At 61.1% G+C, this 115,343-nt stretch carries 95 protein-coding genes and 3 pseudogenes (1 of these 98 cut by a window edge); 51 read left to right on the top strand and 47 right to left on the bottom strand.

Going from position 1 to position 115,343, the window contains the following annotated elements; genetic code table 11:
- The first annotated feature begins 657 nt into the window (after positions 1–657).
- Together ABIE33_RS16655 and ABIE33_RS16650 are read left to right on the top strand one after the other, a co-directional pair.
- Positions 658–1,131: a BA14K family protein gene (locus tag ABIE33_RS16655; RefSeq protein WP_429126923.1), complete on the top strand. Its 474-nt coding sequence runs from the start codon at positions 658–660 to the stop codon at positions 1,129–1,131.
- Positions 1,132–2,266: 1,135 nt separating this feature from the next.
- Positions 2,267–2,563 (top strand): hypothetical protein, encoded by a 297-nt coding sequence (locus ABIE33_RS16650; protein WP_429126858.1) that lies wholly within the window; start codon positions 2,267–2,269, stop codon positions 2,561–2,563.
- A gap of 293 nt (positions 2,564–2,856) precedes the next feature.
- On the opposite strand, the gene ABIE33_RS16645 is transcribed toward ABIE33_RS16650, so the two are convergent.
- Genes ABIE33_RS16645 through ABIE33_RS16635 form a run of 3 tightly spaced genes read right to left on the bottom strand, consistent with a single transcriptional unit; the run spans position 2,857 to position 7,394 of the window.
- The gene (locus tag ABIE33_RS16645; RefSeq protein ID WP_429126855.1) at positions 2,857–4,008 is read right to left on the bottom strand and encodes an efflux RND transporter periplasmic adaptor subunit; all 1,152 of its coding nucleotides are present in this window, start codon (positions 4,006–4,008) and stop codon (positions 2,857–2,859) included.
- A 15-nt stretch (positions 4,009–4,023) separates the two neighbouring features.
- Entirely contained in the window at positions 4,024–7,170 is a 3,147-nt protein-coding gene (locus ABIE33_RS16640) for an efflux RND transporter permease subunit (RefSeq protein WP_429126853.1), read from the bottom strand.
- The gene (locus ABIE33_RS16635; protein ID WP_429126851.1) at positions 7,167–7,394 is read right to left on the bottom strand and encodes a hypothetical protein; all 228 of its coding nucleotides are present in this window, start codon (positions 7,392–7,394) and stop codon (positions 7,167–7,169) included. Before ABIE33_RS16635 ends, ABIE33_RS16640 begins: the two co-directional genes overlap by 4 nt.
- 309 nt (positions 7,395–7,703) lie before the next feature.
- On the opposite strand from ABIE33_RS16635, the gene ABIE33_RS16630 reads away from it, so the two are divergent.
- Entirely contained in the window at positions 7,704–8,306 is a 603-nt protein-coding gene (locus ABIE33_RS16630) for a TetR/AcrR family transcriptional regulator (RefSeq protein WP_429126848.1), read from the top strand.
- A 12-nt stretch (positions 8,307–8,318) separates the two neighbouring features.
- Here ABIE33_RS16630 and ABIE33_RS16625 read toward each other — a convergent pair whose 3' ends face one another.
- Positions 8,319–8,543 (bottom strand): hypothetical protein, encoded by a 225-nt coding sequence (locus ABIE33_RS16625; RefSeq protein WP_429126846.1) that lies wholly within the window; start codon positions 8,541–8,543, stop codon positions 8,319–8,321.
- A 731-nt stretch (positions 8,544–9,274) separates the two neighbouring features.
- Between ABIE33_RS16625 and ABIE33_RS16620 the strand changes: the two genes are divergently transcribed.
- Positions 9,275–11,662, top strand: coding sequence for a hypothetical protein (locus ABIE33_RS16620; RefSeq protein WP_429126843.1), 2,388 nt, complete (start codon positions 9,275–9,277; stop codon positions 11,660–11,662).
- A gap of 99 nt (positions 11,663–11,761) precedes the next feature.
- On the opposite strand, the gene ABIE33_RS16615 is transcribed toward ABIE33_RS16620, so the two are convergent.
- The 8 genes from ABIE33_RS16615 to ABIE33_RS16580 all read right to left on the bottom strand — a co-directional run bounded on the left by ABIE33_RS16615 (position 11,762) and on the right by ABIE33_RS16580 (position 21,956).
- Complete coding sequence (locus ABIE33_RS16615) at positions 11,762–12,493, bottom strand: DUF899 domain-containing protein (protein ID WP_429126840.1); 732 nt, start codon at positions 12,491–12,493, stop codon at positions 11,762–11,764.
- A gap of 694 nt (positions 12,494–13,187) precedes the next feature.
- Positions 13,188–14,351, bottom strand: coding sequence for an alpha-hydroxy acid oxidase (locus tag ABIE33_RS16610; protein WP_429126838.1), 1,164 nt, complete (start codon positions 14,349–14,351; stop codon positions 13,188–13,190).
- Between the two features lie 77 nt (positions 14,352–14,428).
- Positions 14,429–15,268, bottom strand: a complete 840-nt coding sequence (locus ABIE33_RS16605; protein WP_429126835.1) for an IclR family transcriptional regulator — start codon at positions 15,266–15,268, stop codon at positions 14,429–14,431.
- 137 nt (positions 15,269–15,405) lie between these two features.
- Complete coding sequence (dapA, locus tag ABIE33_RS16600) at positions 15,406–16,311, bottom strand: 4-hydroxy-tetrahydrodipicolinate synthase (RefSeq protein WP_429126832.1); 906 nt, start codon at positions 16,309–16,311, stop codon at positions 15,406–15,408.
- Between the two features lie 119 nt (positions 16,312–16,430).
- Positions 16,431–18,200, bottom strand: a complete 1,770-nt coding sequence (locus ABIE33_RS16595) for an ABC transporter permease subunit (RefSeq protein WP_429126829.1) — start codon at positions 18,198–18,200, stop codon at positions 16,431–16,433.
- A gap of 3 nt (positions 18,201–18,203) precedes the next feature.
- Entirely contained in the window at positions 18,204–19,304 is a 1,101-nt protein-coding gene (locus ABIE33_RS16590; protein WP_429126826.1) for an ABC transporter ATP-binding protein, read from the bottom strand.
- A gap of 66 nt (positions 19,305–19,370) precedes the next feature.
- Positions 19,371–20,453, bottom strand: coding sequence for an ABC transporter substrate-binding protein (locus tag ABIE33_RS16585; RefSeq protein ID WP_429126824.1), 1,083 nt, complete (start codon positions 20,451–20,453; stop codon positions 19,371–19,373).
- A 78-nt stretch (positions 20,454–20,531) separates the two neighbouring features.
- Positions 20,532–21,956: an FAD-binding oxidoreductase gene (locus ABIE33_RS16580; protein WP_429126821.1), complete on the bottom strand. Its 1,425-nt coding sequence runs from the start codon at positions 21,954–21,956 to the stop codon at positions 20,532–20,534.
- Between the two features lie 547 nt (positions 21,957–22,503).
- Between ABIE33_RS16580 and ABIE33_RS16575 the strand changes: the two are divergent.
- A pseudogene (locus ABIE33_RS16575) lies at positions 22,504–23,282 on the top strand (IS630 family transposase); the annotation flags it as partial.
- Positions 23,283–23,324: 42 nt separating this feature from the next.
- Here the strand turns inward: ABIE33_RS16575 and ABIE33_RS16570 are convergent.
- A complete protein-coding gene (locus ABIE33_RS16570) occupies positions 23,325–24,248 on the bottom strand; it encodes a LysR family transcriptional regulator (protein WP_429126818.1) in 924 nt (307 codons plus the stop codon).
- Between the two features lie 202 nt (positions 24,249–24,450).
- On the opposite strand from ABIE33_RS16570, the gene ABIE33_RS16565 reads away from it, so the two are divergent.
- The 4 genes and pseudogenes from ABIE33_RS16565 (at position 24,451) to ABIE33_RS16550 (ending at position 28,084) form a co-directional block, all read left to right on the top strand.
- A complete protein-coding gene (locus ABIE33_RS16565; RefSeq protein ID WP_429126815.1) occupies positions 24,451–25,440 on the top strand; it encodes an LLM class oxidoreductase in 990 nt (329 codons plus the stop codon).
- A 136-nt stretch (positions 25,441–25,576) separates the two neighbouring features.
- Positions 25,577–26,560 (top strand): zinc-dependent alcohol dehydrogenase family protein, encoded by a 984-nt coding sequence (locus tag ABIE33_RS16560; RefSeq protein ID WP_429126812.1) that lies wholly within the window; start codon positions 25,577–25,579, stop codon positions 26,558–26,560.
- A gap of 30 nt (positions 26,561–26,590) precedes the next feature.
- On the top strand, positions 26,591–26,923 hold the full coding sequence (locus ABIE33_RS16555; protein WP_429126809.1) for an antibiotic biosynthesis monooxygenase family protein: 333 nt from the start codon (positions 26,591–26,593) through the stop codon (positions 26,921–26,923).
- Positions 26,924–27,070: 147 nt separating this feature from the next.
- Positions 27,071–28,084: pseudogene (locus ABIE33_RS16550) on the top strand (zinc-binding alcohol dehydrogenase family protein).
- Positions 28,085–28,465: 381 nt separating this feature from the next.
- Here the strand turns inward: ABIE33_RS16550 and dhaK are convergent.
- The 13 genes from dhaK to ABIE33_RS16485 all read right to left on the bottom strand — a co-directional run bounded on the left by dhaK (position 28,466) and on the right by ABIE33_RS16485 (position 40,322).
- Positions 28,466–29,464 carry a dihydroxyacetone kinase subunit DhaK gene (gene dhaK, locus ABIE33_RS16545; protein ID WP_429126807.1) on the bottom strand — a complete coding sequence of 333 codons (999 nt, stop codon included), beginning with the start codon at positions 29,462–29,464 and terminating at the stop codon, positions 28,466–28,468.
- Positions 29,465–29,631: 167 nt separating this feature from the next.
- Positions 29,632–30,030, bottom strand: a complete 399-nt coding sequence (locus tag ABIE33_RS16540; RefSeq protein WP_429126804.1) for a hypothetical protein — start codon at positions 30,028–30,030, stop codon at positions 29,632–29,634.
- A gap of 1 nt (position 30,031) precedes the next feature.
- Positions 30,032–31,633 (bottom strand): putative PEP-binding protein, encoded by a 1,602-nt coding sequence (locus ABIE33_RS16535; protein ID WP_429126801.1) that lies wholly within the window; start codon positions 31,631–31,633, stop codon positions 30,032–30,034.
- A complete protein-coding gene (locus ABIE33_RS16530) occupies positions 31,617–31,961 on the bottom strand; it encodes an HPr family phosphocarrier protein (RefSeq protein ID WP_429126799.1) in 345 nt (114 codons plus the stop codon). Before ABIE33_RS16530 ends, ABIE33_RS16535 begins: the two co-directional genes overlap by 17 nt.
- Positions 31,958–32,356: a dihydroxyacetone kinase phosphoryl donor subunit DhaM gene (gene dhaM, locus ABIE33_RS16525; RefSeq protein ID WP_429126797.1), complete on the bottom strand. Its 399-nt coding sequence runs from the start codon at positions 32,354–32,356 to the stop codon at positions 31,958–31,960. Before dhaM ends, ABIE33_RS16530 begins: the two co-directional genes overlap by 4 nt.
- Positions 32,353–32,967 carry a dihydroxyacetone kinase subunit DhaL gene (gene dhaL, locus ABIE33_RS16520; RefSeq protein WP_429126794.1) on the bottom strand — a complete coding sequence of 205 codons (615 nt, stop codon included), beginning with the start codon at positions 32,965–32,967 and terminating at the stop codon, positions 32,353–32,355. Before dhaL ends, dhaM begins: the two co-directional genes overlap by 4 nt.
- Positions 32,968–32,986: 19 nt before the next feature.
- Complete coding sequence (locus ABIE33_RS16515; protein ID WP_429126792.1) at positions 32,987–34,642, bottom strand: dihydroxyacetone kinase subunit DhaK; 1,656 nt, start codon at positions 34,640–34,642, stop codon at positions 32,987–32,989.
- A gap of 34 nt (positions 34,643–34,676) precedes the next feature.
- Positions 34,677–35,684: an ABC transporter ATP-binding protein gene (locus tag ABIE33_RS16510; RefSeq protein WP_429126789.1), complete on the bottom strand. Its 1,008-nt coding sequence runs from the start codon at positions 35,682–35,684 to the stop codon at positions 34,677–34,679.
- Positions 35,677–36,774: an ABC transporter ATP-binding protein gene (locus ABIE33_RS16505; protein WP_429126787.1), complete on the bottom strand. Its 1,098-nt coding sequence runs from the start codon at positions 36,772–36,774 to the stop codon at positions 35,677–35,679. Before ABIE33_RS16505 ends, ABIE33_RS16510 begins: the two co-directional genes overlap by 8 nt.
- Before the next feature lie 2 nt (positions 36,775–36,776).
- Complete coding sequence (locus ABIE33_RS16500) at positions 36,777–36,983, bottom strand: hypothetical protein (protein WP_429126784.1); 207 nt, start codon at positions 36,981–36,983, stop codon at positions 36,777–36,779.
- The gene (locus ABIE33_RS16495) at positions 36,980–37,933 is read right to left on the bottom strand and encodes a carbohydrate ABC transporter permease (RefSeq protein WP_429126781.1); all 954 of its coding nucleotides are present in this window, start codon (positions 37,931–37,933) and stop codon (positions 36,980–36,982) included. Before ABIE33_RS16495 ends, ABIE33_RS16500 begins: the two co-directional genes overlap by 4 nt.
- A complete protein-coding gene (locus tag ABIE33_RS16490) occupies positions 37,930–38,940 on the bottom strand; it encodes a carbohydrate ABC transporter permease (RefSeq protein ID WP_429126779.1) in 1,011 nt (336 codons plus the stop codon). Before ABIE33_RS16490 ends, ABIE33_RS16495 begins: the two co-directional genes overlap by 4 nt.
- A gap of 56 nt (positions 38,941–38,996) precedes the next feature.
- Complete coding sequence (locus ABIE33_RS16485) at positions 38,997–40,322, bottom strand: ABC transporter substrate-binding protein (RefSeq protein ID WP_429126776.1); 1,326 nt, start codon at positions 40,320–40,322, stop codon at positions 38,997–38,999.
- 557 nt (positions 40,323–40,879) lie between these two features.
- Between ABIE33_RS16485 and ABIE33_RS16480 the strand changes: the two genes are divergently transcribed.
- The 4 genes from ABIE33_RS16480 to ABIE33_RS16465 all read left to right on the top strand — a co-directional run bounded on the left by ABIE33_RS16480 (position 40,880) and on the right by ABIE33_RS16465 (position 44,624).
- A complete protein-coding gene (locus tag ABIE33_RS16480; RefSeq protein WP_429126774.1) occupies positions 40,880–41,785 on the top strand; it encodes a DUF2092 domain-containing protein in 906 nt (301 codons plus the stop codon).
- Positions 41,785–42,921 (top strand): hypothetical protein, encoded by a 1,137-nt coding sequence (locus ABIE33_RS16475; RefSeq protein WP_429126771.1) that lies wholly within the window; start codon positions 41,785–41,787, stop codon positions 42,919–42,921. Before ABIE33_RS16480 ends, ABIE33_RS16475 begins: the two co-directional genes overlap by 1 nt.
- A gap of 126 nt (positions 42,922–43,047) precedes the next feature.
- Positions 43,048–43,689, top strand: coding sequence for a TetR/AcrR family transcriptional regulator (locus ABIE33_RS16470; protein ID WP_429126768.1), 642 nt, complete (start codon positions 43,048–43,050; stop codon positions 43,687–43,689).
- Positions 43,690–43,976: 287 nt separating this feature from the next.
- Entirely contained in the window at positions 43,977–44,624 is a 648-nt protein-coding gene (locus ABIE33_RS16465; RefSeq protein ID WP_429126766.1) for a polysaccharide deacetylase family protein, read from the top strand.
- Here the strand turns inward: ABIE33_RS16465 and ABIE33_RS16460 are convergent.
- On the bottom strand, positions 44,546–45,478 hold the full coding sequence (locus ABIE33_RS16460; RefSeq protein WP_429126763.1) for a LysR family transcriptional regulator: 933 nt from the start codon (positions 45,476–45,478) through the stop codon (positions 44,546–44,548). The genes ABIE33_RS16465 and ABIE33_RS16460 overlap by 79 nt on opposite strands.
- Before the next feature lie 93 nt (positions 45,479–45,571).
- Here ABIE33_RS16460 and speB point away from each other — a divergent pair, with 93 nt between their 5' ends.
- The 5 genes from speB (at position 45,572) to betA (ending at position 51,614) form a co-directional block, all read left to right on the top strand.
- Positions 45,572–46,549 carry an agmatinase gene (gene speB, locus ABIE33_RS16455; protein WP_429126760.1) on the top strand — a complete coding sequence of 326 codons (978 nt, stop codon included), beginning with the start codon at positions 45,572–45,574 and terminating at the stop codon, positions 46,547–46,549.
- 91 nt (positions 46,550–46,640) lie between these two features.
- Positions 46,641–48,149 (top strand): aldehyde dehydrogenase family protein, encoded by a 1,509-nt coding sequence (locus ABIE33_RS16450; protein ID WP_429126757.1) that lies wholly within the window; start codon positions 46,641–46,643, stop codon positions 48,147–48,149.
- Between the two features lie 130 nt (positions 48,150–48,279).
- On the top strand, positions 48,280–48,447 hold the full coding sequence (locus ABIE33_RS16445) for a hypothetical protein (protein WP_429126754.1): 168 nt from the start codon (positions 48,280–48,282) through the stop codon (positions 48,445–48,447).
- A 1-nt stretch (position 48,448) separates the two neighbouring features.
- Positions 48,449–49,912: a purine-cytosine permease family protein gene (locus tag ABIE33_RS16440; RefSeq protein ID WP_429126751.1), complete on the top strand. Its 1,464-nt coding sequence runs from the start codon at positions 48,449–48,451 to the stop codon at positions 49,910–49,912.
- Between the two features lie 16 nt (positions 49,913–49,928).
- Positions 49,929–51,614: a choline dehydrogenase gene (gene betA / locus ABIE33_RS16435; RefSeq protein WP_429126748.1), complete on the top strand. Its 1,686-nt coding sequence runs from the start codon at positions 49,929–49,931 to the stop codon at positions 51,612–51,614.
- A 119-nt stretch (positions 51,615–51,733) separates the two neighbouring features.
- On the opposite strand, the gene ABIE33_RS16430 is transcribed toward betA, so the two are convergent.
- Positions 51,734–53,218, bottom strand: a complete 1,485-nt coding sequence (locus ABIE33_RS16430) for a PLP-dependent aminotransferase family protein (protein WP_429126745.1) — start codon at positions 53,216–53,218, stop codon at positions 51,734–51,736.
- 226 nt (positions 53,219–53,444) lie between these two features.
- Here ABIE33_RS16430 and ABIE33_RS16425 point away from each other — a divergent pair, with 226 nt between their 5' ends.
- The 6 genes from ABIE33_RS16425 to ABIE33_RS16400 all read left to right on the top strand — a co-directional run bounded on the left by ABIE33_RS16425 (position 53,445) and on the right by ABIE33_RS16400 (position 59,361).
- Complete coding sequence (locus tag ABIE33_RS16425; protein ID WP_429126742.1) at positions 53,445–54,551, top strand: ABC transporter substrate-binding protein; 1,107 nt, start codon at positions 53,445–53,447, stop codon at positions 54,549–54,551.
- A 208-nt stretch (positions 54,552–54,759) separates the two neighbouring features.
- Positions 54,760–55,644 carry an ABC transporter permease gene (locus tag ABIE33_RS16420; RefSeq protein ID WP_429126739.1) on the top strand — a complete coding sequence of 295 codons (885 nt, stop codon included), beginning with the start codon at positions 54,760–54,762 and terminating at the stop codon, positions 55,642–55,644.
- Positions 55,641–56,429, top strand: coding sequence for an ABC transporter permease (locus ABIE33_RS16415; protein WP_429126736.1), 789 nt, complete (start codon positions 55,641–55,643; stop codon positions 56,427–56,429). The genes ABIE33_RS16420 and ABIE33_RS16415 overlap by 4 nt, the downstream gene beginning before the upstream one ends.
- Before the next feature lie 2 nt (positions 56,430–56,431).
- Entirely contained in the window at positions 56,432–57,490 is a 1,059-nt protein-coding gene (locus ABIE33_RS16410) for an ABC transporter ATP-binding protein (RefSeq protein WP_429126733.1), read from the top strand.
- 63 nt (positions 57,491–57,553) lie between these two features.
- Positions 57,554–58,576, top strand: coding sequence for a TIM barrel protein (locus ABIE33_RS16405; RefSeq protein WP_429126920.1), 1,023 nt, complete (start codon positions 57,554–57,556; stop codon positions 58,574–58,576).
- A complete protein-coding gene (locus tag ABIE33_RS16400; RefSeq protein WP_429126730.1) occupies positions 58,573–59,361 on the top strand; it encodes an inositol monophosphatase family protein in 789 nt (262 codons plus the stop codon). The genes ABIE33_RS16405 and ABIE33_RS16400 overlap by 4 nt, the downstream gene beginning before the upstream one ends.
- 152 nt (positions 59,362–59,513) lie before the next feature.
- On the opposite strand, the gene ABIE33_RS16395 is transcribed toward ABIE33_RS16400, so the two are convergent.
- From ABIE33_RS16395 to ABIE33_RS16370, 6 genes are read right to left on the bottom strand one after another with little or no spacing between them, the layout of a single operon-like run.
- A complete protein-coding gene (locus ABIE33_RS16395) occupies positions 59,514–61,859 on the bottom strand; it encodes an ethanolamine ammonia-lyase (protein WP_429126729.1) in 2,346 nt (781 codons plus the stop codon).
- 54 nt (positions 61,860–61,913) lie between these two features.
- Positions 61,914–63,233, bottom strand: a complete 1,320-nt coding sequence (locus ABIE33_RS16390) for a glucoamylase family protein (RefSeq protein ID WP_429126726.1) — start codon at positions 63,231–63,233, stop codon at positions 61,914–61,916.
- 1 nt (position 63,234) lies between these two features.
- A complete protein-coding gene (locus ABIE33_RS16385) occupies positions 63,235–67,083 on the bottom strand; it encodes a GH36-type glycosyl hydrolase domain-containing protein (RefSeq protein ID WP_429126724.1) in 3,849 nt (1,282 codons plus the stop codon).
- A 21-nt stretch (positions 67,084–67,104) separates the two neighbouring features.
- Positions 67,105–69,567: a phosphoketolase family protein gene (locus ABIE33_RS16380; RefSeq protein WP_429126721.1), complete on the bottom strand. Its 2,463-nt coding sequence runs from the start codon at positions 69,565–69,567 to the stop codon at positions 67,105–67,107.
- Positions 69,568–69,624: 57 nt separating this feature from the next.
- Positions 69,625–70,653 (bottom strand): alcohol dehydrogenase AdhP, encoded by a 1,029-nt coding sequence (gene adhP / locus ABIE33_RS16375; protein WP_429126718.1) that lies wholly within the window; start codon positions 70,651–70,653, stop codon positions 69,625–69,627.
- Between the two features lie 58 nt (positions 70,654–70,711).
- The gene (locus ABIE33_RS16370) at positions 70,712–71,377 is read right to left on the bottom strand and encodes a CBS domain-containing protein (RefSeq protein ID WP_429126715.1); all 666 of its coding nucleotides are present in this window, start codon (positions 71,375–71,377) and stop codon (positions 70,712–70,714) included.
- 533 nt (positions 71,378–71,910) lie between these two features.
- Between ABIE33_RS16370 and ABIE33_RS16365 the strand changes: the two genes are divergently transcribed.
- Both ABIE33_RS16365 and ABIE33_RS16360 read left to right on the top strand, forming a co-directional pair.
- Positions 71,911–72,870: a phosphate acetyltransferase gene (locus ABIE33_RS16365; RefSeq protein ID WP_429126712.1), complete on the top strand. Its 960-nt coding sequence runs from the start codon at positions 71,911–71,913 to the stop codon at positions 72,868–72,870.
- 2 nt (positions 72,871–72,872) lie between these two features.
- Positions 72,873–74,051: an acetate/propionate family kinase gene (locus ABIE33_RS16360; RefSeq protein ID WP_429126710.1), complete on the top strand. Its 1,179-nt coding sequence runs from the start codon at positions 72,873–72,875 to the stop codon at positions 74,049–74,051.
- A 174-nt stretch (positions 74,052–74,225) separates the two neighbouring features.
- Here ABIE33_RS16360 and ABIE33_RS16355 read toward each other — a convergent pair.
- Positions 74,226–74,357: pseudogene (locus ABIE33_RS16355) on the bottom strand (hypothetical protein); the annotation flags it as partial.
- Positions 74,358–74,748: 391 nt separating this feature from the next.
- On the opposite strand from ABIE33_RS16355, the gene ABIE33_RS16350 reads away from it, so the two are divergent.
- The 6 genes from ABIE33_RS16350 (at position 74,749) to ABIE33_RS16325 (ending at position 80,696) form a co-directional block, all read left to right on the top strand.
- Positions 74,749–76,008 carry an ABC transporter substrate-binding protein gene (locus tag ABIE33_RS16350; protein ID WP_429126707.1) on the top strand — a complete coding sequence of 420 codons (1,260 nt, stop codon included), beginning with the start codon at positions 74,749–74,751 and terminating at the stop codon, positions 76,006–76,008.
- Between the two features lie 87 nt (positions 76,009–76,095).
- Complete coding sequence (locus ABIE33_RS16345; RefSeq protein WP_429126917.1) at positions 76,096–77,019, top strand: carbohydrate ABC transporter permease; 924 nt, start codon at positions 76,096–76,098, stop codon at positions 77,017–77,019.
- A 7-nt stretch (positions 77,020–77,026) separates the two neighbouring features.
- On the top strand, positions 77,027–77,887 hold the full coding sequence (locus ABIE33_RS16340; protein ID WP_429126704.1) for a carbohydrate ABC transporter permease: 861 nt from the start codon (positions 77,027–77,029) through the stop codon (positions 77,885–77,887).
- 4 nt (positions 77,888–77,891) lie between these two features.
- Positions 77,892–78,953: an ABC transporter ATP-binding protein gene (locus ABIE33_RS16335; RefSeq protein WP_429126702.1), complete on the top strand. Its 1,062-nt coding sequence runs from the start codon at positions 77,892–77,894 to the stop codon at positions 78,951–78,953.
- Positions 78,940–79,710, top strand: a complete 771-nt coding sequence (locus ABIE33_RS16330; protein WP_429126699.1) for a formylglycine-generating enzyme family protein — start codon at positions 78,940–78,942, stop codon at positions 79,708–79,710. The genes ABIE33_RS16335 and ABIE33_RS16330 overlap by 14 nt, the downstream gene beginning before the upstream one ends.
- Complete coding sequence (locus ABIE33_RS16325; RefSeq protein WP_429126696.1) at positions 79,689–80,696, top strand: ScyD/ScyE family protein; 1,008 nt, start codon at positions 79,689–79,691, stop codon at positions 80,694–80,696. The genes ABIE33_RS16330 and ABIE33_RS16325 overlap by 22 nt, the downstream gene beginning before the upstream one ends.
- 145 nt (positions 80,697–80,841) lie before the next feature.
- Here ABIE33_RS16325 and ABIE33_RS16320 read toward each other — a convergent pair whose 3' ends face one another.
- The gene (locus ABIE33_RS16320) at positions 80,842–81,045 is read right to left on the bottom strand and encodes a hypothetical protein (RefSeq protein ID WP_429126694.1); all 204 of its coding nucleotides are present in this window, start codon (positions 81,043–81,045) and stop codon (positions 80,842–80,844) included.
- 414 nt (positions 81,046–81,459) lie between these two features.
- Positions 81,460–81,921: an acyl-CoA thioesterase gene (locus ABIE33_RS16315; protein WP_429126914.1), complete on the bottom strand. Its 462-nt coding sequence runs from the start codon at positions 81,919–81,921 to the stop codon at positions 81,460–81,462.
- Between the two features lie 541 nt (positions 81,922–82,462).
- Here ABIE33_RS16315 and ABIE33_RS16310 point away from each other — a divergent pair.
- The 3 genes from ABIE33_RS16310 to ABIE33_RS16300 are packed head-to-tail and all read left to right on the top strand — an operon-like array spanning position 82,463 to position 87,310.
- The gene (locus ABIE33_RS16310) at positions 82,463–84,412 is read left to right on the top strand and encodes a PrkA family serine protein kinase (RefSeq protein WP_429126911.1); all 1,950 of its coding nucleotides are present in this window, start codon (positions 82,463–82,465) and stop codon (positions 84,410–84,412) included.
- Positions 84,413–84,436: 24 nt separating this feature from the next.
- Positions 84,437–85,756: a YeaH/YhbH family protein gene (locus tag ABIE33_RS16305; protein WP_429126692.1), complete on the top strand. Its 1,320-nt coding sequence runs from the start codon at positions 84,437–84,439 to the stop codon at positions 85,754–85,756.
- 12 nt (positions 85,757–85,768) lie between these two features.
- Positions 85,769–87,310, top strand: a complete 1,542-nt coding sequence (locus tag ABIE33_RS16300; RefSeq protein WP_429126690.1) for a SpoVR family protein — start codon at positions 85,769–85,771, stop codon at positions 87,308–87,310.
- 398 nt (positions 87,311–87,708) lie between these two features.
- On the opposite strand, the gene ABIE33_RS16295 is transcribed toward ABIE33_RS16300, so the two are convergent.
- Positions 87,709–88,596 (bottom strand): helix-turn-helix domain-containing protein, encoded by an 888-nt coding sequence (locus ABIE33_RS16295; protein ID WP_429126687.1) that lies wholly within the window; start codon positions 88,594–88,596, stop codon positions 87,709–87,711.
- 114 nt (positions 88,597–88,710) lie between these two features.
- Between ABIE33_RS16295 and pobA the strand changes: the two genes are divergently transcribed.
- On the top strand, positions 88,711–89,883 hold the full coding sequence (pobA, locus tag ABIE33_RS16290) for a 4-hydroxybenzoate 3-monooxygenase (RefSeq protein WP_429126684.1): 1,173 nt from the start codon (positions 88,711–88,713) through the stop codon (positions 89,881–89,883).
- Here pobA and ABIE33_RS16285 read toward each other — a convergent pair.
- Positions 89,880–90,401, bottom strand: coding sequence for a GNAT family N-acetyltransferase (locus tag ABIE33_RS16285; RefSeq protein WP_429126682.1), 522 nt, complete (start codon positions 90,399–90,401; stop codon positions 89,880–89,882). The genes pobA and ABIE33_RS16285 overlap by 4 nt on opposite strands.
- Before the next feature lie 103 nt (positions 90,402–90,504).
- Complete coding sequence (gene pcaQ, locus ABIE33_RS16280; protein ID WP_429126679.1) at positions 90,505–91,431, bottom strand: pca operon transcription factor PcaQ; 927 nt, start codon at positions 91,429–91,431, stop codon at positions 90,505–90,507.
- A gap of 93 nt (positions 91,432–91,524) precedes the next feature.
- Here pcaQ and pcaD point away from each other — a divergent pair, with 93 nt between their 5' ends.
- From pcaD to ABIE33_RS16255, 5 genes are all read left to right on the top strand, one after another.
- Positions 91,525–92,337: a 3-oxoadipate enol-lactonase gene (gene pcaD / locus ABIE33_RS16275; RefSeq protein WP_429126676.1), complete on the top strand. Its 813-nt coding sequence runs from the start codon at positions 91,525–91,527 to the stop codon at positions 92,335–92,337.
- Positions 92,330–92,734, top strand: a complete 405-nt coding sequence (gene pcaC, locus ABIE33_RS16270; RefSeq protein ID WP_429126674.1) for a 4-carboxymuconolactone decarboxylase — start codon at positions 92,330–92,332, stop codon at positions 92,732–92,734. The genes pcaD and pcaC overlap by 8 nt, the downstream gene beginning before the upstream one ends.
- 12 nt (positions 92,735–92,746) lie before the next feature.
- Positions 92,747–93,496 carry a protocatechuate 3,4-dioxygenase subunit beta gene (pcaH, locus tag ABIE33_RS16265; RefSeq protein ID WP_429126672.1) on the top strand — a complete coding sequence of 250 codons (750 nt, stop codon included), beginning with the start codon at positions 92,747–92,749 and terminating at the stop codon, positions 93,494–93,496.
- Positions 93,496–94,110, top strand: a complete 615-nt coding sequence (gene pcaG, locus ABIE33_RS16260) for a protocatechuate 3,4-dioxygenase subunit alpha (protein WP_429126669.1) — start codon at positions 93,496–93,498, stop codon at positions 94,108–94,110. Before pcaH ends, pcaG begins: the two co-directional genes overlap by 1 nt.
- Before the next feature lie 117 nt (positions 94,111–94,227).
- On the top strand, positions 94,228–95,283 hold the full coding sequence (locus tag ABIE33_RS16255; protein ID WP_429126667.1) for a 3-carboxy-cis,cis-muconate cycloisomerase: 1,056 nt from the start codon (positions 94,228–94,230) through the stop codon (positions 95,281–95,283).
- Between the two features lie 114 nt (positions 95,284–95,397).
- On the opposite strand, the gene ABIE33_RS16250 is transcribed toward ABIE33_RS16255, so the two are convergent.
- From ABIE33_RS16250 to ABIE33_RS16240, 3 genes are all read right to left on the bottom strand, one after another.
- On the bottom strand, positions 95,398–95,775 hold the full coding sequence (locus ABIE33_RS16250; RefSeq protein ID WP_429126664.1) for a tetratricopeptide repeat protein: 378 nt from the start codon (positions 95,773–95,775) through the stop codon (positions 95,398–95,400).
- On the bottom strand, positions 95,760–96,350 hold the full coding sequence (locus ABIE33_RS16245; RefSeq protein WP_429126661.1) for a flavin reductase family protein: 591 nt from the start codon (positions 96,348–96,350) through the stop codon (positions 95,760–95,762). Before ABIE33_RS16245 ends, ABIE33_RS16250 begins: the two co-directional genes overlap by 16 nt.
- A 61-nt stretch (positions 96,351–96,411) precedes the next feature.
- Complete coding sequence (locus tag ABIE33_RS16240; RefSeq protein ID WP_429126659.1) at positions 96,412–97,020, bottom strand: superoxide dismutase; 609 nt, start codon at positions 97,018–97,020, stop codon at positions 96,412–96,414.
- A 105-nt stretch (positions 97,021–97,125) separates the two neighbouring features.
- Between ABIE33_RS16240 and ABIE33_RS16235 the strand changes: the two genes are divergently transcribed.
- The gene (locus tag ABIE33_RS16235) at positions 97,126–97,827 is read left to right on the top strand and encodes a helix-turn-helix transcriptional regulator (protein ID WP_429126656.1); all 702 of its coding nucleotides are present in this window, start codon (positions 97,126–97,128) and stop codon (positions 97,825–97,827) included.
- A gap of 149 nt (positions 97,828–97,976) precedes the next feature.
- Here ABIE33_RS16235 and ABIE33_RS16230 read toward each other — a convergent pair whose 3' ends face one another.
- Positions 97,977–98,744, bottom strand: coding sequence for a 3-hydroxyacyl-CoA dehydrogenase (locus ABIE33_RS16230; RefSeq protein WP_429126654.1), 768 nt, complete (start codon positions 98,742–98,744; stop codon positions 97,977–97,979).
- A gap of 313 nt (positions 98,745–99,057) precedes the next feature.
- On the opposite strand from ABIE33_RS16230, the gene queC reads away from it, so the two are divergent.
- The 9 genes from queC (at position 99,058) to ABIE33_RS16185 (ending at position 108,980) form a co-directional block, all read left to right on the top strand.
- Positions 99,058–99,768, top strand: a complete 711-nt coding sequence (queC, locus tag ABIE33_RS16225; protein ID WP_429126651.1) for a 7-cyano-7-deazaguanine synthase QueC — start codon at positions 99,058–99,060, stop codon at positions 99,766–99,768.
- Positions 99,768–100,124: a 6-carboxytetrahydropterin synthase QueD gene (queD, locus tag ABIE33_RS16220; protein ID WP_429126648.1), complete on the top strand. Its 357-nt coding sequence runs from the start codon at positions 99,768–99,770 to the stop codon at positions 100,122–100,124. The genes queC and queD overlap by 1 nt, the downstream gene beginning before the upstream one ends.
- Positions 100,121–100,849: a 7-carboxy-7-deazaguanine synthase QueE gene (gene queE / locus ABIE33_RS16215; protein ID WP_429126645.1), complete on the top strand. Its 729-nt coding sequence runs from the start codon at positions 100,121–100,123 to the stop codon at positions 100,847–100,849. Before queD ends, queE begins: the two co-directional genes overlap by 4 nt.
- Positions 100,850–102,511: 1,662 nt before the next feature.
- Positions 102,512–103,636, top strand: coding sequence for a GSU2403 family nucleotidyltransferase fold protein (locus ABIE33_RS16210; RefSeq protein WP_429126642.1), 1,125 nt, complete (start codon positions 102,512–102,514; stop codon positions 103,634–103,636).
- 523 nt (positions 103,637–104,159) lie between these two features.
- Entirely contained in the window at positions 104,160–105,332 is a 1,173-nt protein-coding gene (locus ABIE33_RS16205; RefSeq protein ID WP_429126639.1) for an ABC transporter substrate-binding protein, read from the top strand.
- 319 nt (positions 105,333–105,651) lie between these two features.
- Positions 105,652–106,518 (top strand): branched-chain amino acid ABC transporter permease, encoded by an 867-nt coding sequence (locus ABIE33_RS16200; RefSeq protein WP_429126637.1) that lies wholly within the window; start codon positions 105,652–105,654, stop codon positions 106,516–106,518.
- A 2-nt stretch (positions 106,519–106,520) separates the two neighbouring features.
- On the top strand, positions 106,521–107,519 hold the full coding sequence (locus tag ABIE33_RS16195; protein WP_429126908.1) for a branched-chain amino acid ABC transporter permease: 999 nt from the start codon (positions 106,521–106,523) through the stop codon (positions 107,517–107,519).
- Entirely contained in the window at positions 107,519–108,283 is a 765-nt protein-coding gene (locus tag ABIE33_RS16190) for an ABC transporter ATP-binding protein (RefSeq protein WP_429126634.1), read from the top strand. Before ABIE33_RS16195 ends, ABIE33_RS16190 begins: the two co-directional genes overlap by 1 nt.
- Positions 108,264–108,980: an ABC transporter ATP-binding protein gene (locus tag ABIE33_RS16185; protein WP_429126632.1), complete on the top strand. Its 717-nt coding sequence runs from the start codon at positions 108,264–108,266 to the stop codon at positions 108,978–108,980. The genes ABIE33_RS16190 and ABIE33_RS16185 overlap by 20 nt, the downstream gene beginning before the upstream one ends.
- 39 nt (positions 108,981–109,019) lie before the next feature.
- Here ABIE33_RS16185 and ABIE33_RS16180 read toward each other — a convergent pair whose 3' ends face one another.
- The 3 genes from ABIE33_RS16180 to ABIE33_RS16170 all read right to left on the bottom strand — a co-directional run.
- Positions 109,020–111,026, bottom strand: a complete 2,007-nt coding sequence (locus ABIE33_RS16180; protein ID WP_429126630.1) for a CHASE2 domain-containing protein — start codon at positions 111,024–111,026, stop codon at positions 109,020–109,022.
- The gene (locus ABIE33_RS16175) at positions 111,026–114,649 is read right to left on the bottom strand and encodes a FecR domain-containing protein (protein WP_429126627.1); all 3,624 of its coding nucleotides are present in this window, start codon (positions 114,647–114,649) and stop codon (positions 111,026–111,028) included. Before ABIE33_RS16175 ends, ABIE33_RS16180 begins: the two co-directional genes overlap by 1 nt.
- Before the next feature lie 607 nt (positions 114,650–115,256).
- Positions 115,257–115,343 carry the 3' portion of a hypothetical protein gene (locus tag ABIE33_RS16170; protein WP_429126625.1) on the bottom strand. 393 nt of this gene lie beyond the right edge of the window, so the window shows 87 of its 480 coding nt (coding positions 394–480); its start codon lies off the right edge, out of view; it ends in the stop codon at positions 115,257–115,259.

The following is a 115,343-nucleotide window of genomic DNA, read 5'->3' as shown; positions in this document are numbered from 1 at the left end:
GACACGATCTGCCAGCGAGGCAATCAAGTCGTCAGCAATCCGTAGCGGTGACTTGACGCCCTGGCGGAGCTTGAAACGCCACATTTTGCTGTCGATCAGCTGCCAGTCGATAGCCTGCGCTGACACCGCCTAGAACTCAGGCTTGTCCCCGCACGAACTCTTCATCGATGAGAACCCCAAGGTTCGATGTGGGATGGAATGGGGAACGAGTGAGAACAAGCCGGGCTGGCTGGCCCAGCAGAGGGTGTTGGCGTGTGCGGCCGTCGCCAAAAGTCGCGCGGATACGCTGTCGCGACGGTCTTCGCAGGACCTTGCATCAACACTGCTCCTCCCTAGCTCGTTGCTGCTGATCGGCACCATCGCACACCAAGAGAATTTGTCAACTAACTTGTCGACAATACTGAGTACTATTAATAATGAATTTGTTGACAATCTGGGGCCGTAAAGCCGACCGGTCCGATCGGTTCGATCGGCAACTAGGACCTTTGCGGGCTGGCCATAGGACTGAGGTCCTATGGCGGTACTCTTGGCCCTAACTAATTTGATTAGCGGCTTCGCACTGTTCATCATCGGAAGTGGCCGCGAATTCCAAGCGCATGGGCCCTGTGGCGCGCATTCGCTGAGAAATAGTTTGATAGGAAACTCTTGGGTGAACTCATGAAAAGAATAGGTGCAATACTGATAGCAGCCGCTACGGCATTGTCGGCGGTCCCGGCGGCTCACGCGGTGGCTATGTCTTCCGTTTTGGGCGGGCAGTCGGCTTCCCAGCCAGTCGAGTTTATCCACCACAAGCCAGGTCACTACGGCGGCCCGCCGCACTCACGCGGGTACAATGGCTATCGTTACAATGCAGGCCCACGATACGGCTATTACAATGGCTACCAGGGTTACCGTTACCGTCGGGACGGGTACCGTCGGCACAGTGACGGGTGGTGGTATCCTCTGGGTGCATTCGGGGCAGGAGTGGTTATCGGTGGTGCGATCGCGTCGCCACCCCGCAGGGTCTATTCCAACGCGCCGTCAGCGCATGTCGAGTGGTGCTATGACCGCTATCGGTCATACAGAGCCTACGACAACACCTTCCAGCCCTATTATGGGCCGCGCCAGGAATGTGTGTCGCCGTATTATTGATCAGCACGCCTCTATGCCTGCGCGAATGGGTCGGACCGCTTTCGATGCTTTCCAACACGTTCGCCAACTGAACTCCTTACGCGCCGGGGCGGGTTCCCCGGCTGAGAGGATCATTCCTCTCAGCGTCGCTGTCCGTCAGAACAGGTGCAGCTCAACGCCAAGCTCAGTACGTGCTGTGCGCGGGTAAATCCGCTCGATCTATTCTCGCCAAATCCATCCTGAATAAGGAAGGCGGTGGGTGGTTCAGGGTGTACTCCGCCGACAGCTCGCTACAGCACCCTATTCGACGGAACCGTCCGCAACATCAGGAGGGTCATGGCTGCACGGGTTGTTAAATCCCTGAGCCGTCGAGCTCTTGCTCGTCGTCACCTTCCCAGGGTGAGGGCATCGAGGTGCGATGGCGATTGGCGAGGGCATTGGCATCCAGCACATCAATTCCAGCTCGGCATATTCGATGATGGGGCCAGGCGAACCAGAAGCGCGCCAGCCTTCTGCACTCAGCCCGGGCGTTGCTGGCTCGCAGGCGGGAGGATAGCGTCACGCAACGAAAAAGGATGACCTCCGTGGCGAAGGCCATCCTTGCACACGATCCTGACGGATCATCATCTGGATCGCTTTTGCGTGTGCACTAATATAATCGTCAAGCAACAGGATTGTTCCCTTAACGAGGAAACCGAACAGCTCGTGTTTGCTGGCGCGCGGGTACTGTTGCCAACCGCGTTCGCTGATCCAAAGCGTCCTGGCGTCGACGAAGAAAGCGATCGAAGAGCTCCTTTCCAAAGCCGCATCCGATTGTTGGCCCTATCATCGGCGTTCCCGCGTGTTCGAGCAAGTTGTCGCCAGTCATTCTTCCCAGCCAAGTGCGGAGCGCGATCGCAGAGCGCCCCGAGTTCGTTCGCCACCGCGAGAAACTGCTTTATGTCTTCGGCCTGCATTGATGTGCTCGGTGGCAGCGACGAAGCGCCCGAGGGGACAGCCGCGAGCAATGTGTCGATCCGGAGGAGACAGGTTGGATTGATGGAACGGTTGCAGCGATCAAGCGTTATTCTTGCCAGGCAGCGTAAGCCCGTAGGCAGAGGCTGCCTGGTATCTCGTCAGGCGGGCCTGAATCCCGACCGGAGATAGGAGCAACGCCATGAGAAATTTCACGAAGATGTCATGGGTCGCATTTGTCGTCACCTTTGCCGGGACCACGGCACCGGCTTTTGCCGACAACTACTATTACGAGCCGGCACCCGGCGGCGTCTATGTCGATCCCATGCCCACGGGCAGCGTGTACCTGGAGCCGGTGCCGATGTACGGTCCTTACGGCTACTATCGTCCGCCGGCGCGGACTTTGGGTGACGCACGCGAACGCTACACGAACGAGTACATGGGTGGCGGTCAAGGTGATTACTACCAGGGGATTACGCCCCCGGCACCAGTTCCCTGAGCGCCCGATCGTTCAGCATGAGGATATGAGCAGTTGCGGCTCAGCGCCAGCCGAGAGCCGGTGCGAGGTGAAGTATGGTCGCCTTGATCACATGTGCGTTGTAGTAGACACCAGCTGGTTTAGGACAGTCGGGAGCAGCGTGTCGGCCTCATCGATTGCCTGCGCGAAGATGCTGCAGCTGACCGATACCGGTGGTTCGCGCGTGGTGTCCGGCCTTCCTGTAATGTTGCATCCGCCACAAAGCGCGTGCCGCGTTCGGTGGAAGGCTCGGCTACTAAGGATCGCGGTTGCCGCTAATTCTGCACCTGCTCGGCCGGCATCGGCTTGACCGGCGCACCGGGGAAGATCTTCTGCAGGTTTCCGGCGATCACCTGGTCGCCTTCCGAAACACCCGTGGCCAACCCAATGAGATCGCCGCTGGTCGGGCCGAGAGTGACGAGCCGCTGCTCGACAGTATCGTTCTTGCCGACGACATAGACATATTTGCCGAGCTGGCTCGATCCGAGCGCCGTCTCCGGCACCATCATCACGTTTGGTTCATCCCTGATCTTCAGGCGCACGCGGACGTACTGGCCGGGAAGCAGGGTCAGATCGGCATTGTCGATCGTGGCGCGCGCTATCACCGTTCCGCTATTGCCCTCGACCATGTTGTTGATGAAGCTGAGGTCGCCGCGGTAACGCGGTTCCTTGTCGCCGGGCAGAAGTACCTCTGCCTCCACTTTGCCCTTTGTCCGGGCCTTCTGGATGTCGGCGAGTTCCGTTTCGCTCGGGTTGAACGAGACGTAGATCGGCGAAAGCTGCACAAGGTTGTTGAGCGGGGTTCCGGTCGTGTTGCTGACCAGTGTTCCCTCCGATGCCAGGTTGCGCCCGATCCGCCCGGCAAAGGGCGCGCGGATTTCGGTGTAGGCGAGGTTGATCTCAGCGGTGCGTACCGCCGCCCGCGACATGGCAAGTGCAGCGTCCGCCTGATGGACTGCGCTTTGACGCTGGTCGAAACTGTCCTTGTCCAGATAGCCTGTCGTGGCAAGCTCGTTGCCGCGCGTGAGATTGGATCGGAGATAGGCGAGTGACGCTTCGTCCTTTTCGACCTGGGCCTTTGCCTGATCCAGTTCCGCCCGATAGTCGCGTGCGTCAATCCGGTAGAGGAGGTCGCCGCCCTGAACATCCGAACCGTCCGGAACCGCTTGTGACTCGATATAGCCGGAGACCTTGGCGCGAAGCGTCACGTTGCGGATCGCCTCGGTCCGTGCGGAATAGTCGAGATAGATGGGGATTGTTTTCTTGACGACCGCCGCGACGGGAACGGGCATGGCCTGTTGCGGCGGAGCCGGGGCGGCCCCGGCATCGCCGCCTTTGATCTCAAACCCGCCATTCCTGTAGTGGTAGGCCGCAGCAAGGGCGGCGATTATGACCACTGCGGCAAGGACCAGTCTCGAACCACGCATGTCAGGCTCCAATTCTTATTCCGCCGCCTCCGGCTCACGCTCCTGGCCGATGGGTGGTTTCGATGAAACTCCCTCCCGCCATTGCTCGATGACAGCGTAGAAGACCGGGACGAAAATGAGTGTGAGAACGGTCGCCGTGAGCATGCCGCCGAACACGGTGGTGCCAATCGACTGGCGGCTCGCGGCACCGGCGCCCTTGGCATACATCAGCGGCAACACGCCGAGGATGAAGGCAAAGGCCGTCATCAGGATCGGGCGCAGGCGCAAGCGTGCCGCTTCCGCCGCCGCTGCGACTACGTCCAGCCCTTCCTCGCGTCGGCGTCGGGCAAACTCGACGATCAGGATGGCGTTCTTCGCGGCAAGACCAATCAGCATCACGAAACCGATCTGCGAATAGACGTCGATCTGCATTCCGCGCAGCCAGAGCGCCAATAGCGCCCCCAGAAGCGCGAGGGGCACCGAAAGCAGCACCATGAACGGCATCGACCAGCTTTCGTACTGGGCGGCAAGGATCAGGAAGCAGAAAACGAGCGCGAGCGCGAAGACGAGGGCGGCGATCGAACCTGCCCGGATCTCCTGATAGGTAATGCCGGTCCATTCGAATGTGTAGTCCCGCGGCAACGTGGCTCGGGCCACCCGCTCCATCGCCGCCACCGCCTGGCTCGAACTGAAGCCCGGTGCCGCCGCACCGTTGACCAACGCCGAGGGGTAGTTGTTGTAGTGGGTGATGGTTTCGGGACCGACCGTCGGTTTCAGTGAGCCGAGCGTGTTGAGCGGCACCATCTCGCCCGCCACGTTGCGCACATAGAGGCGCGACAGGTCCGTGGCTGAGGCCCGTGCGCCCTGGTCGGCCTGCAATGTCACCCGGAAGGTGCGGCCGAAGATGTTGAAATCGTTGACATAGAGCGAGCCGAAATAGATCTGCAGCGTGTTGAAGATATCCGGCAGGCTAAGGCCCAGCAGCTTCGCCTTGTCGCGATCGAGGTCGTAGTCGAACTGCGGGCTTGAGGTGCTGAAGGTGGTGAAGAGCTGGTACGGATTGATCTCCGGCTGCTTGCGCGCTTCGGCAATCAACGCCTGCGTCGCGTCGTTCAGCGATTCCGCGCTGCGCCCCGCGAGATCCTCGACCTGGAACTCGAAACCGCCCGTCGCGCCGAGTCCCTGGATCGATGGTGGATCGAAGGCCAGCACCAAGGCATCGGGGATCTGCAGGAGCTGCGGCGTCACCGCCTCGCGGAGCGCCGAGGCGCCCTGTTCCGGCGGGCGCTCGTCCCATGGTTTCAGGACCGCGAACTGGACGGCGGAATTCGACTGGGCGGCGAAGGACAGGAAATTGAAGCCGACGACCGAACCGACGAAATCCACACCGGCGGTGCCGCGCAGAATTTCCTCGGATCGCCGGGCGACCGCCTCGGTTCGCTCGAGCGAAGCGCCGTCGGGGAGCTGGATGACGACGAAGAAATAGCCCTGATCCTCGACCGGCAGGAAGGTCGACGGCGTGCGCTGCCACAGCGCGTAAGTGGAACCGATGGCGAGGAGGAAGAGGGCAAACAGCGCCCAGCGCCAGCGCACGAGCACGGCTATGCTGTGCGCATAGCCGTGCGACAATGCATGAAAGCCGGTGTTGAACCAGCGGAAGAGCGCAAAGCGCGGCTCGCCGCGATAGCGCAGGAAAGCCGCGCTCAGCGCCGGACTGAGCGTCAGCGAATTGAAGGCGGAAAAGGCGACGGAGATGGCGACTGTCAGAGCGAACTGGTTGTACAAGCTGCCGGCCACGCCCGGAATGAAGGCGACCGGCACGAAGACGGCGAGCAGGACCGCCGTCGTCGCAATAATCGGCCCCGTCACCTCCTGCATCGCCTTGCGCGTGGCGGCAAGCGGCGACAGGCCGGCTTCAAGCTGACGCTCGACGTTTTCGACGACGACGATCGCGTCGTCGACCACCAGGCCGATGGCGAGCACCATGCCGAGCAGGCTCAACATGTTCAGCGAGAAGCCGAACAGGTACATGACGACCAGCGTCGCGATCAGCGACACCGGAATGGCGATCGTCGGTATGATCGTGGTGCGCAGGTTCTGCAGGAAGATGAAGACGACGAAAACGACGAGGGCGAGCGCTTCGAGCAGCGTGAACACCACATCCTTCATCGCCGCCGAGACGAAGCGCGTGGTGTCGTAGAACATGTGATAGGCGATGCCGCTCGGGAAGCGGAGCGACAGCTCGTCCATCTTGGCCTGGACGCGGCTTTGCAGGTCGAGCGCATTGGAGCCTGGTGCCTGGAATACGGCGAGCACCACGCTCTCCTTGCCGTTGAAGGTCACCGACGACGAATAAAGCAGCGCACCGAGTTCGATGCGCGCCACATCGCGCAGCCGGATCGTCGCCCCGGTCGTCTGGTCGGCTCGAAGCACGATGTCGCCGAACTGCGCCGGATCGCTCAGCCGGCCGAGCGCGTTGATCTGCATCTCGAAGGGCGTTCCGACCGGCGCCGGCGATTGCCCGATCTTGCCGCCGGCGACCTGGATGTTCTGCTCGGCGATGACGTTCTGGACATCGACCGCGGTGATGCCGAGATTGGCCATGCGATCGGGGTCAAGCCAGACCCGCATCGAATAACGCCGTTCACCGAAAAGCTGGACGTCGCCGACACCCGGCAAGCGCTTCAGCGGATCGAGGATCTGCAGGTAGGCGTAGTTGCTGACGGCGGCGAAATCGACCGAGTTGTCGGGCGAATCCAAGCTTACGAGGACCGTGAAGTTCGGAATCTGCTTGGCGATGGTAACGCCAGTCTGGTTGACAAGCGCGGGAAGCGAGGACGCGGCCTGAGAGACGCGGTTCTGGACGTCGAGCGCTGCGACGTCGATTGGATACCCCACCTCGAAAGAAATGATGATCCGTGACGAGCCGTCGTTCGAACTCGTCGAGGTCATGTAGAGCATGCCCGGCACGCCATTGATCTGCTGCTCGAGCGGCGTCGTCACCGTATCGGCGACCACCTGGGCGCTGGCACCCGGATAGTTGGCGGCAACGACGATCTGAGGCGGCGTCACATCGGGAAACTGCGAGATCGGCAGCAGGAAATAGCAGATGCCGCCGGCGAGCGTCATGATGATGGCGACCGCCGATGCGAAAATCGGCCGATGAATGAAGAAGTCGATCATAGCGGGATCGATCCTTGCAAGGCGCCGTCGTGGCGGTTCCACGCGGCAAGTTCGTTTTGAAGCGTTGTTCTGTGGCCGGAACGATCGTCGGGCGCGATGTTTGCGACAGGGAGGCTGGCGGCCGCATATCCGTGTGTGCCAAAAGCGAGCACACGCGGGGCCGCCACACGGACCATCCGGTCGGCGGCATGTTTCTTCGCCTTCAGCCCATCCAGCATGTGCATCGTAAGGCTCCAGCACGGGATCACGATGGGCCGGATCGACCCAAAATCATGAACTGTGATCGAACTTAACAAGTCTGTGCGGTGTGCACCTTGGCTATAAGACGCCTGACGACCGCGCCCACCGACATTGCGCTAGAAATTTTCTGCGGTTACCGCCGTGTTCGGCAAAGCCTGCGCGGCAAGCGGCCTCTCACCGATGCGGCGCTGCCGAAAAATGTTACTGGTCGGTAACATCGCCGCATGTTATCGATCGCCAACGGGGCGTCAAGGGGCAAGATTTTCAAGGCCGACCACGCCGGACCAAGTGCGATGACAACCGATACCCGCAAGCAGCCACGTTGTTCGCCACGCGATCGCATCGTCGAGGCGGCGCGCGAGCTGTTCCGCAGGCACGGCATTCGCGGGACCGGTGTCGAGGCCATCGCCGATGCCGCCAGCAGCAACAAGATGACGCTCTATCGTCACTTCAATTCGAAGGACGAACTCATCGTCGAATGTCTTCAGCGCGCGGCAATGGAGATGGACGGCTTCTGGCGGGAGCTGGAGGGCGCCCACCCCGCCGACGGGCTGGCGCAGCTCAGAGCCTGGGTTCGGCGGATCGCCGAGCACCTCGGCGACGACGATTGCCACTGCGAAATGATGAGCGCCGCCGTCCAGCTAACGGACGCGGACCATCCCGGCAGGTCGGTGATCAGGAAGTTCAAGGATGCGCAACGCGATCGCGTCGTGGAGCTTTGCCGCAAGGCCGGTGCCGCCAATGCGGAACTGCTCTGCGACACGTTGCTGCTGTTGATCGAGGGCGCGCGTGTCGCCCAGCAGAGCAGCGGGGTGCAGGGGCCGAGTGCCCGCTTTGCGGAAATCGCCGACGCGGCGATCCTGTCCTTTTCCAGGAGCGGTGCCGTCCCCAAATAGCGGCGCGTTTGCCTACCACTCCGCCAGCCATTCGGGATGGTGGCTGTCGATCACGAAGTCGTGGGCGTGTTTGTGCCCGTTGTCGATGCGCGCGGCTCCGGCGATGTGAGGGTAATCCTTTGCGAGGTCATCATGGATGTATTCAATCTCTTCCGGATCATGCGCGGGCCAAAGCCGTGTCGCCGCGAGCATGGCGACTGCAGCAACGAGACCGAGCGTGGCAACGGTTGTAGGCAACCCGGCGGTCTGGCGTCACAGATGGAGCGATCCTTTTAGCCAGCGCCCATGCCCAATATCCGCGCAGCGGACCGGACATCGCGTACGGACTGGCGTATCCACGGGTTTTTGGTCAAAATCCTATCAAGGCGGGGGATGCGCCCATGATCAGGTTGTCAGTCGCGTCCGGACAACCTTCGCTGGCGCGAAGGTTTGGAAGTCTTCACACCAGAAATCATCCCGGACTTGAAGAGAGGTGTGCCGAGGGCACCTTTCACCCGGCATCCCCTCTTTTTGAAAGGCACATCCGGGAGGACGGCGACACCGCGGCGCATGCAATCCTCATCAATGCTCAAGAAACCTGCCCCTCACGGCGATCTGGGGTAAATTAACGGCCTTGATGGCAATCTCCGGCTGTATTATTGCGCTAGGCGAAACTGTCTTCAGCCGGGCGTTCAAAACATGCCGTTGAAGATAGGCGGAGCGCCAAGACCGACTAGAGGAAATTCACTCTCATTGGTCGCTACGCCTATTGGATTGGCCGACGGGCGCCGTAGCATGATTGCCAGTTCATCTGCCTTCATTCCGGTTAGTGGCCTTGCGCGCATCTTGGCGTCGTCGCGGTTGCAGCGGTTTCAACGAAACATTTCGAGACGGTTTGATGTCGAAAGGCAACCGTTTCGCAATGATCGCAATGGACCGTCGTGATGTCGGTCGCAAAGTCGCCGTCACGCAGGTGAGGCGGTGAAAGGATGGATGATTTGGAACAGGTAAAATCGGTCACAGGAAAAGGTCGGCGCAAGGCGCTGTGGTTGAGCGCCGCGCTTGTGGCGGTGCTGGCTGCCGGGGCGACGGGTTACAAGCTCACGCTGGAGCGCGGCGTCAAGCAACATATCACCGCGCGCGGAGGCACAGTCGGCTCCATCCATGTGGATTATCTCGGCCGATTTCATCTGCGTGACGTGATACTGCCGCTTAAGGACGGCCTTAGCGCAAAGATCGCCGGCATCGATGGTCGCCCGAAATTTCTCTTCCTGAACGCCGAGCTCGAGATCGCCAATCTGAGCGCCGAGCTTGCGGGCTACAAAATCGCTGTACCGCGCGCGAGTGTCGAGCAGCCAAATTTCGACCGTCAGACGGTCGCCGAGATATTCGCAAACAAGAGCGGCCTGTCATTGCCGGAGCGTATCCAGCGCTTCCGGGCCAATCGCATCTTTGTGCCCGAGGTCGCGATGACCAAGATCGTCGAGGGGGAAGAAGACAGGATCGTCTACAGAAACATCGCGCTCGAGGATATCAGGGATGGCCGCGTTGCACGCTACAGCTCGTCCAATGCCAGCCTGGACATGCATGTGGCTGAGGCGACTGAAGACGGGAAGACGAAAAACACGCGCATGAACGGCTCATTTGGGGCGATGACCGGCAAGGACCTGGACGTGGCCTATGCCGCACGCTTGTACACGCAAGTGCCCGGGCCACAGGACACGCAGGCCAAGGCCCTCTACGGCCCCTTGTCGATCAAGGATGTCACTCAGACAATAGGCAAGGGCAGTGTCCAATATAGTGAGTTGCGCAGCAATGGTCTTAGCATTCGTATGCCGGCTGAGCCGCTTTGGGACACGCTGGACATGCTGCGTTCGGTCAAAGCCCCCGACGAATTGCCTGCTGCCGAACGAAACGCCTTTTACATGAAGGTTCTCTCCCTGCCCGATATGATTGGCCAGGGCGACATCCAAATGCTTGGGCTCAAGGTCGAAGGCCCGAGCAAGGACAGTGGCAAGCAGATCAGCCTCGACGTCGAACGCACGTCGCTTCACCTGAACGGGCGCGAAGTGAACGCGAGCCTCAACGGGATCTCGATGGAAGACGGCGATGATCATTTCCGGCTCGCTGAAGCCAGCGTCAGCGGTTTTTCCTGGCACCCGACAATGGAGGCGTTGAAACAACTCCTTGTTTTGAACGAAGATCAGGCTCAAGAATTTGCCTACTCCACACTACTGCCCGAGTTCGGGACATTCCGGCTTGCCGGTCTCGATGTCGATCTGCCAAGCGGGCCGACCGACATTGAAGAGATCGGCCCGGCCGACGATGCGGCCGCTGCGCCGAGCGAGGATCTTCTGGATGCAGCAACCGCCGCTCCGGCAACCGACACGCCCGATCCCGGCTATCGCAGCCAAAGCAGCGATGTCGCCGTTGAGGACGCGGACCCTGGGCCAGAAGTCTCAGCTGTGCCGGTTGACGAGGACAAAAGCGGTTCGGCCATCGACGATGGCGCAGACGCTGCAGCAGATGTGGCCGCCGCTGAAATTGCCGATGATGCGGCCGATCAGGCGAGAGATCCTGACGCTGTGGATGGTGCCGTTGACGATGCCCTTCCTCAGACTGCGCTCAACGATGATGCAGGCGAAATCGAAGCCTCTGAAACAATGTCGGCGGAACACATTGCATCGCTCGTTCCGCAGCGCGTGAAATTTTCGCTGAAATCCTATGAAGCCGCGCTCGGCAAACCGTACAACGGCATTCCTACCGATATTCGTGTCGTCTACGAGGACTTGAGCGTCCCGATGCCGCCAGACGCCAAGGATGAGACGTTTGAGCAATTGCGAAAGCTCGGCTACGACAAGCTCACCTTGTCGGCCGGGGTTGAGGGACATTGGGACGAAGCGGGCAAAAGCTTCATCATCAAGGATATCTCTCTTGGGGGCGAAGGGATGGGCAGTGTTTCGCTGTCTGGTGTCTTGGCCGGCGTCTCAAACGATTTGTTTTCTTCTGACACGATACGCATGCAAACCGCAGCACTCGACCTTACTGCACGGGAATTGAAGCTCCGGATCGAGGACAAAGGGCTCTTCGACAAGGCACTGACTTTGTATGCTCAGCAAAACGACATGACGGCGGAGCAGGCGCGCGGCATGCTGGTGTTGGTCGGATCCGCAATGGTCCAGCAGTTCGTGGCCGATCAGCCTAAGCTTCAAAGTGTCGCCGGGGCAGTCTCAACTTTCCTGGGAAAAGCGGGGACATTCACCCTGTCTGTCAAATCAAAGGACGCCGCAGGCATTGGTGCGGTGGAACTGATGACAGCCTCCGACGATCCGGCAGGTTTCCTGGAGCGGCTCGATATCGAGGCAAAGGCGGAATAGATTCTCGTCAACGCAGCGCCGGCAGTCGTTTGACGTCGGCGCTGCATTTTGTTGCGCGTGGGTTCTAAGCGACGTTAGGCAGGGCGCCGACTGGAGATCTCAGGCTTTGCTTGCAGGGCCGTAATGGTCGTGCAAGCGCCACCACTTGTATGGCTCTGCCTGGGGGCGGCCGGATGGCACGTCCTGCCAAGTTTCCTGTCTGCCGAGAGGCGTGAGGTCAAGAAGCGTAAAAATCGGGCCGACCGCTTCCACGCCGCGGCCATTCATGAAGTAGGTGCGATATGCCCGGTCACCGTCGCGAACGAACACGTTGATGCCGAACGTTTTCTCGACATCGAAATCTTTCGAGAACCGATCGTCCGGCAATGTCACCCAAGGCGTCGACCAGCTCATCCGCCTCTTGTATGCAGCGATCCTATCCTGAGGCGCAGTCGACGCGAAGACGAAGGTAATATCCCGGGCGGCCAGGTGCTCGTGATGCGTGACGCTGTCCGCAAACATGGAGCATCCCGAGCAGGCGCCGTCCGGCCAATTCTCCACATCAGGAGCATAGAAGAAGCGGTAGACGATGAGTTGGCGCCGGCCCGCGAAAAGACCGATCAGGTCCGTTTCGCCGGCGGCCGTCAGAAACCGGTAGTCGGTAGGCACTTCCACCATTGGCAACCGCCGCCGCTCCGCCGCCAGCGCGTCGTTTTCCCTCATGAGCGCCTTCTCTTTTGTCAGAAGCGCGTTTCGGGCCTTTTGCCACTCCTCCTTCGCCGCGACTTTCGGCCACTCGATATGTTTCGCAGTCGAGGACGGTGCAGAAACTCCTAATGGTTCGTGGGTCATGAGGGAATCCTCTGAGGGCAATCTTCAACAATTCGTCCGTCCGCACGGTTCCAGTCCCAGATCGCGTCGCCAGCGATTGCAGAAACCAAGGATCTGTTCGTGATCGGGCATGAAATCGACTTTGAGAGCACTGAGACGAATGCAGCCTAACGCCAGTAGCTCGGTCCATTTTCGACTGACGATCGCCCGAGAACGTAGCCGATCGCAAACGCAATGGCCCCGATCGCTAGCACTAAGCCGGTTGCGGTGTGTGGATTGTCCGCAGCCGCAGCAGCCACGGCACTTGTTTCGCGCCTGACAACGTCTGTCGCTGTTTTGGCGGCTTTACGCACGCCTCTTGGTGGGTCGATTGGAGTGCCAGTGAAACCGGCAGTGAGGTCATCCTTGGCCACGTCATTTCTCCTTGTTGATGTGATGGAGAACTGGCGACGGAGCGGGAAGTTCCAGAAGTTGGTGGAAGAGCAGCACGCGATTTGTGTCGTATGACTTGCGGGCGACCAAAGCGAAGGAAATGATCTGTCGATGCCCCGTTTTGCCATGTTAGTGATAACGGAATGATCGCTGGTGATCCGCGTTATCGACATGCGTATCTGAACACGCATCCCGTGCTTAGATGCGCACGGCTAAGCGTCGCGAGCACCTGAAGGCTTCTACGACGCTGCCGACCGGTAGCATCTTCCATCGACCCTAGGGTTCATCCGGCGACTGGGGCCTGCTTCCAGATTAGATCGGCGGTGATGTCGTCAAGGCGGGCTTGGCCGGTAAAGGCCATGCAATGATCCAGTTCGTCGCGCAGGATCTCGAGAACGTCCCGCGCGCCTTTTTCTCCGGCTGTGGCCGTTCCGTAGAGCGTGGCGCGTCCGATGAGCACAGCGTCGGCGCCGGCAGCGATATATTTGGCGATGTCACTGCCGCGGCGGATGCCGCTGTCTGCGAGGATGGTCATGCGTCCGCTAACGGCGTCGGCGATCCTCGGAAGCGCGTCGATCGCCGTCGGCGCGCAATCCATGTTGCGTCCGCCGTGGCAGGAGACGACTATGCCGTCGGCTCCCAGCGCTAACGCCCGCCCTGCGTCAGAGGGCGTCAGCACGCCCTTGAGGACGAGATTGCCGTCCCATTGGCGGCGAACCTCCGCAAAGTCGTCCCAGGTCAGCTTGCTCGCCAGCTTCACATTGTCCCAGACGCTCGACCGCGTGATGCTGGTGCGGTATTCCGGGGGATAGTGCGCGTAGGTCGGCATGCCTGTCGTCAGGATGTAGCGCAGCATGACTGAAAAAGACCAGCGGGGATGGGCGAGTAAGTCGAGCGCACCGGCGACCGAGGGCTTGATCGGTATTCCGAAGCCGTTGCGCAAATTCCATTCCTTTTTCGGCGAGCGCGGCGTATCGGCGGTGAAGAGCAGGTTGCGGATGCCGAGCGCTTTCGCGCGCACGAGGAGGTCGCGGGTCAGGCTGCGATCCTCGAAGACATAGAGCTGGAACCAAAGGTCGGTGCCCTTTGCGCGCTCGGCAATATCTTCCATCGAGGTCATGGATTGGGTTGCGACGCAAAACGGAATGCCCATCGACCCGGCGGCGCGTGCCAGATGCACCTCGCCGTCGTGCCATACCAATCCGGCGACGGCGGTCGGCGAGATGATGACAGGGATCGGCAGTTTCTTGCCGAAAACGGTGGTGGAGGTGTCCGGCTGCGACACGTCGTTGAGAAGATTTTGGCAGAGTTTCGTGGCGTCGAGCGCGTTGCGGATGCCGCGCAGCCCCACCTCGTCCTCCGTTCCGCGATCGATGTATTCGAACATGCCGCGGGGCAGCCGCTTGTTGGCAAGTCGGCGATAATCGGCAACATTCAACGGTTTCATGCGTGGGCACCTGTCGTGTCGATGAGCCTCCCGGCGCTGAATTCCGCCGGAAGGCATCGGAAAAAGCGGCAGACGGCTTACGGGATGTAAGGCGTGAATTTCGTCATGGAGATCGACGTTGCGGCCACCTGGACATGATGGGCGAGTTCGGCTTCCACGCGTTCGATGGTCCAGCGGGTCGTCGGCGCGGCGATGTTGACGGCGGCGACGGCGCGGCCGTGTTCGTCGGTAATCGCAGCGGCGACGGAAATGTCGCCCAGCACCGTTTCATTGGCGACGATGGCATAGCCCTTTTCGGCGGCTTCCTGGATACGGGCGCGCAACAGGCCCTTGTCGGTCACAGTCGATGGGGTCAGCGGTCGGAATTCCGTCTGCTCGAACACCTCGTCCTGTTCGGCAGCGGTGCGCCGCGACAGGATCACCGTGCCCGACGCCGTGAACAGAGCGGGAAGGCGGCTACCTACCATGATATCGACATTGACCAGATGCTGGCCGGGAAAGCGCCCGACATAGACGATTTCCGGTCCGTCGAGTTCCTGAAGGTTTGCGGTTTCCCCGACGCCCCGGCTGATCTGAAGCAGGTAGGGCGCTGCCTTGTGCAGCACTTCATGGGCATGCAGGTAGTTGTAGGCGAATTGTAGCACCCTGGAGGTCAAGGCATAGTTGCGCGTGTTCTGCACACGGCGAAGATAGCCGAGCGTCTCCAGCGTGTAGACCAGCCGTTGCGCTGCGCTGCGATCCAGTTCCGCCACCTTGGCGATGTCCGAGAGGGGCATCTGGCGCAGCGGGCCGTCGAAGGCATGCAGGATGCGGAACATCTTTTCGGACGAACCAATGAACAGCGAGGAGCTGCGCGGATCGATCTCGCCGCTTTCCGCGCCTTCCGGCCCAATCGGGGTTCCGTCCTTGCGTGCCATTGTCGATCTTCCGTTTCCGCCGTCGTTAAGTGTTACGACGCTCCTTGTGCATCAGCGATAATGCGTCACGCTGCAGGGATTCGGGTATGCCTGTAACGACAGGCACACCCGCTTGTCCACAGGCGCGACAGCGTCGCTCAGGCGGCCTTCTCGAAGCGGTCGAGAAGGCGCGAATATTCCTGGCGTAATGCGTCGCGCAGTTCGGTTTTCGGCTGGCGCAGCGGCATCAACATTTGCGGCGCATCAACGCCGATGAGGTCCATTACGGATTTCATCGGTCCCGGATTGGTTTCTGCAAAGGCCAGGTTCATGAGCGGCATCAGTTCGCGGTGCAGGGCCAGCGCCTCTTCGGTCTTGCCCGAGGAGGCGAGGTCGAAGAGGCGGCGCCAGGTGCGCGGCAGCAGGTTGGCCGTCACGACGATGCCGCCCTTGGCGCCCGCGGCGACATGCAGCGGAAACAGAGTGTCTTCGCCGCTGAGCACGGTGAAGGAGGTATCGGCGCCCGCTACGACCCGCAGATAGTGATACATATCCGTGTTGCAGGCCTTCATGCCGATGATACGTTCATGGCGCGACAGCTCGTGCATCACGTCCGGATCGATGGCGATGCGGGTGCGGTAGGGAATTTCGTAGATTAAAATCGGCAGGGGCGAATTGTCCGCATAGCGCAGGAAGTAATCGCGGATGCCGGCCTGGGTCGGGTTGGTGTAGTAGGGCGTGATGACGAGAAGTGCATCGGCGCCCGCGGCGGCGAAATCGCGCGCGGCACCGAGCGCGTCATGGAAGCCGGTATCCAGCACCCCGGGGACGACTGGTCCGCAGCCGGCCATTGCCTTGGCGCTCATCTCGACGAATCGGTTGCGTTCACTGCGCGACAGGGCGCCGTATTCGCCGGTGCCGCCAAGCGGCACAACGCCGTCGACCCCTTGCTGCTTTAGCCAGGAAAACAAAGCGTCGGCCGCCTTCACGTCAATGGTATCGTCACTCTGGACCGGGGTCACGAGCGCCGGGAGGATGCCGCGAAGGCCTGTGGAGTCGAGCATGGTCATTCCTTTCATGCGATGGGACCGCGGCGGAAAAGCGTGGAGCGGTTTCCCGTCGATGCGGTGATAGCTAGGTCGGGAAAGCGGCCCGTATGAAATGGGGCGGGCCGCTTTCGAATTCAGCGCGCCAGACTTCGCTGGCGAAGGCGGTCCGCGAGGAAAATCAGCGCCGAGATGAAGACGAGCAGGCAGGTGGAGACCGCCGCGATGACCGGCGAGACCTGTAGCGTCACCTCGTCCCAGAACTGCTTGGGCAGCGTCGCATTCAGCCCACCCGACGAGAACAGCGCGATGGTCAGCTCATCGAAGGATGTGGCGAAGGCGAAGAGGAAGGCAGAGAACATGCCCGCCGCGAGGATCGGGAACGTGACGTGGAGGAGACTTCTTGCCGGATTCGCGCCGAGGCTCTGTGCGGCGAGATCGAGACGCGTATCGTAATTTCGCAGCACCGCCACCATGGTCATCACGACGTAGGGAACGCAGACCACGGTATGGCCGATGATCAGGCCGAGCGAGGTGCCGACGAGGTCCAATTCCGCGAAGATGTAGAACAGGCCGACGGCGATGATGATGCGCGGCGCGACGATCGGCGACAGCACGAAGGCGAGCAGCACCGCCTTGCCGCGTATCTGGGCGCGGGCGAGCAGGAAGGCTGCTGGGACGCCGATCAGCATCGACAGCACGCCGGCGCCGAGCGCCACCGTCAGCGAGCGCCATAGCGCCTGCTTCCAGACCGGCGTGTTCCACATCTGCCCGTACCATTCAGTGGTGAAGCCGGAAGGCGGCCAGTTGAGGCCCGACTGGCTGAATGAGATCGGCACCATCAGCAAAGCGGGCAGGCTGATGAGGACAAGGATCGTCCAGACGAAGGCGGTCAGCGGCCATGGGGTCTTGCCCGCATCGCTGCTCTTGCCGCTGCCGGGAAACAGCGCGATCAGGCGGTCGCTCGCCTCGCCGACCAACGCCAGCACCTTGGCACCCGCGCGCCGTGCTGCGGTGTCGCGGTTAGCGTTCGTCGCAGTGCTTTCACCGGTCAGGCTAGCGAAGCCGAAAATCCGGTCGTAGAGGAAGAAGACGATCAGCACGACGACGAGCAGCAGGACGGAAATTGCCCCTGCCAGTCCCCAGTTCAAGGTCTGCTGCACCTGATCGATGATCAACTGCGTGATCATCGTCTCGAACCGGCCGCCGAGCAGGGTGGGCACGATGAAGAAGCCGATGGCGGTGACGAAGACCATGATCGCGGCGGCGGCGACGCCGGGCACGGACAGCGGGAAATACACCGTCCAGAAGGCGGAGCCGGGGCGGGCGCCAAGCGTGGAGGCCGCGCGCGGTAGGTTGCGGTCGATGTTTTCCATCACGGCGAGCATCGTCATGATCGCCAATGGCAGCATGGCATGGACCATGCCGACCAGTACGGCGCCGAGGCTGTAGATCAGGTTTGCAGGACGGTCGATGATGCCGACGGACAAGAGGAACTGGTTGACGACACCGTTGCGGCCGAGGATCACGACCCAGGCGAAAGCGCGCACGAGAAAGCTCGTCCAGAACGAGAGCAGGACGAGGAAGATCAGTCTGCCCTTCGTTCGCTTTTCGGTGGTGGAGATGAGGTAGGCTACCGGATAGCCGAGCACCACCGACAGGATCGTGGTGATGAGCGAGATCTTCAGCGTGATCCAGAGGACGTTCAGATAGAGGCCGGAGGCGAAGAGCTGCTTGTAGGCGGCAAGTGAGAACCCGTCGGCGTCGAAGAAGCTCAGCGACAGGAGGCGGCCGACCGGGTAGACCAGGAAGGCGATGAGCAGCAGCAGAAGCGGCGCGATCATCAGCCAGCTCTTGACCCAAGTCGGCAGCGGGGCTGCATGCAGGCGATTTGGAGCGGTGCTCATGAGTTATGCTCCCGCCCTGTCGGTGATCGCCACGGCGTCCGTGCCGTGCCAGGAGAGGGCGACCGCATCGCCGATGCGGAAGGTCTGGCCGCTGGCGCGGGTCGGAAACGCGGCGATCAGTTCGGGAAGCTCCTCGTCGGAGGCTTTCATGTAGACCTTGGTCAGGCTTCCGGTCACCATCACATCTGTCACGGTGGCGCCCAGCCTGTCGCCGTGACCATCCTTGGCCAGCTCGATCGCGAGGTTCTGCGGGCGGATCATGATGTGGATGGTATCGCCAGTGGAAACCTTGCCATCGGCAAGGGCGCGGGCCTTCACCGGACGCGATCCGATCGCGATCGCGATCTCGTCGCCCGCAATGCCCTCGACCTTGGCGGGCAACAAATTAGACTCGCCGAGGAAATCGGCAACGAATAGCGTCTGCGGGCGGAAATAGAGATCGCCCGGCGTGCCGAGCTGCTCAATCCTGCCAGAGTTCATCAGGCAGATGCGATCCGACATGGTCATCGCCTCTTCCTGGTCATGGGTCACGTAGACGATCGTCGCGCCGAGTTCCCTGTGAATGCGCTTGATCTCGAGCTGCATGTGCTCGCGCAGCTTCTTGTCGAGCGCACCGAGCGGTTCGTCCATGAGAATGATGGAGGGGCGGTAGACCATGCAACGGGCGAGCGCCACGCGCTGCTGCTGGCCGCCGGAAAGTTCCTTTGGATAGCGCTGCGCGATATGCGGCAGGCGGATCATTTCCAGGGCTTCCTGCGCGCGTCGGCGCGCCTCTTCGGCCCGCACCTTGCGCATCTTCAGCGGGAAGGCGATGTTTTCCAGAATGGTCATATGCGGGAACAGCGCGTAGTTCTGGAAGACGACGCCGATATCGCGCAGATGTGGTGCGCTATAGGTCACCTCGTCAGTGCCGATCAGCACCGCGCCGCCATCGGGGCGGGCAAGGCCGGCTACAAGGCTGAGAAGCGTCGTCTTTCCCGAGCCAGACGGCCCGAGCAAGGTGAGGAATTCGCCCTCGGCGACGGTCAGGTCCGTCTCGGCGAGTGCGACGAACTCCCCGTAGCGTTTGGAGAGCTTCTGCACGGTCAGGCTGGATGAAGACATGGCGGCCCCGCTGGGTGGTGATAACTTGAAGGGCGGGGCCCGCTCGCAATCGAGCCCCGCATTCGATCAGCTGAGGAGCCAGCTGTTGTAGCGCTCGATGACGGCGGCCTGGTTGTCGAGCCAATATTTGGCATCGATCTGGACGCCGCGCGCGATATGTTCGGGATAGGTCGGGGAATCCTGAGCGATCTTCGCGTCGATCATGTCGAACACTTCGGGCTGGGTCACGCCGGCTGCGAAATATTCCATCAGGGCCGCCTGGCGCTTGGCGTCGGAGGCGAATTTGATGAACTCGCGGCAGGCATCCGCGTTCGGCGTGCCGGCGAGGATCGACCAGCTGTCGAGGCCCCAGATGTTCTGGTCCCAGACGATCTCGACGGGCGCGCCGGCCGTACGGGCAGACTGAGCGCGGGAGACCCAGGTCGGGATCAGATCGACTTCGCCGGAGGTCAGCATCTGCTCGACCTGTGCGCCGCTCGTCCAGAACACCTCGACATTCGGCTTGATGCGGTCGAGCGTCTTGAAGGCGCGGTCGATATCGCAGGGGTAGACGTCCTTGGCGGCGATGCCGTCGGCCATCACCGCCTGCTCGATCGTGTCGAATGGATGCTTGCGCAGCGCCCGGCGACCGTCGAAGCCCTCAACATCATAGAAATCCTTCCAGGACTTCGGCGCTTCGCGACCTTCGAACGCATCGGTGCGATAGGCAAGCACTGTGGTGTAGACATTGTTGCCGACGCCGTATTCGGACATGTACTGCTTTGGCAGGGTCGCAACCACGGGGTCGCTTTCGAGGCCATGCGGCTCGAGATATTTCTTGTCGCCGGTCGTCAACATCAGGATGGCCGGCTGGCTGATCTTTGCCATGTCCCAGGTGTAGGAACCGGCATCGACCATGGAGCGGATCTGCGCGGTCGGCTCGGCATTGGCCTGCACGCCGACCACCTCGATCCCCGTCGCTTCCTGGAACGGACGGTAAAAGACCGCGCCGTAGGCCTTGGTATAAATGCCGCCGTCGTCGCGCACGACGATGCGCTTGCCCTCGGCGCGCGACGGCGTCCAGATCGCGGGGGTGGCGAGTGCTGCGCCCGCGATGGCGGTGGTTTTCAAGATCTGGCGACGCGACCAGCCCTGTTTCAAAATGCTCATGCCTGTTCTCCTCTTGCTTTGTTTCGTTGCTGATGCCGGCTCTCTGGCCGATACGGGTGGACTTGTGGATCCGCCGGCCTAGGTCGCCGGCGGAAGGAGGCGGCTCGGGTTGAACAATCCCCTCGGATCGATGGCCGATTTGATGGCGCGCATCAGGGTCAGGTCCGCCGGTGTCTTGTAGCGGTCCATTTCCTTGAGCGAGACCTGGCCGACGCCATGCTCGGCGCTGAACGTGCCGCCCAACGCATGCGCGACGTCATTAATGGCGTGACGAATGGCTGTTGCCATCTCGTCGCGCTTTTCCAGCCCGTTCCAGTGCTCGAACGAAAAGAACGGAATGAAATGGACATTTCCGTCGCCCATATGGCCAACGATGACCAGAGCCGCTTCGGGCGCCAGCGCGCGAACGGCTGCGCCTGCGCGGGCGATGAATTCGGCCGTGGCCGAAACCGGTACGGCACAATCGGTGGTCAGGCCGACGCCGGCTTTTTTGTTGGCCTCCGAGACGCTGTGGCGGATCTCCCAGAGAGCGGCGCGCTGGCTGTCGCTCGCGGCGATGACCGCATCGGCGATGAGGCCGCTTTCGAAGGCCTGCTCCAGAACGGCCTGCAAGGCTCCGTCGAGATCTTCCTCGCCGCCGGTGTCAGACAGTTCGACCAGGAGATGCCAGGCGTGTTCGGTCTCTAGTGGCGCGCGGCGCTGCGGCACATGGCGGACAACGAGGTCGAGCTGCATCTGATTCATCAGCTCGAAGCCGGAAAGCTTCGCGGCTTTGCGCTCCTGCATCAGCGTCAGCATGCGGACAGCGGCCTGCGGATCGGAAAGGCCGATCCAGGCGATCGCATGACGCGTCGGCAGGGGATGCAGCTTGAGGACGGCGGCGGTGACGATGCCGAGCGTTCCCTCGGAGCCGATGAACAAATGCTTGAGATCGTAGCCGGTGTTGTTCTTGCGCAGTGCCTTCAGGTCCGACCAGATGGTGCCGTCCGGCAGCACCGCTTCAAGCCCCAGGACGTTCTCGCGGGTATTGCCGTAGCGAAGGACGGATGTTCCGCCGGCATTGGTGGCGATAGTGCCGCCAATCTGGCAGGAGCCTTCGGCGCCGAGGCTGATGGGATAATAGCGGCCGGCCTCGCGGGCGGCCTCCTGCACATGGGTGAGCACGCATCCGGCTTCGGCCTCCATGGTGTTGTTGACCGGATCGACCTTGCGGATACGCCGCATGCGCTCGAGGTTAACGATGACGGGCGCAGGGCCGTCGGACGGCGGGACTGAACCGCCGACGAGGCCCGTATTGCCGCCCTGCGCCAGGACCGGAACCGCATGGCGATGGCAGCAAGCCACAATGGCGGAGACCTGATCGACAGTCGCCGGTCGCGTGACGCACAAGGCCTTTCCCCGATAGCGGCCCCGCCAATCTTCCGTCGCAAACGCCATATCCGCGTCTCCGACGAAGACCGCATCCTTGCCGACGAGATCGATCAGTTCCTCGACTAGTGTCATCATGCCGTCCCAAATTAATCGATATACGATTACTGTAATTGCTATACGATACAGATGTTCAAGCCTCTTGGCAAGAGGCGGCGGCATTCGCAGCGGCGTGGCCATGATCTGCGGCTTCACCGCCAGGACCACGATCGCGGGGCTGAACGCGGCATCCAGCGTCTGCGTGCAAATACAGGGAAACGGCGGGACCAAGGTTCAAGAAGCGTCAGGAGAATGATTGATGAACGCAAGCGTTGAGAGCCGACGGACCGGTTCGGCCTCGCGGATCATCATCGCGCCGGCGAGGCGAGCTGCCGGGCCTTCATCGACCCCACTGCCTGGTCGCAATGGCTCCACCGGACGGCATGACCGGATGCATCTACGAATTCGACGTGCGCGCTTGCGGAGTTTATCGGGTGGCGCTGACCTAGCGCGGCAATCATCCGAATGTGGGTAAGACCTCGGGCGCCACGGATGTCGTCGAGGCCCGGTTTGCCGAACTGGTCCCGAATGAGCGTGTTGTTCAGCTCGTCACGTTTCAGTCCGACGACCCAGCCTTTGCGGGCGAGATGCGACTGATGCGGAGCCTTTCGCCGTTCACGGCGTGGTCCGCTGGCGACGCAAGGACCTCGTGCAGTGGCTGTTCCAGGAGTTCCGGGTCTCTGTCGACGAGACGACGGTCGGGCGAGAACTCAAGACACTCGGCTTTGCCAAGCTTTCCGCTCGCCCGCGCCATTACGCCCAGAACGAATTGGAGGGTGAGGTTTTTAAAAAGACTTCCCCGCCGCGCTGGCAGAGATCGGGGCGAAATGCCCGCCCGACACGGACATCGAAATCTGGTGGGCCGACGAAGCCAGAATAGGGCAAAAGAACAAGATCACGCGCCGCTGGGCACGCCGGGGAACCCGACCGTCGGCCCCGCACGACCAGCGCACCATGTGGGCTTATATCTTCGGCGCGATCTGCCCGAAAATGGGCAAGGGGGCTGGCCTCGTCCTTCCCTATTGCGACACCGAGGCGATGCAAGAACACCTTGCCGAAATCAGCAACGCCGTCGATCCCGGAGCACATGCCGTGCTCATTCTCGACCAAGCCGGATGGCACGTCACGCCGAAGCTGAAGGTGCCGGACAACATCACCTTGATGTTCCTGCCGCCGCGGTCGCCGGAATTGAACCCGGTCGAGAACCTCTGGCAGTTCATGAGGGACAACTGGTTGTCGAACCGCGTCTTCAAGGACTACGACGACATCGTCGATCAATGCTGCCGCGCCTGGAACAGGCTCGTCGATCAGCCGTGGAAGATCATGTCCATCGGAATGCGCGATTGGGCCCATCGGTCATGATCCGTGCTCGTTGGTATCAGTGGCAATCAACAGCACGTCGTATCAACTGTTGTTCAAGATTCCCTCCAGGCCGTGGTCCCAGTAGGGTTGGTTCCCAAATCTGTCCACGAGCCAATCTACGAAAACTCTGACTTTTGGCGCCAGCTCGCGCGAACTCGGATAGAGCGCCCACAGCGTCTGGGTTGAGATCAGCGGGTATTCGGGCAACGCTGGCACGAGAGCACCAGATCGAAGCTCGTCCGATGCGCACCAAGTGGCCATCAGAGCGATACCAAGCCCGGTAGAGGCTGCATCGCGTACGGCGCTGCCGTCATTGATGCGCAGACTTGGGGTAACTCGCCGCTCGATCACCTCTCCATTCTTGCCTCGGAACGTCCAGAGATCGAGCGTGCCGACGACGAGACAAGCATGTTCCGCCAGGTGGTCGGGGGTGTTCGGCCGCCCGTGTCGCTCGATATATCCGGGCGATGCAACCAGCACTCTATTATCTGGAGCCAGTCGCCGAGCGACAAAGGATGAATCGCTCGGCTCGGTATAACGAACGGCCACATCGAAGGCACCTTCGACCAGATCGACTATGCTGTCCGAGATGCGCAAATCAAGGGCGAGTTCGGGATACTTCGTACAGAAGTCTGACAGGCCCGGCACGATGTGCATCCGCGCGAACGAGGACGGAGCTGCCACCCGCAATGTGCCGCGCGGGGCGGCTTGCTCTCGCCCCAGTGCCGCTCGAGCGGATTCCGCAGCGTGCACCACATGTTCCGCATGGGGCAGGAAGGCGATGCCGTCCTCGGTCAAGGTTGCTTGCCGCGTCGTGCGATGGAGAAGCCTGGCGCTGAGCTTTCGCTCGAGGGCCGCCAGTCTGACGCTGGCTCCGGCTGGCGTGAGACCTAAATCGCGCGCTGCGGCGCTGATACTGCGGAGTTGAGCGATGCGCACGAACAGCTTCAAATCGTCGACGTCCATGGGGCCGCTTTCAATGTTTTGTCGAAACTGATCTTAAATCTGAGCTGCTACCGAAAGCAATCTCGATAAATCAAATAGGAGACATCGCGATGGCCCAGAGCTTATCGGGGCCGTCGAACGCTTCCCCAATGACAGGACATCGAACATCTCGCAGGCGGTCAAGGATTTAACCCCGGGCCGTCCGTCTCAAGAAGGAAGAACGATGACTATCGCCACATCCCCGGCCAAAGACGCCAGTCCAAACCTTTTCGGCCGCGGCTACGCGTCAATGTTCGCGCCCGAAAAGTTGACGGTCGGCGTTTATTTCCCGATCGAATCTTTCGACGGACCCGAGCCGGCTATGCTCGACCAGATCGAGCTCGCCCAGCAAGCCGAGCGTCTTGGCTTTGCCGCCCTCTGGGCGCGGGACGTACCACTGAATGACCCGAGCTTCGGCGATCTGGGCCAGATTTACGACCCTTTCGTCTGGCTCGCAACGATCGCAGCGCACACCTCCACCGTTTCGCTTGCCACGGGCGCCGTCATCCTGCCGCTCCATCACCCAATTGATGTCGCCAAGGCGTCGGCCTCGCTCGATCGACTGTCCGGCGGGCGTTTCGTGTTCGGCGTCGCGTCAGGCGATCGTCCGGTCGAGTATCCGGCCTATGGGCGCGACGCGAACCTGCGGTCCGAACTTTTCCGCGACGCGTTCGACTACGTGGAAGCGTTGCTCACAAAGCGTTTTCCGGCCCACACGTCGGCGCATTATGGGCGGCTCGGGGGTGGCGGCGATCTCGTGCCCAAACCTCTCCCGCCCCGGCTGCCCACGCTCGTTACCGGGCAAAGCCAGCAATCTCTGGATTGGATCGCACAGCGTAGCGATGGTTGGATCACATATCCGCGCGACCCTATTCAGCAAGCGCAGGTCGCCTCGCGTTGGCGCGAAGCCCTCGACCGCCTAGGAGCAGGATTCAAGCCGATCGCTCAATCGCTCTACGTCGACCTGGCCGCGGATGCGAATACAACGCCGAGCCCCATCCATCTCGGATATCGGGTCGGACGGCGTCGGCTGGCTGAGTTGCTGGACGAGCTGCGTTCAAACGGGATCAACCACGTCGCACTCAACCTCAAGTTCAGCCGGAGACCGGTCGCCGAAGTTCTCGATGAGATCGGAGCTGAAGTCATTCCGCATTTCAGCATCAGTGGGCCATGAGCCGCATGGACGCTGTCAGCACTAAACCTTGGCAGATCCTCTGATCAGCGCCTGCAGATCCATCAGCAAGCCCCCCACTGCCAGGACGATGTCGGCAGTTTGCGATTTTTAGCTTTGCCAAAACAAGGAGCATACAATGAAAGCGATGACACTCAAATCTTTCGGCGGTCCAGGATCGTTCGAGCTCTCCGAAGTTCCAAAGCCCGTTCCGCAGGCGGGACAAGTCCTCGTTCGCGTCCATGCCACGTCGGTCAATCCCCTGGATTACCAAGTTCGGCGCGGCGACTATCGCGATTATGTACCACTGCCGGCCATTACCGGTCATGACGTGTCCGGCGTCGTCGAAGCCGTCGGTCCAGGGGGCAAGGTGTTCGCTCCGGGAGACGAGGTATGGTACACGCCGCAAATCTTTGACGGCTCGGGCAGCTATGCCGAATACCACGTCGCGGACGAAAACATCATCGGACGCAAGCCCAAGTCGCTAAGCCATCTCGAAGCAGCAAGCCTGAGCCTGGTTGGTGGTACGGCGTGGGAGGCTTTGGTCTCGCGTGCGGCTCTGAGAGTAGGGGAAAGCATTCTGATCCATGGCGGCGCAGGAGGGGTCGGTCACGTGGCGATCCAAGTCGCGAAAGCCATAGGTGCGAAAGTGTTCACGACCGTCCGCGAAGACAACTTCGACTTCGCACGGAGCATCGGGGCAGATGTGGTCATCGACTACAGGAAAGAAAACTACATCGATGCCATCATGCGGGAAACGGATGGCCGCGGCGTTGATGTCGTGTTCGATACGCTTGGTGGCGATACACTAACCCACAGCCCAAACGTCCTTGCGCAGCTTGGCCGTGTCATCTCGATCGTGGACATCGCACAGCCACAGAACCTCATCGAAGCTTGGGGCAAGAATGCAAGTTATCACTTCGTGTTCACGCGGCAGAACCAAGGCAAGCTCGATGAACTCGCCACGTTGGTTGAGCGCGGTCAACTCCGGCCGCACGTCGGCGCTGTCTATACGCTTGCTGATCTGTCTCTCGCCCATGCGCTGCTCGAGACCCCGAACAACGGTGTCCGGGGCAAGATCGCCATTGCAGTCGACCCGTCGGCAGGCCCGCGCGCAAGCTAATAACCACTGAAACTCTCCAAAGGTGCAATCATGATTTACGAGATCGCTCAGCTACCCGTTCACAAAGAACGGCTTGAACACTTCAGACAAGCATTCGCTGATGTCGTTCCACTGCTCCGCCGCGCACAGGGTTATCGAGGACATGTTCTTGCACAAGGGATCGAAACGCCCGAAGTCTTCAGCCTTATCGTGCAGTGGCGCTCTCTCAAGGATCATTCGCCGGGCTTCGAGGCGAGCGAAGACCATGCGGTATTCATGAGAGGTATCCAGGAATACTTCTCGGAAGAACCGACGGTCTATCATTTCGAAGGCGCAGCTTTTTCCGCTATCGGACATGAAGATCGAGATGTAGCAGCAACGTAGGCAACGTCCTTCAACCGATAAATATGCGGATTCAAGACTCTCGGGTGGTTGTCGGGTCGTGTCGACGACCACCCGGTTCTGGAACTTGAATCGCCGTGTGGCGCGCATATTCAGGTTGGAATGGAAGACTTTCAAATGGAGATACCCATGAAAGCCATTGGATACAAAATCCCTTCACCCATCTCGGCTGCGGATTCGTTCATCGACATTGACTGCCGAAGCCTCAGCCTAAGGGCCGCGACATCCTGGTAGAAGTGAAGGCAATTTCGGTTAACCCGGTCGACTACAAAATCCGTCGGAGCACGGCGCCGACCGACGGGACCGATTGGAAAGTGATTGGTTGGGACGCTGCAGGGGTGGTCGTCGCGGTCGGTACGGATGTCACCGGCTTCAAGCCGGGTGACGATGTCTGGTATGCAGGCTCTGTCATCCGTCCAGGGGCCAACGCCGAGTTCCATCTCGTCGATGAGCGTCGTTGGCAGGAAGCCGTCGAAGCTTCGCTGGGCCGAAGCCGCAGCATTGCCGTTGACTTCCTTGACTGCCTGGGAAGCCTTTTTTGATCGCCTGGATGTCAAGAAGTCGGTACCAGGAGCTGCCGCCGCCATCCTGATTATTGGCGGGGCCGGCGGAGTAGGATCGATTGCCATCCAGATCGCGTGGCAGTTCACGGGCCTGACCGTTATCGCGACCGCCTCGCGTCCGGAAACCAAGGATTTCGTGAAGTCACTCGGAGCGCACCATGTGATCGATCACTCCAAGCCGCTCGCCACCCAGATTGCGGCGTTGGACATCGGTGCTCCTGCGTTTGTTTTCTCAACGACACAAACCGCCCAGCATATCGATGACATTGCCGAATTGATCGCGCCGCAAGGGCGTGTCTGTTTGATCGATGATCCCTCGGGCTTCGATATCATGACATTCAAGCGTAAATCGGTGTCGATCCACCACGAGCTCATGTTCACGCGTGCCATTTACGGCACGCCGGACATGGACGAACAGGCGAGAATCCTGAACGAAATTTCGCGCGCGGTCGATGACGGAAGGATTCGAACAACCGCTACTCAAAACCTTCAGATCAATGCGGCAAATCTGAAGAAAGCCCACGAGCAGCTCGAAAGCGGTTCGACTATCGGCAAGGTCGTGCTCGAAGGGTTTGCGTGATCAACCGCTGGCGGCCTGTCGCTCGCGCCGCCAACTAGTACCTATGCGGAGAAGTATCATCTGCCAGGAGATGATCAACATCATTCTCTGGTTCGGCTGCCACCGGTTGACGACCGGTTTGGGCGTGGCAGTTCCAACACGTCGTCTGATAGTTCAGTTCCATAATTCTGGCTATCTCGCAAAAGGTCCGTTTAGGGCCCGAAAAGCGACTTTCGTACAAGTCTCTGGGTAATCAGGCCCCGCAACTAAAGACAAAAACACACAAAAGCCCGCACGGAACAAAACCGGCGGGCTTTTTGGCGTTTGGGGTTCAGGTGCGCGGCGGCGAGGCGCGGCAGACAATCGCCCTGCTTCATGAGTTCGAAGCGCTCGACGGAAACGTCAAAAGCCCCATCGGAGCGCGGGGGTCAGGACGGGAGCGTCCCAGAATTGGTGCCCGGTCTCGTCGAGAACAGTCAGCGTCACCGACAGTCCCGCCATGTCGAGAGAGGTGACATACGATCCGACCAGCGAACGGGCGACGATAAGGTTGCTCGCTTCGACGCGTGCCCGCAGAGCGCCATACATGAGATAGAGTTCGGACGCGGGTGTGCCGCCGAAGCCGTTGATGAAGAGGAGAACGTCGCGACAGCCTTCCGAAGGCAGATCCTTGATGACATCCTCGGCAAGGAGCTTTGCGATCGTTTCCGCGTCGCGGAACGCGGAGCGGGCGCGGCCGGGTTCGCCGTGGATGCCGACGCCCACCTCCATTTCACCCGGCCCAAGGGTAAACGTCGCGCAGGTCTCTCCGGGCACGGTGGCCCCGCCGATGGCCAATCCCTTGCTGCGCGTGAAGGCCACGATTTCGTCTCCAAGGCGTTTCAAGCTTTCGAGCGACATGCCGGCCTCGGCGGCGGCGCCGACGATCTTCTCGACGACCAGCGTGCCGGCGACGCCGCGGCGGCCGGTGCTGCGCGGCGCGGTCTCCGCGGCGACGTCGTCATTGACGACGACCATCTCGACGCGGAGGCCACGGGCCTCTGCCACTTCGGCGGCCATCTCGAAGTTTATGACGTCGCCATCGTAATTCTTCACGATCAGGAGAGCTCCGACGCCGGTATCACAAGTCTCGATCGCGGCCGAAATCTGGTCTGGCGTCGGCGAGGTGAAAACGTGCCCGGCGCAGGCGGCATCGAGCATGCCATGGCCGACGAAGCCCACGTGCATAGGCTCGTGCCCGGCGCCGCCGCCGGAAATGACGGCGACCTTGCCTTCTTTGAAACGCTTGCGACGGACGAATTTTCGGTCGGGGCCGAACATGACAAGGCCATCATGCGCGCGCACGAAGCCTTCAAGGCTCTCTGCGACGAACGTGTCGGCCCCGTTCATGAACTTCTTCATGCCTTCCTCCCGGCCGCGATCCTACCGCATAATTCCTTAGATCGTAATCGATTCAAAGGAAAAATTATTCAGCAAATTTAAAGTGTTACAGCGACCTTCGCGCGTCATGGTTGGCGCGCGGCCCTGCAAGTCATTCCAGCCAGCGTACCAAGCGCGCGGACGTCCGCTCAAAGAAGAGCGGATAGTTTTGCGATAAATTCCGCGACCGCCTCGTCGAAGTGCCTGTTCTTCCGCTCGTCGCCTGTGTCTGGAACCATCAGCGTGAGTGTTCGCAAGCCCTCCGAGGTGGCGACCTCCGGCAGCTTGCCCGGATGGGCGCGCCCATAGGCATCGAGAAAGCGCTCCTGCTCCGCCGGGCTCATGTGGCAGACGCGGAAAATGGTCGGCAGATGGCGCGAGGGCAGGGGCGTCGGATAGGCGGGGCTGGTGATTTGCGTGACAAAGCTGCGGTGCTTGCCGAGCGCCGCTGCTAGCCGTTGGCGGGTGCCGGAGGGGCGGCCGTCTATGATGTCCGCCAGGATCGCTTTGTAGGCGACCGTTGCCTCTTCGCTTGCCTCGCGCGCCATCTCAGCCCCTTGCCTTGCCGCCACCGGTGTTCAATCCCGAAAGCGTCTTGCGCACAAGCGGCATTCGCGCCGGTGCCATGGAAAACTCGCGAAAACCACAGGCGAGCAGGTCCGGCAGGGCGCTGGGGTCGGCTGTGAGATCGCCACAGATGCTGACCGGCTTTCCCGTCGCCAGCGCCAGCGGAACCGTGTGCCTGAGGAGGCGCAAGGTTGCCTCGCGCGACGCTTCGTGGAGGTGTGACACCTCGGCGCTGTCGCGCGCCGCTGCCCCAATATATTGGGCTAGGTCGTTGGTGCCGAAGGAAAAGAAGGTGGCTTGCCTAAAGGCCTCGGGCATCAGGGCGGCGGCGGGCACCTCCACCATGATGCCGAGCGGAGAGATCGCGTGGTCGATCCGCCGTTCCGAAAGGGTCGCGGCCTCTTCCGTGAAGATCCTGGCGGTTTCCTCTACTTCGGCGGGCGACGTCACCATCGGAACGAGAACGCGTAAGCGTCCCGCCGGGGCCGCCCGCATCAAGGCGCGCGCCTGCGTTCGCAGCAACTCTGGCCGGGCCAGAAGCAGGCGTATGCCGCGCAGGCCAAGATACGAGGAGAGGTCAACCTGGGTGCCCGGCAGCGGCTTGTCGGCACCGAAGTCGAACAGGCGAATCGTAACCGGCCGGCCCTGCGCCCAGATCAGCGTTTCGCGGTAGATGTGCTCCTGCCGCTCCTCGTCGGCAAGCTCGGCCGATGTCGGGAAGAGATACTCCGTGCGTAGCAGACCGATGCCGTCGAAGAGCCGCGGCGAGAGCCCTCGTAGTTCATTGGGATGATCGATGTTGGCGCGAAGGGTAACGGCGACGCCGTCGGCGGTCTCGCAGGCCTCCGACGGCTCGTCCTGTTTCTGCGAGGAATCCGGTTCGGTAAGGGTATAGACGGCCGGCGTCTCATCCGCGTCATCGACGCCGTGTACATAGCCTTCGTCACCATGCACGAAAAGCTCCGTGCCGTGATCGATCGTCACGTCGCCGACGCCGACCACCATCGGCACGCCGCGGCTTCTGGCGAGTATCGCCACATGGCTGGCGACGCTTCCGCCCTCTAGGACGACGGCGCCACCGCCGGTCCAGTCGTGTGCGAGAAAAACGCTGGGCGCGATGTCCCGGCCAACGAAGACCGATCCTCGCGGAAAGTCCGGGGGCGCTTCGCCGTTCAGCGACCGCAGGACCTGGTTCTTGATGTCGAGCATGTCGCCGCCGTGGGCGCGGATGTGTTCGTCGTCGGCGGCCTCGAAACCGCGGATATAGTCGTCCATGGCGGATGCCCAGGCGAAGGCGGCGCTCTCTCCCTCGCGGATGCGGGCAAGGCTCGGCTCAAGGATCGCTGGGTCCCTCAGCATCTCAATCTGGAATTCGAGGATCGCGGCGCTCTCAAGGTCAGAGCCTTCCGCGAGCGAGCGCAATGCCGAAACGGCGTTGTCGACGGCAAGCAGAAGCCGCTCCCGGTCTTTTCCAGACGACACCGTTGCCGTGCTCGGAGCGCGGGCGCGCGGCGGGACGTGGGCCGTTCCACGCGCGTAGCCCGGCGACGCGCCCTGGCCTTTGAGCCTAAGAGGAACGGGCATGGCTCTTCTCCTCGTCGAAATTCCGCTCGACGAGGGCGCATAGCGCCTTCACCGCGTCCTCGGCCCCGATCCCTTCCGCCCGGATGGCGAGGACGAAGCCCTTGCGGATACGCGCACCCATGATCTTGACGATGCTCTTGCCGTTGAGCCACACGCCGTCGTCGTTGACCTCGACGCCGATCATGCAGGGAAACGACTTGGCAAGGCGGGTGAACACCACGGAGGGACGGGCATGGAGGCCGATATCGTGCGTAACCTCGACGCGCGCGGATACGGGGCCGGACAGATGCGCCGCCGATCCCCCTCGCGGTGCCTGGCGGTCGGTCATGGTGAGAGTTCCTCGGCGGTCGCGACAACGCGGGCCAGCGCCGCGCCCCCGGAGGCCTCGGCCGCTGCCATCACCGCGCCTTCGACAATCGGGGCATTGCAGATCAGGACCCGGCGCGCGCGGACAGGATCCAGCATCTCGATCGCCATTTCGCTGTTCGTCTCCGCGCCGCCGAGATCGACGAACACAGCGACGCCGGCGTCAGACCAGGCGCTGGTGATCGCCGCCAGGATATCCTTGGCATTCGTGCCGAGCCCGCCTTCGGCATTGCCGCCGCACCAGGCGAGCGGCACGCTGTCGCCGACCATCTGGCGCACCATGTCCGCCGCGCCGCGCGCGATCAGGGGTGAGTGCGACACGATGACGATCCCGACATTTGCGCCATTGGTAGTCATGCGGATGGAAACTCCTCCAGAAAGCGGCAGATCGACCCCGTCAACAGTGCGCAGCTACAGGCCCCGGGGTCCATGTGACCGATGGACCTGTCTCCGAGAAAGGACGCGCGCCCGCGCAGGGCCTTCATTGCAATCGTATCTTGCGCGGCGACGGTGGCGGAGACGGCGACCTCCGCCGGTGGGCTCCGCTTCAGGACCGCGCGCTGCACTGCGTAGAGCACATCCAGCAACGTCTTGTCACCAGCCTGCGACCGGCCGCGTCGGGCGACCGCCTCGACCGCGGGAGGCAGGGTTTCGGTCAGCGGCACGTCCACCTCGCCCGCGCGCAGGCGGCGGCCCATTTCGATCAGAAGCGTGCCGTAGAGCGGACCCGCCGCGCCGCCGATCGTCGCGACGAGCAGCATGCCTATCCGTTCCATCGCCTCCGGCAGCGGCAGACCGCCGAGCTGGTCGCGCTCGGCGTAGACGGCTTCGCTTCCGCGTTTCATGTTGGTGCCGTGATCCCCGTCGCCGATCGCGCGGTCGAGCGCGCCGAGGTGATCGGCATTGGCGACGATCACCGCATGGCAAGCCTCGATGAGACCGGGAAGGAGAAGGCGGCTGGTTTGCACGTGGTCCCCCGTCAATGTGTCAGCCGGCCGCCGCCGCGGCCTCGAACGCCGCTGCCACGGCTTCGGCCCCGGGATCGGACACGCCTTCGAGATCGTGCGCTGCGAGATAGGCGGATCGTCCTGCCTTGGCGCGGGTCATGCCGCCGGTCGCCGAGGCGCCGGCTCTGGCGGCCGCGGCCGCGGCGGCGAGGTCGCCCGACGCAAGCGCGGCGAGCGCCGGCGCCAGCGCATCGACCATCGTGCGATCGCCCGGGGTCGCGCCGCCGTAAAAGGTCATGCGATCGAGCCCGGCGGCAAGCGCCGGTCCGGCGCCGGCGCCTTCGGCGAATTTCCGCGCCGCCGCGGTGAAGAAGATGGAAAGAAGCACGCCGCTCGAACCACCCATCGTGGTTCCGAGCGCCTCGCCAATCGCCGCGCTGGTGGCGGCGGGGCTGCCGAGCGGCAGCGTCGGGAGGAGGGCCAGGACGCTTCGCGCGCCGGTCGCAACGGTTGATCCCGTGTCGCCGTCCCCCGTCTTCGCGTCGAGCCGGTTTAGTTCTGGCTCCAGTGCGATCAGCTTGCCGCAGACGGCTTCGAGCAGCCTGCCGACAACCGCCGGATCGGCAGCGGTCGCCTCGTCCCCGTTCGGGCCTCTCGCATCTCCGTTCGGGCGTCGCGGCGCTGGCAGCACGGCCAGGCCGTGCCGCTTCGTCGGCGCCACCCATGCCCTCGGCGCGACGGCGGAGGTGAGCGCGGCTTCGCGCGCCGCGTCGAGCTTGATCAGCGACAGCGAAAACCCGTTCATGTTGAGGGCGGTCATCAGCGGCGCCGGTCCGATGATCAGGTCGATACGATCGGCCAGCGGCGAATCAAGCACGGCCTTGGCGATGACGCCCATCTCGATTGGGGGGACGGCGCCAAGATTGTTGATCAGCAGCGCCTGCTTCCCGCCCGACTTGATCGAGGCGGCCAGCCGCTTTGCCATCGTCGTCACCAGCGCGGCCGCCTCTCTCAGCGCAATACGCTCGACGCCGGGCTCGCCATGGATGCCAAGTCCGAGTTCACCTTCGTCGGGGCCGAGGCGATCCTCATGCGCCTGTCCGGGGATGGAGCAGGTGGAGAGCGACATGCCGAGCGAGACGATGTCGGCGGCGGCGGCGCGCGCCGCGTCAGCGACCATTTCGAGGCTTTGACCGGCTTCTGCCAGATGGCCGGCGATCTTATGCACGAACAGCGTGCCAGCGACGCCGCGCGGCTGCGGCAGGTCGGGAAGGGCGATGTCGTCGGCGATGATGACCATTTCCACCTTGAAGCCCTCGGCGCGCGCCTTTTCGGCGGCGAGCCCGAAGTTGAGCCGGTCGCCGGTGTAGTTCTTGACGACCAGCAGGCAGCCGGGGGTACCCGTCACGGCGCGGATCGCGGTCAGCACGGCGTCGACGCTCGGCGAGGCGAAGATGTCGCCGGAAACGGCCGCCGTCAGCATGCCTTTGCCGACGAAGCCGACATGAGACGGTTCGTGTCCCGCGCCGCCGCCCGAAATCACCGCGACCTTCGCCTTGTCCCAGTCGGCGCGAACGATCACCTTGATCGCCGGATAGGTATCGAGCCGGGCCAGATGCCCCGGCGCGGAGGTGAGCAGCAGGCCGTCGAGGGCCTCCGTGACGATGTCTTCCCTGCGGTTGAAAAAGTGCTTCATCCTATCCACCCACTCATTGCGTTCGTTCCTGCTGTCACGCCAGCCGCTGCCCGCCCGCGTCGAAATAGAGCGGGTTTCGCAGCTTCAAATCGATCCGGTCGCTACGCTGGATCGCGAGATAGGGATCTGCAAGCGTCACCAGCTTGTGCTCCCCAACCTTGATATGCAGGTGGTTCTGGTCGCCCAGATGTTCGATCCAGTCGATCGTGGCGTTGCCCCGCTCAGAAACCGAGATCTCCAGATGCTCGGTCCGGGCACCGATTGTCCTCGTACCGTGCGGTGCGCTTCCCCCGGGCAGGAGACCTTCCGGGATAAGGTTGATATGTGGCTGGCCGAGCCGCGCGGCGACATGGAGGTTCGCCGGGTTGCTGTAGATTTCGCGTGGGCTTCCGATCTGCACCAACTTGCCGTCCGCGAGGATGCCGATGCGGTCCGCCATCGTCATCGCCTCGACCTGGTCGTGGGTGACATACAAAAGGGTGGCTCCGAGTTCGCTCTGGATGCGTTTCAGTTCCAGCCGCAGCTCAGCGCGCAGCTTTGCGTCCAGCGATGACAAAGGCTCGTCCATTAGGAAGATTGCGGGCTTGCGCACCAGCGCCCGGCCAATCGCCACGCGCTGCATCTCGCCGCCCGAAAGCCGGGTCGAGCGGTTCTCCAGCTTGTGGTCGATGCGCACCATCTTCGCCACCTCGCGCACGCGGGCGTCGACCTCGGCGTCCACCAGCCGCCGCGCGGGCGAGCGCAGCGGAAAAGCGAGGTTCTCGTAGACCGTGAGGTGCGGGTAGAGTGAGTACTGTTGGAAGACAAAGGCGACATCGCGGGTCGCCGGCGACTCGCCGGCGACGTCCCTGCCGGCGATCGTGACGCGGCCGGTATCCGGCTTTTCGAGACCCGCGATCAGGCGCAGCGTCGTGGTCTTGCCGGCGCCGGTCGGACCGAGCAGCACGACGAACTCGCCGTCGCGGATGGTCACGCTCATGTTGTGAACGGCCTGGGTTTCCCCGAATGCCTTGCCGATCCCGGCGAGGGTGACTTCAGCCATGACGGACCTCCGCGTAGAGGGACGAGGGGATCGCCTTGCCCGAGCCGCAATCGAACAGTGAAAGCTTGTCGCTGTTGAGCTCGAGGCCGACATTCTCGCCGACAGTGAAATTTTGATCCGCCGAAACGCGCGCCTTGACCATTCCCTGTGCCGTCTCGACCGAGACGATCTGGTTGGTGCCGAGATATTCGCTGCCATAGACAGCGCCCCTGAAAGGCGCGGCGTCGCTGAAGCGCACATGTTCCGGCCGGATCCCCAACGCCAGTTCACTTGGCTCTTGCGCGGCGTTCACCCGCGGCACGCGGATCGGGATGTCGCCGAGCCTCACCGTCGTCGTGCCACTTTCCAATCCCGCGCGGAAGCGCAAGAAATTCATCGGCGGTGAGCCGATGAAGTCAGCGACATACATCGAGGCGGGGCGGTTGTAGATCTCCTGTGGCGTACCGTACTGCTCGATCACGCCATGGTTCATGACGGCGATCTTGTCGGCCATCGCCATCGCTTCGTGCTGGTCGTGCGTCACATAGACAGTGGTGGCATGGATGCGGTTGTGCAGCTCGCGCAGTTCGTGGACCATGACTTCGCGGAATTCCGCGTCCAGTGTGCCGAGCGGCTCGTCCATCAGAAAGCATTTCGGCCGGCGCACGATCGCGCGGCCGAGGGCGACGCGCTGGCGGTCGCCGCCCGCCAGTCCGGAGACGGAGCGGTCGAGGATATGGCTGATCTGCAGGAGCCGCGCCGTCTCCTCCACGCGGCTTTTGATTTCTGCCTTCGCAACGCCTTGGGACAAGAGCGGGAAGCCGATGTTCTTGCGCACGTTCATATGGGGATAGAGCGCGAAGAGCTGGAAGACGAAGGCGATGTCGCGGGCGCTTGCCCGGTTGAAGGTGACGTCCTCGCCGTCGAGCAGGATCTTGCCGCTGGTCGGCAGCTCAAGGCCCGCGATCATGCGCAGTGTCGTCGTCTTGCCGCAGCCGGAAGGCCCGAGCAACGCCAGGAACTCGCCGTCCCGCACGGTGAAGGTCGAGTCCTCTACCGCGGCGAAATCGCCGAACTGCTTGCGCAGGTTTTCAACCTTGATCTCGGCCATGGCTACTCCGGAAACTTCGAAACGATGATAAACATCACGGTGCCGGCGAGCAGGGTCACCAGCGACCAGGTGTAGAGCACCAGCGCGAACGGCTGGAACAGCATCAGGAAGCCAAGGGCGATGAGCGCCGTGGCGAAATTCTCCATCGGTCCGCGGCGGAAAAAGAAGGCCCGCTTCTTCTTCGGTATGGGCAAGGTTTCGATCGTCATTTGCGCACCGCTCCGAAGGTGATTCCGCGCAAGAGCTGCTTGCGCAGCAGGATGGTGAAGACCAGGATCGGCACGAGGAAGATCGTGGTGCCGGCGGCGACCGCGGGCCAGTCCATGCCGCCCTCGCCGATGATGGTCGGGATGAAGGGCGGCGCCGTCTGCGCCTCGCCCGAGGTCAGAAGCACGGCGAAGGCATACTCGTTCCAGGCGAAGATCAGGCAGAAGATGGCGGTCGCCGCGATCCCGGTCGTCGCCTGCGGCAGCACGACCTTTCGGAAGGCCTGCAGGCGTGTATAGCCGTCGATCATCGCCGCTTCCTCGTATTCGCGCGGGATTTCGTCCATGAAGCCCTTGAGCAGCCAGACGGCGAGCGAGACATTGACCGCCGTGTAGAGCAAGATCATGCCGAGCGCCGTGTCGGACAGACCGAGTTCGCGATACATCAGGTAGATCGGGATCGCGACGGCGATCGGCGGCATCATGCGCGTCGACAGGATGAAGAAGAGGAGGTCGTCGGCGAGCGGCACGCGGAAGCGCGAGAAGCCGTAGGCCGCGAGCGTGCCGAGGAAGACGGCGAGGAAAGTCGAACCGAAGGCGATCACCATGGAGTTGGTAAAGCGCGGCCAGTAGTTCGAGGGACCGGCGATCACCATGTTGCGGCCGCGGGTGATCTCGTCGCAGGTCGACCGCGGGGCCCCAAGCGACTGGATGTATTCCGGCGTCTGCCGGGTGCGCGTGGTGAAGAGGTTGCAATAGCCTTCCAGCGTCGGTGTGAAGACGAGCTTCGGCGGATAGCTGATCGAATCCGGCGGCGACTTGAAGCTGGTCATGAAGATCCAGGCGAGCGGCACCATGGTGATGATCGCATAGACGACGACGATGATGCCGGCTATGCGCTTGGCCGAGGCGCTTGGGTCTACGACGGAATGGGCGGAGGTGGCGCTGCTCATCTCTGCTTCACCTTGTTCAGTGCCTTGACGTAGATGTTGGCGAGCCCGAAGACGGCCACGAAGAGAATGATGGCGAAGGCGGACGCCCGGCCCGTGCGCCAGCTCTCGAAAGCCTCGCGCTTGAGCGTGATCGACGCGACTTCGGTCGTCGAGCCCGGCCCGCCGCCGGTGAGCAGCATCACCATGTCGAACATCTTGAAGTTCTCGATGCCGCGGAAGAGTACGGCCAGCATGATGAAGGGCAGGGCCATCGGGATCGTGATCGACCAGAACTGCCGCCAGGTGGAGGCGCGATCGACTTCGGCCGCCTCATAGATGTAGTCGGGGATCGAGCGCAGGCCCGCGAGGCAGATCAGCATCACGTAAGGCGTCCACATCCAGGTGTCGACGACGATGATCGCCCAGGGCGCCAGCGAGACGGAGCCGAGCATCTCGAAGGAGGATGGCGGCACGCCGGTGATATAAGAGAAGATGTAGTTGAAGAGGCCAATCTGCGGCTGGTAGAGGAACCGCCAGAAATTGCCGACCACGGCCGGCGACAGCATCATCGGGATCAGGATGACGGTCGTCCAGAAGGCGTGGCCGCGAAACTTGCGGTCGATCAGGTACGCGAGCGAGAAGCCGATCAGCGTCTGCAGCAGGATCGTCCAGAAGACGAAATGCGCCGTCGTCTGCATCGCGATCCAGATGTCGCTGTCGGTCAGGACGCGGTGATAATTCTGCAGGCCGACATTTTCCAGCACCGCGTTCGGCCGGTTGGCGCGGTAGTTCGTGAAAGACAGCCGGATCGCCCAGATCAGCGGAAAAATGTTGATGGCGAGCAGCAGTGCGATCGTCGGCGTGATGAAGAGCCAGGCGATGGCGCGGTCGGAGAGGCCGCCGATGCGCCGGGCGATCGAGGCCGGAGCGGAGGTCGCGGCCCGTTCCGCCCCCTTCTCCAGAATGGTCGTATCGGAATTGATCACGGACTTTCCCCTGAGGCTTGGCCCTTGAGGCCTGGAGACCATCGTCGGCGGCCGGGCCGCCCGGCCGCTCGCGCGCCGGACGACCTACCGGGACGAAATCAAAGCTTACCTTCATCCTCGAAGATTTCGGTCCAGTCCTTGACCAATCCGTCGAGCGCGTCCTTGGCCGTGCCCTGATCGGCCACGACGTAGTCATGCAGGCGTTTCTGCATCGCCTGGAGCAGGATGGCATAGGATGGTTCCTGCCAGAAATCCTGCACCTGGTTCATGGCGACGAGGAAGTCGGCCGCGAACGGCTGGCTGTCCTTGAAGGACGGGTCGTTCAGCACGGCGTTGTGCACCGCGTAGCCGCCGAGCTGCCACCACTTCTTTTGCACATCGGGCTGCGCGAACCATTTGATGTAGGCCAGCGCGCCGTCCATGTTGTCGGTGTTGGCGACGACCGAGATGCCCTGCCCGCCGAGCGTCGAGGCCGCCGTCGCTTCCTTCGGATTGACGAAGAAGCCGATCCTGTCGCCGCCGACATTTTCATCCTTGGCAAGGCCGGGGAAGAAGGCGAACCAGTTCATTGCCATGGCTGCCTGGCCCGACTTGAAGGCATCCAGCGTCTCGCCCATGTAGGCATCGGTGTAGCCCGGCGGGGTGCAGCACTTGTAGAGCTCCTTGTAGGCTTCCAGTCCCTTGACCGCGCCTTCCGAGTTCACCGCGCCCTCCATGTCGTATTTTCCGGGCGCTTTCTCGTACTTGAAGCCATAGGGATAGAGCGCCTGCGTGGCACCCATGGTGATGCCTTCCGAGGCGCGCTCGGTGAAGATCGCGGCGCCGTAGACCTTCTTGCCGTCGATCTCCTTGCCGTTGAAGAACTTGGCGGTTTCCAGGAGCTCGTCCCAGGTTTTCGGCGGGGCGAGGTCGCGACCGATCTTTTCCTTGAACTCGGCCTGGATCTCAGGCTTGGCGAACCAGTCCTTGCGATAGAACCAGGCATTAGCGTCGCCCATGGCCGGCAGCGCCCAGTAGTTCGGCGTGCCCTTCGGCCAGGTCGAGTAGGCATAGACGGCGGCTTCGGCGAAGTCGCTCATCTTGATGCCTTCCTTGTCGAAGAAATCGTTGAGCTTGACGTAATAGCCATTTTCAGCCGAGCCGCCGATCCACTGGCTGTCGCCGATCAGGAGATCGCAGAGCTTGCCGCCGGAGTTGAGCTCGTTGAGGATGCGATCGGCAAAGTTCGGCCAGGGCACGAACTCGAACTTCATCTCAGTACCCGTCTGCGCGGTGAAGTCCTTGGACAGTTCGACCAGTGCGTTGGCCGGGTCCCAGGCGGCCCAGCAAAGGGTCAGTTCATCGGCTTGCGCCAGGCTCGGAAGTGCTGTCGACAGGCCAAGCGCCATCGTTACCCCGAGAAGGGGTTGCTTCATCGTTTTCATGAAATCCTCCCAGATTCGAAAGGAAGCCCCACGCCACCTTTCGGAAAACTCTGCTCCTCCATGCCCGCACGGCCCTCATACCGCCATGTTGAGCAATATGTTGAGTACAGCTCAATTTACTCAACAAAGCAAGGGTGAATCTTCGCTGCGCCGCAGCGTCTCTGGCCGGCAAGGAAGGACTCAGCTCTCGCACCGGATCGTTGGCATCGGCCGCTTTTACCATGCCGCCTTCGCGCTCCCGATATTGCAAGTCTCCGTGCAATCAGGCCTCCGCAACCAAATTATTTCATTATATCAATGAGCTAAAGGCTGCGGCTCACTATCGGCCTGATCATCGATCAATTCACACCCTAGGAATGCGCCAATTTCTTCGCAAACGCCGGACATGACGCAACGGGATCGGATGCCGCTCTAGCACTGCCTTCCGCAGGGGATGACGTGAGGTTCGCCTTGCCGGGCCGGATCGGCTTGTCAGAAATACCCTCTTGAAATGCACTGCACTGTGCAGTACACATTGATTGTGCACTCGATAGTGCAACAATAAGAAAGGTAGTGGCATGGAATTTCGCAATGGTTCAGAGGAGGCCTGTCTGAAGGCCCGGACAGCTGCGACGCAAACCGGCAGCGCGCCGACATCGACTGGTGCCTCGCCGCGGCGGCCGGCGCTGATGACGATGATCTTACGGAATGCCGCTCGGGCCGCTGTGTTCGGCGTCTTTGTAGGGTTCGCGTTGCCGATAGCCCGAGCAGCTGAACCGGCCCCGCCGTTCAAGCCGGCGATCAGCGATGAAGCCGCCACCGCCGTCTCGCAGATGGGCAAGACGCTCCTAGCCAGGGACCTGTCGATTACGGCGAGAACCATCAGGGTCTATTTGGACGAGTCCGGACAGCCGCTTCACATCTTTCATAAGATGAAGATTGTCGTGCGCCGTCCTAACCAAATCGCTATCGAGTCCACCGGCGACGACGGCAACCACAAACTGTTCTACGACGGCAAGTCGGCCTCGGTCTTCTTCCCCGACAGAAAGGAATACGCGGTGATTGCCGCATCGGGCGACATACCGTCGGCACTCAATGAGGTGGTGGACAAGATCGATGTCGATTTTCCGCTCAACGGTTTTTTTTCCAACTCTCCGGATGAAGCGTTGTTGAGCGACGCTATCGCCGCCTGGCAGGTCGGGACGGCCAACATCGACGGCGTCGAGTGCCGGCATCTGTTTTTCCATCAGAAGTCTGGGATCGATCTGGAATTGTGGGTCGAGAAGAATAACGCGGCCACACCGCATCGCCTGATCGTCACCTACCGGTTGCTCCCGGGCCAACCCCGTTTCATCGCGGAATTCACGAGCTGGAATACCCAAGCCCATCCGTCCAAGTCCGAATTCGCTTTCCGGCCTCCCGCCGACGCGAAAAAGATCAAACTGCCTCCAGCCGTTGCGCCGGGAACAAAGGGGAGCAACTGATGAACAATCTGAAACGGACCTTTGCCGCTCTTCTCTCAATAACGATCGTAACATCGGGCGTAGCGTTTGCTCAATTTGGACCGCCGCCCGGTGGGCCCCCGCGTCTGCCTTCGGGCGGCCCTCCGCGTCTATCGATGGACGGCATGCCGCGTCCGCAGATGCGCGGCGTCATCCGTCCCCCGGTGAAAGCCCAGGACCGTCCGCCGGTAGCCCGCCGCCTGACACATACGCCGAATGTCGGCGGCGCAAAGCGGCGATTGGCGGAAGGGCCTGGCCGCGGAGGGAATAACTTGTCCGGAAATATCCGCAATACACTGAACTCGGGCGGCAACATCAATGGCAATCGCGCCTTCATGAATTCCGGAGGCAATATCGTCGCAAAGGACTCAGGCAATCTCACGGTGAACAATTCTGGCGATATCAAAGTCTCTGGTAACGGCAACGGATACTTTGGCCGTGGACTCTATAGCCGCGGAGGCTATGGCCGCGGAGACTACGGCGAGGGATATTATGGCGGCGGAAATTATGGAGACGGAGACCATTATGGTCGTGGATACTATCGCCGCGCAGCCTACGCCCTAGGCGGATACGCGGTCGGAGTGACCACTGGTGCCGCGGTCGCTTCGAGCGGCAGCGGAAACACGTATTACGACGGATCTCAGTCTGGGTCTTCTTACACAGATTCCTCTCGCTCAACTCACTCGAGTTCGTCCTCTTCGGGTTCGTCTGGCGCCACGTTTTCCGGTTCCTCTCGCTCAACTTACTCGCATGCGTCCTCTTCGGATTCGTCTGTGGGCACGTCGTCGGGTTCGCCTCGCGCCACCTCCTCGGGTTCTTCAGGCGGGACTTCTGCAGGTTCTTACAATCAGGGCAGCTCCGAAGCATCCGTTGGCGATGGGCAAGGCGGATCGAATCAAGGCGGCAGCAACGGGCCCGCTCCGTCTGTGAATCTGCTGATGGTGGGCCTGTTTGAGAGCCTGCCGCCGGATGGCACAGCATGGACCATGGACGGTGCGGTCGGTTGGCTTCAGGCAGCCGCCGCCAACCTGCGGATCGCCTACAAAATCCCGGGCGACATCGTGGTCACGGGCGAAACTCCATCGTCTGATTACATTAGCGGGTCCGGCGGAAATTAAAGCCTATCAAAATGGCGATCGCAGAAATTCAACAGGGTGGGCCGGATCGGGCATATCCGGCCCTTGCGATGCACCCGGCCCTACAATACATTGTGTGTGCACTCATTAGTGCAATGGGGGTTGCTTATGGACTCTAGCAGTGGTGCAAACGAGGCCGGACCGAAACGGCATAGCGGGTCGCGGGAGGCCATCATCGAGGCGGCCGGGCGGCTATTTCTGGAACGGGGGTTCGGTTCAGTTAGCATGGACGAGTTGGCTAAGGCCTCCGGCGTAGCGCGGCGAACGCTCTACAACCAGTTTGAAACGAAGGAAGACATTTTCCGCGAGATGCTCCTCAGGGTTTCGGGAAAGCTCGAGAAAGCGTTTCCGCCCGGCATCGAGCCCCACGGCGACGTCGAGGACGTGCTTCGTGTCATTGCGCGCACGATTCTGGAGCTGCACAAGCAGCCGGAATACTGCGGGTTTCTTCGGATGGTGGTGGCCGACTCCCGCCAGTTTCCCTGGATCGCCGAGGAGTTTGCCGCGGTGATGGAGCCTCAGACAGCGAGGCTCGTGGAATATCTCGCCCATCAGACTGCGCTGGACATCCTGGACTGCGGCAAGCCGGTGCTTGCGGCTCACCAGTTCATGGGGATGCTCAACGAGATATCTCTGTGGCCCTGGATGATCGGTCGCGAAAGCATACCCTTCGAGGCCGAGGACGTAGTCGACGAGACGATCCGGACGTTTCTGCAGCGATATCGACCCCCGCAATCGAAGGGGCATTGAATGCCTCGCAATTGCCATTCTGGATGGGCTTTCCAAGGGCAATGAAAATGCCAAGCTACACCCACTTTCTCGGTCCACGCCAGCATAGCGTTCAGACGCGGCGCATGCGGATCCGAACGGCCGACATCGTCAATCGACGCGGACCATGTGGTGGTTGGAAGTCTTGAAATTCACTCAGTTAGGGCCGATATTTTCTTCACTTCTTCATCCGGATTGAATGCGAAAGGTGGACATCATACGCTTGCGGGTGGCGACCCGGCGGAAGTGCCTCCTGCATCACCTTCGGCATGGATGCGGACAGCCTCATCCATATCGCCCACCCTGAGGATGGCCATAGCCGCGTCGCGGCGATCTCCGTGCTGAAGGTGGCGATTCGGCGCATCGTAGAAAGCTATCGCCAGCTCGGCATCAAGCAGACGTTCTTCGTTCCGGCCTGGTGCATAGAGCGCTATCCCGCGGCCATCGAGGCCACTCTGGCGGGCGGCCATGAGCTTGCCCACCACGGCTTCCTGCATCAGCATCCGCGCGAGCTTTCGGACGAGGACGAAGCCTATTGGCTGGATCGCAGCATCGACGTAATCGTTAAGGCGAGCGGCCGACGGCCGGGGGGATGGCGAGCGCCGCTCTACAACTTCTCGCACCGCTCGGCCGACCTCCTCGTCTCGAGTGGGTTCGAGTACGACGCCTCGCTGATGGGGGACGATATCCCCTATCTTCTGGAATGCGATGCCGGCCCCCAGGCGGATGCTGCGCCGCCTTGCGCCATGTCTGTCCTCATCGATGGGGCGGTTGCGGCACCTAGACCGGCCCTAGCGCTGAGCCGTCTGGCCCCGGTTTCCGGGGCCAGCGGAAACCATCAGTGCGGCTTTCGTACGCTCTCTGTGATCGCCTCTGCGAGGGTTTCGGCCGCGCGTGAAGGCTTGTTGCGGGGATAGGCGATATGGAACACATCCTCGAAGGTCATGCGCTCGGGGGCAAGGATCCTGAGGCGGCCAGTGCGCACCCATTCGTCTGCATAGTGATCGGGCAGGAAGCCGATATAGGCCCCGCAAAGCAGAAGCAACAGTGTACCCTCCATGTGCGGCGTTGCGGCGGCCCAAGTAAAGTTCACGCCGCAAATCGTCTCGTTCAGCATGTAGGTGCGGCCAGCGAAAGATTGGGATGCCAGCACCGCGTCGGTGAGCTCTTCGTCGGGGCGAGCAAAGAGCTGGTGGCGCTCGGCGCAATAAAGCTTCTGGACTTCGGAAAAAACCGGCTGGCTGCGGACATGCGGTGTGACGCTGCCGACCGATGGCATGAGCACGACCTGATAGGAGCCGTTCAATAGCCCCTGATGCAGCACCTGCGGTGCTGCGACATCGATTTCCAGATGCACGCGCGGCGCTTTTGCATGGAAGCTGGCGAGCGCGCCCTGAAGGTCGAGTTCGCGATTGGTGATCATCGCATCGACGGTGCCGAAGCTGAGATTGCCGGAGAGCTCGCCCTGCGCCTCGCCGATGCGGCTCTGGAACTTCTCCAGCGAGCCGAAGAGCTCGAGCGCCGCGTCATAGACGAGCCGCCCTTCCTCGGTGAGTTGGAAGCCGCTGCGGCCGCGGGTGCACAGGCGCAGGCCGAGACGTTGTTCCAGATGGCGCATATGGGTGGAGATGGTCGCCTGCGTCATGCCAAGCGCTGACTGCGCGGCGGAAAAGCCACCGTGCTGCACCACCGAGGCGAAGACGCGCAGCAGTCTGAGCTCGGCATCGCCGAGCGAGAGATTGAGGACGCGCTGTCGAACCTTGTTGATCATACATTGATTAATGCACAAGTGAACATGTAATCATAGATACTTTTAAATGTATCGGTCTTCGGCACACTCCTTCCCACCTTTGGAGGAGGGGACATGACCAGCAATTCGTATGAGACCGGCCGTCTGAACCTACCGTTTGTCGGCATCTGCACCTTCGGCAAATATCCCTACCAGCCGGATTGGGATGCGATCGACGCCGATGTGGCGATCCTAGGCGCGCCCTTCGACTGCGGCACCCAATGGCGTGCCGGCACCCGTTTCGGGCCGCGCTCGATCCGCGAGGCCTCGACCCTCTTCTCCTTCGGCCATGGCGGTGCCTATGACCACGAGGACGACGTCACCTACCTGCCGAGCGGCGAGGTCTCGATCGTCGATATCGGCGACGCCGACATCGTCCATACCGACACGATGAAGAGCCATGCCAATATCGAATTCGGCGTGCGCAAGATCCTCGCCGCCGGCGCGCTGCCGGTGGTGCTGGGCGGCGACCATTCCATCAACATTCCCTGCGTCAACGCCTTTGCCGGGGACTGCGAGAAGAACGGTCCGATCCATATAGTGCAGATCGACGCCCATCTCGATTTCGTCGACGAGCGCCACGGCGTGCGCTACGGCCACGGCAATCCGATGCGCCGCGCGGCGGAAAAGCCCTATGTCGGCGGCCTGTCGCAGCTCGGCATCCGCAACGTCTCCTCTACTGCGAAGGAAGGCTACGAGGATGCCCGCAAGATGGGCTCCGACATCCTCTCGGTGCGCCAGATCCGGGCACTCGGCACGGAGGGCGTGGTGGACCGCATCCCCGCCGGCGCGCGCTATTACGTCACCATCGACATCGACGGTTTCGATCCGTCGATCGCGCCGGGCACGGGCACGCCGTCTCACGGCGGCTTCATCTACTACGAGGTGCTGGAGATTCTGGCGGCGCTCGCCAAGCGCGGCACGATCGTGGGCATCGACCTGGTCGAGGTCGCGCCGGACTACGACCACACCGGAGGCACATCCATTCTGGCCGCGCAGGTTCTCATGAACCTCATCGGCCGCGTCATGCATGCCAGGGCAATGCGGCGCTGATCGAAGAGCCAAAGGAGGGCGGTGCGGCATGGCCGACATCGCAAAAAAAACCGGCGCGCGTGCAGCGGCCGGCTGATGAGGAGGAAAAGGCATGGACGAAAGCGTCCGCAATTATCTGGATCAGTATGGCGTCAGCGATGCGACGCGGCGGTTTCTGGCCAAGCCCCAGAAGATGTTCATCGGCGGCGCCTGGGTCGACAGCGGCAATGGCGCGCCCTTCGACATTTTCGAACCCTCCACCGGCGGCCTGATCACCCGTGCCCCTTCCGGCACCACGGATGATCTCGACCGGGCCGTCCGCGCCGCCCGTGCCCAGTTCGACGGCGGCGCCTGGCGCCTTCTCAAGCCGCTCGAGCGCGAACGCCTGCTGCACCGCCTTGCCGACCTCATCGAGACCCATGCCGACGAACTGGCGGAGATCGAAGCCATCGACATGGGCAAGTCGGTGACGTTTGCCCGGGAGATCGATATCCAGGGCACGGTCGATACGTTCCGCTATTTTGCCGGTTGGCCCACAAAGCTGCACGGCCGCACCGTCGAGCCGTCCATTCCCGGCAATTATCTCGCCTATACCCGCAAGGAGCCGCTCGGCGTCGTCGCCGCCATCGTGCCGTGGAACTTTCCGCTGCAGACCATGGCGTGGAAGCTCGCGGCTGCCCTTGCGGTCGGCTGCACCGTCATCGTCAAACCGGCCGAGCTGACCTCGCTCTCCACCCTGCGCTTTGCCGAACTGGTGCAGGAGGCCGGCATCCCCGATGGCGTGGTCAATATCGTCACGGGCCGGGGCAGCGTCATCGGCGCGGCCATGACGACCCATCCCGGCATCGACAAGGTCACTTTCACCGGCTCGACCCCGGTCGGGCAGGAGGTCGGCCGCACGGCCGTCGGCAATCTCAAGCACGTCACGCTGGAACTCGGCGGCAAATCGCCGGTGCTGGTGCTTGACGATGCCGACCTGCCGAGTGCCGCCCTCGCTGTGGCGAACGGCGTGTTCTTCAACTCGGGCCAGGTCTGCGATGCCGGCACCCGCGTCTATATCCAGCGGTCGGTGCATGACGCTTTCCTCGAAGAGCTGGTCGCTGTGACCCGCAAGCTGAAGCTCGCGCCGGGTCTCGATCGCGACTGCTACATCGGCCCCATGGTTTCGGCGCAGCAGAAGAAGGTCGTCTCCGGCTACATCGAAGCCGGCCGCCGCGAGGGCGCCGAGCTGATCCATGGCGGGGGTAGTCCCGACCGGCCGGGCCATTTCGTCGAACCGGCGATCTTTGCCTATTGCAGGCCGGAGATGAGCATCGTGCGCGAGGAGATCTTCGGGCCGGTGCTGGTCACCAGCCCCTTCGAGACGCTGGATGACGCGGTTTCGTTGGCGAACGACACGCCCTTCGGCCTTGCCGCCGCGATCTACTCGAACGACCTGTCGCGCGTGCACACGCTCATCCCGCGCCTGCATGCGGGCTCCGTTTATGTCAATGCGCACAGCACGATCGATCCGTCCATGCCCTTCGGCGGCTTCAAGGCCTCGGGCTTCGGCAAGGACCTGGGGCCAGAACAGCTCGACTACCTGATGGAGACCAAGGCCGTGTGGATCACGCTGCCGTAAGCGCCAGGGCCGCTGGGAAAAATCTTCGGGTCGCCGCCCATGGGCGGTCCGGTTCACAAGACCGGCGGCTGATGGAGCCGCATTCATTCGCGGAAAGACGCCGAAGGCGCGACGCGGAAGGGGAACCACGATGGAAAACGATATCGCCTGGCAGAACGAATTGAGACGCCGCGCCCGCATCTATGAAGACATCGAGGCTGGCCACCGCTGCGAAGGCACGATGACCGTCATCGACTATGCGGCCATGACCGCGCTGACGCTCGTGCTGGTCCTCGGCTCGTGGTTCTGGGGGGCGTGAGATGACCGATCGCGTTGCCCATGACGGGCTTGCCGCCGCAGAAACCCAGCGGGAGGAAGCCTCCCGCAACCGCGCCGCCGCCGAACGCGGCGATGCGCCGCTCCTGCCGTCGGAACGGCTGTGGGGCTTCTGGGAATTCACCTACGCCAATTCCGCGCTTGCCATCGCCACCTGGGCTTTCCTGATCGGCGGCTCTGTCGGCCTCTTCGTCGGGCCCAAGGAAGGTATTGCCGCCATCGTCATCGGCAACATCGTCGGCGTCATGCTGACGGCGCTCGCCACCACGCCGCTTTCCGGCCGCTACGGCGTCGAGCAGTTCGTCGCTCTACGCAGCCAGTTCGGGTACAACGGCAGCCGCGTTGTCTATGTGCTGGCCGTGGTCATCCTCACCATGGGCTGGCTTGCCGTGCTCGCGATGATGTTCGGCCGCTCGATCGACGGGCTGGCGGCGCTCAGCGCCGGCGAGGTCGCCAATCCGACCGGCATCAAGATGATCGTCGCCGCCGTTGGCGCCATTCTCGTCACCTGGTTCATCGTCGCCAAGGGGCCGACCTCGATCAAGTTCTTCAACATGGTCGTCTCGCCCGCACTGGTGATCCTGATGATCGTGATGCTCTATCTCATCCTCCAGCACCGCTCCTTTGCCGAACTCCTGGCGATGCCGGCGCTTGCCCCGCCGTTTGAGGACAACACGCTCAACTTCATCATCGCCGTCGAGGTCAACCTTGCCGCCGGGTTCTCCTGGTGGCCCTACATCGGTAACCTCGCCCGCCTCACCAAGAACGAGCGCACCGCCTTCTGGCCGAACATCCTCGGCATTTTCGGTGCGGCCGCGCTCGGTGAGATCGTCGGCCTGCTCGCAGCCGTCGCGCTCGGCGACAGCGACCCGACCATCTGGATGACCAAGATCGCCGGCCCGATCATCGGCATCATCGCGTTGCTGTTCGTCGCCTTCGCCAACATGACCTCAATGGCGAACATCCTCTACACCTCCATCGTCGGCCTTCGGCAGGTCGGAACAGCCTCCGTGCGCGCCATCTCCTGGGGAGCGATCCTCTTCCTCTTCTGCGTCATCCCGCTCGGTCTCGTGGTCTTCTATCCGCAGATGTATGACGGGTTCTTCATCTTCCTCGTCTGGACCTCGGCGCTGAATTCCGCGCTCGCCGGCATCGGCATTGCCGATTACTTTTTCCTGCGCGGCCAGAAGCTCGACATGCGCAGCCTGCACGGTCCGCAGGAAAACGGTCCCTACCGTTTCTGGGGTGGTTTCAACCCCATCGGCCTCTTCGCGCTTGCCGTCGGTTTCGGGGTCTACGTGCTCGTCTTCAATCCGCAGACGCTCGCGAGCCTTCCTGCCTTCAAATACCTCACCGCCTCCGTGCCTTCCTGCCTTGCGGCCGGCGCGATCCACTATGTCCTGACCCGGCTGTTTGCCCGCGGGCGCAGCTGGGGCCTCTATCCGTAACCTCTGGATAACCGCCATGACCGACACCTACGACTACATCATCATCGGCGCCGGATCGGCCGGCTGCGTGCTCGCCAACCGTCTTTCGGAAGATCCGGCCACCAAGGTCCTGGTGCTCGAATATGGTGGTAGCGACAAGTCAATCTTCATCCAGATGCCGACGGCGCTGTCCATTCCGATGAACGGCACCAAGTACAACTGGAAATACATGACCCTGCCGGAACCCGGCCTCGACGGTCGCCGGGTCCACTGCCCGCGCGGCAAGGTCATCGGCGGGTCCTCCTCGATCAACGGGCTCGTCTACATGCGCGGCCATGCCCGCGATTTCGACGAGTGGGAGGAACTGGGGGCACGCGGCTGGCGCTATGCCAATTGCCTGCCCTATTTCCAGCGTGCTGAAAGCTGGCAGGACGGAGGCGACGCCTATCGCGGCGCGGGCGGCCCGCTTGCCACCAACGCCGGCAACAAGATGAAGAACCCGCTCTACCGCGCCTTCGTCGATGCGGGCCGCGAGGCGGGTTACATCACCACCGAGGATCCGAACGGCCATATGCAGGAGGGTTTCGGCCCCATGCACATGACCGTGAAGGACGGCGTGCGCTGGTCGACGGCGAACGCCTATCTGAAGCCGGCGATGAGCCGGCCGAACCTTACCGTCATCACCCACGCCATGACGCGGCGCGTGCTGTTGGAAGGAAAACGCGCCGCCGGCGTCGAATACGAGCTCGGCGGCGAACGCGTCATGGCGAAAGCGACCCGCGAGGTGCTGATCTCCTCCGGCCCGATCGGTTCGCCCCATCTCCTGCAACGCTCCGGCATCGGCCCGGCGGCGGCGCTGCGACAGGCCGGTGTGGAGGTCCTGCACGACCTGCCGGGCGTCGGCGAAAATCTGCAGGACCATTCCGAGGTCTATATCCAATACGCCTGCAAGGAGCCGATCACGCTCAACGGCAAGATGGGCCTCCTCAGCCGCGCCTTGATCGGCGCGGAATGGCTGCTGTTCAAGAAGGGGCTTTCGGTCTCCAACCACTTCGAAAGCGGCGGTTTCATCCGCTCCGACGCCTCGCTCGAATGGCCCGACATCCAGTTCCATTTCCTGCCGGCGGCGATGCGCTACGACGGGAAGAAGCCGCTCGACGGCCATGGCTTCATGGTGCTGACCGGGCCGAACAAGCCGAAAAGCCGGGGTTATGTGCGGTTGCGCTCGCCGGAGGCACACGAGCAGCCGGACATTCTCTTCAATTATCTCGACCGCGAGGAGGACCGCGAAGGCTTCCGCCGCTGCCTGCGGCTGACCCGCGAAATTGCCGCCCAGCCGGCCTTCGACCGCTTCCGCGGCGAGGAGATCGCGCCGGGCAGCGACGTGCGCAGCGATGACGAGATCGACGCCTGGGTGCGCGAGACCATGGAGAGCACCTACCACCCCTGCGGCTCCTGCCGCATGGGCGAGGACGCGATGGCGGTTGTTGACAGCGACCTCAAGGTGCGCGGCCTTGATGGGCTGCGGGTCATCGACAGCTCCGTCTTCCCCTCGGAACCGAACGCCAATCTCAATGCGCCGACGATCATGCTGGCCGAGCGCGCCTCCGACATCGTGCGGGGCAAGCCGCTGCTCGCCGCCTCCAATGCCGAGGTGGGCGTTGCGCCCGGCGTCGGTGTCACCCAGCGCAGCGGCACGCCGCTGCGCACGATCGGGCACTGAGACGATGTTGCGGGTTATCGGCCATGTGATCGCACGGTGGGACCGGAACGATCCGGAGGAGACGCATACCTGGGCCATCGCCATCGAAAACGCCCTCTGCCGATGGTTTGGCCGCATCGTCAGGCGCGGGCGATCGCTTCCGCCAGACGCAGGAGGTACGGCTTCATCCGATCCGCCGGAACGCCGGCATAGCCGAGAATGAGTGCGCCCGGCCGCGGTGTGGCGATCGTGTAGTCGGAGAGCGGATAACATTGCAGCCCGACATCGAGCACGGAGCGGCGCACGGCATGATCCTCGCTGGCTTTCTCCAGCCAGGCCAGTGCGTTGAGGCCGCTTTCGGAACAGTCAATGCGGGCAAGGCCCGCAAGCGTCGTCCGCCCCGCCTCCATGAAAGCCTCGCGGCGTTCGGCATAGAGGCCGCGCATGCGGCGCAGGTGGCTGGCGAAGTGACCGCCGCCGATGAAATCGGCCAGCACGAGCTGGGTTTCCACCGGCACACTGCGATTGATCAGTCCAGACAGATTGCGAAACACACCGATCAGCTGCGGCGGCAGTACGAGATAGCCGATGCGGATGCCCGGATAGAGCGCCTTGCTGAAGCTGCCCGCGTAGATAACCCGGTCATGGCCGTCGATGGAGCGTATGGAGGGCAGCGGCGCGCCGTCATAGCGGAATTCGCTGTCATAGTCGTCCTCGATGATCCAGGCATCGTTCGCCCGCGCCCATTCCAAGAGCGCAAGCCGGCGCGGCAGCGACAGCGTCACGCCCAGCGGATGGTGGCGGGAGGGCATGACGAAGGCGAGCCGTGCGTCCGGATATCGGGACGTCGCGCCAGCGACATCCATGCCGTCGGCGTCGACACCGGCAAGGCAGAGGCGAAGCCCGAGCGTGCGGAACAGGTTGCTGGTGGTCACGGGGCCGGGATCCTCGAACAAGATCCCGTCGCCGGGATCGGCGAGCGCCATGGCGGCGAGCGTGAAGGCGGCATGTCCGCCCGGCGTGATGACGATCTGCTCTGGGTCGCAGGGGTCGTGCCGGTGCAGCGCCAGATATTCGGCGATCCGTTGTCGCAGCACCAGCTCGCCCGACAGGTCGCCATAGCCCATGGCCGCCACCTTGCCGCCGCGCGTCACCGCGTTCCAGCACTTGCGCCAGAGGGCGAAGGGAAACCGGTCGATCGCCGGCCGATTGGGCAGGAAGGGCTTGTGCTCGAATTGACCGATATCGGCCGATACCTGGCGGGACAATTGGCCGATCCGCGACAGGCGCGGCAGGGGCATGTCCAGCGCGTTGTTGAGCTTCTCGGACCAGCCCGTTTTCGAGGGCTGGTGCGGCAACGCGGCAGATACGAAGGTGCCGGCTCCCTGCCGCGCTTCCAGGTATCCCTCCACCTTCAGGTTTTCCAATACCCGCACCAGGGTCTGGCGCGAGAGGCCCAGTTCCTCGGCGAGGATGCGGCTTGCCGGCAGGCGCGTCCCCGCGCGCAGATGCCCACGCAGGATCGCCATGCGCAACTGATCCTGCACCTGGCGGAACTTCGGCAGGGCGACCGCGTCGTCCAGGCGAAGGAAGGGCAGAATCGGCCCCTCGAGCTGTTTGGCCAACGGCGTGCCTCCGAAAATTGGTACAGTCGAATGCACCATAATGGACGTTTTATTGTTGTCCAATTGTTACATCCTGTCTTTACACGAAAACGCACCGATGCAGCCCCGAGGACGCAGACAGGTGCAAGGGGAACCGGGACAGTTGGCAGCGTCGACGACCGGATGCAAGGACAGACAGAGCAGCCATCGCCCATGATCCGTCGCAGACGGTCAACAGGAGGATTCCATGAACCAGCATGTATTACGCGCATTCGTCTCCACGCTTGCCTTGGCTGTCGCGCTGCCGGGGCTTGCCCGCGCCGAGGCCCCGGAAGAACTCGTGGCGGCCGCCAAGAAGGAAGGCATGCTGACGGTCATCGCGCTGCCGCATGACTGGTGCAACTACGGTGAGGTCATCGAAGGCTTCAAGGCCAAGTATCCGGGCATCACCGTCAACGAACTGAACCCCGATGCTGGCACCGCCGACGAGCTGGAAGCGATCCGGGCCAACAAGGGCAATACAGGATCGCAGGCGCCCGACGTCGTCGACCTCGGCCTCGCCTTTGCCCCCGCGGCGGCGGAGGAGGGCCTGCTTCAGCCCTACAGGGTTGCGACCTGGGACGAAATCCCAGTCAATATCAAGGACGAGAAGGACTATTGGTACGGTGACTACTACGGCGTCATGGCCTTCGGCGTGAACAAGGACCTTCTCGACACACTGCCCGCTGACTGGGCCGATCTCATCAAGCCAGAATATTCGGGCGCGGTCGCGCTCACCGGCGACCCGCGCTCCTCGGCGCAGGCCATCCTTGCGCTGATGTCGGCGGGCATTTCGCGTGGTGCAAAGCCGGGCGCAGACTCCGGTACCAAGGGGCTGGAGCTTTTTGCTGAACTGAACAAGGCCGGCAATTTCGTGCCGGTGCTCGCCAAGGCCGGCACCATCGCGCAGGGCCAGACCCCCATCGTCGCGGCCTGGGATTACAACCTGCTCGCCTGGCGCGACGGCCTGAAGGGCAATCCGCCGATGGACGTCGTCGTGCCGACAAGCGGCGTGGTCGCCGGGGTCTATGTGCAGGCGATTTCGGCTTATGCGCCCCATCCGAACGCCGCCAAGCTCTGGATGGAATATCTCTATTCCGACGAGGGCCAGATCGGTTGGCTGAAGGGCTACTGCCACCCGGCGCGCTTCAACGCCATGCTGAAGGCCGGCAAACTCCCGCAGGAGCTTCTGGACAAGCTGCCGCCGGCGGAAGCCTATGAAAAGGCAGTCTTCCCGACCGTCGATGAACTGTCGGCCAACAAGACCGCCATCGTCGAAGGCTGGGACAAGGTGGTCGGGACGAACGTGAAGTAAGGCGAAGCCCGGACTGCTGACAAGTCCGCCAAACCTCTCCTCCGTCATGATCGGGCCTGACCCGACTATCCATAACCTATTGAAAGGAATGGATCCTCTGGGCAAATCCGAGGATGACGGAGTGCGTGGAGCGAGGCTTGTCGACAAACTGTTCGTCTCTCTTTCACACCGTTCCCGCCTTGCGGGAACGGCTCCTGGGAACAATCCGATGACGACAATCGCCGCATCCCTGCCGGCCGCTTTCAGGCCGCGGCGGGTTCTCAACTGGTTCGGGGTCGCGCCCTTCTTCATTTTCGCCACGCTGTTCCTGATCCTGCCGACGCTCAACATCGTCATCGGCGCCTTCCGCAACGCGGAGGGAGAGGCGACGCTGGAAAACCTCGGCAAGCTCTTCTCGCCGTCGATCCGGGCGGCCTTCTGGATCTCCATCGAACTCAGCCTGCTCACGGCGGTGCTCGGCTGCCTGTTCGGCTTCCTCATCGCCGCCGCCATCACGCTCGGCAACCTGCCGCGCCCGCTGCGCAACGCCATCCTCACTTTTTCCGGCGTCGCCTCCAATTTCGCCGGCGTGCCGCTCGCCTTCGCCTTCATCGCCACGCTCGGCCGTCTCGGCTTCGTGACGATGCTGCTGCGCAACTGGTTCGGCATCAATCTCTATGGCAGCGGTTTCAACATCGTCTCGTTCCTCGGGCTGGCGCTCACTTATCTCTATTTCCAGATCCCATTGATGGTGCTGATCATCACGCCGGCGCTGGAGGGCCTGCGGCGCGAATGGCGCGAGGCGGCCGAAAGCCTGGGCGCGAGCGGTTTCCAATATTGGCGCATGGTGGCGCTGCCGGTGCTGTGGCCGTCGCTGCTCGGCACGCTGGCGCTCTTGTTCGCCAATGCCTTCGGAGCCGTCGCGACCGCCATCGCGCTCACCGGCTCGTCGCTCTCCATCGCCCCCATCGTGCTTTTCGCCCAGATCCGCGGTGACGTGCTCAACGATCCGCATCTCGGCTACGCCATCGCGTTTGCCATGATCGTGCTGACGGCCATCGCCAACGGTATCTACATCCTCCTGCGCATGCGCGCAGAACGGTGGGTCAAATGACAGGAAAACGCCTCTGGTCCTGCCTCGCCGTTGTGCTCGGCGGGCTCTATTTCCTGCTACCGCTGGTCGGCATGTTCGATTTCTCGATGCGCATGCAGCGGGGCAGCTACAGTTTCGAGGCCTATCGCATCGTGCTCGCCGACGCGCAGTTCCAGCAAACCTTCGGCTATTCGGTGGGGCTGGCGCTGCTCACTATCGTGCTCGGCATCCTGATCGTCGTGCCGACGGCCTATTTCGTGCGGCTGCGCTTTCCGGGTCTGCGCCCCATCGTGGAATTCATCACGCTGCTGCCGCTGGTCATCCCGCCGATCGTCATCGTCTTCGGCTATATCCGCATCTACAACACCTCCTCGATCCTGCCGCTGACGGGAAGCTGGTGGGGCACGAACATCCTGCTCCTGTTCGGCTATGCGACCCTGTCGCTGCCCTACATGTACCGCTCGGTGGATACGGGCCTGCGCACCATCGACATCGCCAGCCTCACCGAGGCGGCGCAGTCGCTCGGGGCCGGTTGGGCGCGCATCCTTGCGGTCGTCATCCTGCCGAACGTCTTTGTCTCGGTGTTGTCAGGGGCTTTCCTGACCTTCGCGATCGTCATCGGCGAATATGTCTTCGCCGCCCTGCTGAATGTCAATTCCTTCGGTCCGTACATGGTCTGGATGGGCAGCAACCGCGCCTACGAGCCATCGGCGCTGGCGGTGGTCGCCTTCGCCATCACCTGGGCCTGCATGGGGTTGATCCAGCTATTCACCCGCTTTTCCAAATTCTCCACCGTGAGGCGCTGACCATGGCCTTTCTCGACATCCAGCATCTGGAAAAAACCTTCGGCACGCTACGCGTCGTCAAGGACTTCACCCTTGGTATCGGAAAGGGCGAGTTCGTCTCCTTCCTCGGCCCCTCCGGCTGCGGCAAGACCACAGTGCTACGCATGGTCGCGGGCTTCGAGACGCCGACATCGGGCGCGATCCGCATCGACGGGCGAGACGTCACAAGCCTGCCCGCCAACCGGCGCAAGATTGGCATGGTTTTCCAAGCCTATGCGCTCTTCCCGAACCTGACGGTGGCTGACAATATCGGTTTCGGGCTGAGGGTGGCCGGGGAGGGGAAGGCGGAAATCGCGCGGCGCGTGACGGAAATGCTGGAACTGATAGGCCTGCCGCAGCTCGGCAACCGCTATCCCTTCCAGCTCTCCGGCGGCCAACAGCAGCGCGTGGCGCTTGCCCGCGCGCTGGCGCCGCGCCCCGAAGTGCTGCTGCTCGACGAACCGCTCTCGGCGCTCGACGCGAAAATCCGCGTCAGCCTGCGCGAGGAGATCCGCCGCATCCAGCGCGACCTCGGCATCACCACCATCTTCGTCACGCACGACCAGGAAGAGGCACTCTCCATGTCGGATCGCGTCGTGGTCATGCATCAGGGCGTGGCCGACCAGGTCGGCACCCCGTTCGAAATATACAACCGGCCGACAACGCGCTTTGTGGCCGAGTTCGTCGGCACGCTGAACCTGGTCGATGCCGAGCTCATGGATGCCGCCGCCGGCCGGATCCGGCTGGGCGACGTGCCGGTGGCGCTGAACCGGACGCTGGCGGGGCGTGCCGGCGACCGCATCAGCCTGGCGCTCAGACCGGAAACGGTGGCGCTGGGGCGCAAGGAGGACGGCAATGTCGTTCTCACCGGCCATATCGTCGAGGTGCACTTCCTCGGTTCGGTAATCCGCGTCCGCGTCGCGGTCGCCGGCCAACTCCTCTCGCTCGATACGTTCAACCAGCCCGACAGGCCGCCGCCAGCGGTCGGCGCGCCGGTCGAGGTCAGCGTTTCGGATCGCGATCTGTTGGTGCTGGCCGCCTGACGGTGGCGGACCGCTCGTCAACCAACCCGATCACTTTGCGGAGGAACCGGCACCGTGACGGATATGCCATGGAACACTATGCCGCGCCCGGACTGGCGGGCGAGAATTGCAGCCCTTGCCGCTGAAAGCCGCGTCCGGCTCGCCGCGCGGGCGAGGAGCGCACCACTGTTTGCGCATGCCTACGCCTTTCATCTCAACATGCGCTTCGGTGGCATGACGCCGCTGCATCTCATCGAATTCGCTCATTCGCAGAAGTTTTGCGGCATCAAGATCCATCTCGAGGACGGCGAGCAGGCAAGCCTGAGCCGGATGCCAGACGCGGCTCTGCACGCCTTTGCGGGGGCCCTCGGGCAGCTCGGGCTGGAACTGCACGTCGAGACCAGCACGACGGAAGCGGCCGGGCTTTCGGATGCCGTGCGCATCGCGCTTGCCGCCGGCGCCACCTCGCTGCGCTGCTATCCGCGTTACGAGGGTCGCATTTCCGAGATCGTCGAGTGGACGATAGGCGATCTGCGACGGCTAGACGAATTCGACCCGCAGGCAAGGCTTCGTTTTACGCTCGAACAGCATGAGGATCTGAAATCCGACGAACTGGTCCAAGTCCTCCAGGCCGTCGCCAATCCGCGCCTCGGTCTGCTCTTCGATTTCGCCAACATGATCAATGCCTGCGAACTGCCGTTGCCGGCACTTGCGGCGCAGGCAGCCCATGTGACCGAGGTGCATATCAAGGATTGCCTCGTCCGGCCGGACCGCGGCGGCTGGGCGCATCTTGCCTGCCTGTCCGGGCAAGGCCATCTGCCGATACATGCGATGTTCGTGGAACTGCTGCTGCTAGGCGAGGACCGGCCACAGGTGCTGGCTTTCGGACTCGAGGAGGAGGAGGGTTATTTCGCGCCGGCCCTGCGTTTTCCCTCCGAGGAAGCCGACCCATTCATTCCCGCCCGCTCTGCTAGTTTCACCAACATCGGATCCGGCGACCTCGCGGTGCGGCTTCGGCAGGAGGTCGCCGCCGCCCATCGGCAGGTCGAGACGGTGAGGGGCATGCTCAATGAAATCGCTGCCGAAGCCGAAAGGACCGAAGGATGAACTACGAAGCCGCCTGCCCGCCGGCCTTCCTGACGCTTGCCCATGCACTGGCCGATGCCGCCGCCACCGTGATCCGTCCGTATTTCCGCAAGCGCCTTGCGATCGACGCCAAGGCCGACGCCAGCCCTGTTACCATTGCCGACCGCGACGCGGAGGCCACGATGCGGCGGATGATTGAAGCGCAGTATTTCGATCACGGCATAAGGGGCGAGGAATTCGGCGTTTGCCGGGCCGACGCCGAATGGGTCTGGGTGCTCGACCCGATCGACGGCACGAAGTCCTTCGTCTCTGGCTCGCTTGCCTTCGGCACGCAGATCGCGTTGCTCCATCGCGGCAAACCTGTCCTCGGCATGATCAACCAGCCGATCACGGGTGAACGCTGGCTCGGCACAGGCTCCGCCGCGACCCTCAACGAGGAGCCTATCCGCACCAACGAAAGGACCGCACTCGGGGAAGCGATCCTCTACACCTCCGCCCTGGAGCAGTTCGACCGCGCCGGCCAAGATCGTTTCGCGGCGTTGGCCGCCAAGGTCCGCTTCACCCGCTTTTCTCACGATTGCTACGCAGCCGGGCTCCTCGCGCTGGGCGGTATCGATCTCCTCATCGAAAGCAACGTTTTCGACTACGACATCCTCCCACAGATGCCCATCATCCAGGCGGCGGGCGGGATCGTGACCGATTGGAACGGCCGGGCGCTCGCGGACTCCTCCCGATACGACACGGTGTTGATGGCGGCGAACACAGAAATCCACAGAGCGGCGTTAGAGGTCCTGCGTCGAGATTGACGCCCGGATAGTAAAACTTTTGCACGGGCTCTTAGGACAACACGAGAGCCAAGGTCCGGCGACGGCTTGTCAGCAACAGCATCCCACGCATGGACGGTCGCATCCCCGACTAGTCTTCGAGCTTGCGGCGCTCTGACCTACATGCTGTCCGCCTACCCATATCGCCGACTGTTGTTGACCTGTTTGCCGACGATTTCCCTGATGATGGTCAGGGTTTCCCTGGCGGCTTCCTTTGGGTGGAGGGCAGTATCCGCGACATTGCTGACGAGTCTCGTAATATCGTGATCGATACCCTTCTCCGACCATCGCTTACCCTTTGCGACCGTGATGTAGACCGAGTAGGCGTGGTGCATGGTGCCGGGCCGCTCGCCGATGATATGAAGTATCCCTCTCAGGCTGTCGGGGTCTGCGTTCTCGAAGAGCATCTCGCCGATCCGATAGCCGGCTCGCACCCTGCCGCTGGTGACGAGGATGTTCTTGTCGCCCACGGTGACGCCGGCTTCCGAAAGCAGCTTGCGCATCTCCTCCAGGTACGGGGAAAGGTGCCCATCGTCCATAATGGCCTTGGCGTTCAGCCCGTCCGAAATGACGATCTGGCCCTTGGGCATGTCGCTTCCCCAGGACGCTCTTATTCTCTCAATTTCCGTGATCGAATCCGGGCTCAGATTTTCACCGGTGGTCGGGTGGGCGATGTAGTCGTTGCGGTCGCTGGATAGGGTGCGCACCGGCACGGCGTCAGGTACGGCGGCGATAAACTCGGGCGTGAGCTCAGCCCAGAGTGATTGCTTGGCGTCGTCGTAGAGGCTCTTCACCTTGGCTGCGAGCGTCGGGTCGAGATCCCAGATTTCCTCTCCGTGCCCTGTTGCGAGGTCGACACCTCTTTTTTCAACTTCTCGGATCTTCTCACGGCCTTCAGCGTAGACCGCGTCCTTGGGCCGTCCATCACCCTTGGCGAGGCGGTACTGGTAGTACACCCACAGAGGATCTCCGTAGTTCGCAGTGAAGCTGTTGTCCTCGCCAACGATCCCGATGCGCTTGTAGAAATCCCACATCGCATCGTTGACCTTGAAACCGAACTTTTCCCTCAGCCGCACGTGATCCTGGAACGCGGTGGTGAGATAGCTCAACATCGGGTCATTTTTGGTCGGAAGTGCAATCAGATAGGCGGGATTGGCCGGCATGATCTGGTCCTGGCACCAATCCAGATCGTCAAGGCTCACCGTCATGTGCAGGGTAGTGCAAATATCCAGGCCGATGGTGAGGCCATGGAGCTTACCCATGACCATGTCCTCGAGGCAGCACCGCACGAGCTGTTCGCGGCTCTTGAACACCTCCGGCCCGATAAAGCCGGCAACATCGTTGACATGCAGCCATGCGCCCCTGGGTTGGACCTTTGCGAGTTCGATGCCGATAGCTCTGCTGAAGCCGTATTTTCGAGACTCAAGCACCATCATATCGACGCCATTTGCTACGCCGTTGGTGAATTCCGAACCCTGTCCGGTCTCGAAGTAGAGGCCATATCTCTCCCCGGCCTTCGCGCGTGCATATTTCAGGATTTTCTCGTTCGTAATATCGAAGATCTTGTTGCAGTCATCCGTTCCAGCAAGACTCTGGAACATCGTCGAAACGGTTCCCGGGAAAGTCTCACTCACTTCGCCCTGAACATCGATATGTGCGAGCACACACCAAGGAATGATGTCGCCCAGCTTGAAAGTGTCGACGATGTCCTTGAGCGCACGTTCGACTGTGGCGACGCTCTCTACCGTGCTGTCCACCGGGTTGGTACCGATCACGATGTCTCCGGTTGCATAGGAGAAGGCATCGAAGACCTGCCAGACAATGTCGTCGGGATGATCGGTTGGTGAATTCGGCTGGATACGTGCACCCATGTATCCCTTCGCCCCCAGCTTGGTGCCGGGCATGACATTGAAAATTTTCTGGCTGACGGAGATCAGTTCCTCATTGCTCATCAGCTTTGGCACGAACCCGATGCTATCGCTGGTCAGCCCGTTCATCACGCCTTTGATCTCTTCTTCCGATCCCGTCAGAAGAAATTCCCTCAGTTGCCCCATCGTCCAGTCTTTGATCTTTTGGAACTGAGCCTGGTCAGTCGTCTGCCAGATGAGGCGCTGCAGATCGTCCTCAAACAATGGGTGATCGTGAAGGTCACTGAGTTTTGTGTTGGTCAGAAGAGCTCGAGCGTTACGGCGTGTCGTGTCGTCTAATGCGCCCACTCCAATCGTCTGATCCCCCTCCTTGAACTCGTTCGCAGCGCCGATGACCTGTTGGTAGGCTTGTTGATCAAAACTGCCCTTAACTCTGTTGACATACGCAAACACGTCTTCGCCCTGACTGACGGCCTCAATCTTGATGGGTGCTCCGCCAACCGCTGCTATCGCGCGCTGGCTATAGCTTGCGACCGCGGCAGTTCCTGCCAATATCAGGAGATCCCTTCTGCATAGTCCGGCATGCTGATTAGAGAACAAGCCCTTGGTCATGGCCATTTCCTTTCTGCAGACGGTCGATATCTTGGTTTGAACGATGCGGCGGGCTCATAGCCAACCGCCGGAGAACCCCGCACGTCTAAGGCCTTTGACCAGCGGCGGACATCGGCGCATGACGTTCCACAGCAATGCTGTTCGGTAGTTCTCGATCATCAGAACCACGGGGCCTTGGTCGACGCCGAAATGGTAAGGGCTGATCCACCATCCGGCTTCGCTTCCCTCTACGGTATAGGTTCGGTTGAAGGATGGCTTGAATCCATAAAGCCGTGTCATGCCGAGATTCATGCGCGCGCAATTAAAGATGGTCGGGATGACGATCTCCGGTGCGAACGGCAACGAAGCGACGACGGCCCAGGGCGATACGGTTCCGTCGTCCGGGCCGAATGGCGCACCGCGGGCGGAGTAATCGAAGAACTCCCGCTCGATGCCGCCGACGTTGCGCCTAGTCCAACCGGGCCCGTCGCTGGCTGTGAACCCCCAGCAATGCTCGCCATATCCAACAAAGTTTAGCGGATTGCGGATGGCGTACTCCTGCTGGACGAAGGTCGCATGGCGGCTGTTCTGAAAATAATCGCTATTGTGCTCGCGCATGAATTCGTCGCGTATGCCGCGAAAGTCGATCCACATGTGCGAGAGTTGGTGCGTGAACAGCGGACCCGAATAGAGCAACTCGCGGCCATAGAGGTTCCGCCAGTCATAGCTTTCGGTGTAGGCCGTATAGGACTCAGCCGGCAGCGGATACGTCGGCGAGCCGAGACCGAGGACATAGAGGAGCAGGCCTTCGTCGTAGCCCCGCCATCGATAGGGAATGAAGCCGTTTTCCGGACGCCAGCCGTGGGTCAAGGTTAGCCCGTGATCGCGGGCCCAGTTCCAGTCGGCACGTTCGTAGAGTGCATTGGCAAGGCGACAAACCTCGGCTTCTTCGTCCGCACCTGCGTCGAAGTAGGTCGCCACCGTCAGCGCTCCCGCGAAAAGGAAGGCCGAGTCGATCGTCGACAATTCGCATTCCCAAACGCGTCGGCCGGTTTCGATATCGAGGAAGTGATAGAAAAAGCCCTTGTAGCCGGAGGCATTGGGCTCCGGCCCTTGCGGACACTCCAGAAGAAACTGCAGCCGGCGACGCGCAATCTTCGCGGCAAACTTGCGAATGATGATGCCGCGCTCGACGAGAACCGGGAGCGTGGCGAGCGCCATCCCGATTGCGGCTATGCTCGAGGGAGCATCTGCTTGGGTTTTGTCGCGCACGAGACCGTTGTCCGGATTGGTGCAATGCAGATAATAGAGCAACGTCGTGAACTGAAGCCGAGCGAGATCCTCCTCGGTCGGCATCCGGTTCAGTTCTGGATCTGTCGACAGCAATTTCGACATCCTAGCCAACCCTGAGACGGACATTATGATCTCGCCCGTCATCTGAGAGTAGAACGCTCCCCTCAGCGACGTCCTTGCCGTCAAGGGTCAGCGAATGGGGAGCCTGTCCAGGTTCGCAGTCCCTGCTCACCTTGATATGGTAGGTTGCCGCCCCAAATCGAAAGTCAACTTCATATGCTGGCCAGTGGTCCGGTATGGACGGCTCAACAAAGAGTTGACGCCCCTGACGCCGAATGCCGAGAATTGCTTCCAGGCCAACACGATACAGCCAGCCAGCCGATCCCGTGTACCAGGTCCAGCCGCCGCGGCCCGTGTGAGGAAACGCGCCATAGACGTCAGCGCTGACGACATAGGGTTCGACCATATAGCGCTCGGTGTCTTTGGGTGACAGGGCATGGTTGATGGGGTTGAGCATGCTCCAGAGCTGAAACGCGCGATTGCCATCCCCAAGCAACGCGGTCGCCAGCGCCACCCAAGCGGCGGCGTGGGTGTACTGGCCGCCATTCTCTCGAATACCGGGCACATAGCCCTTTATGTAGCCCGGTTGCAGGTTGCCCTTGTCGAATGGTGGATCAAAAAGCTGAACTAGCTTGTCCTCGGGGCGAACGAGCCGCTCCCAAACCGCTCGCATCGCTTTAGAAGCGCGGTCGGCGTCGGCTGCGCCGGAAATGACCGCCCAGGCTTGAGGAATTGCGTCGATCTGGCACTCGTCATTTGAGAGGGACCCGAGGGGAGTGCCATCATCGAAATATGCGCGGCGATACCAGGAACCATCCCAGGCATGCTCCTCCAGTGAGATGCGCAAGGCCTCCGCTGCGCTTGTACACCAGGAGACCCGATCTTTGTCTCCCATGACTTTCGCGATTGTGGCAAATGACCTGAGCACGGTGAGGAAGAACCACCCGTTCCACACACTCTCACCTTTGCCCTCGGCGCCGACCCGGTTCATGCCGTCGTTCCAGTCGCCCGTTCCCATGAGTGGAAGCCCGTGACTGCCCAGTCGCAAACCTCGATCGAGCGCCCGGCAGCAATGCTCATAGATGGTTCCAATTTCCTGGCTGACGTGCGGAACCTCGAAGCGCTCCTCCTCCTCGTTATTCAGAGGTGGGGAGACGACGAAAGGAACCTGCGCGCCCAGGAGCCCGTAGTCTCCTGAGACCGAGACATAGTAGTGGACGACGTATGGCAGAAAATAGAGGTCATCGGTCATACGCGTGCGCACTCCGGCGCCAGACGGAGGATGCCACCAGTGTTGCACGTCGCCTTCGGTAAACTGGCGCGAAGCGGCACGAAGGATGTGCGCGCGCGTCTCGGCGGGTGCACAATGTGTAAGGGCTGCGACATCCTGGAGTTGGTCGCGAAATCCGTAGGCGCCGCCGGATTGGTAGAATCCCGTTCGCGCCCAGATGCGGCAAGACAGCACCTGATAGAGCAACCAGCGGTTCATCATCAGGTTAAAGGCCGTATCGGGCGTACGGACCGTGACAGAGTTCAACACCCTATCCCATTGTCGGGAAGCTTCTGCCAGAGAGTTCCTCGCACTCCCCGGTTCAGCATGCTCGCGGACGAGCCTGCTGATCTCCTCGCGATCCTTTGCCTGCCCAAGCACGAATACCAGTTCGACGGTTGATCCTGGAGAGATTGAAAGGTCCACCATGAGGGCTGCGCACGGGTCGAGCGGGGATCCGAGGCGCCCGCCGAGATCCAGGTTTTCCAGTCCCGCCGGTCGAGAAACTGAACCTTCTCTGCCGAGAAACTCACACCGATCGCATGTGAACGATCGTACGGGCGCACTTGAGGCCACGAATGCCATTTCTCCGGAAAAATCACTCGCAACATGGCTCCGAGCAATAATGGCACCAATTTCGCTGTCAAATTCGCATTCGACCTGAGCGTGCCCGTCTTCCCGCAAGATGCCGAGTACCCATTCGATGAAATAAGTGGCGGTGAGATTGCACGCGTGCCTTCCGTCGTTTCGCATAGCGAGGCGGACGATCTTGACGGGCGCCGTGACCGGCACATGGATAGTCAATTCATGATGCAGAAGCCCGCGATCGCTCTCGTAGCGTGTGTAGCCTTGCCCGTGCCGCACAGTGGTCGCCGAGGATTGCCCTAGAGGTAAAGGCGTCGGCGTCCACACTTTCGCTGTTCGCTCATCGCGCAAGTATACGATTTCGCTGGGCGAATCCGAAACCGGATCGTTTGACCACGGTGTCAGCCTGTTTGATTGGCTGTTGCCCGCCCAGGTGTAGCCAAGACCGCTGTCGCTCGTCATGCAGCCAAACGCGCTATTGGCAATGACGTTGCACCACGGCATCGGCGTCGCGAGATCGCCGTCCGTTGCGATTACATATTCGCGCCCGTCTTTGGTGAAACCTCCGCGGCCATTCCAGAAAAGCAGGCTATCTCGAGCCGCGCGACGTCTTTCGTGCGCGCCGTAAATCTGCGCTTTCGTTTCTTTCATTGCCGGCAAAGTGATGGCCGATTTTGGCGCAAACTGCTCTGCAAGTGATCCTCGGCTGCAACATAGTACCGCGCGTGCCGCCGCCGCGATGGCATCCGCCGCGTTGGTCGTGGGTGGGAAATGAACGCCCCCGGCCTTGCCCAGAACCGCCTCCACGTAGCTCGATGCCTTCGTGCTCAACGGCATTCTTCCACTCGCCTCTGTCTCATCGAGGATCACGAGATCAAAAGGAAATCCACGACCGGTGATGAACGCGTGAGCGTTGACGACAGCGTCTACGAGAGATTCCTCGCCTTGTTTGTCTATGCGCAGCAGCAGAATAGGGAGGTGTCCCGAGATACCCGTTGACTGCAAATTGCTGTTGCCCGGGCGCTTCTGGCCGATGCTCTCCCTAAGGCCGGAGTGCGAAAATACCAAGTGCCCCACGAGCCGATTGTAGAGGGTTACGTCTTGAGGGGAAGGGAATGGAGAAGCGCCTCGGTGGGCGTAACTGGCCTTGGCGCCTGACAATGCGCGACGAGCGGCGTCGATGTTGGCGAACCGCTTTGCAATCGTTGCCGCGGCTGCGCCATCCTCCGCCGCGCCTGTTACAAATGCGACTTGCTCCATTGCTGAGGGCTCTAGAACGACGACCCGGCGCAGGCTGAAGATAGGGTCGAGTACGGGGCCTGTGGTGGCTGACAGGTTTCTTCCCGGCATAAGGGCGCTGGGACCTGATGGCGTCCTCCGCCGGCCAAGAAATCTGTAGCGGTCGGTGTCATACTCCACCGAACGATTGGTCTCGTCACTTGAAGCGGACACGTGCGTCGCCAAGATCGGCTTCTCCGCCCCACTGCGCGGACGACGTCGCGCGAACAATGCGGTTGTTTCAGCGTCGAACCAGGTTTCGATGAAAAGCTTCGCAAAGGCCGGATGTGCACTGTCGGCGCGTCGCCCGTTCAGGCATATTTCAGAATAGCTTGTCAGCTCAAGCCTTCTCGCTTTGCTTCCCCTGTTGCGGAGTTGGAGCAACCGCACCTCGGCATCGCAATCCGAGGCGACACATACCTCCCACCGAATGTCTATGTCTCCAAGGACACAGCGGTACTCGGCGCGATCGCCGTGAAACAAATGCTGATAGGCAGCACCTGGATGGCGGATCGGTTGTCGGCCAATGGTCCAGACCTCGTTGCTCTCAAGGTCTCGGATGTAGCAGAACTGGCCCCAACAGTCGCGCGTGCCGTCTTCTCGCCAACGGGTGATATCAAGGCCGCGCCAGGATCCGTATCCAGAACCAGCCTCCGTTAGAAGCACGTTGTATCGACCGTTCGAAAACACGGCAACATCAGGCGGCACGCCCGCCTCGCGGCTTGCGCTGACGCCACTCCTGCCAACCAGACGAACCATCAAACCGACCCTTCAATCGGGCTAGACATTGTCACCTTCCGTGGATGTCGTTGCTTTTGCTTGCTCCGAAGCTCCGACGCCCCATTTCCAGCCCGTAATCGAGGGCATGTCGTCGCCATGTTTCTCGATGTATTCACGATGCTCGATCAGCTTGGCCTGAATGGCCTGCTTGAAATAGGCAGCCCGCGCGCCGAGTTGCGGCAGACGGTCGATGACATCGCTCACCAGGTGAAAGCGGTCGAGTTCATTTAAGACAACCATGTCGAACGGTGTCGTCGTGGTGCCCTCTTCCTTGTAGCCGCGAACGTGCAGATTGCCGTGGTTCGTTCGGCGATAGGTAAGGCGATGGATCAGCCACGGATAGCCGTGGAAAGCGAAGATGATGGGCCTGTTCCGCGTGAAAATTCCATCGAAATCCCGATCCGAAAGACCGTGGGGGTGCTCCTCCGCAGGCTGCAACTTCATCAGGTTGACGACATTGACAACGCGGACCTTCACTTCCGGAAGGTGCTCGCGCAGCAACTGGACCGCCGCCAATGTTTCGAGCGTCGGGACGTCGCCGCAGCAAGCCATGACGACATCTGGTTCGTACTCCCTGTCGTTGCTCGCCCAATCCCATATGCTGACCCCCATGCTGCAATGGCGCACGGCCTGCTCCATCGTCAGCCATTGCGGGCCCGGCTGTTTTCCCGCCACGACCACGTTGATGTAATTGCGGCTGCGCAGGCAATGATCGGTCACGGAAAGAAGCGTGTTGGCATCCGGCGGAAGGTAGACGCGGACGACTTCTGCTTTCTTGTTGACGACGTGATCAATGAAACCCGGATCCTGATGGCTGAAACCGTTGTGATCCTGACGCCAGACATGCGAACTCAGGAAATAGTTCAACGACGCCACGGGGCGGCGCCAGGGGATCTCATTGCAGACCTTCAGCCACTTGGCATGTTGGTTGAACATCGAGTCGATGATGTGGATGAAAGCCTCATAGCAGGAGAAGAACCCATGGCGGCCGGTGAGCAGATATCCTTCGAGCCAGCCTTGGCACTGGTGCTCGCTGAGGACCTCCATGATACGCCCATCCGGCGAGAGATGATCGTCCTCGGGGTAGATCTCGGCCATGTAGCAGCGGTCGGTGACCTCGAGCACGTCCTGCCAGCGGTTGGAATTGTTTTCGTCCGGACTGAACAAGCGGAAGTTCCGGCTGTCCATGTTGACCTTCATCACGTCGCGCAGGAACTTGCCCATAACGCGAGCGGCCTCCACCGTGGTCGCACCGGGGTGCGGAACATCGACGGCATAGTCGCGGAAGGCAGGCATCTTCAGATCGCGTAGCAACAGCCCACCGTTGGCGTGCGGGTTGTCGCTCATCCGGCGATGCCCCGATGGTGCCAGAGCGGCAAGCTCCAGCTTCAGTCGACCCTCGTCGGTGAAAAGCTCCTCCGGGCGATAGCTTCTCATCCATTGTTCCAGGATGCGGATGTGTTCCGGCTTGTCCATCTCGCCCATCGGTACCTGGTGCGATCGCCAGTAGCCCTCACATTTCTTGCCGTCGATTTCTTCCGGGCAGGTCCAGCCCTTAGGCGTGCGGAAGACGATCATCGGCCAGGCAGGTCGCTTGACACTCCCTCCGGTGCGCGCGTCTTCCCAGATCTGCCGGATCTCCGCCATGGCCGTGTCGAGCACGCTTGCCAATTGCTGGTGGACACTCGCCGGATCATGCCCCTCGACGAAATAGGGCTTGTAGCCCATCCCTTCGAAGAACTTCCGAAGTTCTTCGTGCGGGATGCGTGCGAGGAAACACGGGTTGGCGATTTTATAGCCGTTCAAATGCAGGATCGGCAGGACGCAGCCGTCGCGAGCGGGGTTCAGGAATTTGTTGCTTTGCCAACCAGTCGCAAGCGGCCCGGTCTCGGCTTCACCGTCGCCAACGACACAGGCAACGATGAGATCGGGATTGTCGAATGCCGCGCCATAGGCATGGCTGAGCGCATAGCCTAGTTCGCCGCCCTCATGGATGCTGCCCGGTGTTTCCGGCGCCACATGGCTCGGAATGCCGCCGGGAAAGCTGAACTGCTTGAAGAGCCGCTGCAGTCCCTCGTTATCCTGTCCGATGTCGGGATAGAACTCGCTATAGGTCCCTTCCAGATAGGCGTGGGCCACCAACGACGGCCCTCCATGCCCTGGACCGATCACGTAGATCATGTTGAGGTCGTCACGCTTGATGACCCGGTTGAGATGCACATAGAGCATGTTGAGGCCGGGTGAGGTTCCCCAGTGGCCCAGCAGGCGCGGCTTTATGTGCTCTCGCTTCAGGGGCTCGCGCAGGAGCGGATTGTCGAGCAGATAGATCTGGCCGACCGAAAGATAGTTCGAGGCCCGCCAATAGGCGTCCATCAGGCGAAGGTCTTCCGATGACAACGGTGTTGGCGAATGTGATTTTCCGGATGCTGTCTTGTTCATCGATGCCGTATCAACCGAAACCATTTAAGCCTCCCGATCAATGAGGTGTGTTGAAATCCCTTCGGCTTGCCGCCACGCAAGCTAGTGAAGTCGCATGACGATGCGACCGTCGATCTTGCCGGCTTCCATTCGATGGAAGATGTCGTTGATGCTCTCGAGGCTCTCCCAGGAAAAATGAGGTTTCACCTTGCCGTCTGCGGCAAACTGCAACGATTCCTCCAAGTCCTGGCGGGTGCCGACGATCGATCCACGCACAGTAATGCGCTTCAAGACCGTCTCGAACACCGGCAGAGAAATCAATCCAGGGGGAAGGCCAACCAAGACCATCGTCCCCTTCGACCGCATGAAACCGAAGGCCTGTTCCATCGCGATCGGAGAGACAGCAGTCACGAGGGCTCCATGAACACCACCGTTCGTCGCTTTTCTTACCCGGTCAATGGCATCTTCAGCCTTGCCGTTGACCGTGATGTCAGCGCCAAGCTGCCTTGCCAGGGTCAGCTTTTCTTCGAATATGTCGGCGGCGACGACGTTCATGCCCATGGCCTTGGCATATTGCACCGCCATGTGGCCCAGGCCACCGACACCTGACACGGCTACCCATTCTCCGGGACGGACCTCGGTTTCCTTCAGGCCCTTGTACACCGTGACCCCAGCGCAGAGCACGGGCGCCGCGGCTCCGAACTCCAATCTGTCTGGAACGCTGGCGACGAAATTGGGGTCCGCAAGTCCGAATTCTGCGAACGTGCCATTCACGGAGTATCCTGTATTCGATTGCGAGCCGCACAGCGTTTCCCAACCTGTTCTGCAGTAAGGACAGTAGCCGCAGGCGGTATGGAGCCAGGGTACTCCGACCCTGTCGCCTTCCTTTACTCGCTTCACACCGGTGCCGGCGGCTGACACAAACCCAACACCCTCATGCCCCGGTACGAACGGGGGGGATGGCTTTACGGGCCAGTCGCCATTGGCTGCATGCAGATCAGTGTGGCAAACGCCCGTCGCTTCATATTTGACGAGTATCTGCCCTGCTCCTGGGACCGGGATCGCCATCTCCTCGATGCTGAGCGGAGTGCGGAACTGTCGAACGACAGCCGCTTTCATCGTCTTTGCCATGTCCATGCTCCTCCAGTTGGATGAGTTCGAAGACGCTGTTCGAGGCAAGTGAGGCGAGCTATTGCGGATGAGGGTCCGAGAAATGGTCTACCACGCCTCTGACGCCGCGAACGTTCTCGGCGAGGATGCGCGCTGCCCTCCGGCAGTCGGCAGTCTTGACGTTGCCCCAGAGGTGCACGACGCCATCGGTCACATCGACCCTCACATCCAGTGCTTCAAGCCCGGTGTTCTCACCAAGGCGGACGAGGATGCTGCGTCGGATGGCTTCATCACCTGCTGCGGTTTCGTCCTCCTTTGCTGACAAGATCGCCTGCAACAGATCGGCGCGGCTGACGATACCGACCAGGACGCCGTTTCGAAGGACAGGAATACGCTTGATGCCGCGTTCCTGCATGACCGTGGCAACACGCGCCACAGACATATTTTCGTCGATTGTAATGGGATTGGCGGTCATAGCGTCACCAACCCTCCACGAGGAGCGCTTCACATATGCGTTGGCCCTATCTTCGGCAGCAAGTGCCGCTTCGACCATCGGTGCGACGCCACCCAACTCGGTCCGCCGGATCAGATCGCCTTCGCTAATCAAGCCCACCAGACACCCTTCATCGTCAACGACGGGCACGCCGCTAATGTGATTGTCGAGCATGACTCTAGCTGCGTGCCTGACGCTGTTGTCAGGGGATACATTGACGATCTTCGTCGTCATCACATCTTTGACAAGCATATCGATCTAACTCCGGTGAGAGGCATACCGTCATTAGCGCGGCGAATGCTAAACCTGTTGCTGCGGTTCGACAACCGGTCCTGCAACATACGACTGTTGCCCTTGGACGGCGGTTGTAAAGACGTGACGAACTGGGCTTCGTCAGCCTTTGAGGTTTTGTGCCGCCACTGGGAGCAGGAATTTATCGCGTGTGCCAGATGGCCACGCAATCTGGCCATCGGCCGACGTTGGGCCGCAAGCGCGCGCAATTTGCGATTGATCACAAATTCGGTTGCGAAGGAGTGGACATGATGACTAAGCTGATTGGCAAGTTGTCTTGGGATCGATGCGCTTTCAAAGCCACCCACCGCGCAAACGCTGCGAAGTGGTAGTTTGATGGGTCGTCGTCTGGAACGCTCACTGGCGCTGTAGCCGAGCTGTGGCAGACCTCCTCGGCCTCGGGAAGAAGAAAGGCGGCGGCGATCCGGTGCTGTCACCTGGAGGCGAAGTCATCCGCGCAGCGGCGCATCGTGATTGAAGCCTAGGAGGTTCCATTGGCCGACCAGAACAAGGTGCCAGCTCAACAGTCAAAATATGATCGCCTTATAGCTGCGGCGCAGGCGGCGGCCTCAGCAGTCACGATCGTGGCGCATCCCTGTGACGAAGCCTCGCTACGTGGTGCACTTGAGGCCGCCGACAACGGACTAATTGTGCCGGTTCTTGTCGGCCCCGAGGGGAGAATCCGCAAGGTCGCTCAGGAGTCCGGCCTCGATCTGAAAGCGCACGTCATTGTCGATGTGGCGCACAGTCACGCCGCAGCAGCCAAGGCGGTCGCCCTGATCCGAGAGGGAAAGGGCGAACTCCTGATGAAGGGGAGCCTCCACACCGACGAACTGATGCGGGAAGTCACGGCCTCTGCCACGGGTCTACGAACCGAACGCCGCATCAGCCACGTGTTCGTGATGGATGTGCCTGGTCATGCCGACACGCTCTTCATCACCGATGCCGCGATCAACATCTTTCCCGATTTGGACGTCAAGCGCGACATTGTGCAGAACGCCATCGACCTCTGGGTGACAATTGGGTTGGGTGAACAGCCGCGGGTCGCAATCGTCTCGGCAGTTGAGACCGTTACGACCAAGATTCCCTCGACGATCGAAGCCGCGGCATTGTGCAAGATGGCTGATCGTGGGCAAATTATCGGTGGCCTGCTCGATGGACCGCTTGCCTTCGACAACGCGATAAGCCCCGAGGCGGCGCGGATCAAAGGGCTGACCTCGCCGGTGGCGGGCCGGGCACAGATCATCGTCGTGCCTGACCTTGAAGCAGGCAACATGCTGGCCAAGAACCTGACGTTCCTCACCCATGCCGACGCCGCGGGCATTGTGCTCGGTGCGCGCGTGCCGATCGTGTTGACATCACGGGCGGACTCGGTTCGCAGTCGCCTCGCATCGTGCGCTGTTGCCACCCTCTACGCGGCCGCCCAGCGGCGATCGATGCAGGTGGTGGCCTGATCATGGACGCCATACTTGTGGTCAATGCGGGCTCGTCGAGCCTCAAGTTTCAGATCTTCGGGGTTGCGGAGGCTGGCCTGTCACGCAGTGTGCGTGGTCACATCGATGGCATTGGCAGCAGACCGCGCTTGCTCGCGAAGACGATCGACGGGACGGTGCTGATCGACCGAGCCTATCCCCCAGAAGCTATAGGCGACCTGCCGACGGCCATCGCTGAAGCGCGCATCTGGCTGCAATCACTTGAAGGCTTTACGCTTAAGGCAATCGGTCATCGCGTTGTACACGGTGGACCGGACTATGCGGCACCTGTCCTGATCGACCATGCCGTTCTCGACAAGCTTGCCAGCTACCAGGAACTCGCGCCGCTGCATCAGCCAAACAATCTGGCTCCCATCCGCCTCGCCATGGAAATTAATCCGGATGTTCCGCAGGTCGCCTGTTTCGACACGGCTTTCCATCGTGGCCACGCCCCGCACACGGATTGTTACGCTTTGCCTTGGGCATACTACCAGGACGGCGTTCGACGCTATGGCTTTCACGGCCTCTCCTACGAGTACATAGCCGAGCACCTGACCAATGTGGCTCCTACACTCTCCAACGGTCGGGTCATTGTTGCTCATCTCGGCAGTGGCGCATCGATGTGCGCCCTGTATCAAGGTCTCAGCGTTGAGACGACCATGGGGTTCACCGCGCTTGATGGTCTGCCAATGGGCACCCGGCCGGGCCAGATGGATCCGGGTGTCGTGCTGTACCTGATCGACCAGAAAGGCATGACGACCGCGGACGTCACCGATCTTCTCTATCGGGCGTCCGGGCTTAGGGGGCTTTCCGGAATATCCTCCGACATGCGCGACCTGCTTTCCAGCGACGATCCGCGTGCAACTCTCGCGATCGATCATTTTGTGCATCGTTGCTCACTCAGCGCCGGCATGCTCGCGGCGGCGCTCGGCGGTCTGGATGCCTTTGTCTTTACCGCCGGCGTGGGTGAAAATTCGGCGCCTATTCGAGCCCGTATCGCCGAGCGTCTGACGTGGCTTGGCGCTGAACTTGATCCTTCCGCCAACGATGCGGGCGCGACGCGAATTTCAACCGACGCAAGCGGTGTCGCACTTTATGTCTTGCCGACGGACGAAGAATTCATGATTGCGCGCCACACCATTGCCCTCGTCGGGGCCCTTTGATCACGCTGGCTGGCGAAATCGCCGAGAAAAAGTCAGGGCGTTGATCCGGTGTCGACTTTTGCGGCTGGAAGCGGCTGCGCAGCGTTTGACATGAGGGCGCGACCAGGGTGAAGCCGGCTTGTCGACGTCCCCCGTTACTGCGGAGATCTCGCTTTGATGCGCGCGATGAGTTCTTCATCGTCGAGGACGCTGTGCTTGCCTTTGGCGGAGCGCCTCGAAGGCCTCACGCGCCAGCCGTGTGCCGATGCCTTGGCCCGAAAGTGCCTGGGGAACGTCTTTGTCGGTGAGAACGGCCCTGCCGTCTTCGTTGCGGTAGTAACGGCAGTCTCAAAGCGTGATGCCGCGACATTTTCCCGAGGCTGATCGTGCATTTCCTATCTCCAATCGCACCGAGGATGATCCGGGTCTCGGCCGGTACAGTCCCTGCATTCCTATCAATTGAGATCACGTTTCGACCTGGGCGATCACGCAAGACGTAATCATAGAGAATGCTAATGCAGCATCTCTAAATAATGCGTCTGATGTGGTAAAATCGGCTTCGGAAGCAGCGTCGGCTCGAGAAAATGCCGGACAACGTTTCAACTTGTCGCATATCGGTTCGCATGGACGTCGAGATCGCATCTCCGCCGTGCCGGATAGGGTGGGCCCCCTACGAAAATGAGGCCTTCGGATAACAACTCGGAATGGGAGGTGTACGATGGTTCGCAAACTGTTTCTCGTCTTGGCTGCTGCGGCGTCCGCGCTGGCGATCAACGGGGTCGCATGGGCGGATTTCACCGTCCTCGTGCCATCGAGCAGCGAGGGTGATGGCCTTAGGGCTGCTGCCGACGACTACTCGAAGATGAAGGGCACGAAGGTGGAGATCGTGCAGGCGCCTTATGCCAATGTATTCGAACAGGGCGCCAATGCGGGGGCAACCAAATCCGGCGTGTTCGACATCATTTTGATGGATGACCCGTGGATCCCGTTTTTCGCCGAGAACGGACATCTCGAGGATTTGACGCCATACTTCAAGAATGCGGGCATGGAAGGCCCGGACAACGATTTCCTGTCGAAGTCGCTGGCGATCTGTCGCAATCCCTACAATACGGGACCTTATGTGTGCCTGCCCTATGTGGGAAACGCCCAGATGTTCTTCTATGACGCCGCCAAGTACAAGGAAGCTGGCGTCGACGCTCCCAAGACCTGGGATGACGTATTGAAGGCGAGCCAGACCCTGACCAAGGACGGCGGAGGTCGCTATTTCGGTTATGTCTTCCGGGGCGGTCAGGGTAACCCGGTCGTGGCCGACTTCATGCCGATCTTCTGGTCCTACGGCGCCAATATGTTTAACGAGGATCGCACGAAGGTGACGATCGATACGCCGGAAGGTGCGGCCGCGATGAAGACGTTCATGGCGCTCCGCGACGTTTCTCCAAAGGGGATCGAGAGCTACAACGCCAACGAAGTGGGGACGGCGCTTGCCGCTGGTGCCGCCGCCTCGTCTATCAACTGGCCGAACTGGGTTGCGACCTTTGAGGATCCGGGCCAGTCGAAGATGGTTGGCAAGATTTCCTACGCCCCAATTCCGGCGGGCGCGAAACCGGGCAGTTCCGAAATCGGCCATTGGACCATGGGCATCATGTCGGCCTCCAAGAATAAGCAGGAGGCCTTCGACTTCATCGTCTGGGCGACCTCGGCGGAGCAAATCAAGATTTCCGCCACGCGCGGCAATCCGCCTGTCCGAACCTCGGTCTTCACCGATCCGGAACTGACATCGCAGGAACAGTTCCGACACTATCCGGTGTTGATGGAGGCGATCCAGGCTTCGACGCCTCGTCCACGTCATCCGAAGTGGCCGGAGATCGAGAATGCCTTCGGTATAGAGCTTTCCAAGGCCGTAGCGGGTACGATCACACCGGAAGAGGCTCTTAAGAGCGCCCAAGCGGCAGTCGAACAGATTACGGGCCTTAAATAGGCAGTGATCTACGCGGAGCGGGGTCTTCGGACCTCGCCTCGTTTCACGGTGCCGGCAATCGATTCAGGCGCGCCGCGGGAGGGACCACTGTTGAAGTCCGAAAAGGAAACGTCGGCCGCGCAGCCTCGACCAGGTGGCGGTCTGGAGCGGTGGGCAGAGCGCCATCTGCGCTTCCTCATGCTTGCGCCTACGGTCCTCATATTGCTCGGGTTGACGATCTTTCCCAGCCTCTACATGTTCTATGCCGCAGTTCACAAGATCAGTCCGAACCCCGATCTGCCCTGGGAGTTCGTCGGCCCCGACAATTTCGCTCGACTTCTTTCCGACACGCAATTTCACGTCGCACTCTGGAACACGACCGTCTTTACAGTCGTGGCAGTGACGACCGAATTCCTTCTCGGTCTCGGCCTGGCGCTGCTCCTCGATAAATTCATCCGCCGGCTGGCCTTTCTCAAAACCGTCCTGATGATCCCCATGATGCTGCCGCCGGTCGCCGTCGCGATCACCTGGAAGATCATCTACGAGCCACAGTTTGGCGTCCTCAACGAAATCATGTTCCGTCTCGGTCTTCCACTGCAGGCCTGGGCGGGCGACGTGAACCTGGCGATGTTTTCGATCATCGTTGCCGATGTTTGGCAGTGGACGCCGTTCATATTCCTTCTGATGTTGGCGGGGCTGGCAAGCCTGCCGGTCGAACCCTACGAGGCCGCAGCGCTCGACGGCGCCTCGTCATGGCGGCAGTTCTGGGATCTGACGCTGCCCTTTCTGAAACCGGTCATCGCCATTGCCTTGCTCCTGCGCGTCATGGATGCGCTGCGCCTTTTCGACCTGGTCTTCATCCTGACGGGGGGAGGTCCGGCAGACCGAACCAAGGTCTTGAGTCTATACATCTATCAGGTCGCCTACCGCTTCGCCGATCCCGGCTACGCGGCGGCGATCTCGCTCTTCGTGCTGTTCGTGACGATCGTGCTGAGCACGTGGTTCATGAAGCGCATGCGACTGGCGGAGTGAGGCGACGATGGCGACGATAAGAACACGCAGCCGGGGCCGGGAGATGCTTCTAAGCCTGTCCGCCTATCTGACGATCCTCATCGCGCTGATCCTGACGCTGTTTCCTGTTTATTGGATCGCGGCGAATTCGTTCAAGTTCGACATAGACATCTTCGCCGTACCGCCCGAATGGCTGCCGCGCAACCCGACATTGAAGCACTACGAGGAAGCGTTCATCCAGCGGCCGTTCCTGCGCTACGCATTGAACAGCTTGCTCGTCGCGGTCGGAACCACGATCATTTCCGTGGGCTTCGGCACGATGGCTGGCTATGCCTTGGCGCGCTTCAGCTATCCGTGGCAGTGGCGAAAGCAGATTTCGTTCTGGATCCTCTCGACGCGCATGATGCCTCCTATCGTCAGCATCATTCCGCTCTATCTGTTTTTCAACTACTTCGACATGCTCAACACGAAGTCGGCGCTCATCGTCGCCTATACGGCCTTCAACCTGCCGTTCGCGACGTGGATGATGAAGAGCTATTTCCAGGACCTGCCGGTCGAACTGGAAGAGGCCGCGATCGTCGATGGCGACACACGCTGGGGCGCATTCCTACATGTCGCTTTGCCGCTCGCGCGCCCAGGGCTCGCGGCGACGGCCATCTTCTGTCTGATCATCTCGTGGAACGAGTTCCTGCTCTCCCTGATCATCACGCTCACCGAGCAGTCGCAGACGCTGCCGATCGGCATCGCCGGGCGGGTGACGCAATACAAGACCTATTGGGGGGAAATCAGCGCCGCCGGGTTCATGGCCTGCGTGCCGATCGTCATCTTCGCTTTCATCGTTCAGAAGCATCTTGTCCGAGGGCTGTCTCTCGGGGCCGTCAAGGGGTGAGACCATGGCGTCCGTCACGTTCACCAATGTCTCAAAGAAGTTCGGCGAATTCATCGCGGTGACCGACTTCAATCTCGAGGTCCGGGACAAGGAGTTTCTCGTCCTGCTCGGCCCCTCCGGCTGCGGCAAGACGACGACGATGCGCATGGTTGCCGGTCTCGAAGAGGCGACATCGGGTGATATCTACATCGATGCGGAACGCATCAATGGCGTCCTGCCAAAATATCGTGACGTCGCGATGGTCTTCCAGTCGTATGCCTTGTATCCGCACCTCACTGTTGAGGACAATATCGGCTACCCGCTGAAGATCCGCAAAGTGCCCCCGGCCGAATACAAGCGACGCATAGCCGAGGTCGCGCGGCGCGTGGAACTCGACACGATGTTGTCGCGCCTGCCGAAGGAACTCTCCGGCGGCCAGCGCCAGCGCGTAGCACTCGCCCGCGCTATCGTCCGCACGCCACGTGTCTTTCTGATGGACGAGCCGCTTTCCAATCTCGACGCCAAGCTTCGCACTCAAATGCGCGCCGAGCTGAAGCACCTCCAGCATGAGCTGCAGGTCACGACGATCTATGTCACCCACGACCAGATAGAGGCGATGACACTCGCCCACCGCGTCGCTGTGATGAACAAAGGCGTGATCGAGCAGCTCGGAACGCCGAGGGAGATCTATAACGATCCGCGCACCCTCTTCGTTGCCGGGTTTATCGGCTCTCCGCCGATGAATCTGATCCCGGGGGAGGTGAAAAACGGTGTGTTCGTTAGGGCCGGCCTCAGGTTGGCGGGTCTCGGCCAGGCAAATATCTCTTCCGCCGTTCTCGGTGTGCGTCCGGAGGACGTCCATGCGGCCGGAGCCGAGGATGCAGACGTCAATCTGGTCGCGCCGATCTATTCGGTGGAGCTCACCGGCGAGAACACGCTTGTCAGTCTGCAGTTGGGCGGACAACTGATGACCTTGCGCGCCGACAAGAACTTCGCTGGCCAGATCGATCAGCGGGTCGGCGTGAAGGTGGCGACCGATCGCGTCTTTCTGTTCGATGGAGGGACACAACACCGTGTCGACTTCTGACATCTGGACGGCGGCGATTGCAATCACAGTGGCATTCTGCGCGGCCGCCGCCGATGTCGGCCCTATCGACGGCAATCCGCTGATCGAAATCCCTGCCGGGGCCTTCGTCTTCGGTCGTGACGACGGCCCCGAAAATGAACATCCGCGCCGCGTTCTGGAAGGGCGGGCCTACGCGATCAACCGTACCGAGATCACGAACCGGCAATACGGACGCTTCATCGATCAGACCGGTCACCGCCCGGCCTTCTACGCAAATCACCCGGTTCTGGGTTTGGACGACCGGCCGGTCGTCGGGGTGAGTTGGGGCGACGCCGATGCTTTTTGCCGTCACTATGGGTTGGCGCTGCCGTCGGAGCAACAATACGAGAGAGCGGCACGCGGAACGACGGGCAGGGCATTTCCGTGGGGCTCGGCCCCTGGTGACTTTGTGCGGGCAAATTCCGGCGCGGATATCTGCTGCTCCGGCGACGCGCGCGACGGTTATCTGATGACCGCGCCAGCACAGTCTTTCGCCGATGGCGCCAGCAGCGAGGGCGTCCTCAATCTTGTCGGCAATGTCTGGGAGTGGACCAGTGATGTTTACGTGCCCTACGACGGTTGGGCCGCGGCAAAAGGTACGGGGCTATACCGCGTGCTTCGCGGGGGCTCCTGGAACAGCGATGCACGCCACCTTACGACGACCTATCGCCTCGCCTATAATCCGGAATTTCGTTTCTCAGCCAATGGAGGGTTCCGATGCATTCGCTCCGCGGCTTGACAATCATTGCGGGCCTTCTGTTCCTGGCAGCCGGCGCCAGCGCAGAGCCGGCAGTCGCACCCGGCTACCGGCTAGAGACTGTTAGCCTGGCGGGTGCCGCGTTCGCCGGTATGTCCCGCGATGGCGAGGCTCTGCTCGTCACCGATCTGGCCAGCGGCCGGCTTTATCGCCGCGACGGGCAGGGTAAGCTCGTCGCATTCGGTCCGGTCTTTTCGCATGGCCTCGACGTGATCGGCGACCCGACCGGACCTTATCGTGTGGTGCGTGCCGGCGACGTCCTTGTCGTCGCCCAAGGGTGGACGCCGGCCAACTCCGACGCAGGCCCATACGACCACGCTCTCATTGCGATCGATGGCGCTGGCGCGGTCCGCGTCATCAGCAGCGATTTCTGGAATCCGTTCGACTTCATCTTGGCGGACGGCGTTTACTACGTGATCGATGCCGCGCGAAACAGTGTCGAACGGGTGCAAATGGACGGCCAGAAGAACACGATCATGACGTTCCGCCGTATGACCGAGGCAGCGACGGCACTGCAGGATCTGTCGCCGACAGAGTTCACGACGGGGAAAAGCTATGAGGTCGATGCGGTGCCGACCGGCATCTGGCTGCGCGACCGACGCCTTTATGTCGCGCTGTTCGGCGGCTTTCCTTTCCTTGCCGGTGCTGGAAAGATCGTTTCGATCCCCGAAACCGGTGGCGCGTCAAATCCGCGACTTGACGTCGAAGGCCTGAATGCGCCCGTTGCTATCGCCTTCAACAGTGATGGAGCGATGCTTGTTCTCGAACACGGTATCTACGATCAGCCGGAAGGGTTCCGGAAGGGCAGCGGTCGTTTGCTCAGACTCGACACAATGACGGGCAGCCGAAAGATCATTCTCGACGCCTTGACACGACCCGTGTCCGTCCTCGTCTGGGACGAGCGGCGGCTCGTGGTTTCCGATCTGAGCGGCAACCTCCATTTTCTGACACGTGAACAGGCGCACTGACCACCAGTGAGACGACGTCTCGAGGCGAACACGCCTTACACGAGGACTGATACGGAAGAACTGATCGCCGAGCGCGGCTTTCGCGTTTAGCGAAGCGATCGTCGCGCTCCGCTATCCGCAGCGAGCCGTGGCCGGGCGATAGCCTCTACTTCATCAGATCCATATGCTGGTCGGCCCGAGCCCTGATCAAAGGATCAAGGTCTGACTTGTAGGGCCCGTATTTCGTGAACATCTCGTAGGCCTCGAGCGGCGGAATGCCGGATGCGCGGATGAAATCCTCCAGATCGTACCGAACCTCGCCGTTTGCGACGCCCTCAGTAAACTGCTTTCCCGTCTCGGATGTGGACATTTGATCCTCCGATATACCGAGCCCGCAACGACGGTGTTGGTTTCCCGCAGCGGCAGGCGTTGATAGGTGGCTTCGCTTGTTCACGAAAATGGCGCCAGATGCAAAACACGGCGCGATGGCTTTGAACGCGTCATTGTGACTTTTCAGAATGCGGGGGCATGCTCACAGCACATTTACGCGGGAATCACGCCGCCGAAGGCGCCGAATGTACGCATGGGCTTCAACAGGCTTAAGGGCCAAGACGCCACCCTCCACGCGCCGGGCAGCTCCGCTTGGCCATTCACTCCGGCCGGCGAAAGATACACCATCAAGCCGCCGGGCCAAACACAGGAATGATACTTGCGAGGCCTTGTTGCAAAAAGTGACCTTGCGATCCCGGGCGAAACCGCCATGCGGGCAGACGGATTGTGGCGGTCAGGCTTCGGTGGGCGAGCCAGCAGCTTGAAAGCGGGCCTCGAACTCACGCCGCAGGTTTCTGCGGACCTCCGCTGCGCGCTGGCGCCGCTTTCGGATGCTGGTCACGGGATTGTAAGTTGGGACGGCGGTCGGACGCCCCTCGGCATCGACGGCCACCATGGTGAAATAGCAGGAGTTCGTGTGCCTGCGCTCGCCGGTGCGGATGTTTTCGGCTTCGACGCGGATCCCGACCTCCATCGAGGTTCGCCCGGCATGATTGATCGAGGCGCGAAAGGTCACCAGTTCCCCGACATGGATCGGCTGGCGAAAGACGACCTGGTCCACCGACAGGGTCACCGCATATTCCTGCGAATAGCGCGAGGCGCAGGAAAACGCGACGCGATCGAGAAGATTGAGCAGGGCGCCGCCATGGACCTTGCCGCTGAAGTTGGCCATGTCGGGCGTCATCAAGACGACCATTTCAAGCTCGCTGGTATCATGTCCGGCTTCCACGGTAACTCCCTCTAGGATGATTGCAGCCCTTCTGGACCGATGATAGCAAGGTTTTGTAGCCGGCCAACCGGCAGGGCAAGTCGGCATCGTCGACGATCTGGCCGTCGAGGATCGTGCTACATTTTCGGATGCCTTACCGCGAAGGCAGCCATGAACGGGCATTTGGCAACAATGCGAGCCTGTTTTTGGCAGAACGTTTCCAATAGGCGATCTTGCAACGTTCTTAAAGGCGATTTCGATCCGGGCAATTAGCAAGGTGTGCGCGCTGGTCCTGCACAGCCTGATGGGCCTCGAGGCCGTTTTACGCTGATTTTCGCTTTTGTACCTCGAATTCTCTATTTGATTAGGTGCGGAGATGGCCCGCTGTTGTGCTAGTATAAAATTGTCTGATTTCGCTCGGCGCAGTGAAGGCAGCCAAATTCGGGAACAAACCCGTCCCGAGTGCGTTTTAAATAGAGTAGTGGTCGTAGCGGAAGTTTATGACTTTCGGCGGCCGCGGGAGGGTTCAATGAGAGCCAGTGACGGCGATGTATTCGACCTTTTTTCAAAGACGTATGCAAGTGGAGTGCAAGAGAAGTTAAGTTTACAGGAATATCTCCTGGCCTGTCGCGACGACAAGAGCATGTATGCCACGGCCCCAGAGCGCATGGTTACCGCAATCGGCGAGCCGCAGTTGATTGATACGAGCGCGGATGAGCGCCTTGGGCGGATTTTCGCCAACCGAACTATCAAGCTGTACCCCTCCTTCTCGGACTTCTATGGAATGGAGGACACGATCGAGCGGATCGTCGGCTACTTCCGATATGCCGCGCAGGGGCTCGAGGAACGCAAGCAGATCCTTTACCTCTTGGGGCCGGTGGGTGGTGGCAAGTCGTCGCTTGCCGAACGTCTCAAGAAGCTGATGGAGCAGCAGCCGATCTACACGTTGGCCATCGACGGCAAGATAAGCCCCGTCTTTGAATCGCCCCTTGGTCTATTCAACCGCGATCACATGGGGGATCTGCTCGAAGACAAATACGGAATTGCAAAGAGGCGGCTCACCGATTTGGTATCGCCTTGGGCCGCCAAGCGCCTAGACGAAATCGGCGGCGACATTTCGAAGTTCAGCGTCGTCAAGCTCATGCCGTCGCGGCTGCGCCAGATCGCCATCGCCAAGACTGAACCGGGCGACGAGAACAACCAGGACATTTCCGCGCTGGTCGGCAAGGTCGATATCCGTCAACTTGAGAATTTCAGCCAAGCCGATCCCGACGCTTATTCCTATAGCGGCGGGCTCAACAGGACAACGCAAGGGCTGCTCGAATTCGTCGAAATGTTCAAGGCGCCGATCAAGGTTCTGCATCCGCTGCTCACCGCCACGCAGGAAGGAAGCTACAACGGCACGGAGAACTTCGGAGCTTTTCCCTATCAGGGGGTCGTGCTTGCCCATTCCAACGAGTCCGAATGGCTGCAATTCAAGCACAACAGGAACAACGAGGCCTTTCTCGACCGAATACTGGTCGTCAAGGTTCCCTATTGCCTGCGTGTCACGGAGGAACGGCTGATCTATGAAAAGCTGCTTCGCGAGAGCGAATTATCCGAGAGCCCATGCGCGCCCGAGGTGCTGGAGAACCTTAGTCGCTTCACAGTGGCGACGCGCCTCGCTCTACACGAGAACTCGCCGTCCTACACAAAGATGCGGGTTTATGACGGCGAAAACCTGAAGGATACCGATCCCAAGGCGAAGTCCCTGCAGGAATATCGCGATGCCGCAGGCGTCGATGAGGGCATGACCGGCGTTAGTACCCGGTTTGCCTTCAAGGTTCTGTCTGAGACCTTCAACTACGACACCAAGGAAGTCGCTGCCGATCCGGTTCATCTGATGTATATCCTGGAACAGGCTATCCGGCGGGAGCAGTTTCCCAAAGAGACCGAAGCGAACTATCTCGATTTTATCCGGTCGGAGCTCGCCGCCCGCTATGCGGAGTTCATCGGTCACGAGATCCAGAAGGCCTATCTCGAATCCTATAGCGAATATGGTCAGAACCTGTTCGACCGCTACATCTCTTACGCGGATGCCTGGCTCGAAGATCAGGACTTTAAGGATCCTGACACTGGTCAGATCCTAAATCGTAACGTTCTCGACGGCGAGTTGTCACAGATCGAAAAGCCCGCAGGGATCGCAAACCCCAAGGATTTCCGCAACGAAGTTGTAAAGTTCACCCTGCGTGCCCGCGCCAGGAACAACGGGCGTAACCCAGCCTGGACAAGTTACGAAAAGCTCCGGGAAGTGATCGAGAAGCGCATGTTCGGCCAGGTCGAGGACCTTTTACCGGTCATCAGCTTCGGCTCGAAGAAGGACAGCGCGACCGAGAAGCAGCACGCTGAGTTCGTTGAGCGCATGACCGAACGGGGCTACACCGAACGTCAGGTGCGGCGGCTCGTCGACTGGTATATGCGGGTCAACAAGGCCGGTTGACGATGCGGAAGCGGGGGACGGGCAATGCCGAATTTCATCGATCGCCGGCTTAACCCCAAGGACAGGAATCTCGGCAACAGGAAGCGCTTTTTTAAGCGGGTCCATGAGGAATTGAAGCGGGCGATCAGAGATCAGATAAAGTCGGACAGGATCACCGATGTGGACGCCACCCACGGCGTTCCGATCCCGAAGCGTGGTGCGGACGAGCCTAGCTTCCGACATTCGAGCGGCAGCGGCGAGCGGCAGTATGTCCTGCCCGGAAACGAGACCTTTTCGCCGGGGGACCGACTTAAAAAGCCTGATGCAGGCGCTGGTGGAGGAGGCGGCGCCAACCCCGGCCGGGGCGAAAACGCGGACGACTTTGTCTTCGTGCTTTCGCGCGAGGAAGTGCTCGATCTTTTTTTTGAAGATCTGGAGCTTCCCGATATGGTGAAGCTGAGCCTGCGGGAGACCGTCAGATACAAATCCCATCGCGTCGGTTTCTCGACAGTGGGCACCCCTAGCAACATCAATGTTGGACGAACGATGCGCAACAGCTTCGGGCGGCGCATGGCCCTGCGCCGCCCGAGCGAGAAGGAATTTCAGACGCTTGCCGACGAGATCGCAGCCCTGGAAAGGGAGGAGCAGCCATCCCCACATCAGCGCCACAGGCTCTCGCAGGTGCGCGAAGAACTGGAAGTGCTTGAACGGCGGCGGCGGCGTATCGCCTATGTCGATCCCGTTGACGTGCGGTTTAACCGTTTCGAACGCCAGCCTTTGCCGAATGCGAGTGCGGTGATGTTCTGCCTGATGGACGTCTCGGCATCAATGGGGGAGCGCGAGAAGGATCTTGCCAAGCGCTTCTTCGTTCTCTTGCACCTGTTTCTCAAGCGTCGTTACGAGCGGATCGACATCGTGTTCATCCGCCACACGGACGAGGCGCGGGAAGTTGACGAGGAGACGTTCTTCTTCAGCAAGCAGAGCGGCGGCACTGTCGTTTCTACGGCGCTTGAGGAAATGCTCCGTATCATCGAGGACCGCTATCCCTCGAATCTCTGGAACATATATGCCGCCCAGGCCTCCGACGGCGACAATGCCAACGGTGACTCGGAGTGGTGCGCCGAACTCCTGCGGGAATCGCTCATGCGTCTGTGCCAGTATTACGCCTATGTTGAGATCATAGACGAGCGCGAGAGCGGAATATTCGGGTCGACGGACAACGGCACCTCGCTCTGGCGCGCCTACCGCACGGTCGATAGCGCGGTATCGAATTTCCAGATGACGCGCGTTGCAAGGCCCGCCGACATCTACCCCGTCTTCCGTAAACTCTTTGCCCGGCATCAACCCGTTCAATTGCGCAGGTGAGGGGACGACCGAATGGCGAAACGGCCAGCCTCCAGCCTGCTGTTCGACGGTTCCGAATGGAATTTTGCGACGCTTTCGCGTGCCTATGATGCGATCGAGGCGATTGCGATCGGTGAGATGGGACTCGACGTCTATCCGAACCAGGTCGAAATTATTTCCTCCGAACAGATGCTCGACGCCTATTCGTCCGTGGGCATGCCGCTGATGTATCAGCACTGGTCGTTTGGCAAGCGCTTCGTTTTTGAAAGCCAACTCTATCAAAAAGGCTATCGCGGGCTGGCCTATGAACTCGTGATCAACTCCAATCCCTGCATCACCTATCTCATGGAAGAAAACACGATGCCGATGCAGGCGCTGGTTACCGCGCATGCCGCCTTCGGCCACAATCACTTCTTCAAGAACAATTATCTGTTCCGCCAGTGGACGGATGCCGGCGCGATCCTTGGCTACATGGACTTCGCTAAGAAATACATTGCCAAATGTGAGGAGCGGCATGGTCTTGATGCGGTGGAGGAGATTCTCGATTCGGCGCATGCCCTGCAGGATCACGGCGTATTCCACTATCGCCGTCCCCCCCGACTCTCATCGGAAAAGGTGACGGAGCGGGCCCGGGAGCGGCTGGAATACGAGGAACAGACTTATAGCGATTTATGGCGGACGCTGCCGACGGCAGGCGGAACATCCGGCATCGAGGAGGCGGAGCGCGAAGCTTTGGAACGGAAGAAGGTGCTTAACCTTCCCGAGGAGAACCTGCTCTACTTTCTCGAGAAGCACAGTCTGATCCTTGAACCCTGGCAGCGCGAGATCTTGAGGATTGTTCGCGTTATCGCGCAATATTTCTATCCGCAAAGTCAGACCAAAGTGATGAACGAGGGATGCGCGACCTTCGTCCACTATTCCATTATCAACAGACTGTTCGACCAGGACAAAATCAGTGAAGGCGCAATGTTGGAGTTGCTGGCGAGCCATGCCAATGTTGTTTATCAACCGGGCTTCGACCATTCCCGCTTCTACGGCCTCAACCCTTACGCGCTGGGCTTTGCAATGATGCAGGATATCGAACGCATCTGCACGACGCCGACACAAGAGGATCGGGACTGGTTTCCCACCATATCCGGTAACGGCGACGCGATGGGCACGCTGATCGACGCCTGGGAAAACCACCGCGACGACTCCTTCATTCTGCAATATCTGAGCCCGGCGGTGATCCGCAAATTCCGCCTGTTTCGTCTCTCCGACCGCGCGACCAACAAATTTTGTGAAGTTACTTCAATCCATGACGAGCGGGGCTATTCTGCCGTACGCTCTGCGCTCTCTCGGAATTATGACCCTGTGGCAAATAGACCGGAAATACAGGTCGTTGATGTCGATTTGCTTGGAGATCGGCAACTTCGATTGAATCACGTGGTCAAGAACGGTCTTCTGCTGGAGGAAAGCAATCGCGACGCGACGATTGCGCACATTAGCCGACTTTGGGGGTATGAAGTGAGCCTGGCAGGCATAGATGCGTCGACCGGCAAAGTGCTCTATGAATGTTCATCCGCACAAGAGTGACCGCAGGCGAGTGGCCCTGCTGCGAGTTTTTGAGGCGAAATCAACTGTAGGCGGCGATCTTTCATTGCCGCTTCAAGGCGCCGGTCAAACGCGGCCGTAGGATTGGCCGCGAATTCCGGAGACGCCATTCTCCCTTCAGGCCTGTACAGCCTCAAATCCGGTCGCCGCTCTAAGCGGCTGCAACATGCTCCCGCTTTCGTGTCCCGTTCGGCCACGAGCACTAGGCGAACAGGATGCGATTGGGCAGGCGACGCCAATACTCGCGACGGTCGTCCAGTAACGATCATGCTGCTGGGGACGGCGACGTCGCTCGCCATCCGCCGGCCGTCGCTGCGGGGGCGGTTCCTGTAGCAGCGGCAGCAATCATGTGTTGTCTGGTAGACAGCCTGGCTGGGCAGTTACGCGCCGAGCTTCGTCCGCTCGGCAAGCCGCCACGCCCTAGGTGTCAGGCCGGTCTGGCGCAGGAAGAAGCGAGAGAAATAGGCCGGATCGGCAAAGCCGAGCCGAAAACTGATCTCCTGCACGCTGCCGCGGGTGAAAACAAGCTCGCGTCGTGCTTCGTCCGTCAGCTTGCGCGCGATGATCTCGTGGGCGCTTTGGCCGCTAACACTGCGGACGATACGGTTGAGATGCGTCGGCGATAGGCCGAGTTCGCGTGCGTAGAACGCGGCTGGTTTGTGCGAGCGATGGTGCTGCTGGACGAGGGCGAGGAAATGCTCGAAGCGTCGTTCGTTCTCGGTGTCGGCGGCGTCGTCCTCGACGGGGTCCGCTTCATCGAGGCGGGCACCCAGCGTTAGCGCCGACGTCAGATAGGCATCGAGCAGGTCGGTGCGGTGGCTCCGGCTGGCTTCCCATTCAGCACCCAGCCGGGCGAGGGTCAGCGCCACATAGCGGCCGTCGTCGCTGCCATCGAGGCTGGTAAGACGCGGTGTCGCCATCCAGGCGCCGAGCCGGCTGCGTTCGCCGGGCGATACCTTAAGATGCGAGGCGAGAACGGTGAACACGAACCCGTCGATATCACGGGAAAAGCGGAAGCCATGGCTGATCGCCGGCGGCACGGTAATCATAACTGGGGGACGAATAGCGCGCGCCGTGTCGCCGAACACCGCGTCTCCTGATCCGCCGTCAATGTACAAGATCTGAAAGAAGCTCTCATGGCGATGCAACCCGATCTCCCAATGATGCAGGCTGCTGCGCGAGTGGATCGTTTCACAATGCAGCCAGAAATCATGTCTTTCCAGCGGCTGTTCGCCATAAAGCTGGTAGGTCGGGACCGTCCTCTTCATCGCCCACATTCCTTCATGATGTTCGATTAGTGCAATTTCTTGACCGAAATGTCCATTGAGCCGGACCGCTCTCCCGAGCAGAGTTTTGTCAAAAGTCAGTTTCGGGAGGAAAGCATGCGCACACAGGTGGTCATCATCGGGTCAGGTCCATCGGGCCTTCTTCTCGGGCAATTGCTGACCGGTGCCGGCATCGACAATGTCATCCTCGATCGCGTCAGCAAGGACTACATTCTTGGCCGGGTGCGCGCCGGCGTTCTTGAGGAGGGAACGGTCGGCCTGATGGACCGTGCGAAGGCCGGCTCTCGCATGCATGCCGAGGGCCTGCCACATGACGGCTTTTCGCTTGCTTTCGATGGTCGGGATCATCGCATCGACCTCCATGGGCTGACCGGCGGCAGGCGCGTGATGGTTTATGGCCAGACGGAGCTGACGCGCGACCTCATGGAGGAGCGCGCGCTCACCGGCGCACCGTCGATGTACGCCGCGGTAGATGTCGAGCCGCATGATTTCGATGGTCACAAGCCGTACGTCACCTATGAGTTGGACGGCACAAGTCACCGTATTGATTGCGATTTCATCGCCGGTTGCGACGGTTTTCACGGGGTTAGCCGCAAGTCGGTTCCTGAAAATGCGATCCGCACATTCGAGAAGGTTTATCCCTTCGGCTGGCTTGGCATTCTTGCCGATGTTCCGCCGGTCAGCCACGAACTGATCTACGCCAACCATGCGCGCGGATTTGCCCTCTGCTCCATGCGGTCGCAGACCCGCAGTCGATACTACCTGCAGTGCGCGCTCGACGAGAAGATTGAGGACTGGACGGATCAGCGCTTCTGGGACGAACTCAGGCGGCGATTGCCGGCACATCATGCGGAGGCGTTGGTCACCGGCGCGTCGTTTGAAAAGTCGATTGCGCCGCTCCGCTCCTTCGTCGCCGAGCCGATGCGTTTCGGGCGGCTGTTTCTGGTTGGCGACGCGGCACATATCGTGCCGCCGACCGGTGCCAAAGGTTTGAACCTTGCGGCAAGCGACGTGCACTACCTCTTCGAAGGGCTGCTGGAACATTACCAGGACCGCTCGAATGCCGGGGTCGACGCCTATTCCGCCCACGCTTTGGCAAGGGTGTGGAAGGCCGTGCGCTTTTCCTGGTGGATGACGACGATGCTTCACCGTTTCCCGGATACCGGCGATTTCGACCAGAAGATCCAGGAGGCCGAACTCGATTATCTCACCCATTCGCGCGCCGCCTCGACAGCGCTTGCCGAAAATTACGTCGGGCTGCCGTTCTAAGCCAGGTTTTTCGCCGCGAGATCACTGCGCAGCATGCCATAAATGGCGGTGTCCCATCTGATATCGCCAACCCTGGCTGAAGACCGCCGGACGCCTTCCTCGATAAAGCCGAGCTTCAGATAGGTGCGGATTGCCGCGGTGTTGAACGTATAGACGTTGAGTTCCAGCCGTTCGAAGCGGGCGTCTGCGAAGAATCGCTCCATGACCCGCTGAAGGAAGGGGTGGGCGAGGCCTTGGCCGCGAAACCACGGGTTGATCGCCACGCGGCCGAGGCGACCGACGCCATTTCCCCAGTCAAGCGCGACCTGGGCGTGACCGGCAAGATTGCCATCGACAATGCCGGCAAACATCCAGCGTGCCGGCACATCGCCTAGGGTCGAACCCTGCATCTCCTCGAGTTGCGTCTCATCGATCGGAAAGCGGAGCCCCGGCCCGCCCCATTGAATGAGCGCTTCGGCGGTCGGGAACCAGCCCAGCATATCGGCAATGTGGTGTCTGGCGAAGATTTCGAGCTGCACTGGATCGATCGCATGCTGGTTTCGGTAAACTGATGATGGCCGCAATCTCGGCCGACGAGGAGGTTTTGTAAAGGGTCGGCCGCTGTGCGTTGCGGTGCTGCCGTCAGGGTTTCGGGGCGATTGCCGCTGCGGCCTCGCGGATGGTCTGCATCAGGATGGAAAGCGGCAGCGACGGAACCGAGTCCGTCCGCATCGTCAGGCCGACCGGGCCCTTGGTTTCGCTGGTGTCGATCGGCAGGATTGCAAGCGTGCCATCCTCGATATCGCTGGCGACGACACCTGCCGAGATGATCCAGATCGCGTCGCTGGCGCGCACGAAGGCGCGGCCGAAGGCATCGGAAACCGTTTCGATCTGGTTGGGCAGGCCCGCTATGCCGTTGGCGATCAGAAAGTGTTCGACAAAGGGGCGAATGATGGAGGCTCGGGTCGGCATCAGTACCGGATAGTCGCCGAGATGGGCGAAGGCCGATTGCGTGCCGGCAAGCAGCGGATGCCCGGCGCGCACGGCAAAGACCACCTGTTCGGAATAAAGATGCTCGAAGGAAAAGCCCGTCATCTTTTCCGGCGCCGCCAATCTGCCGACGACGAGGTCGAGATCGCCAACCCGCAGCTGTTCGAGAAGAACGGCATTCTCGCCGGTCACGATCTTGATCCGTGCGCCGGTGTCCTCCTCCAGGAAAAGCGACATTGCCCGCGGCATGATCCGCGTCGAGACCGTCGGCAAGGCGCCGATGCGCACCGGCACGCCATCACCGGAGCGCTCCTGCGAGACCGAATCGAGGCCTTGTCGAAGCGCCGTCAGCGCCGCACCGGCGTGGCGAAGAAAGACCTCGCCATAGCGGGTGATCTTGATGCCGCGCCCATCGCGCTCGAAAACAGCAACGCCCAGAACCTGTTCCAGCTCGCGGATCGTCTTGGTGACCGCCGGCTGGCTGACATGCAGGAGTTCAGCCGCCTTCATGACGCTCTTCTGTCTTGCGACCTCGACAAAAGTCTGCAGATGACGAAACTTGACCCGGGCGTCGACCATGGAATTCATAACTCTTGAGTTAATGGAATGCCGTGAAATATCATTTTACCTAACCAGATTAAATAGACAATTTGGTTGCAGAGGAGAAGTGCCGTGCAGTTTGCCCGCATCAACGACATCACCATCCACTATCAGGTCATTGGCGCCACGGCTGAGCGGCCGGTGCTGGTCTTTGCCAATTCGCTGGGCACGGACTTTCGTATCTGGCGTGATGTCATCGTGCGCCTTGCGGGCGACTATGCGATCGTTCTCTACGACAAGCGCGGTCATGGTCTCTCCGATATCGGAACTGTCCCTTACGCGATCGAAGACCACGCCAATGACCTTGCCGGCCTGCTCGACATGCTCTCGGTCAGTCAGGCGATCATCTGCGGCCTCTCCGTCGGTGGGTTGATCGCGCAATCGCTCTACCAGCGGCGGCCGGATCTCGTGCGTGCGCTGGTTCTTTGCGATACCGCCCATAAGATCGGCACGTGGGAAATGTGGGCGCAGCGCATTGCCGCCATCGAGGAGCACGGCATCGAGGCGATCGCCGACGGCGTGCTGGAGCGCTGGTTTACGCCCGCTTTTCGCAGGCCTGAAAATACCGCGCTTGCCGGCTACCGGAACATGCTGATCCGCCAGCCGGTCACCGGTTATGCTGCCACCTGCGGTGCGATCCGCGACGCCGATTATACCGAGGCGGCCGCCCGCATCTCCGTGCCCGTCCTTTGCGTCGTCGGCGACCAGGATGGTTCGACGCCGCCCGATGTGGTGCTTGCCACCGCGCGCCTTATTCCCGGCGCCCGCTATGAGGTCATCCGCGACGCCGGGCATATTCCCTGTGTCGAAAACCCTGAAGCTTTGACTGCGGTGCTGCGTGCCTTCTTCGAAATCGTAACGCATGGAGACAACAGCCATGAGTGATGCCTTCGCGCCCTCCGACCGCTATCGCCAGGGTATGGCGACGCGGCGGGCTGTTCTTGGCGACAACCATGTCGATCGCGCCCAATCAGCCTCGACCGATTTCGACCGGCCGTTCCAGGAGCTGATCACCGAGGCTGCCTGGGGGCACGTCTGGTCGCGACCGACCTGGACGAAACGGGAGCGATCGATCGTGACGATCGCGCTTCTGGCGGCACTTGGTCAGGACGAGGAGGTGGCCATGCATGTGCGTGCCACCGCCAATACGGGCGCCAGCCGCGATGATATCTGCGAGGCGCTGCTGCATGTGGCGATCTATGCCGGGGTGCCGGCGGCCAACCACGCAATCAAGATCGTCAAGCAGGTCTTTGGGGAAATGGACGCCGGCAAGGCGGCTTGACGGGAGTAAGCGATGTCCGACAGAGCAAACCGGAAGCCCGAGACCGGCGGCTTCTTTCCCCGCGACAGGAACTGGCATGCGCCGGCGCTGACGCCAGGTTATAAAACTTCGGTCCTGCGTTCGCCGCAAAAGGCGCTGCTGTCGCTTGACGGCACGATCTCCGAAATCACCGGCCCGGTCTTCGGTCATTCGATTCTGGGCGAACTCGACAACGATCTCATCCACAACTTCGCCAAGCCGGGCGAAAGCGCGATTGGCGAGCGCATCATCGTTCACGGGCGTGTGCTCGACGAACGCGGCCGGGCTGTTCCCGGCGCGCTTCTCGAATTCTGGCAGGCCAATGCCGGCGGGCGTTATCGTCACAAGAAGGAAAGCTATCTCGCAGCGCTTGATCCGAACTTTGGCGGCTGTGGCCGCACGATCACCGACGAGGACGGCTTTTATTCCTTCCGCACGATCAAGCCTGGCCCCTATCCCTGGCCGAATGGCGTCAACGACTGGCGTCCGGCCCACATCCACTTTTCGGTTTTCGGCCACGGCTTTGCGCAGCGGTTGATCACACAGATGTATTTTGAGGGCGATCCGATGATCTGGAAATGTCCGATCGTCAACACGATCGCCGATCGCCGCGCGATCGAGCAACTGATCGCGCCACTCGACTGGGCAAATACCGTTCCGATGGATGCGCGGGCCTACAAGTTCGATATCGTGCTGCGCGGCCGCCGCTCGACGATGTTTGAAAATCGCATGGAGGGCAACTGATGGTCCAGGCGCTCGGCTACCTCAAGGAAACCGCGTCGCAGACCGCCGGTCCTTACGTGCATATCGGCCTCACGCCGAATTTCTGCGGCATCGGCGGCGTCTATGACGCCGACCTCGGCTCGACGATGGTGAGCGAGCGCACGCTCGGCGAACGCATCACCATAAGTGGCCGAGTGCTCGATGGCACCGGAACGCCGCTGAGAGATGCGCTGGTGGAAATCTGGCAGGCGGATGCGGCGGGCCTCTACAATTCGCCGTCGGAAATGCGCGGCGCCGCTGATCCGGCGTTTTCCGGCTGGGGGCGGTGTCCGACCGGTGCCGAAGATGGCGTCTTCCGTTTCGACACCATCAAGCCTGGTCGCGTGCCGTTCAAGGACGGCCGACCGATGGCGCCGCACATCACATTCTGGATCGTCGCGCGTGGCATCAATATCGGCTTGCACACGCGGATGTATTTTCCTGAAGAAGCCGAGGCGAACGCCGTCGATCCGCTGCTTTTGCGCGTCGAGCATCGCCATCGCGTCGCGACGCTTGTCGCAACCGGCAGCGCCCCTAGTTATGTCTTCGACATTCACCTGCAGGGTGAGAAGGAAACGGTCTTCCTCGACATCTGAAACCGGAATGTCACGCCAAAGGCCAATCCGTTGCATCGTGATGCATGGACGCCTGAAGGCAGAACGTGGCATTCCGTTCAAGCGCGAGCGGGCATCGCGACAATCATCGGGGGGACAATGACCTATTCCGCTTTCGATCATCCCTATCTCTCCGGCCTTCTGGGCGATGAGGCGGTGGCTGCCGAGTTTTCGACTGCCGCCGACATTCATGCGATGCTCTCGTTCGAGGCGGCGCTGGCGCGCGCGGAGGCGATCCACGGCGTCATCCCGAAAAGTGCCGCCGATCGCATCACCGAGGCCTGTCGCGGGTTTTTTCCCGATGTCGCCGCGCTCAGGCGGGCTATCGCAGTCGACGGCGTCGTCGTTCCTGAATTTGTTCGACAGTTGCGTGCAGCCGTCGGTGGTGAGGCGGCAACGCACGTGCATTTCGGCGCAACCAGCCAGGACGTCATCGATACGAGCCTGATGCTGCGCATGAAGGCTGTCGCCGAGCTTTTCGGCACCCGCCTCGGAGACGTTGTTTCGGTGCTGGAGGAATGCGACGATCAATGGGGCGAGCGGATGCTGATGGGCCGCACACGCATGCAGGCGGCGATACCGATCACCGTGTCCGATCGGCTGCGCACCTGGATCGAACCATTGCTCGATCACAAGGATCGGCTCGAGGCGATGGATCGCGACCTCTTCGCGGTTCAGTTCGGCGGCGCGGCGGGCACGCTCGACAAGCTGAAGGACAAGGCGGACGATGTGCGCGCCACGCTTGCCGAGGAACTGGCGCTCGCCGATTTTCCGCAATGGCACAGCCAGCGTTCGGAAGTTGCCGATTTCGCCAATGCGCTGTCGCTGGTTACCGGCAGCCTCGGCAAGTTCGGGCAGGACATTGCGTTGATGGCGCAACAGGGTGACGAAATCGAACTTGCCGGTGGCGGGGGATCGTCGGCGATGCCGCACAAGCAGAACCCGGTCGCTGCCGAAGTTCTGGTGGCGCTTGCGCGTTTCAATGCGACGCAGCTTTCCGGTGTGCATCAGGCGCTGGTGCACGAGCAGGAGCGCTCCGGTGCTGCCTGGACACTCGAATGGCTGATCATGCCGCAGATGGCGGGAGCAACCGCAGCAGCCCTGCGTCTGGCCGCCGAGCTTGCCGGCAACATCAGGCGGCTCGGATCCGGCTGACGACTAAGCGTCGCGATCACTGGGATTCGCTCACTACGCTTTTTAAGCTCTTGTTTTTCCGCATGTGGTTATCGAAAAATGCGCGCTTTTGCCCGGTGCTTTGAGCCGTTACGGCTAGCCTTTGTTCGCGGCTGCGCACTGCTTGTCCAGCCGCCTGAGAAAAACCGTGATCTCGCGTCCCACCTGCAGGTCGCCCTTTTTCTCGGCCACGGATCGCCCTTCTGTCCAGACGCGCCGCGCCTCGTCGATGCGATTGAGTTTCAGCAGCGCCGCACCGCTGAGCTTCCAGGCGGCCGAATAGGTGGGGTCGAACTCGATCGCGTGCTGGAGATGAACAAGGGCGGTCTCGGCATCCGCCTCCTGCAGACAGATGCTGCCGAGGGTGAAACGCAGCAGCGCATCGTCACGACCGTCGTCGAGAAGTTTTTCAAGCACCTGTCGCATGGTGGCTCCCGCAGGGTGTCGGTTTGCGCCGTTCAGATCGTCGGGCACGAGGTGGCGGATGGCAAGGGGCGCCCGCCGGATGTGGCCGCAAAGGGCGTCGATCTCTCGAGCGCCTGGTATTGCCGCTCGCTCCAGAGCAGGGGGTCGGCGTAGGCGGCGGTTTCGGTCGCTATGATCGTTCCGACAAAGAGCCGGTGGTCGCCAACCAGGATGGAAGCGCCGAGCACGCAGTCGAGCCCGGCGGCAGCACCCAGAAGGCGCGGCCGGCCGGAAGGCCAGTCGGCCCAGACGCCGACGAGATAGCGGCTGGCTGCGGCGACCCTGCCGGCGAAGGCGTCGGCAACCAGTTCCTGTCCCTGGGCGAGCATCGCCAGCGAAAACCCTTCCTGCTTTAAGATGGTGTCCGCAAGGGCGCTATCTGCCTTGATCGAGACGACGATTGACGGAGGGTTGGCGGAAAGCGAGAACACGGCGGTCGCCGTCCGGCCAAGGCATTCAGAGCCAATGCCGGCGCTGACGATGCAGACCGTCGACGCCAGCCGCGCCATCGTGTCTGCAAACTGGGGTCTGGTGACGGCGAGCTCGGCGTGAGCGGCGATATCGACAGAGGCGATCTGGGTCATGGGGCGCAATCCGGCTGATGCATTGTGTGTGGCGCCGCCGGTGCGGCGCCACGGAAGATGGTCAGGCAGCCTTAAGCTCGGCCTCGGCGAACTCGTAGTTCGCCAGCCGGTCGAGGAAGTTGCTGACATAGTCGGGGCGGCGATTGCGGTAGTCGATGTAGTAGCTGTGTTCCCACACATCCAGACCGAGCAGGCCTTTGCCCTCGTTGGTGGCGACCGGGTTCGAGCCATTGGCGGTCTTCGTCACCTTGAGCTTGCCGCTGGCGTCGAGCACGAGCCAGGCCCAGCCGGAGCCAAACTGGCTGATGGCCGCCGTCTTGAACGCGTCCTTGAAGGCTGCAACGCTGCCGAAGTCCTCAGTGATCTTCTTCTCAAGACTGTCCGGAATGCGCCCGCCCTTGGGAGAGAGATTGTTCCAGAACAGAATGTGGTTCCAGTGCTGCCCGGCATTGTTGAAGACCGGCGCCAGCTCGGCCTTGCCATTGGCGTGGCGGATGATGTCTTCCAGCGACAGTCCGGCAAGCGACTGATCCTTTTCAACGAAGCCGTTCAGTGCAGTGACATAGGCCTGGTGATGCTTGCCGTGATGGAATTCCAGGGTCTCGGCACTCATGCCGCCTTCAGCCAGCGCGCCGATGGAAAAGGGTAGGGAGGGGAGTTCGAAAGCCATGGTTGAAATCCTCTTCAGCCGGATGGAACGCAGCGAATGTCTTGTGCGACAACCATCAGGCGTGTATTTAACAAGACAATTCTTTGTAAATCTCCGGGCAATAATATGTCAAGCGATCACTTGTTAAATCGGGATCAAAGCCAGGGACGGTCGCCGGCCGAACGGATACTGCTGGCGCTGAAGCTGCATGGTCCGCAGACGGCGCCGGCGCTTGGCAAGCGTCTGTCGATATCAGGCGAGGCGGCGCGCCAGCAGCTCGTGCGCCTTGCCGAAGAGGGGCTTGCAAACTCCTGGTCGGAGGCGCGCGGCGTCGGCCGTCCCTCGCAGTTCTGGGGATTGACAGCGTCGGGCCACGCGGAATTTCCCGATACCCATGCGGAGCTGACTGTCCAGCTCCTGCGCACGATCCGCCAGACGCTCGGGGACGCCGCGATCGACCGCATCATCGCGGCGCGCGAGGAGGAGACGCGAACCGGCTATCGCGCAGCACTCGACGGCGCCAGGAGCCTGCGTGATCGGTTGGAAAAGCTCGTTCGTCTGCGAACGGCCGAAGGTTATATGGCCGGGTACGAGGAGGCGGGCGACGGTACTTTTCTGTTTGTCGAAAACCATTGTCCGATCTGCGCGGCAGCTGCCAGTTGCCAGGGATTTTGCCGGGCGGAGATCAATATCTTCCGGGATATTCTCGGTCGTGACGTTGGAGTCGAGCGCACCGAACATATTCTCGCCGGCGCGCGCCGTTGCGCTTACGTCATTACCCCGGGCGGAAGGCAGGCGGCGGCGCGCGTCGATCGTGCCGGCGCCTGATGCTTAGCTTGTTGCCCGGAAACATTTGTGGCGCCGTGCGACAAACAAGGCGTCCACGGGTTGCCGCAACGCGCGAAACACGCTGCCTGTCCAGACGATAGTGTATGCGGCCGGATGCTAACCCGCGTCCGGCCTGTCAAATTTCAGTCTCAGCGTGCGCCCATGCGAAGCGCGCCGTCGAGACGAATGACTTCGCCGTTCAGCATCCGGTTTTCGCAGATATGCTGGACAAGGGCTGCAAACTCCTCCGGCTTGCCGAGGCGCTGCGGGAAGGGAACGCTCTTGCCGAGCGAGTCCTGAACCTCCTGCGGCATCCCGGCCATCATCGGCGTTTCGAAGATGCCCGGTGCGATCGCCACGACACGGATCCCGTGCCGCGCCAGTTCGCGGGCAATCGGCAGCGTCATGGCGACGACGCCGCCCTTCGAGGCGGAATAGGCTGCCTGGCCGACCTGCCCGTCGAAGGCGGCGACGGAGGCCGTGTTGATGATGACGCCGCGCTCGCCGTCTTCGCCAGGCACTTCCCGTTCCATCGCGGCGGCCGCCAGGCGAACCATGTTGAACGTGCCGATCAGATTGATGCTGACCGCACGCGCAAAGCTATCGAGGCGATGAGGACCTTCGCGCCCAAGCACCTTTTCGCCCGGCGCGATGCCGGCGCAGTTCACCAGCCCATTGAGATGGCCGAACGTATCGACGGCCGCGGAGATTACGGCTGCGCCATCGGTTTCGCTGGTGACATCCGTCTTAACGAAAAGAGCGTTGCTTCCAAGGGCTTCGGCCGTTGCTCTTCCAGCGTCTTCGTTGATATCCGCAAGAACGACACGAGCGCCCTTGCCGTGCAAGAGGCGCGCAACGCCTGCGCCAAGGCCCGATCCGCCGCCGGTCACAATGAAGACTTTTCCGTCGATCAGCATTCCAGAACTCCTCCAATACCGAACTCCGCCACCGTTTGGCACCTGCCGCCAAAGACAGGGTCCGGAGTTCACCGCCATCAGGCATGATGGCGCGACGTTAGCGTCTTTGAAACGCGGCGGAAATCCGCCGGAGCGATTTTTGATTTTGCGCTGCGGATAAAATGGCTCGCCCCTCATTCCGACTGCCGGGAATGGCTGCGCCGCCGCCGCAAACAAGGCTCGCCTCTAAGGGCTGGCCAAAACCGCAGCAATGGCTTAGAAGCAGCCAGCATCCGGTCGCAGCCCACCCGGTCAAAACAAGGGATCCACAATTATGAGAACTATCGTCATCTGCTCCGGCGGATTGGACTCCGTTTCGCTCGCGTACAGGATCGCAGCGGAACACGAACTCGTCGGCCTTCTTTCCTTCGATTACGGCCAACGCCATCGCAAGGAGCTCGACTTCGCCGCGGCCTGTGCCCTCCGCCTTGGCGTTCCGCACCAGATCATCGACATCACCGGCGTCGGCCGGCACCTGACCGGCTCGGCACTGACCGATGATGTCGACGTGCCCGATGGCCATTATGCCGAGGAGACAATGAAGGCCACGGTGGTGCCGAACCGCAACGCCATCATGCTGGCCATCGCCTTCGGTCTCGCCTCGGCGCAAAAGGCTGAGGCAGTCGCCGTTGCGGTCCATGGTGGGGACCACTTCATCTACCCAGATTGCCGGCCTGGCTTCATCGACGCGTTTCAGAAAATGCAGGACGAGGCGTTGGCGGGCTATGGCAGCGTCAGGCTCTATGCCCCCTATGTCGATGTGCCCAAAGCCGCAATCGTTACCGATGGCGCCAAGTACGGCACGCCCTTCCGGGAAACCTGGTCCTGCTACAAGGGCGGGGCCGACCACTGCGGTCGGTGCGGCACCTGCGTCGAGCGGCGCGAGGCCTTTCATCTCTCCGGCGTCGATGATCCGACCGAGTATGCCGATGCGGATTTCTGGCGCGCCGCCACCAGCCGCTTCTCGGCGGCGGAGGTTCGCTGATGTACCGCATTACCAAGGAGTTTCACTTTTCCGCCTCACACCAGTTGAGCCACCTGCCCGCCGATCACCAGTGCGCGCGGATGCACGGTCATAACTACATCGTCGAGGTCGAGCTTGCCGCCGCCGATCTCGATGAAAACGGCTTCGTGCGGGATTATCATGACCTGGCCCCGCTCAAGCGCTACATCGACGAAAGCTTCGATCACCGCCATCTCAATGACGTGCTTGGCCACGACCGGGTGACGTCGGAGTGCCTTGCACGGCATTTCTACGACTGGTGCAAGGAGCGGCTGCCGGAAACGTCGGCGGTTCGCGTGAGCGAGACGCCTAAGACCTGGGCGGAGTACCGGCCATGACGACTGCGGCGATCCGCGTCAGCGAGATCTTCGGGCCGACGATCCAGGGCGAGGGCGTGTTGATCGGCCAGCCGACCGTGTTCGTGCGTACCGGCGGCTGCGACTATCGTTGTACCTGGTGCGATACACTGCACGCAGTTGATGGCGAGTACCGCGAGCAGTGGCGACCGATGTCGGTCGACGAAATCTGGAGCGAAGTCAGGCGGCTCTCGGGTGGCGTGCCGCTCACCGTCTCGCTTTCCGGCGGCAATCCCGCCATCCAGCCGCTCGGCCCGCTGATCGATCGCGGCCATGGAGAAGGCTATCGGTTTGCGTTGGAGACACAGGGAAGCGTCGCCCGGGACTGGTTCGCCAACCTCGACACACTGGTCCTCAGCCCGAAGCCGCCGTCAAGCGGGATGGCAACCGATTTCGCACAGCTGGACGACTGTCTCGTCATGGCGGCCGGGCGGCCGATGACGGTGCTCAAGATCGTCGTCTTCGACGATCACGACTATGCCTATGCCAAGGATGTGGCCCGGCGTTATCCGGCGCTGCCGATTTATCTGCAGCCGGGAAACCACACGCCACCGCCGCCGGAGGACGACGGCGCGACGGTGGACATCGAAGGTGTGATGAACCGCATGCTCTGGCTGGTCGACAAGGTGACCGGCGACAAGTGGTTTGATGCGCGGGTGCTGCCGCAGTTGCACGTCTTGCTGTGGGGTAATCGACGGGGCGTTTGAAAATGGGGAGCGGGGTCTTTTACTTGCCGCGCCCCTCTGCCCACTTGCGACAGCATACGGGAGGCACTGTACAAGCTTGCTGCTCCATCGGGCGGATTGGTATCTGGGGCGCTCCGATGTAGAGGCGCGGCCTGTGTCAAAGCCAAGAACGGCCGAGCGCATTCCCATCATTGCTTCATGGGTTGCCTATCCAGGTTGACGTGTTTCGGCTTTTACCAACTCGTATATCTCCACCGCTTCTATCCGTCCCTTCACTTTAAGCAGTGGCAGCGGTTCAGGCTCAAACTGCGCAGGTAATCGGCTATCTCAGCGAGATGGGGGTGAGTGCCAAATTGCTGCAGCTCAGCCTTTCGACACCTAGTGCTGACATGCGTTATCTGACGTCCACTGAGATGGCGCGCTGGCGGGTGACCACAACCGGTGAAAACAATTCGGTGGTCGTTTCTTCGTCGCCGGATCAGGGGTGGGGACGCCGCCGGAGAATGACAGTTCCGCCGCCAGCCGTGACGAAGGGGAGAACCCCGAGGCCAGAGCGCTAGCATTTGTAGCCGAGTATCATGCGGCATGGTCGAGTGATAACGATCTGGCACTGGCTTTCATGAAACAAACATACGCCGAGACGGTGAAGTTCTACGGCAGCCGCAACGCGAAGTCGCCAAGGAGAAAGAACTGTTCGCAAAACGTTGGCCCGAGCGCATACGGCATGGGACAGAGAAGGTGACTTGTGGAACTCGGTGTACCGTCGTTGCCGAGGTCGAGTGGTAGGCGCGGAGTCCCCAACGGGGAAAGTCGTCCTCTGGTGCCGCACACTTTGCAGTAGTTTGGAACCCACAGACGAGGCAGATCGAGTCAGAAGATGGGAGTGTCATCGCGACGGACAAGAACGTTTCACATCCGCTTCGGATACTCAGGCAATATCAGGAAGAGAACGGTCTTTGTCGAGGTAGCATCGGTAACTCACCGAAGATTATGGCTGCCTGCGAAAGACGTGACCTTTTGGGTCAAAAACTCAGCAAGATCGGCTGGTGTTACGGCCGCGAGGGTGAAGCTGGGTATCAGATGCAATGGCACATATGCGGTCAAAACTCACTGCGTTAAGCCGGGAGCAAAAGGTCTAGCGAGCTCGCAAGGCACGCCCCGCTTAATCGCAGGTCGGTTCGCATTAATCCCGCCTAGTCGACAAAACCGAGGGAAACGTCGATGGTCAGAGAACGTGTGGTGTGTTGGTCAATCGTCGAAGACATCTCTTTCTGAATGGCATTGTTCAACGCATTCAATGTTGAGTGTTCGAGGACGCTTCGTCCGCCCAGAAATGACTTGGTACGGGAAGCCGATAGTACTGGCAATGTTGATGGCACGACAGGCAGTTTCGCCCGAAAACAGGACTATTCGCTTCAAGCAATGCTCCGGCAGGTGTTGGGCGCGTTCGTTGTTGAAAGTGCTGAGTTTCTGATCGGATGTATTTATGGCGCGGGTACTGCCCTGTCTAGCTCAACGACGGACATTGCGTCCACGTCAGAACCGTATCGAGAGGGCAACGGTCGGCACGTTTGGCGAGAAACATGGCGCAACTTGCTAGACATTTGCCCAAAGTCTAGCAATAATTGCTAAACTTTTGGCAAATGACTAGCAAGGATTAACATGCGGCCTCTAGCTCCTTCGTTGACTATCGCGTTCGCAGATCTGGTGGAAAGCGCACATGAAAGCGCCTTCAACGCCCGCTTTCCCGTGAACGGCACCTTTCACAAACTGAAGCGGGGGACAAAGGAGTACTGGTATCACGTCATGCGTGACCCCACCGCGTCGAGTGGCCGACGAACAAGCTACGCCGGATTAGTCGGCGATCCTGATGTAGACGATCTGGTCGAACGACATGGTCACGAGCACACGCGCCATAAGCTTCAAAAGGCGACAGCCTCCTTGCTGCGCCGGTCAGGGCTACCCGCTCCCGATCCAATGGAAGGCAAACTGACGCAGGCATTCCAAAGAGCCGGATTGTTTCAAGCCGGTGCTATCCTCGTGGGTTCAGTGGCATACCAGGCCTACGGCGGTATCCTCGGAGTCAAGCTGAGTGGCGATCTCCACCGGACGCAGGACATCGACCTTGCCCAAGACCGCGAAATTGCGCTTCATGCGAGCCACAACGGCGAAAAACTGGGAGATCTTCAAGACATTCTCAAATCGGTAGATACTTCGTTCGCGCCTAAGCTTAATCCGAGTTATCCGAACGCTGGCCCGACTCGCTACGAGAACGCCAGCAATTACAAAATTGACCTTCTGACAGCTCACAAAAACTCAGACCGGGACCGTAGAGCGCCGATAGCGATCCCAATCATGCCTGGCACCGCGCTTCAGCCGCTCGACCTGATGGAGTTTCTCATTAAGAATCCAATCCGGTCCGCGCTCTTATACGAAGACGGTGTAGCTGTCGTGGTACCCGATCCGGTACGCTATGCGCTTCACAAGGTGACTATCAGCCGGATGCGAGGTCTAGCGAGTGAGGCGGGCAAAGATAGCAAGGACCGAATGCAGGCAGCCGAACTGCTCAGGGCGATCGAGCACGCCGGCCGAACCAGCGAACTCGCGGAGGCATGGTCGGAATTATGGCGCGGCAAGGCGAAGCAACGGAGTTACGTTCTACGCGGTGTCCTAGCTCTGCCCGACGACGCCATCGACATCATCGCACGCAGCGCTATCCGATACGGAGAGGAACCGTTCCGCGACGGCGAACAGCCCGCAGTCACGCTTCGGAAGCTTCTCACCAGCAAAGCTGCCCGGGACGGCTAGGAAGCGATACGTGTCAAAAAAGTTTCTGGTAGAGCGAAATACCGTTGACGCCGAAAAGGTTTGAGACACTCATTTCAAGAGTACTGGATAGGCGGCCATGGTCACGCGCACGGCGACCTGCGGCAATTCATTTTCAATCACAGACGGATTGACTGCCACTTTAACAAAAGACCGAAACGCTGGTGAGCGCCTGCGCTGATCGAATTTAAGGGTTCTAGGGTTCTGCCTGTCGATGCGACTTTCCTGGCTCTGCCGCCAAGCTCCAGTTTTCGCTAACTTTTTACGAGGGGCATTCTTAAACGCGCTTTCAGACCGTGGGCTCCAGGACTAGTGCCCTTGTTAATGGGCACTCTTCAATTTCAAGCGGGTCGAACAACGAAAACATAACTGTCGAATTATGATTTACACCCCATATTTCATTTTTGCATCACCGTTTCGCATGGCAAACTGACAGACATCAAAATCGGATTGCTTTGCGATGACGGTGCCGCAGCGGGAGTGGACGGTGCCATAGGGAGGAAATATGAAACGGACAATTCTGGTCGCGCTCGCGGCCTGGGTCATCAGTGGTGCTGCCTATGCGGACACGATCAAGATCGGCGTCGTCGGACCTTTTTCAGGTCCCTTCGCGTTGCAGGGCAAGAACTTCAAGGCTGGCATCGACGCCTATATGGCCGTGAACGGCAGCAAGGTCGGCGACGATGATATCGAAATCATCTATCGCGACGTCCCGCAAGCAGATCCGGCGCAATCCAAGGCGCTTGCCCAGGAACTGGTCGTCAAGGAAGGCGTGCAGTATCTCGCCGGTTTCTATTTCACACCCGACGCAATGGCCGTCACTCCGCTGCTGGAGCAGGCAAATGTGCCGCTGGTGATCATGAACGCGGCGACATCGGCGATCGTGACCAAGAGCCCGCTGGTGGTGCGTACCTCGTTTACCACCTGGCAGACCTCGACACCCATCGCCAAGGTTGCGAAGGATGCGGGGGTCTCCAAGGTCATCTCGGTTGTCAGCGACTATGGCCCGGGTGTCGATGCTGAAAATGCCTTCAAGGCCGGCTTCGAAGCGGCCGGTGGACAGGTCGTCGAGGCGATCCGCATGCCGCTTGCCACCAATGATTTCTCGCCGATCATGCAGCGCATTAAGGATTCGGGCGCCGAGGGCGTTTTTGCCTTCCTGCCATCGGGTCCGACCACGCTCGGCTTCGTCAAGGCCTACAACGAAAACGGCCTTAAGAGCGGTGGCATCAAGTTCTTCGCGCCGGGCGATCTGACGCAGGAATCCGATCTGCCGGCGCTCGGCGAAGCGGCTCTCGGCATCCAGACGACGTTCCACTACGCCGTCTCGCACGACAGTCCGGAAAACAAGGCTTTTGTCGAATCGGCCGCGAAGGCCATCGGCAATCCGGCCGAACTCTCCTTCCCCTCGGTCGGTGCCTATGACGGCATGCATGTGATCTACAAAATGATCGAGGCGACCGGCGGGGAGCAGGACGCGCAGAAGGCTGTCGACGCAGTCAAAGGCCTTTCGTGGACGAGCCCGCGCGGCCCGGTTTCCATCGATCCCGAATCGCGCCACATCACGCAGAACATCTATCTGCGCGAAGTCGCCAAGGCTGATGACGGCACCTACTACAACAAGGAGGTTCAGACCTTCGAGAAGCAGGGCGATCCCGGTCTCGCAGCCTTGAAGTAAACGCTTTGGCAATGCGGGCGGTGTTGAGCCTCGCCCGCATTGCCTGCAAAATACCGGCGGCCGGCGAGTCGATCGGACGCCCCAAGCATTTCCAGGAAAAGTGCGAAGAGTTTTTCCGTCAGGGGATGCGTAAGGTAGGGGCGCATTCCCTGGACCGGCGCGACGTGTTTTCCATCTGGGAATGCCCGAAAAAGAGAGAGGGATCGGTTCCGGGACTCCCGTCAAGGCGGAAGAGATCCAGGCGGGCGTTGGTTCGTCGGGGAACTTGTCTCACTCTGAACCCTGCCGTCAGTGATAACGAAAGACATCGGATAGCCCCATGCAAACAGTCTTCAGCATTGCGGTCGATGCCCTTGCCTACGGCATGGTGCTCTTCGTCATCTCCATCGGGCTTTCCGTGACCATGGGGTTGATGCGCGTCGTCAACCTTGCCCATGGCGCCTTTGCCATGATCGGCGGTTACATCGCCTCCTATGCGGCGCGTGATCTTGGCCTTGCCTATGGATTTGCCATCGTGCTTGCCGTCTTCGGCACGATCCTGATCGCCATTCCGATCGAGCGTCTGCTTTACCGTCGCATCTACGGTGCGCCGGAATTGACCCAGGTGCTGATGACGATCGGCATCACCTTCTGCATCATCGGTATCGCCAACTATGTCTTCGGGCCGACACTGAAGACCGTCCCGTTGCCGGCGCAACTGCAGGGCTCCGTCGACCTCGGTTTCCGCGCGATCGCCACGCATCGGCTCTTTGCGATCCTATGCGGCCTCGCGGTTGCTGCCGCCCTCTGGTACGCGATCGAAAGAACGGCTTTCGGTGTCAAGCTGCGGGCCTCGGTCGATAATGCGGCCATGGCTGCTGCACTCGGCGTGCGCACCGAGATCGTCTACGCCGTGAGTTTCGCGGTCGCCGTCGGGCTTGCCGCCTTCGGCGGGGTGGTCGGCGCCGAGCTTCTGCCGGTCGAACCCTATTATGCGCTACGCTACATGGTGACGTTCCTGGTGGTCGTGTCGGTCGGCGGTGCGGGCTCGATCCCCGGTGCGCTCGTCGCCTGCTTGCTGCTTGGCGGCATCGATACGACCGGCCGCTATCTGATGCCCGAGTTCGGCGAATTCTTCTTCTATCTGGCCGTCATCGCGATCATCTGCGTCTTCCCGCGCGGACTTGCCGGGAGAGCCAAGGGATGACCATGACCACCACCAATGAGCTGATCGCACGAACACCGGGCAAGCGCCGCTTCGGCGGCGGCGACCTGATTGGCCTCGGCGTTATTCTGGCGCTCGCCGTTGTCGGTTACTTTCTGTTTCCCAACAATCTGGCGCTGCTTACGCGCATCATCGCGATCGCGCTTCTGGTGCTGTCGCTTGATCTCGTCACCGGCTATTGCGGGGTGGCGACGCTCGGACATGCGGCCTTGTTTGGCGCCGGCGCCTATGCCGCGGGAATCGTTTCGGCGCATTACGGCATTAACGATCCCTTCGCGATGCTCGCCTTCGGCATTGCGGCCGGCGCCGTTGCAGGCCTTATCTGCGGCGCAGTGATCCTGCGAGCGCATGGTCTGCCGCAACTGGTGCTGTCGATCGCGCTGATCCACCTGTTTCATGAGTTCGCCAACAAGGCGTCGTCGTGGACTGGCGGCAGCGATGGTCTGTCCGGAATTGCGCCGAGCGCGCTCATAGGTCTTTATGAGTTCGACCTATGGGGCCGCACGGCTTACGTCTTCGGCGTCGTGCTGCTCGTGCTCGTCTTCGTCGTCCTGCGGCTGATCGTGCGCTCGCCGTTCGGCATGCTGTGCCGGGCGATCAAGGAAGATCCGATCCGCATCCGCTCGATGGGCGCATCGCCCAAGGCCGCGCTGATGAAGATGTATGTCATCTCAGGCGCCGTCGCAGGCGTCGGCGGTGCACTCAATGCCATCTCGACGCAGGTGGTCGGGCTCGACAGCCTGTCCTTCACCATGTCGGCCGAAAGCCTGGTGATGCTCGTTCTCGGTGGAACCGGTTCGCTCTTCGGCGCGCTTACCGGCACCATCGTCTTCATGTTCTTCGAGGACGTCGTTTCCGCCGCCAACCCGTTCCATTGGCTGACGATGGTCGGCGCGCTGCTGATTGCCGTCGTTCTCTTTGCGCCGAAGGGGCTTTACGGAACGGCAGCCGCCTTCGTTACCCGCCGCCGGGAGGCAAAGTGATGCAGCCCATCTTTGAAGTTCGCAACTTGAAGCGGGCCTTTGGCGGCCTGGCGGTCACCAATGACGTGAGCCTCAGCATGGCGCCGGGCGACCGTGTGGCGCTGATCGGTCCGAACGGTGCCGGCAAGACGACATTTGTCAATCTGGTCACCGGCAATCTCGCGCCGGATTCCGGCGAGGTTCGCCTCGGCGGCGAAACGGTCACCCGCATCGATGCCATCGGCCGGGTGTGCAGGGGGCTCGTGCGCTCCTTCCAGGTCACCCGCCTGTTTCTCGACATGACGCCGGCCGAGCATGTCGCGCTCGCCGTCCTGCAGCGCGACGGCCGCTCCGGTCGTCTGTTCGGCAACTTCCTCTCGATGCCTGATGTGATGGGCGAGGTCGGTGAACTGCTCGGCAAGCTTGGCCTTCGCGATCTGATGCACCGCAAGGTCAGCGAAATCGCCTATGGGCAGCAGCGTCTGCTCGAAATCGCCGTGGCGCTTGCCTTGAAGCCGAAGGTTCTTCTGCTTGACGAGCCGGCGGCCGGCGTTCCGCAGAGCGACACCGGTCGCATCGAGCAGGCGCTTGCCGACCTGCCAGCGGATCTCGCTGTGTTGATGATCGAGCACGACATGGATCTGGTCTTCCGCTTTGCCAAGCGCGTCGTCGTGCTAGCGGCCGGCGCCATCATCTTCGACGGTTCGCCGTCTGATGTCACCCAGGATCCAGGGGTGCGAGAAGCCTATCTGGGGAGCTATGCCAATGCCAGCCACGCCGCTTGAAGTGGAAAACCTGTCGGCCGGCTATGGCCCGACGCGGGTGCTTGAAGGCATTTCGTTCTCGGTTCCATCAGGCGCGCGCCTTGCCGTTCTCGGCCGCAACGGCATGGGCAAGACGACGCTCCTGGCGACACTTGCCGGTCAGACGAAGCGTTATGACGGCCGCATTCGCATGGGTGATGCCGATGTGACGGCACTGCCAAGCGCGTCACGCGCCCGCAAGGGCCTGGGCTTCGTGCCGCAGGCGCGTTGCGTGTTTCCGACGCTGACGGTCGAAGAAAACCTGTTCGTCGGTCTCAAGGACCGACCGAAGGCTGCGCTGCAGGAAGCCTACGATATGTTTCCGCGGCTTTACGAGCGGCGGCGCAACCTCGGCAGTCAGCTTTCCGGCGGCGAGCAGCAGATGCTGTCGACGGCCCGCTCAATCCTCGGCCGTCCGTCGGTCCTGTTGCTTGACGAGCCGCTCGAAGGCTTGGCGCCGGTGATCTGCGAGGAGTTGATGAAAGCGTTTGCCGAGCTTGCCAAGACCGGCGACATGACGATCGTGCTGGTCGAACAGCGTATCCAGAGCGCACTGGATTTTGCCGATCAGGTCATCGTGCTGGAACGCGGACGCGTCGCCTGGGCAGGCACGCCGCAGGCGCTTTCAAGCGACCACGACGCGGTCGAGCGATTGCTTGGCGTCGGCGGGCTTCACTGAAGACTGAGAGGCACAAGGGAAATCGGGCCCGTTCGGCTCTCACGGTTTTTCGCGCGGGGATGTTCCGAGCCTGGCTCGCTCCCCCTCATAGTACCGGGCGAGCGCCGGTATCGCGCTCTTCATCTGGTGGAAGATGATATCGTCAACCGTGAGGTTAGCGCCATACTTTGCATCCAGGAAGGCCTGGTGACGGTGCAGAGCTTCCCGCGTAGCGCCAGGAACGACCGCGAACACAGGTGAAACCGCGCTGCGGCCCTTGACCGTGATCCGATCGAGTTCGGCGATCGGGAATGTCTTCTTAACGAGCGAGGCGGTGCTTTCGCCCAGAAGCAACGCAACGCCGTAATCCTTGGAGGTGCCCTCGAGGCGTGAGGCTAGGTTGACTGCGTCGCCGAGTGCCGAATAGTCGAAACGTCGAATGGACCCCATGTTCCCGACAATACATTCGCCAGTATTGATGCCGATCCCGATCCGCAACGACTGGACCGCGCGGCCGTCTGTCATGGCCTCCGTTGCAAGCTCGTCATTGACCTCCTGAAGTGCGGTGAGCATATCGAGCGCCGCCTGCACTGCATGCGTCGCGTGATCCGGGTCGTCGAGCGGTGCGTTCCAGAACGCCATCAGGCAATCGCCGATATATTTGTCGATTGTACCGCCTTGCTGGAGAACGGCCTCCGATAGCGGGGTCAGCAGTCGGTTGACAAGTGCTGTCAAGCCTTCCGGATCCTCCTTCATATCTTCGGCAATTGAGGTGAAACCTCTTATGTCGCAAAAAAGTACCGACAATGTCCGCCGCTCACCACCGAGTTTCAGATGTGACGGGTCCCGCGCGAGCCGCTCGACAAGCGCCGGGGAAAGATATTGCGAGAAGGCGCGGGTGATCTCTCGCCGCCGCCGTCGTTCCTCGGCGTAGTCGAGCCCGGCCTGACCGGTGACAACGCCGAGAAACGCAAGGCCCGGCCCTATAGGCGAAACGAAGACCTGTCCCAGCCTCATCATGGCATAGCTTGCAAGGACGATGAGCATGAGAGCGATGACGGCATGGCCGAGCGTCTGCCAGCCAGTCGCGGGCAATACGGTGAAAGCGGCCAGGATGGCCGCGATGAGAATAGAGGCGATGATGGCCGGTGGCGCCGCACGCGTGATGAACAGACCATGTGCGAGATTGTCGTAGATCGTCGCCTGCATCTCGACGCCCGCGACGAGCTTGTTCGAATGGACGGTATCCGAACTTGGAAAGGCATCGGCTCCACCGTCGGCAATCGATGGCGCATTCTGCAGGCTGAGACCGACGAGCACGACGCGATCCCGGAAGGTGTTTTCCGGCAGAAAGTTATCGGGATCGAGGGCCTGATAATAGGATACTGTTGGATAGGTACGGGCCGGGCCAAAGGTCTGGATCAACCCGTATTGTGGTGGATGCACGGGACGTGCACCAGCGAGTTCGGCGAGTACGGCTGCAAATCCATCAGGATAGACAGGCACTGCCCGCAATGTGCCGTCTCCGCCGAGATCGACCGAAGCAATCCCTGTTCGGGCACCCTTCCGGGTGAAGATCGCAAGTGGTTCCGTGCGGATAAACTGGTCGGCCTGAGGCGCCTCGACCAATGATTGGTCGCCGGCCAGGACGACGTCTGGCCCCAAGGCGCGCTCAAGCAAAGTGTCGTTTGACGGATCCGCCGACGGTTCTGCGAAAATCACGTCGATGCCGATCGCACGCGCTCCGGCTTTGCGCAGGGCACCTATAAGGCGCGCATGCAAGGCTCGCGGCCAGGGCCATTGACGACCAATCTCGGCCATGGACGGCTCGTCAATCGCGACGATCACCGGCCCGTTGGCGGGAAGGGGCGGCCGGTAGACAGTAGAGAGGTAGTCGTAGCTGCGCAGTTCGTTGAGCGACCAGGCGCCAGTCAACGATGCCAGCGACAGAGCAATACCGACAAGGGCTGCAAGCACGAGCAGTTTCAGCCGCCTTTGCAACTGTCCGCGTCCATGCCCTTGCGCGGATGCGCCGCTGGAAAGATGAAAGGCGCCAAGATCCTTCATCAGAAGCGCACTTTGACCGTGCCCTTGAATGTCGGCCCCCAGCCGGGTAGGCCGTTTCTCAGCTCGAACTCCTCGTCAAGTAGATTGAACGCCGCCAGATTGACTTCGAGTTGCTTGTCGAAGGGCTCCCATTCCAGGGAAGCATCGAGTGTCCAGAAATCGTCAAGCGTTTTGCCATCAGCTGGGCGCGTGCCGACATAGTTGGCTGCGATCGTCGCCTTCACATTGGCAGTGCTGACCCAGGTCAAGGCTACCTGACCGCTGTTTTCCGGAACGAACAGCAATTCGTCGGTTGGGTTGGCGGGATCGTCTTTGACGTCGGCGTTTGTATGGGCCGCCGTCGCCGAAAGGCCAAAGCCGTGTCCGAGCGCGAAGTTTGCGGTTGCAGCCACGCGGTCAAGCCCGACCTTGGCGTAGTCTAGGCTCAAAGTGGACAGCGGTACGTCGAGTGACAGTTGCCGAACCTCCTGGTGTTGGTAGTCGAGCGCGGTGAAGAGCCAGTCTTGCCATTCCGCGTCCCAACGAAACGCCAGTGTATCCGTATAGCCTTCGGCGCCGAAACGCAGTTGGTTCGGCTGCAGGGCGACGACGCCGATCGGGGCGAGCGTCGCGACGTCGAAATTCAAGCCGTCACGCATCGCTGCCGCTCTTAGCCAATGACCCTCCACCGGCGCCCAGGCGATGCCAAACTTCGGCTCAAGTCTGATGATTCCATCGTTGGCGCCCTCGATGTAGCGGGCAAACAGCGCACCTTCGGCCTTTAGATCCGGCGCGATTTCATAGATGGCGTCGACATAGGCCTTGGCGACGTTCTGCGTTGAGGACGTCGACGCTGATGCCATGACGGGCGCGCCATTGCTGCTTGTCAGCCCCAATGGATCGAAGATGTCGAGTGAACTCGAGGAGTGGACGACACCGCCCTCGATGCCGTAACGCCAGGTGATGTCGCCGTTGCCATAGAGGTGATTGACGGCGGCGATATAGGTCTTTTGCTTCTCTTCACTTCGGCTCGTCGCGAGGTCGGGAACGGCCAGTCGCGAAAGCCGTAGCGTCTCGCTCTCGACAACATTCTGATCGGCGAAAAAAAAGGCCGCATTGGCCACATTGCGGTAGCCGAACGTGTGGCTCCAGGCGATGCCTGAGAGAAGACGGGACGCGCTGTCGTCGCCGATATTGTCCACACCGATTGGTCCGACAGGTATGTCGAGCACGCTTTTGAGATCATCGAACTTGCCGTAGTTGGCATAGGCGATAATCCTGTCATCCGGCGTTGGCGTTGCCGTCAGATAGCCGTTGCCGCCGAGAAGGCGCATTTCTCTATCGAGTCCCAGGCCCTGACCAAGTGCGATGGTATCGCGCGGTTCTTCCCACTGGACATTGCCGTAGACGCTGATTGGGTATGGCGAGAACGTCAGGCCGCGTAGCTCGGCTTCGCCAATCCAGCCTTGATCGTCGCGGTCCGCGATGATGCCTCCGCCGAGTGCTGCCTCGAAGAATGGTCGCTGCAGGATGTTGGCCGTGCGTTCGCGGCTTGCGAGCATGTGCGGCTCGATCAACAGACCCTGGAAGAAGGCCGAGAAACTTTGTGGATTGGCGGTGTTGACGACAGGGCTGCCATCGAAATCATAGGTGTTGAAGAGCGGATTGACGCTGCCGCGCACAGCCTGGTCGACATAGCTCGAGCCGGTGAAAGGATCAAAAACGGCGTCGCCGTAATATTGTCCCCAGGCATTGAGGCCCTGCAGGCGGAACGCGTCGTTGAGCGTGGAGCCTGCATCCTGATTGGCCCCAAGCGCGGCTGTCTCGCCACCCCGCGCCCGGGTTCGGCGCATCAACTCCTGGGCATAACGAATTGCGGCGTCCGAATCATAGCCGTCGATGGCGATCGCAGTGCGCATCTGCATGACGACAGGATCGTTGGGGTCTAGCCGGTCGGCGTTATCGAGCGCCTGGGCGGCGGGGATGCGATCACCCTTCTCGTAGTAGGCGCCAGCTAGCAGCAATTGGGCGCCGGAGTAAGCGGGATTTGCGGTAGACCCGGCGAGCAGGTCTTCGACAGCCTTGTCCAATTCGCCGGTTTGCATGTGATAACGCCCGCGCGCCACCAGCGTCACATCGAAGGCGGGGTCGGCGGCAAGCGCGGCATCGATCTCGCTCTTCGCTTCCACAAGGCGGTTTTCGACCAGGTAGAGAATAGCCAGATTGGCATGTGAGACCGGATCCTGCGGATCGAGCGCGATTGCACGCTTGAAGGCACTCTCCGCAGCGCGATTGTCGCCGCGTTCGCCCTGCACGAGCCCGAGGGAGTTCCAGATGGACGATGAGCCGGGCGCTGTCTTGAGGCCTTGTTCGAGGTCTTCCAAAGCTGCATCGAGATTGTTTTCGATGTGAAAGCGGTAATCGGAGCGGGCTTGCAGCGCGGTCGGGTCCTGCGGGTCGATCGCCAGCGCCCTTTCGATACCATCACGGACTTCCTTGCGGTCATCTAGCAGCAGGGCGAACTGCGCGCGGGCGGCAGGCAATGTCGGGTCGTCGGGAAACTGGCGCTCTGCCTGCTTGAGGGTATCGATCGCAGAACGGATGTCGTTGCGAAACCCGTTGGTCCAGGCGCGGGCAAGCGCTCCATAGGCACCCGCTGCATGCCGCGGCGGTGCTTCAGCGTGGTCGGGGTTGGCAAGCGCACGAGCGAAGTAGCCGCCATAGGCAGCTATCGCGCGCCGCTTGGTGTCCAGACCACGCGCCGCACGCGAGAAGAGCTTTGCCGCGTCGTCATAGCGATTCTCAGAACCTGCGATCAACGCCTCGACGAGGTCGGCGCGTGCCTGCTGCGTTCGGCCAAGCCGACGTCCACGCGCCTCGGTCAATGTGTCCTTCGCTTTCTGACGGCCGTCCAGAGACAAGTAGATCTCTGACAGCGCGAGCCAGTCTTCGGCAGATCTCGATGACGGGGGCGCCGCCTCTATCCGTTCACGCTCATGGCGCATGTCCGGTACACGTAAGGGAGATGCCGGCATCCAGACGAACGAATCACGCAAAGAGAGATGGAACAGCATCTGCTCGCGATCCTTCGGCGTGACGATCACGATCTTGGATGGGGCCTGGCCGATTGCGGCCATCGCACCTTCGCCTTGGCTGACGGTCACGCTGCCAAGCGCATTGCTAAGTTCGACGACCCCCTCAAGCACGATCAGCGACGTCTTGCCGTCGGCGCCGACGGTCAGCGTCCAGTCGGTTCCTCGGACCGCGGCCGTCGCAGCCGGCGTGTCCACAGTAAGCCCCTGTCCGCCGCGTTCGGCACGGGCCCAGATTGTACCGGATTGAAGTTCGAACTCGGTGTCGCCGGCGGTTGCCATCTTCTTGACACGCAGCGCTGTGTTTCGGCCGAGCCGTATCTGGGTTCGGTCGGAAAAAAGAACCGCAAGCGCACCGGTTGCGTTGGTGCGCAATATGTCGCCGGAAAGAAGATCTTGAGCGAGATCCACAAAACGCCAGTTGGAAACGTCGACGAAGCGTACTTCCTCGCCGGATCTGCGCGCGATCACAGAGCCTGCGACGGGCGTCGGGCGAGGAACGGGATCGGCCAATACGTTGCTTGAAGCAAGCACAGCTGCTGCCACAAGCATTATTTGAGAATTTGGCCGCCCCATTCCAATTCCCTGTCCCGATCGCCTCGAAGTCAGTGAATTTTGTCCACATTAAAAGTCAATGGGATTCTAATATTTCACGGTGTTTTCCGATGACGGTGTAGTATCAAAGCGACAGGGTTCTTGTTGAAACTGCTTGCTAACTTCAGATCTGCTTCGATTGAGCACTGTTTTTGCGACCTGAAGATTTGAGCGCGACCGAGCTGTCTCTGCCGTGGAGAGAAAGCGTAAAACGCCGTGGTCCTGTTGGCTTCTTAAAAGGATTGAGAAGCATTTAAGAGGCGAGGATGGAGGTAATCATGCCGACTGCTTTGGTGGCACATGCAATGCTTGCTTCCAGCAGCGCGACTGCGAGCTTCGAGTCCTTGCGGCATTCGGGCTGATGATCATTGCGCCTTTCTGTCCCATCCAAGCGACACTTCTGGCAGATTCGGCACCACTTCAGGCTCGGAGGTCGCCTTCTGTAGACGAGGCCGCTTAGCATCGTGACGATAGGTTTCTGCGGGAATGCCGTGCTCATCGACAACGAGGATAGCGATGTGCCGCGGAACCGATGTCCGAGTCGCTATCATGGAAAATATCAATGTCATCCGACACACGCGGCCAGTTCATGTTGAGAACCACACCGCCCGCCATATAGCTGCTCTCGGAGCGGTTTCTGGTGATGGATGCC

It is taken from the genome of Ensifer sp. 4252, assembly GCF_050434565.1.
GTDB lineage: Bacteria > Pseudomonadota > Alphaproteobacteria > Rhizobiales > Rhizobiaceae > Ensifer.
The sequence above is the reverse complement of the archived record's forward strand: the minus strand, read 5'-3'. Positions and strand labels throughout refer to the sequence as shown.

What these genes read in the sequence shown, in the direction of transcription:
- ABIE33_RS16655 (WP_429126923.1), top strand. Translation starts at nt 658, where the DNA reads ATGAAAAGAATAGGTGCAATACTGATAGCAGCCGCTACGGCATTGTCG.
- ABIE33_RS16650 (WP_429126858.1), top strand. Translation starts at nt 2,267, where the DNA reads ATGAGAAATTTCACGAAGATGTCATGGGTCGCATTTGTCGTCACCTTT.
- ABIE33_RS16645 (WP_429126855.1), bottom strand. Translation starts at nt 4,008, where the DNA reads ATGCGTGGTTCGAGACTGGTCCTTGCCGCAGTGGTCATAATCGCCGCC.
- ABIE33_RS16640 (WP_429126853.1), bottom strand. Translation starts at nt 7,170, where the DNA reads ATGATCGACTTCTTCATTCATCGGCCGATTTTCGCATCGGCGGTCGCC.
- ABIE33_RS16635 (WP_429126851.1), bottom strand. Translation starts at nt 7,394, where the DNA reads ATGCACATGCTGGATGGGCTGAAGGCGAAGAAACATGCCGCCGACCGG.
- ABIE33_RS16630 (WP_429126848.1), top strand. Translation starts at nt 7,704, where the DNA reads ATGACAACCGATACCCGCAAGCAGCCACGTTGTTCGCCACGCGATCGC.
- ABIE33_RS16620 (WP_429126843.1), top strand. Translation starts at nt 9,275, where the DNA reads ATGGATGATTTGGAACAGGTAAAATCGGTCACAGGAAAAGGTCGGCGC.
- ABIE33_RS16615 (WP_429126840.1), bottom strand. Translation starts at nt 12,493, where the DNA reads ATGACCCACGAACCATTAGGAGTTTCTGCACCGTCCTCGACTGCGAAA.
- ABIE33_RS16610 (WP_429126838.1), bottom strand. Translation starts at nt 14,351, where the DNA reads ATGAAACCGTTGAATGTTGCCGATTATCGCCGACTTGCCAACAAGCGG.
- ABIE33_RS16605 (WP_429126835.1), bottom strand. Translation starts at nt 15,268, where the DNA reads ATGGCACGCAAGGACGGAACCCCGATTGGGCCGGAAGGCGCGGAAAGC.
- dapA (WP_429126832.1), bottom strand. Translation starts at nt 16,311, where the DNA reads ATGCTCGACTCCACAGGCCTTCGCGGCATCCTCCCGGCGCTCGTGACC.
- ABIE33_RS16595 (WP_429126829.1), bottom strand. Translation starts at nt 18,200, where the DNA reads ATGAGCACCGCTCCAAATCGCCTGCATGCAGCCCCGCTGCCGACTTGG.
- ABIE33_RS16590 (WP_429126826.1), bottom strand. Translation starts at nt 19,304, where the DNA reads ATGTCTTCATCCAGCCTGACCGTGCAGAAGCTCTCCAAACGCTACGGG.
- ABIE33_RS16585 (WP_429126824.1), bottom strand. Translation starts at nt 20,453, where the DNA reads ATGAGCATTTTGAAACAGGGCTGGTCGCGTCGCCAGATCTTGAAAACC.
- ABIE33_RS16580 (WP_429126821.1), bottom strand. Translation starts at nt 21,956, where the DNA reads ATGACACTAGTCGAGGAACTGATCGATCTCGTCGGCAAGGATGCGGTC.
- ABIE33_RS16570 (WP_429126818.1), bottom strand. Translation starts at nt 24,248, where the DNA reads ATGGACGTCGACGATTTGAAGCTGTTCGTGCGCATCGCTCAACTCCGC.
- ABIE33_RS16565 (WP_429126815.1), top strand. Translation starts at nt 24,451, where the DNA reads ATGACTATCGCCACATCCCCGGCCAAAGACGCCAGTCCAAACCTTTTC.
- ABIE33_RS16560 (WP_429126812.1), top strand. Translation starts at nt 25,577, where the DNA reads ATGAAAGCGATGACACTCAAATCTTTCGGCGGTCCAGGATCGTTCGAG.
- ABIE33_RS16555 (WP_429126809.1), top strand. Translation starts at nt 26,591, where the DNA reads ATGATTTACGAGATCGCTCAGCTACCCGTTCACAAAGAACGGCTTGAA.
- dhaK (WP_429126807.1), bottom strand. Translation starts at nt 29,464, where the DNA reads ATGAAGAAGTTCATGAACGGGGCCGACACGTTCGTCGCAGAGAGCCTT.
- ABIE33_RS16540 (WP_429126804.1), bottom strand. Translation starts at nt 30,030, where the DNA reads ATGGCGCGCGAGGCAAGCGAAGAGGCAACGGTCGCCTACAAAGCGATC.
- ABIE33_RS16535 (WP_429126801.1), bottom strand. Translation starts at nt 31,633, where the DNA reads ATGCCCGTTCCTCTTAGGCTCAAAGGCCAGGGCGCGTCGCCGGGCTAC.
- ABIE33_RS16530 (WP_429126799.1), bottom strand. Translation starts at nt 31,961, where the DNA reads ATGACCGACCGCCAGGCACCGCGAGGGGGATCGGCGGCGCATCTGTCC.
- dhaM (WP_429126797.1), bottom strand. Translation starts at nt 32,356, where the DNA reads ATGACTACCAATGGCGCAAATGTCGGGATCGTCATCGTGTCGCACTCA.
- ABIE33_RS16515 (WP_429126792.1), bottom strand. Translation starts at nt 34,642, where the DNA reads ATGAAGCACTTTTTCAACCGCAGGGAAGACATCGTCACGGAGGCCCTC.
- ABIE33_RS16510 (WP_429126789.1), bottom strand. Translation starts at nt 35,684, where the DNA reads ATGGCTGAAGTCACCCTCGCCGGGATCGGCAAGGCATTCGGGGAAACC.
- ABIE33_RS16505 (WP_429126787.1), bottom strand. Translation starts at nt 36,774, where the DNA reads ATGGCCGAGATCAAGGTTGAAAACCTGCGCAAGCAGTTCGGCGATTTC.
- ABIE33_RS16500 (WP_429126784.1), bottom strand. Translation starts at nt 36,983, where the DNA reads ATGACGATCGAAACCTTGCCCATACCGAAGAAGAAGCGGGCCTTCTTT.
- ABIE33_RS16495 (WP_429126781.1), bottom strand. Translation starts at nt 37,933, where the DNA reads ATGAGCAGCGCCACCTCCGCCCATTCCGTCGTAGACCCAAGCGCCTCG.
- ABIE33_RS16490 (WP_429126779.1), bottom strand. Translation starts at nt 38,940, where the DNA reads ATGGTCTCCAGGCCTCAAGGGCCAAGCCTCAGGGGAAAGTCCGTGATC.
- ABIE33_RS16485 (WP_429126776.1), bottom strand. Translation starts at nt 40,322, where the DNA reads ATGAAAACGATGAAGCAACCCCTTCTCGGGGTAACGATGGCGCTTGGC.
- ABIE33_RS16480 (WP_429126774.1), top strand. Translation starts at nt 40,880, where the DNA reads ATGGAATTTCGCAATGGTTCAGAGGAGGCCTGTCTGAAGGCCCGGACA.
- ABIE33_RS16475 (WP_429126771.1), top strand. Translation starts at nt 41,785, where the DNA reads ATGAACAATCTGAAACGGACCTTTGCCGCTCTTCTCTCAATAACGATC.
- ABIE33_RS16470 (WP_429126768.1), top strand. Translation starts at nt 43,048, where the DNA reads ATGGACTCTAGCAGTGGTGCAAACGAGGCCGGACCGAAACGGCATAGC.
- ABIE33_RS16465 (WP_429126766.1), top strand. Translation starts at nt 43,977, where the DNA reads ATGGATGCGGACAGCCTCATCCATATCGCCCACCCTGAGGATGGCCAT.
- ABIE33_RS16460 (WP_429126763.1), bottom strand. Translation starts at nt 45,478, where the DNA reads ATGATCAACAAGGTTCGACAGCGCGTCCTCAATCTCTCGCTCGGCGAT.
- speB (WP_429126760.1), top strand. Translation starts at nt 45,572, where the DNA reads ATGACCAGCAATTCGTATGAGACCGGCCGTCTGAACCTACCGTTTGTC.
- ABIE33_RS16450 (WP_429126757.1), top strand. Translation starts at nt 46,641, where the DNA reads ATGGACGAAAGCGTCCGCAATTATCTGGATCAGTATGGCGTCAGCGAT.
- ABIE33_RS16445 (WP_429126754.1), top strand. Translation starts at nt 48,280, where the DNA reads ATGGAAAACGATATCGCCTGGCAGAACGAATTGAGACGCCGCGCCCGC.
- ABIE33_RS16440 (WP_429126751.1), top strand. Translation starts at nt 48,449, where the DNA reads ATGACCGATCGCGTTGCCCATGACGGGCTTGCCGCCGCAGAAACCCAG.
- betA (WP_429126748.1), top strand. Translation starts at nt 49,929, where the DNA reads ATGACCGACACCTACGACTACATCATCATCGGCGCCGGATCGGCCGGC.
- ABIE33_RS16425 (WP_429126742.1), top strand. Translation starts at nt 53,445, where the DNA reads ATGAACCAGCATGTATTACGCGCATTCGTCTCCACGCTTGCCTTGGCT.
- ABIE33_RS16420 (WP_429126739.1), top strand. Translation starts at nt 54,760, where the DNA reads ATGACGACAATCGCCGCATCCCTGCCGGCCGCTTTCAGGCCGCGGCGG.
- ABIE33_RS16415 (WP_429126736.1), top strand. Translation starts at nt 55,641, where the DNA reads ATGACAGGAAAACGCCTCTGGTCCTGCCTCGCCGTTGTGCTCGGCGGG.
- ABIE33_RS16410 (WP_429126733.1), top strand. Translation starts at nt 56,432, where the DNA reads ATGGCCTTTCTCGACATCCAGCATCTGGAAAAAACCTTCGGCACGCTA.
- ABIE33_RS16405 (WP_429126920.1), top strand. Translation starts at nt 57,554, where the DNA reads ATGCCATGGAACACTATGCCGCGCCCGGACTGGCGGGCGAGAATTGCA.
- ABIE33_RS16400 (WP_429126730.1), top strand. Translation starts at nt 58,573, where the DNA reads ATGAACTACGAAGCCGCCTGCCCGCCGGCCTTCCTGACGCTTGCCCAT.
- ABIE33_RS16395 (WP_429126729.1), bottom strand. Translation starts at nt 61,859, where the DNA reads ATGACCAAGGGCTTGTTCTCTAATCAGCATGCCGGACTATGCAGAAGG.
- ABIE33_RS16390 (WP_429126726.1), bottom strand. Translation starts at nt 63,233, where the DNA reads ATGTCGAAATTGCTGTCGACAGATCCAGAACTGAACCGGATGCCGACC.
- ABIE33_RS16385 (WP_429126724.1), bottom strand. Translation starts at nt 67,083, where the DNA reads ATGGTTCGTCTGGTTGGCAGGAGTGGCGTCAGCGCAAGCCGCGAGGCG.
- ABIE33_RS16380 (WP_429126721.1), bottom strand. Translation starts at nt 69,567, where the DNA reads ATGGTTTCGGTTGATACGGCATCGATGAACAAGACAGCATCCGGAAAA.
- adhP (WP_429126718.1), bottom strand. Translation starts at nt 70,653, where the DNA reads ATGGCAAAGACGATGAAAGCGGCTGTCGTTCGACAGTTCCGCACTCCG.
- ABIE33_RS16370 (WP_429126715.1), bottom strand. Translation starts at nt 71,377, where the DNA reads ATGCTTGTCAAAGATGTGATGACGACGAAGATCGTCAATGTATCCCCT.
- ABIE33_RS16360 (WP_429126710.1), top strand. Translation starts at nt 72,873, where the DNA reads ATGGACGCCATACTTGTGGTCAATGCGGGCTCGTCGAGCCTCAAGTTT.
- ABIE33_RS16350 (WP_429126707.1), top strand. Translation starts at nt 74,749, where the DNA reads ATGGTTCGCAAACTGTTTCTCGTCTTGGCTGCTGCGGCGTCCGCGCTG.
- ABIE33_RS16340 (WP_429126704.1), top strand. Translation starts at nt 77,027, where the DNA reads ATGGCGACGATAAGAACACGCAGCCGGGGCCGGGAGATGCTTCTAAGC.
- ABIE33_RS16335 (WP_429126702.1), top strand. Translation starts at nt 77,892, where the DNA reads ATGGCGTCCGTCACGTTCACCAATGTCTCAAAGAAGTTCGGCGAATTC.
- ABIE33_RS16325 (WP_429126696.1), top strand. Translation starts at nt 79,689, where the DNA reads ATGCATTCGCTCCGCGGCTTGACAATCATTGCGGGCCTTCTGTTCCTG.
- ABIE33_RS16320 (WP_429126694.1), bottom strand. Translation starts at nt 81,045, where the DNA reads ATGTCCACATCCGAGACGGGAAAGCAGTTTACTGAGGGCGTCGCAAAC.
- ABIE33_RS16315 (WP_429126914.1), bottom strand. Translation starts at nt 81,921, where the DNA reads ATGGTCGTCTTGATGACGCCCGACATGGCCAACTTCAGCGGCAAGGTC.
- ABIE33_RS16310 (WP_429126911.1), top strand. Translation starts at nt 82,463, where the DNA reads ATGAGAGCCAGTGACGGCGATGTATTCGACCTTTTTTCAAAGACGTAT.
- ABIE33_RS16305 (WP_429126692.1), top strand. Translation starts at nt 84,437, where the DNA reads ATGCCGAATTTCATCGATCGCCGGCTTAACCCCAAGGACAGGAATCTC.
- ABIE33_RS16300 (WP_429126690.1), top strand. Translation starts at nt 85,769, where the DNA reads ATGGCGAAACGGCCAGCCTCCAGCCTGCTGTTCGACGGTTCCGAATGG.
- ABIE33_RS16295 (WP_429126687.1), bottom strand. Translation starts at nt 88,596, where the DNA reads ATGAAGAGGACGGTCCCGACCTACCAGCTTTATGGCGAACAGCCGCTG.
- pobA (WP_429126684.1), top strand. Translation starts at nt 88,711, where the DNA reads ATGCGCACACAGGTGGTCATCATCGGGTCAGGTCCATCGGGCCTTCTT.
- pcaQ (WP_429126679.1), bottom strand. Translation starts at nt 91,431, where the DNA reads ATGGTCGACGCCCGGGTCAAGTTTCGTCATCTGCAGACTTTTGTCGAG.
- pcaC (WP_429126674.1), top strand. Translation starts at nt 92,330, where the DNA reads ATGAGTGATGCCTTCGCGCCCTCCGACCGCTATCGCCAGGGTATGGCG.
- pcaH (WP_429126672.1), top strand. Translation starts at nt 92,747, where the DNA reads ATGTCCGACAGAGCAAACCGGAAGCCCGAGACCGGCGGCTTCTTTCCC.
- pcaG (WP_429126669.1), top strand. Translation starts at nt 93,496, where the DNA reads ATGGTCCAGGCGCTCGGCTACCTCAAGGAAACCGCGTCGCAGACCGCC.
- ABIE33_RS16255 (WP_429126667.1), top strand. Translation starts at nt 94,228, where the DNA reads ATGACCTATTCCGCTTTCGATCATCCCTATCTCTCCGGCCTTCTGGGC.
- ABIE33_RS16245 (WP_429126661.1), bottom strand. Translation starts at nt 96,350, where the DNA reads ATGACCCAGATCGCCTCTGTCGATATCGCCGCTCACGCCGAGCTCGCC.
- ABIE33_RS16240 (WP_429126659.1), bottom strand. Translation starts at nt 97,020, where the DNA reads ATGGCTTTCGAACTCCCCTCCCTACCCTTTTCCATCGGCGCGCTGGCT.
- ABIE33_RS16235 (WP_429126656.1), top strand. Translation starts at nt 97,126, where the DNA reads ATGTCAAGCGATCACTTGTTAAATCGGGATCAAAGCCAGGGACGGTCG.
- ABIE33_RS16230 (WP_429126654.1), bottom strand. Translation starts at nt 98,744, where the DNA reads ATGCTGATCGACGGAAAAGTCTTCATTGTGACCGGCGGCGGATCGGGC.
- queC (WP_429126651.1), top strand. Translation starts at nt 99,058, where the DNA reads ATGAGAACTATCGTCATCTGCTCCGGCGGATTGGACTCCGTTTCGCTC.
- queD (WP_429126648.1), top strand. Translation starts at nt 99,768, where the DNA reads ATGTACCGCATTACCAAGGAGTTTCACTTTTCCGCCTCACACCAGTTG.
- queE (WP_429126645.1), top strand. Translation starts at nt 100,121, where the DNA reads ATGACGACTGCGGCGATCCGCGTCAGCGAGATCTTCGGGCCGACGATC.
- ABIE33_RS16205 (WP_429126639.1), top strand. Translation starts at nt 104,160, where the DNA reads ATGAAACGGACAATTCTGGTCGCGCTCGCGGCCTGGGTCATCAGTGGT.
- ABIE33_RS16200 (WP_429126637.1), top strand. Translation starts at nt 105,652, where the DNA reads ATGCAAACAGTCTTCAGCATTGCGGTCGATGCCCTTGCCTACGGCATG.
- ABIE33_RS16195 (WP_429126908.1), top strand. Translation starts at nt 106,521, where the DNA reads ATGACCACCACCAATGAGCTGATCGCACGAACACCGGGCAAGCGCCGC.
- ABIE33_RS16190 (WP_429126634.1), top strand. Translation starts at nt 107,519, where the DNA reads ATGCAGCCCATCTTTGAAGTTCGCAACTTGAAGCGGGCCTTTGGCGGC.
- ABIE33_RS16185 (WP_429126632.1), top strand. Translation starts at nt 108,264, where the DNA reads ATGCCAGCCACGCCGCTTGAAGTGGAAAACCTGTCGGCCGGCTATGGC.
- ABIE33_RS16180 (WP_429126630.1), bottom strand. Translation starts at nt 111,026, where the DNA reads ATGAAGGATCTTGGCGCCTTTCATCTTTCCAGCGGCGCATCCGCGCAA.
- ABIE33_RS16175 (WP_429126627.1), bottom strand. Translation starts at nt 114,649, where the DNA reads ATGCTTGTGGCAGCAGCTGTGCTTGCTTCAAGCAACGTATTGGCCGAT.